Below are 114,810 nucleotides of genomic sequence, written 5' to 3' on the forward strand. Positions count from 1 at the left end.
CCAAGGAAGAGCTCCGCGCACTGCTCGCTCTCGCCGGCACCCACCCCGACCGCACCGTGATCTCCCACCGGCTCGCGAGGTTCTACACCTGGTGCGCCGACGCCGACGTCCCCGAGCTCGAACGCCTCGCCACCACCGTCAGCACCTGGTGGACCTGCATCGAAACGTTCCTCCACACCACGATCACCAACGCCGCCAGCGAAGGCTACAACCGCGTCGTCAAACTCGACGCCCGCAACGCCTACGGATACCGCAACCCCACCAACCAGCGCCTACGAACACGCTGCGCAACCACCCGTCGAGCCCGCGGATGCCTCAACCCCGCCTAACTTCGAAGAGCCACATATATACGCCCTCGGCTACCAGGAACTGACCGGCTCCCGTGCCGATCTTGTCGAGGTCCTCAACCTCGACAAACGCGCCGCGAGTACCCGGGAGGTCGTCGACATTCAACTCCTCAGCAACATCCAGGCCAAGATCAAAGAAGGTGGTGACGCCCTACGGATCAACAACCTGCCCCGCCAGCAGACCTGGTGCCAGGCCTGCGCCACCTGCGACCTCGCCGGCATCTGCCGTGACCGCCCTTAGCCAAGGAGTCGCTTTTCCGGCGAAATTACCGCAAGTTGTGACCGGTTGGCCCGTCATTGTGGGCCCATGTTCTGAATGTCGTGGGGCAGCTCCGGCAACCGACCCAGGAGAAAGCCTATTCCGGCGTCAACGACCCATTGCGCCGTATCGGAATCGAGAGTCCATGGTCGCCGCATCAGCAGGCGTCGCAGGCCGGCACGGTCGACAGCCTGTGTGGGCGCTGCTCCCGCGAGTGCCTGCCAATGAGCGCCGTCCCGCCAGTGCGGATCGTCAGGGCTATCGAGTGCGTGCATGAACCGGTCGACCAGCCCAGGCCACGATGGTGTTCCCCACCAGTGTCGGCAGGCCAGCCCGCCGTGACCCGCCGCACGCCAGAACGCGTACCGCACCCCGTGCTCCTCGGCCGTCGTTGCGAAGCCGCCCATGGCTTCATCGGCATGGTCGCGATACTCGTTCAGATCGCTGCCTGCGAGCTCAGCGAGCGTCCCTCCGGTCGGCAGGTGCCTGGTGGGGTTTACCAGCCATCGCCAGATCCGGGCAGCGAGCCATTCAACCGCACCGTGGTCAAGCACATCGCACTGCTCCACCCGAAAATGTGGCGCGAGCCTAAGGTCATGGCGCCAGCGCCGGACGATTTCCCGTACCCGCCAGCTACTGTGTGCGTTGATCCGCAACATGTCACCGTCATGTAACCGTCCTTGGCTGTGCCAGTCCTCGACCGGGCTGTTGCGCCAGGCACTGTTGACGATCCCGACCGCCGCAAGACCGAGGATGGGTCCGAGTCCGTCGGGATCGACCCCCACCTGGTGGCGCAGGATCGCCCTCATCAGTGCCTGCTCCTGCTGCTGGGACATCGAACCGTCCGAAACCGCCGCCAAGGTCTTCTCAGCCATGAGATCACGGTGCCAGATTGTCGCAGACACAATGACCGCGGGTGCGGATCGCCCATGATCACAATGCTTCGCCCGGATGCCCGGCGAGGTAAGTCTCCGCGCACAGTCGGTCCCACGGCCATCCGCGCTCGCTGCGCAGAGGAGTCGGCATACCGCAGGCCGAGCACGGTTCCAGGTGTGAGCTGGGTGAGGCCGGTGGCAGGGGCGTCGGTATCCTCGTCAGGATCAGTTCGGTGGGGTGTCGGGTGGCCAGCTGCACGTGCCGGCGGACGGCCGATTTGGGTGACTTTGCCGGCCGTTCCCGTCTGTTGGGCACAGTCGTCGTCTCGTCGGCCGCGAAATCGGCCGCCTGCTGTCTCGACACGAGGATTCGTGCCTTACCGAACGAGATCGGCACCAGCTCTCCGTCAGGCAGCTGTTCGGCAATGTCGCCCATCGGCATGGGTAACGGCGACGGCTGGAAAAGGAACCCACGGCCGTCGGTCTCACGGGCCCGGGTGAGCTGGCGGACGCCGAGCAGTCGAAGGTCCTGCGGATGTCGGGCGGCGAGTACGTCGGAGATGGTGGTGGTGAACCGGAGCTCAGGGACCCGGTCCTTCAGGTCGACCTTCGGGCCGGAGTTCCACACGGCGGTAATGCCCAGCTCGGCAGCTTTCCGAGTGCGGTCCAGATGGTCCTTCTTCTGGGTAAGCTGAACTTCAATGCTCGTCGGCTGCACCACGCCGGCGACGACCAGATCCGGAAAAGTCCTTCCGCCGTCCTGGCTGCGCTCCCGGGAGGTGACCGGCCGGCCGACGTGGTCGAAGACGCTGCCCCAGACAGTCAGCAGTCCCTCGTGTTGCGTGTCGATGAGGCTGGCGATCTTGTGGCTTCCGCCCGATCCCTCACCAGGGAAGTGCGCGGCGAAGCGGGTCCCAGTGCTCTTGAAGACCTTGAGGATTAGCGGTGCGCCCTGGCACTGCGGAAAGAGGCACCGGGCGGTGGGTGAGTCACGGCTGGAGACCTCTCTTGCCGCCCGATCCCACAGCTCAAGACCGTCGGGTCGACCCAGGGTGGGGTCGGACAGATCGAGCGTCTCCCCGGTGGCAGCAAGCTGGATCCGCCGGAACCGTCCCGGTGGAGGGGTGTCGCGGCCGACCTTCTGAATCAAAAGATCACCCCCTTCACCTGAATGATTCATCGACCAGACTCGGCGCACCAGGGGTTTGACGCAGAAGGTGCCGAATCTGTGATCCCGGAGGGGCGCGGAGGAGCTGGTGACACTGCGGAGAAGGCAGCGCAACTTCCGTGACGGTCGCGGGGCGGATACTCGGGTGGAGGGGGAGGGTGATCCCGGAACGAGCTACCATGATCGTTTCGGGTCTGTGTCATCCGTAGCGAGATCGCGGCGACGGGGTACCTCGTAACATGCTGGCGTGACCATCCACCGTGACTGATCATCCCTGGAGGGATGGCAGTACGAGGGGCAGTCCGATCTCCGTGCGCGGCAAGGTCCCTGAGATGGGAGAGGACGGCGATGTCCGCGGAATCCGTTGACCCTAGAGGTGACGCCGGGACCGGAGGTGATCCGGAAGTTGGTCCGCCGACGCCCGACACCGATCCAGCAGCGCAAGGCGGCACAACGCGGTCGGCGGAGGCGGCTCCGGAGACGGACGCCGAGCCGGGCCCGGCCGTGTCGACCGACGAGGTCCCGAAGTCCCTGCGCCCGGTCAACTGGGACGGCTCGTTCAGTCGCACCTGGAACGCTCGCATGAGCGAGCAGTGGGCCAGTCAGCGTGCCGCTGAGCAGGAGAGAGAGTGGGGCCGGCAGCAGCTCAGTGAGTATTGGCAGGAGACAGAGAAACGCCTGCATTCCGAGGCACAGGAGGAGTCTGCGCGGCGGCGTGAGGAGGGGCACGCGGCGTCGGACGATGTCCGAGCTGAGCGCGGGACTGCCGCCGAGGAGCTGTATCGCAAGCTGGACAAGCTTGATCGGTTCTCGCCGCCCGAGGCCGACGGATCGACCGGGGCAAGCGAGTCGACCGAGAGAGGCGGGTCTGCCGGACCGGAGTGACTGGACGTGGACCGTCCCTGACTACCGCCAGTGGTCGAGCCTCGGCTCGATCCGGGTCGGCTGGTCCAGTGGCGGCGTCTCGCGGCGGCTCTTGCTGTTGATGTCAGCAATGGCGCGGCGAGCAGACACGGTGTCCTGGTGAAACGGGCCGTGTTCGCGCAATGAGTCGGCGAGCGCGGCGCGGTAGAGCCGCACGGCGTCGGCGGGCCGGCCGGCTTGACGGTAGGTGTCGGCGAGGGTCTGCCGGCTGGTACGGGTATCCGGATGTCCGGGGCCGACGACCTGTTCGCGGATGGCCAGGACGCGTTCGTTGAGGTCGACGGCCTGCCTCAGCCGGCCGCTGAAGCGGTAGACGTCAGCGAGTCCTTCGGCGGTGCGCAGGGTGCCGTCGTCTGCGACACCGTGCGTCCGGCTCCGCTCGGCGAGCAACCGTTCAAGCAGAGGCAGTGCCGCCTCCATCTGCCCGGTGTGGCGGTAGGCGCCGGCCAGAGCGCCCCGGATGTCGAGCGTGTACGGATGCGCGGAGCCGAGGACACGCTCGTGGCGGTCGAGGACTTGTTCGAGATGAGGTATGGCGTCGTTGGCCCGACCCCGCCCAAGGTGGGCTGCGGCGAGTCCTTCACGGCTCTCCGTCGTGTCGGGATGGTCGGAACCAAGGACCCGCTCACGACCAGCCAGCGCACGGTCGAACAGGGGGACCGCCTGGTCGGGTCGATCGGCGCGTAGGTGAGTGCGGGCAAGGCCATGCGCGCTGTCGAGAGTGTCGGGATGCTGGGGGCCGAGAACCCTGTCGCGGTCCGTCAGCGCCCGGTCGAGTTCTCGGGTGGCGTCGTCGAGGCGTCCGGCCTGGCGGTGGGTGATGCCGAGTTGGTGGCGGGTGTGCAGGGTGTCGGGGTGGTCCGGGCCGAGGACGCGGGTGCGGTTGGTGAGGGTCTGCTCGAACAGGGGCGTGGCGTCGCCGGGGGAGCCGAGGCGGCGGTAGGCGATGGCCAGCTGGTGGCTGGTGCTGAGGGTGGCGGGATGGTCGGTGCCGAGGATGCGGCGGCGGTCGGTGAGGGTGTCGCGGAGCAGGCGGGTCGCCTCGTCGCCGCGTCCGGGAGTGTCGTCGTAGGCGCCGCCGAGGCTGTGGCGGCTTTCGAGGGTGTCGGGGTGGGTGGGGCCGAGGACGCGGGTGCGGGCGGCGAGGGTGCGTTCGAACAGGGTGGTGGCGTGGTCGAGGTGGCCGGCGCGTTGGTAGGCCCAGGCGAGGGTGGCCTGGGATTCCAGGGTGTCGGGGTGGTCGGGGCCGAACAGGCGGGTGCGGTCGGCGAGGGTGCGGGTGGCGAGGCGGCCGGCGTCGTCGACGTGGCCCGCGGCGAGGGTGGCGCGGGTGAGGGTTTCGCGGGCGGTGAGGGTGTCGGGGTGGTCGGGGCCGGCGAGGTGTTCGCGGGCGGCGGCGGCGCGTTCGGCCAGGGGCAGGGCCTGCTCGGGCTGGCCCTGTTCGAGCAGGTAGGCGGCGGCGTGCTCGGCGAGCCAGGCCGCGTGCGGGCCGTCGACGACGGTGGCGGCGTCGGCCTCGGTCGGGGTGGGGCCGGTCTTTGCCGGGGTGGGGCCGGTGTCGGGGCGGGCGTCGGCGGCGGTGTCGAGGACGGCGAGGGTGTGGGGGAGGAGTTCGCGCCAGGCGGGCCAGGCGGCGGGGTTGCCGGCGACGTCGGCGGGCAGGGNGGCGTGCAGCATCCGGCGCAGGGAGTCGGTGAGCTGGTCGGCGTGCTCGGGGGCGGTGTCGGCGCGGACGGCGGCGCGGACCAGGGCGTGCATCGTCACGGCGGAGCCGTCGCGGTGGGCCAGGGCGGAGCGTTCCAGGGCGCCGATCGTGTCGGCGAGGTCGAGCGGGTCGGCAGCGGCGGCGCGCAGCTCGGCGTGGTCGAGGGCGTCCGGGTCGGCGGTGAGCAGGTGCAGCGGCAGGGGCGTGGCGTCGCCGTGGGCGGCGAGGCGCAGCAGTTCGGCCGCCGCGGGGGAGTCGGCGGACAGCCGGCGGATCGGCTCGTCCCACAGGGTGGCGGCGGTGGTCCCGGGGCGGCCGGGCACCTCGCCCTGGCCCAGCAGGCGGGCCGGCTGGTCGGTCAGCGCCTGCAGGTAGACCTCGGCGGGCAGGCGGCCGGTGGTGATCCGGTGGGCGGCCTGGTCGAGGGCGAGCGGGTGGTCGGCGAGTTCGGCGGCGATGCCCGCCGCCACCGCGAGGTCGACGGCGGGCAGCCGGTCGGTGAGCAGGGCGATCGACTCGGCGCGGTCCAGCGGTGCCAGGGCGACGACCTGGCCGAGGCGGTCCCAGTCGGGGTTGCGGGAGGTCAGCAGCAGGCGGCCCGTCTCGCTGGGGCGCAGCCAGTCCGGCAGCGCCGTCCCGGCGGCGTCGTCGAGGACGATCAGCCAGCGGCCGTCGGCGCGGTCGAGGCGGGCCAGCACGGCGGCCGGTTCGGCGTGCTCGGGCAGTCCCAGCGCCGGCGCGAGGGCGCGGATCCGGTCGCCGAGCAGTGCGGGGCGCCCGGCGGGCACCCACCAGACGGCGTCGAAGTCCCGGCGGTGCGCCCGGACGTACTCGGTGGCGACGCTGGTCTTGCCGATGCCGGCGAGTCCGGTGACGGCGACCAGCGGGGAGCGGGCCAGCGCCGCGTCGAGCCGGTCGAGCGCCTCGCCGCGTCCGACGAACGCGGCGGGCGGCGACGGCACGTTCCACACCGCCGGCAGGTCACCGGGGTGGATCGGGCTGTGTGGGTGACGCGCGGCGCGGCCCCCCTCCGGCGGCGCGGGCTCGCCGCCGCGCACGGCCGCGAGCAGGGCGGTCTCGCCGGCGAGCGCGCCGCGGTCGAACAGGTTGATCGGCGCGATCTGGCCGAGCAGGCCGGGCACCGGGCGGTCGGTCACCCGGGCGACGAGCAGCCGACGATCGCCGTCGGCCAGGCGGGGCGACCAGGCCGCGCCCCATTCGGCGACCGCGTCCGCGGAGTTCAGGTAGCCGTCCGAGACGACGGCGATCGTGTACCGGGCCTGCCGGGTTGCCCGGTCCAGCCAGGCGACCCGATGGGTGCCGGCCACCCGATCCCATGACTCGATGAGGACCCGCAGGTCGGCGCGCTCCAACGCCCCGGCGATCCATTCGGCCCAGGCCCGACCGTCCTCGGTGTACGACACGAAGCAGTCGAGCGCGTCCCCCTCGCCCCCGACGGTCACCGGACAACCATCCCATAGTTACCGAAACGACCCACTCCTCGCCCAGCTGGAGGGATAAATCGGACGCGGAGGGCTCCGGCTCGGCGCGGGCGGCGGTCTCGGCGGTGGGCGGACGAGTGACGGAGGGTTGGGCGTGGGCAGCTATGTCCAGCGACGTCACGGGAGGAGCACCCATTGTGCGTCATTGACGTGAAAGGGGAGGTAGGTCGTAGGCTGAGTGAGTACTCNACCAAGTGTCGGGTCGGCGGTGGCCGGGCGCTGTGACGTGGGATCGGAGACGGCGATGAGCGGTCGGGTGGCGGGCAAGGTCGCGCTGGTGACGGGGGCCGCGCGCGGGCAGGGGCGGGCGGACGCGCTGCGGCTCGCGGAGGAGGGCGCCGACGTGATCGTGGTCGACGTCTGTGCGCCCCTGCCGAGCGTCGACTACCTCTCCGCGACCCCGGAGGACCTGGCGGAGACGGTCTCGCTGATCGAGAAGACGGGGCGCCGCGTGGTGTCCGGGATCGTGGACGTCCGCGACCTGGAGGCCCTGCGTGCCATCGTCGACGACGGCGTGGCGCAGCTCGGCCGGCTCGACGTCGTCGTCGCCAACGCCGGGATCTGCATCCCCCGGGCGTGGGACAAGGTGACCCCGCAGATCTACGAGGACACGATCAGCACGAACGTCACCGGGGTGTGGAACACGGTGATGGTCGGCGCGCCGCACCTGGTGCGCGCCGGCGGGGGCTCGATCATTCTGATCAGCTCGGCGGCGGGGCTGAAAGTGCAGCCGTTCATGGTGCCGTACACGACGAGCAAGTTCGCGGTGCGTGGCATGGCGAAGGCGTTCGCGGCGGAGTTGAGCCAGCACCACATCCGGGTCAACAGCGTGCACCCGACCGGCGTGAACACGCCGATGGGGACCGGCAGCATGCGGGAGCGGATCGAGGAGGGGATCGCCGGCTACGATCGGCTCGGCCCCATGTTCATGAACCTGCTGCCGGTCGACGGCACCGAGCCCGAGGACGTCGCCGACACCGTGCTGTTCCTGGCCTCGGACGAGTCGAAGTTCATCACCGCGCATGAGATCGCCCCCGACGCCGGCAACACCGAGTTCTGAGGCCGAGGTCTGACGTGGGGCGCGGCGAGGGGAGTGCCGGCGCGGGCCGGGCAACCACGCCGAGCGTGGCCCCGCCGGGGGAGCCGGAACTCAGCGCGCGGGAGCGCATCCTGGCCGCCGCGGAGGTGCTGTTCGCCGAGCACCGGTTCGACCGGACGTCCACCGCCCGGATCGCCGCGGCGGCCGGCGTGCCGCACGGGCTGATCTTCTACCATTTCAAGACGAAGATGGACCTGCTGCTCGCGGTCGTGCAGCGAGATCGGGTGACCACCCTCGGCGAACTCGACCTGCCCGCGCCCGATCTGGCCCCGTCCGACGTGCCGTCGCCCGATCTGCCCGCGCCCGATCTGCCCGCGCCCGACGTGCCCTCGTCGGAGCGGGCGGAGTCGCGCCGGGCGATCGCCGAGCTGTGGCGGCATCTCACCGTCGTGCTCGGCCGGCCGTCGCCGGTGCATCGCATCGTCCTGCAGGAACTGGCCGTCCACGAGGAGATCCGGCGGCGGGCGATGGAGAGCACCGACGCCGCCGCGACCGTGATCGCCGGCCGGCTCGCCCGGATCTTCGGGTGCGACGTCCCGACGCCGGAGCAGGTCGCCGCGGCCCAGTTGCTCACCTTCGCCGCGTCGATGGCACCGCTGCTCGACCAGCCCGACCACACCCTCGTCGACCCGGATGCCCTCGCCGCGCTACTGGCTCAGGGCCTGTCTCCGCCGGACGCCTGAGCTGCCCGGTCCTGCGCGGCCGTCCCAGGTGGTGTTCGGCCACGAGGATCTGATGGGACGAGGGAGGGGAACTCGGGGCTCGGCCTGCCCACCAGNCGCCACATCCATCGCGTCTTTGTGTGACCGTTTGTGCGCGAAATCGTGCCGAGGCTTCGGTACGGTTTCGCGCCCGAAAACCGTACCGAAGCCTCGGCACCATCTGGCCGCAGTCTGGCCGCAGACCCGGCTGGGGATAGCCGGGTGCGGGCGACCGTGCAGCGCTGACGGATCAGCAGACGACCCGGGGCGACGAGCTTGGTTCGGACCCGATAGTCGAGCCGCGTCTAGACGTCGGCGACGGCCGAGGGGTCGGCGACGTGGGTGTCGGTGACGCCGAGCAGGCCGAGCAGCCGGGCGCGGGCCTGCTCGAAGCGCGGGTCGCGGCGGTCGTCGAACAGCTCGCGGGTCTCGATCTCCTCGTCGAGGCGGCCGTCGCGCAGCACGATCACCCGGTCGGCGAGTTCGAGGGCCTCGTCGACGTCGTGCGTCACCAGCAGCACGGCCGGGCGGTGCCGCTCGTGGAGCTGGCGGACCAGATCGTGCATGTGGATGCGGGTCAGCGCGTCGAGGGCGCCGAACGGCTCGTCGAGCAGCAGCAGCTCGGGTTCGCGGACCAGCGCCCGGGCGAGTGCGACGCGCTGCGCCTCGCCGCCGGACAGCGTCAGCGGCCAGGCCTGGGCGTGATCGGCGAGACCGACCTCGGCCAGCGCCCGGGACGCCTCGTCGCGGCGGCGGGAGCGCGGCAGGCCGACCGCGACGTTCTGCCACACCCGGCGCCAGGGCAGCAGCCGCGGCTCCTGGAACACCACCGAGCGCAGCGCCGGCACCTCGACGCTGCCCTCGGCGACCGGGTCGAGACCGGCCAGGGTGCGCAGCAACGTCGTCTTGCCGCCGCCGCTGCGGCCGACCAGGGCCACGAACTCCGAGTCGGCGATGGACAGGTCGAGCCGGTCGAGCACGACGTGCGAGCCGAACGCGCGACGCAGGCCGCGCACCGTGACGGCGTTCACCCGCGTCACCTCCCGCGCCAGGCCAGCAGGCGCCGCTCGGCGAGGCGCACGATCACGTCGGTGATCAGGCCGAGGGCGGCGTACACGACGACGACGACCATCAGGATCTTCGTCTGGAACAGCGACTGCGCGTTGTAGATAAGCAGGCCCAGGCCCTTCTGGGCGTTGATCTGCTCGGCGACGACGAGCGCGAGCCAGCTCAGGCCGAGCGAGTAACGCACGCCGGTGAGGATGCTCGGTGTCGCCCCGGGCAGGACGACGGTCGCGATCAGGCGCAGCCGGTTCAGGCCGAACTGGCGGCCCATCTCCAGCAGACGCGGGTCGACCGTGCGCACGCCCGACATCGTGTTGATGTACATCGGCAGCGCCGTGCCGATCGTGATGATGAGGATCTTCGGGGTCTCGTCGACGCCGAACCAGAGGATGAACAGCGGCAGGATCACCAGGAACGGGATCGTCCGCAGCATCTGCAGGGTGGCGTCGATGGCCTCCTCGACCGGCCGCCACAGGCCGACCGCCACGCCCAGGGCGAGGCCCACGGCGATGCCGATCGCCGCGCCCGTCAACGCCCGGCGCACCGACACCCACAGGTTCGACGGGAGCTGGCCGTTGTTCCACAGGGTGACGAACTCGTGGGCGACGTCCCACGGCGCGGGCAGGACCTCCGTCGACCACCAGCTCGACGAGCTGCCGACCTGCCACAGCGCGACGAGCAGGATCGGGACGATCGCCCGGCGGACCAGGCTGGGAACCCACCGCCGCCGACGCCGGTCCGCGCCGCCGGCGCTGAAGGTCACCCGCCGCCCGCGTGCCGCCGCGGGCGAACCCGCGGCGGCACGCGTGACAACAGCGGTGGGCGTGGCCTCAGTAGTGGGCGTGGCCTCAGCGGCCGGCGTGGCCGGCGTGGCCGGCGTGGCAGCGGGCGGGCTTCCGGGTGATGCGCCCTCGGGCTGCGTCACGGTCGCCACGGCACGCGGGTCTCCCATCGTCCGCTCACTTGACGGTCGTGACGGCGAAGTTCGCCGGGAACTTGGCCTTGTAGGAGGCGATGGCGGCGGCGATCGCCGGGTTCAGCTTCGTGTTGTAGCTGCCGGCGACGTTGACCTTGCCGGGCAGCAGGCCGGCGGCCTGGAAGGTGTCGGCGATGGCCTGCTGGTCGGTCAGTGCCTTCGGGTCGACGGGGCCCACGGCCGAGTTCGCGCTGTTCTCCGAGGCCTTGAAGTTGGCGGTGACGGACTCCAGCGGCTGGTTGGTGTTCGTAGCCGTGATCTTGTCCCACTCGGCGGGGTGCGCCCGGGTCCAGGCGAACGACGCCTCGATCCGACCGATGTAGTCGGCGATCGCCGCGGACTTCGCCGGGTCGTCGAGGTCGGAGGTGTAAGCGTTGTAGGCGCCGACGAGGCCGCCGAGGCTGCCCTTGAGGATCGGACCGCCGTCGGCCAGGATCGGGTTGCCCTTGGCGACCGCGACCTGCACCGTCTTGCCGAACCCGGCCAGCGCGTCGACGCTGCCGCCGAGCAGTGCGCTCAGGCCGTCGGCCGGCGTGAGCGGCACCGGCTGGATGTCCTTGAAGGTCAGTCCGGCGCTGGCGAGCTGCTTGAGCAGGAAGTACTGCGTGGTGGTGTTCTTGGTGTACGCGACCTTCTTGCCCCGCAGGTCGGCGATCGAGGTGATGCCCTTCTTCGCGACCGTCCACTGCAGCGACGTCGGCAGCCGCAGCGTCGCGACGGACACGAAGTTCGGCTTGGTACCCCCCGCGGCGATCAGCACGTTCGCGACGCCACTGCCGCGGGCGAGGTCCGCGCTGCCCTGGTTGACCGCCCCGGTCTGCGCGCCGCCGTCGGGGTAGGTCTGGAACCGCACCTTGTACGGGGTGTCGAGCAGGCCGGCCGCCTTGAGCAGCGCCTCGTCGCCGCCGATGGCCGCCGGGTAGGTCGCCACCCGCAGCGTCACCCCGGACAGGTCGGGGCCGCTCGACGCGCTGGCCGCGGCCGGGCTGGCCGCCGCGCTCGACCCGCCACCCGAATCCGAGCCGCAGGCCGCGAGGGTCACCGCCAGGCCGGCCGCGACGGCGACCGCAACGGCGCCGCGCACGCGGCCGCCGATCCTGCGCTGGACTGATCCCCGCTGATACATCGAAAACTCCTACATGATCCACTCCCGGCGTCCCCGGGTCCGGGTGAAGGTTTCATGCCATGACGTACTTGTCAACCGAAAGGGTAGAGATGGCCCACAAAGGGCGGCGCAGGTTACAGTCCAGGCAAAACGGCGAGACGGGCGCGGGTTCCAGCAGCTGATGGCAAGCTGAGCGTCATGCCCTGATCCACTGACGAGGCTTCGTCGGCGCGGGCCCGTCGCCTCCGAACACGTACCGACGACGATCGAGGGCATCTGGTGGAACTGGGAATCAACACGCTCGGCGGCGTCTCCACAGACCGGCGCACCGGGCAGACGCCGACCGAGCATGAGCGGCTGGCGTCGATCGTCACCCAAGGCGTGCTCGCCGAGCGGCTCGGCTTCGAGGCGTTCTCCGTCGGGGAGCACCACGGCGACCCGCACTTCGTGACGAGCGCACCGCCGGTCATCCTCGCCGCCATCGCCGCACAGACCGAGCGGCTGCGGCTGATGACCGGGGTGACGCTGCTTCCCCTGCTCGACCCGGTCCGCGTCGCCGAGGACTACGCCACCCTCGACGTCCTCTCGGGGGGGCGTGTTGAGATCGTCGCCGGGAAGGGCAACTTCGCGAACGCCTCCCGGCTGCTCATCGGCCAGGACGACCCGGACCGCGGGACGTTGCTGCGCGAGCACCTCGACCTGCTCCTGGAGATCCTGCGCACCGGGCACATCCCGGCGTGGCCCGCCACCTCCCGCCCGGCGTTGAGCGACGCGCACGTCACCCCGCGGCCGGTGCAGCCGCAGCTTCCGGTCTGGCTCGGGGCGACCCGCAACGTGGACTCCGTCGAGCTCGCCGCCGGCAAGGGCCTGCCCGTCCTGGTCGCCGGGTTCCGCGCCGGCACCTACGCCGACTTCGCCGACCACTACCGCGAGGCGTTCGCCGCCGCCGGCCACGACCCGAGCCGGGCCCGGGTCGCCTCGCTGTCCACCGTTGTCGTCGACCACGACGAGGCACGCGTGCGCCGCGAGTACCGCGCCTACTGGGAGCAGACGGTCAACGCCGCCGCGCAGCGCAACCAGGGCCTGCGCCAGGACAACCGTGCCCAGCGCCTGCTCGACCAGGGCTTCGACGAGCTGACCGGCCCGACCGGCCAGATCCTCGTCGGCACCCCCGAGTACGTCGCCGAGCGGCTGATCGGGATGCACCAGGACCTCCGCCACGACCTGCACTTCCTCCAGATCGACAACGGCCTGGGGGCCGCGGGCACCGAAGAGATCATGCACCTGATCGCGGAGGAAGTGGCTCCCCTCGTCCGCAAGGAGACCGCGCTCAGCGCGGCATAGGAGATACCGATGACCGACGACGACCGACCGCTCGACCACCGACCGCTGCGGTTCGGCACCTTCCTGTTCCCCCGCACCGTGGCCGGTCGCGCGCTGCTCGACCATGCCGCGCAGGCCGAGGAGCTGGGCTACGACCTGATCGCCGTGCCCGACCATCCCTACAACCCCGACTACGTCGACCAGGTCGCGCTGCTGTCGGCGGTGGTCGGCCGCACGTCGTCGATCCGGGTGCTCACCGACGTCGTCAACCTCGCCCTGCGCCCGCCGGCGGTGTTGGCCAAGACGGCGTGGACGATCGACCGCCTCGCCCCCGGCCGGCTCGACCTCGGCCTCGGCACCGGCGGGCTGTGGGACCAGATCGCCGCGATCGGCGGCCCGCGGTGGAAGCCACGCGAGGCCCGGGAGCGGCTCGCCGAGGCGATCGACGTCATCCGGCTGCTGTGGTCCGGCGACGCCGACGTCACCTACGCCGGCCAGTACTACCAGCTCGACCATCCGCAGCCGCTGCTCCCGCCGCAGGAGCCGATCCAGCTCTGGATCGGCAGCGGCGGCCCGCTGATGCGCCGGCTGACCGCCGGGGTGGGCGCCGGCTGGATCCCCAACGGCAACCGCCTCGACCTGGACACCGTCCGCGCCGACGCGGCGCACTTCGACACCGAGCTCGCCGCCGCCGGCCGGTCGCGCACCGCGGTTCCGCGCCTGTACAACGCCTTCTTCGGCCACAAGCTCCAGGACCGCTCGGAGGGCTTCCTCGTCGGCCCGGCCAGCCAGTGGGTCGACGAGCTCACCGCCCTCGCCCTCGAACTGGACTTCGACACGTTCGTCCTCGGCGACCGCGAGACCCCCGTCGAACACCTCCAGATCTTCGCCGACCAGGTCATCCCCCAGGTCCGCGCCCAGGTAGCCGCCGCCCGCCCCTGACCGCCCCGCTTCCCTGCTCATCCGGCGGGATCTAACTTCCCTGCTCATCCGGCGGGATCTATCGGACGCGAAACCCTCCGGACCGGCAAGGACCGCCGCCATGGCCGTCCGGCCGAGCCGAGGCGGCAGTCCTGGAGACGCGGCGCTCCATTCACTCAGTGCGACAAAGGATCAACGTGCTGACCTGGGCGGTTACACCACCGCAGGGCCGCTGCAAACGGCTGTGCAGGGGAACGGCGCCACGTGGTTGCTCTGTAGGGACAAATCGGACGCCGAACCATACAGAAGAACCAGGCGGCTGCTCTCCCACGCATCCGCCGCGCGCCGTCGCCCGCGCAGCGCCCATCGCGACGTCACGCAGGGTGAAACCGGGCCTGGGAGCGGAATTCCGAGGCGCTGCACCAGCCAGATCCGTGATCATCCCTGCCGGGATCGCGACAGTGGGAAAGGCGCTGGACCGGCAGGGAAGCCCAAGCCGGCGCCGGGCCGGCGGGAGGGCGGGGCGGGTGGGTCAGTCGCGGCCGAAGGCCTCCCGCCGGATCACCTGGAGCAGGGTCGGGGCGCCCTCGCTGGTCGTGATCTCGATCGTCCGACCGGCGAACCGGTCCTCGGTCGCCTGCGCCAGCAGGCAGTGCGCGAGGTCCGCGCGGCTGGTGAACACGCCGTCCAGCGGGCCGTCGCTGACCTCGTAGGGCGAGACGTGGTCGGCGTCGAACAGGCCGGACGATCGGATGACCGTCCAGTCCAGGCCGCTGTCGCGCACGATCTGCTCCATGGCCCGCATGTCCGCGTAGGTGCTCCGGCCGATCGTGCGGGCGAGCAGCGGCTGCATGACCCGGTTGAGCAGGAACCCGCCCTCGCTGTGCGGGTGAGGTTCGACCGCGGTGGAGCTGACCACGGCCAGCCGCTTCACGCCGAACCGGATCATCGCGTTCGTGATGGTGGTGGCGGCGGTGCTGTAGACCGTGATCGGCGCCCGCGCGAACGGCACGCCGACGGTGCTCAGCACCGCGTCGACTCCGTCGACGGCCCGCGCGGTGGCGGGCTCGTCGGCGACGTCGGCCCTGACGACGGTGAGCCGCTCGCCGATCAGCGGGAACTCCGCCGGTCGTCGCGTGACCGCGACGATCTCATGGTCTGCCTCGAGGGCCTGCCGCACCACCAGCCGCCCGGTGGGCCCGTTCGCCCCGAAAACCGCGATCCTCATACCTGCCTGGCCTTTCGCCTGGGAATCGTTCGTGTGGCGGCGCGGCCTGGTTCGTCCGCGCCACCGCGCTCTGCGAATACGTCGAGTCCCAGCCGTCCGATGTGACAGACCCGCGGATGCGCCGGCGACCGCCTGATCAGATGGAAGTCGCCGGACCGACGTGAACGGTGCCGGTGCCGGTGCCGCTGTCGGTGGTGGCGGCGGCGAGTCGTTCTGCCAGTGAGCTGAGCAGATCGCGAAGCTCGTCGGGTTCCTCGACGACGAACGGGAAATTCAGTCCCGCCAGCACGGCGGGTACCCAACCCGCCGGGCGGACAAGGCCGGTGCGTGGAGCGCGGTGGGGCGTCAGACTGTCGGGTCGGTCGGGTCGGTCGGGTCGGTCGGGTCGGTGACGAGGATGACGGCGAGGGTGCGGGGGCCGTGGACGCCCTCGACGCGGTCGAACTCGATGTCGCTGGTGGCCGACGGGCCGCTGATGAGGGTGATCGGGCGGGTCGGGTCCAGGCGGGCGAGCAGCTCGGGGACGCCGTGGACGACCTGGTCGGCTCGGACGACGCAGACGTGGACGTCGGGCACCAGGGTGATCGCGCGCCGGCCCTGGTCGGGGGAGCCGTCGAGGGCGATCGTCCCGGTCAGCGCACAGGCCGCCGCGCAGCCGGTGACCACCGCCGCGAACCCGTCAAGCTCGACGGCGGTGAAGCCGCCGTCGACGACGCCGTCCGGGCACCAGCCCGCCGGCAGCCCGGGTGGGACGAGCACCGCCCCGCCTCCCCGCCCCGCGGAATCGGGCGGATATTCCGCGGAGCGGGGTGAGTGTTCCGCGGAACCGGGGGGATTATCGGCGGACGGGGGTGGGTGTTCCGCGGAACCGCGTGGGTGTTCGGCGGAGGCGGCGGCCAGGGCTGCGCGGATCGCCGCCGGCTCGTCGCCGGGGGCCGCGTCGACAACGGACGCGCGGTAGTCGACGAGCCGGCGGCGCAGCAGATCGAGCAGCGGCGGGCTGCCGGGCGCCGGTCCGCCGCCTCGGTGGTATTCGCGGGGGATGTCACCATCGTCGTCCGCACCTGGTCCACGCACTCCACCGCCGAGGCCGACGCCCGCGTTGGCGTTCGCGGCCCGGATGCGGGCCAGCACCTCCTCGCGCGCGTTCACGCCGACCCATCCGGCCCCGCGGAACCCGCCGGCCCCGCGGAACCCGCCGGCCCCGCGAAACCGCCCGGTGGCGGGGGATTCGCTTGACCTGCCGGATGCGCGGGGCCGCCGCGGGTGCGGGACCACCACTGGCGGAAGGTCTCCTCGGGGGGCCGGGGGGCGTCGCGGCTGGACGTCCATGCCGACAGCGGCGGGGGCAGCGACGACAGCCGGCCGGTGGCGCGACCCGCCAGCCGGCCGAGGCGGGAGGCGGTCTCGGCGGCGGCGAAGCGGGTGGGGGAGGACATCACCCAGGCTGCGGCGGCCATCGTGAGCGCCTCCGCGGTCGGCAGCGGGCGGTCGCGGGCGGCGTCGACGTGGGCGGTGCGCAGGCGGACGAGCAGCGACGGGATGTCGATGCGCACCGGGCAGACGTCGTAGCAGGCGCCGCACAGGCTGGAGGCGTAGGGCAGCGAGGCGTTGTCGTCGCTGCCGGAATGGATCCCGGTGAGCTGCGGGGACAGCACGGCGCCGATGGGGCCGGGGTAGACCGAGCCGTAGGCGTGGCCGCCGGTGCGTTCGTAGACGGGGCAGACGTTCAGGCAGGCCGAGCAGCGGATGCAGTGCAGCGCGTCGCGGCCGACGGCGTCGCCGAGGGCAGCGGTGCGGCCGTTGTCGAGCAGGACCAGGTGGAACGCCTGCGGCCCGTCGCCGGGGGTGACGCCGGTCCAGGTCGACGTGTACGGGTTCATCCGCTCCCCGGTCGACGAGCGGGGCAGCAGCTGCAGGAACACCTCCAGGTCCCGCCAGCTCGGCACGACCTTCTCGATGCCCATCACCGTGATCAGCGTCTCCGGCAACGTCAGGCACATCCGGCCGTTGCCCTCGGACTCGACCACGACGAGCGAGCCGGTCTCGGCGACGCCGAAGTTCGCCCCCGACACGGCGACCCGCGCCCGCAGGAACGTGCGGCGCAGGTGGGCACGGGCGGCCATCGCCAGGCGGCGCGGTTCGGCGGTGAGCGACGGGTCGACGCCGGGCATCTCGCGCAGGAACAGCTCGCGGATCTCGGCGCGGTTGCGGTGGATCGCCGGGACCAGGATGTGGCTGGGCACGTCGTCGCCGAGCTGGATGATCAGCTCGGCGAGGTCGGTCTCGTGCGCGGTGATGCCGGCGTCGGCGAGCGCGGCGTTCAGGCCGATCTCCTGGGTGGCCATCGACTTGACCTTGACCAGCTCGGTCGCGCCGGTGGCCTGGACGAGGCCGGTGACGATCGCGTTCGCCTCGTGGGCGTCGCGGGCCCAGTGCACCGTCCCGCCGCGGGCGGTCACCTCGGCCTCCAACCGGACGAGGTGGTCGTCGAGGCGGGCCATCGTCGCCCGTTTGATCGCCTCGCCGGCGAGGCGGAGCTGCTCCCAGTCGTCGAGTTCGCCGACCGCCGCGGCCCGTTTGGTGCGGATGACCCCGGTGGCGTGGCCGAGGTTGCGGCGTAGCTGGCTGTCGGCGAGAGCGTCGCGCGCGGCGGCGGGGAAGGGCCGGTCGCCGCGTAGCTGCCCCACGCCGGGCGGCGCGGGAATCCCGAGGAACGCCGCCGTCACCGGGCTCCCGCCTGACCGCCGCACGTCGGACCGCCGGCCCCACGGGGACCCGTACGGTGTGGCTCGCTCATCGGAGGGTCGCCTGGGTGCTGGCGAGGATCTCGGCGAGGTGCACCGTGCGGGTGGCGGCCCGCAGCCGGGTCAGGCCGCCGCCGATGTGCATCAGGCAGGACGCGTCGCCGGCGGTCGCCACCTCCGCGCCGGTGCCGAGGACGTGGCGCATCTTGTCGGCGAGCATCGCCGTCGACGTCGGCGCGTTCTTCACCGCGAAGGTGCCACCAAACCCGCAGCAGGTCTCGGCCTCCGGCAGCTCCAGCAGCGTCATCCCGGCGACCTGGCGCAGCAGCCGCAGCGGCCGGTCACCCACCCGCAGCACCCGCAGCGAGTGGCAGGTCGGATGGTAGGTGACCCGGTGTGGGTAGTAGGCGCCGACGTCCTCCACCCCGAGCACGTCGACGAGCAGCTCGGACAGCTCGTACGTGCGGGCCGCGACCGCCTCGGCGCGGCGGGCGAGCGCATCGTCGCCGGCGTCGCGGGCGAGTGCGGCGTGCTGGTGGCGCACCGAACCCGCGCACGATCCGGACGGGGTGACGATCACGTCGGCGGCGACGTCGGCGTCGTCGAACACGTCGACGTGGTGGCGGACCAGCTCGACCGCCTCGCGGGCGTAGCCGGTGTTGGTGTGCATCTGCCCGCAGCAGGTCTGCCCGGCGGGGAAGACGACCTCGTGACCGAGGCGTTCGAGCAGCTCGGTGGTGGCCTGCCCGACCCGCGGGTACAGCGCGTCGACCAGGCAGGTCACGAACAGCGCGATCCTCATCCGCCCCCGCCCCCGCCCCCGCCCCCGCCCCCGCCCGCTCGACGCCGAGCCCCGGCGTCCAGACCGCCTGCGCCGCACCCTCGCCGCCGGATCCGCGCCACGGGCTCGAAACTATCCCGGCCGGACCGCGGACGTCCCCCCATCGCGCAACGCCGCCGCGGCGTCGCCACGCCGGTGGGTGCCGGCTGCCGTGCCGGTGGGCCCCGCTGCCGCGATCCGGGTGCTCGATGGTGCCTTATTGCTCATGGACGGTTCCGCGCCGGAGTCGGGACATACCCTGGCCCAGTGACGATGAGGGGCGCCGACCGAGGAGAAGAACGTCGATGAGGATCGCCGAGGACATCACGCGGCTGGTCGGGAACACGCCGCTGGTGCGGCTGCGCCGGGTCACCGACGGGGTCGGGGCCCAGGTCGTCGCCAAGCTGGAGTCGTTCAACCCGGCGCACAGCGTGAAGGACCGGCTGGGGCTGGCGCTCATCGACGCCGCCGAGCAGGCCGGCGCGATCGGCCCGGACACCATCATCGTGGAGCCCACCAGCGGCAACACCGGCATCGCGTTGGCCATGGTGTGCGCGGCCCGCGGCTACAAGTGCGTGCTGACGATGCCCGAGACGATGAGCGTCGAGCGGCGGATGCTGCTGCGCGCCTACGGCGCCGACCTGGTGCTCACCCCCGGCCCCGAGGGGATGGCCGGAGCCATCGCCAAGGCCGAGGAGCTCGCCAAGAGCGACTCCCGCTACTTCATGCCCCAGCAGTTCGAGAACCCGGCCAACCCGGCGATCCACCGGGCCACGACCGCCGAGGAGATCTGGCGCGACACCGACGGGCAGATCGACATCCTCGTCGCCGGCGTCGGGACCGGCGGGACGATCACCGGGGTGGCCGAGGTCATCAAGGCGCGCCGGCCGTCGGCGCGGTTCGTCGCGGTGGAGCCCGCCGCGTCGCCGGTGCTGTCCGGGGGCGTGAAGGGGCCGCACCCGATCCAGGGCATCGGCGCCGGCTTCGTGCCCGGCGTGCTCGACACCTCGCTCGTCGACGAGATCATCCAGGTCGAGGCCGACGACGCGATGGAGCTCGCCCGCCGCCTCGCCCGCGAGGAGGGCCTGCTGGTCGGCATCTCCGCCGGGGCTGCGGTGTCGGCCGCGCTGACGGTGGNGGGCCGCCCCGAGAACGCCGGCAAGCTGGTCGTCGTCGTGCTGCCCGACTTCGGCGAGCGCTACCTGTCGACGCCGCTGTTCGCCGGCCTGGGGGACTGAGCCGTGCTGGCGACGCTGCGCCGGGATCTGCGCACGGCACGGGATCGCGACCCCGCCGCCCGCTCCACCCTCGAAGTCGCGCTGTGCTATCCCGGGGTGCACGCCCTGTGGGGCCACCGACTGAACCACTGGCTGTGGACGCACCGGATGCCGCTGCTCAGCCGGGTCGGCGCCGAGCTGACCCGCACACTGACCGGCGTCGACATCCACCCCGCCGCCCGGATCGGCGAGGGCGTGTTCATCGACCACGCCACCGGCGTGGTCATCGGGGAGACCGCCGAGGTCGGCGCCGACGTGACGATCTACCACGGCGTGACGCTCGGCGGGACCAGCCTGGAGGCCACCAAGCGTCATCCGACGATCGGCGACCGGGTGGTGATCGGCGCCGGCGCGAAGGTGCTCGGCTCGTTCACCGTCGGCGCCGACAGCCGGATCGGCGCGAACGCCGTCGTCGTCCGCCCGGTCCCGCCCGGCTCGGTCGTCGTCGGCGTCCCCGGCCAGGTCATCAGCCCGAGCCGCCCGCAGCCCGCCCACGACGACCGGATGCCCGACCTGGTCGGCATCAGCCTGCAGTCGCTGCTCACCCGCGTCGACCGGCTGGAGGCGGCCCGTGCCGGCGCCACCGTCACGGCCGGCGCGGACGGTGCGGCCGGTGCCGCGTCCGGCGACGGTGCCGGGCAGCGGCCGCCGATCCGCCTGCCCCAGGCCGGCGTCTGGCAGGGCGAGGACTTCTCCATCTAGAAGGCCACTGGCACTACCAGTTGTAGTTCCAGTAGACGATTCCGCTGATCAGCCCCTCGTTCCAGCCGTCGTCGGAGTCGAAGAAGTCGAGCGGCATGACGCCCAACTGGCCCACGGTGCGCCACTGCTCGATGTTGCCCCAGATCGCGTCGTAGAGCGGCGGCTGGATGAGGTCGGCGTAGCCGTCCGGCGCGATCCACGGCGGGTCGTTCGCGCTCACGTAGTTGACGTAGAGGCGGTCGTCGCCCGGCTCGCGGTAGACGACCGACGCGTTCGCCTGGGCCCAGATCTCGTCGAACTTCACGCTCGGGTCACTGTTGCCCCAGTCGTCCTGGATGACGAGGTCCGGCCCGCCGTAGTTGATGCCGCCGAGGCCCGCCACATCACCGAGCAGCACGATCTTCCCGCGGGCCTGGCCCACCGTCGGGATGTCGCCGTCGGTGTAGTAGTACGACCGCAGGTACCTGTTGTTGAAGATCTCTCGGAAGGTCTCGTCGCTCTCGTTNGAGTACTCCTGCTTCACCCGCATCAGGATGAACTCGGACGGGTGGCTGGAGAGGAAGTCCGCACACTTCTGCTGGACGTCACCGAACATGATGCTCTGGTAGTAGGCGCCGTGGTGGATGGCGAACGACCGGTCCGAGCCGCTGCCGACGACCCGGCAGCGGATGTCGAGGAACCGGCAGCCCAGGTCGAGCTGGTCGGCGACGTCGAGCGTCTGGCAGGGCACGAAGATGTTTCCCTTGCCGTAGCGGGCGCAGGACTCGTGGGTTCCGGGGATCGAGATCCGCCCGATCGACGTGCTGTCGGACAGGTAGTACATCCACTCGTCGCTGGTGAGCAGCTCGGCCGACTTCGCGCGGCCACGCAGCAACCGCCGGCCGACGCCTTCGCGGGGTTCGGCCCGCAGGGGGGCGAAGCTCGCCGCCTGGGACAGGGCCGGGCGCAGGTCGGCCTCGGTGGGGGCCGGACGCGTCATGGCGGGCGGGAGGTCGGTGGGCCCGCCCGCCGGCCCGGTCGCGATCTCGGCGAGCTTCGTCTCGGCGTCGTCGTGCACGCTTGCCATGGGCATCTCCAGGTCAGGGGAGTCGGCGGGAACTGCTGCGCCGCAGCCCGTTTCCGGGCAGCGTTCTTCCGCGCCGCGGATTTCCCGGTGGGAAAAACAGCGGCGATAGTGGCAGTGGCAGTGGCAGTGGCAGTGGCAGAGACAGCGGCGGAAGGCCGGAGCTGGAATCGAGCTGGACGGCCCAGCGCGCACGCGAGAAATCGTCGGAACAGAGTGAGGAGACTGGAACTCGATGCGATCTGCCGCCGGTCATGCTGTGATGCGGCGGCCATCGTGATATCTGCCGGAACGACAGCTTAGGGGCGCGTCGCCGCCAAGCGAGGAGGTTTCCCGGAAATTGTCCGGAACAGTGACCACAGTGACCACAGTGTCTCCGGCGGCACGGTCTGCGGGCTGACCGCCGCGAGCCGCTCCGACGATCGCGGAACGCCGGGCGACGGCTCGGGCGTCCGCGGCGGATGCGTGGGAGAGCGCCTCCATGGTCCTTCCACAGGGTTGCGCGTCCGATTTATCCCTGTGGAGGAGACAGAGGGCGCCGCTCCCATGCACACCACGATCCTCGAAGTCGAAGTCGAAGTCGGAGTCGAAGTCGGGGTCGGGGTCGGGGTCGGGGCTCGGACCTGGGAGTGTGGGTGCTAGCGCACGATGATGCGGGCCGAGGCCAGATTGGGGATGCGGCGCGAGGTGGCGGCGACGTCACCGTCGCGGTGGGATTCGACGAGGGCGGTGGCGAAGTAGGTGCCGGGCGCGTCGTAGGCGTGCGTCGTGGTCACGGTCACCTCGGCCTGTGAGCCGTCGAGGTCCTCCGTGCGCGGGAAGCTGCCCTGCCCGTCGAAGTCCCACCGGAGGCCGATGATCGTGCCGGCGCCGGGCGGCGTCTCGGCGTGGGCGGACAGCGTGACCGCCTCGCCCACCGCGACCTCGGCGCGGGAGCCGCCGTTCGCCGTCACCGACACGACCGGCTGGATGCCGCGGCGCTCCTTGGCCGTCGCCGGCAGGACGATCGCGCCGTCGCGGTAGTCGTACTCGGTGTCCACCGGTTCGACGCCGTTCTCCACCCAGTCGATCAGGTCCGCCAGGGACTGCTCGATGATCGGCTGGTAGTCCACCAGGTAGGTGGTGTTCGCCCGGCCCGGCACCGAGGCGGCCATGTTCGGCGGCACGTGCTCGGCGTTCTCGGTCCAGCGCAGCCGGAACTTCGTGCGGGCCAGCTCGACGCCGTACTCGCGTTCGATGTTCGCCTTGAAGCCCAGGCCCTGCGGCGGCCAGAGCGACGAATCGTGCGTGTGGTGGACCCACAGCAGCTTGCCCTCGATGCGGCCGGTGTGCTTGACGCCCATGAACGGCGACATCTCCGGTAGTTCGTACTGCTGGTAGAGGGGCTGGCCGTCGACCCGCAGGAAGTCGTATTCNGGTTCCCACGGGAGGAGGTGGTGGCGGTAGTAGTAGCAGTAGGCGAGGAAGGCGTGGTTGTCGACCCGGATCCGGTCGCCCGGCTCGACCCCGGTGAAACGCAGGTTCGCGGCCTCGCCGTCGCTGTCGACGAGCAGGACGTCCCGGTGCCCGTTGAGGACGTAGAGCTTGCGTCCGGCGGCTGCGCCGCTGGTCAGTTCGACGCCGGCCCCGAGGATGTAGCCGGTGGGAACCTCGTCGAGCTGCACCGCCATCGGGATGTGCCACATGTTGTTCATGGCCGCGAACAGCGCCGCCAGCGCGCGCACCTGGCCCAGCTCCGCCGTCTGCAGCGTCGGGTCCTCGAGCAGGTCCTTCGCGTACAGGACGCGCCTGACGGTCGTGTCCAGCTCGATCAGGTCGTCGCGCACGAGCTCGGGCTGGTCGAACCCGACATGACCGGGCCTGGTCCAGAAGTTCTCCCAGTATTCCGGATAGTCGGCCTGCAGGCGCGTGGCCATCGACGACCACAGCCACATCTGTCCCATCGNCTGGGCGATGAAGGACTCGTCGCCGCGCGGATAGCCGATCCGGTAGACGTTCGCGAGTTCCTCGCGCTGATGGGTGTTCAGGCCGGCGAACGGATCGCCGCTGCCGCCCGGCCACATCGCGTCGATCACGTCGTGGATCTTGTCTCCGAGGACGCGCTGGACGTTGAACATGGAGCTGAAATTGGGCGTGCCGTTGCGCAGTAGTCGCAGGTCGCCGTAGTCGCCGTCCTGGGCGTCGCCCATGTAGGGCAGGGCCGCGTCCCACACGTCGGGCGCGTAGGCCAGGCACAGCGGCGAGCGCCGCGCGCCCCCGCTGCCGCCGTACACGTAGGCGTAGGCGGTCGGCGCGCCGTAGATCTGGGCGGCCACGAACTTGGCGAACCGGGCCGACTCGGCGGCGGCCCGGTAACCGTAGATCGTCGGATCGGGGCCGGCCTTCGGATCCATGACGTCGCCGATGTGACCCATGTTGGACTCGACGGCGTAGCCGCCCATCCGGAAAATCATCTCCAGCCCGCCGGTGACCTGGCCCAGCGGGCCGGTGTTGACATTCTCGTGGCCGGCGTTGGCGCCTTCCAGCGGCTGGAAAAGGCGGCCCTGCCATCTCGCTGCGGGCGGATAGCACAAGGCGAACCGGGTGCTCGTTCCCTCGAAACCGCCGTGGATATAACGATGCTCGACGGGCTCGCTGCGCTGCTCGTCCTCGTCGATGTACGGCACCCCGAAGAAGCTGTCGGTCACAACGTAGGAATCGAGTCCAAGGGACGTCATCGAACTTCCTTTCACGCCTGAGTCACCCACATCGGCGAAGCTGACCAGGGGTTGACAGTAGAGTGACGCAGACCACAAGTCAACGGCGTTCACCGTGGGGCTGGTTGGCAGGACGAGCGCTCAGGCGGGCGAGTCGGTGCGGCGGGCGTCGCGGTGGGTGCCGCGGTGGGGGCCCGCGCCCTTGAGGGTGCGGTGGATGGGGGCGGTCTCGAGGCGGCGGATGCCGGGGATCGCGGCGACCGGGCCCGTCAGGTAACGGTAGAGGGCGCCGGCGTCGCGGCAGACGACCGCCGCGTACAGGTTCGCCGTGCCCGTGGTCGCCCCGGCGAACGCCACCTCCTCGTGCTCGGCGAGCGCGGCACCGACCTCGGCGAGCCGGGCCGGCTCGACCTCCAGCCACAACGATGCCTGCAGGTGCCCCAGCAGCGTGGCGTGATCGAAGTCCAGGTCGTAGTAGAGCGCGCCGGACGACCGCAGCTCCGCCAGCCTGCGCCGCACCGTCGTCTGTGACCACCCGGTGGCCGTGGCCAGCTCGGCCGCCGAGGTCCGGCCGTCCATGGCGAGCGCGTCGAACAGCCGCTGATCGTCGCGGCTGAGCCGGACGGGGGCCTCGGTGATCTCGGTGATCTCGGTGGTCTCGGTCGAGCGGCGCGCTGGCGCGTCGGGCGGGGCGAGCGCCGCGGTCTCGGCCGGCCCGAGTGGCCCGGTACGGGTCAGCGGGCTGAGGTCGCGGCCGAAGAAGACGTGCAGCAGCGCGTGCGCGGACACCTGCACGACCCGGGGGGTGCGCGGGAGCTGCTGCAACAGCAGCGTGTCGTCCTGGCCGGGGGCGGCGCCCTGCACGATGCAGGAGATCTCCGTGCCGCCGGAGATCAGGCTCACCCACCGGGTGTCGGTGCGCCGGGCCAGCGCCTCCCCGACGGACGCCGCCGCGTCCGGGGTGCACCGCACCCGCACGAGCCACGCGGTCAGCCCGACGCGCAACGGGTCGACCAGGCCCAGCACGCGCAGCGTCCCCGCGCCGCGCAGCCGGGCGTAGCGGCGGGCCACCGTCTGGTCGGAGACGCCCAGCACCTCGCCGATCCGCGCGAACGGTGCCCGGCCGTCGATCTGGAGGGCATGCATGATCCGCCGGTCGAGCCGGTCCAGATCGTCTCCCGAAGACCACGACACGTCGGATTCCACCCATGGAGGCTAGCCGCTGTCGGATTCCGCCGCACCGGCGCCGATGGCTGGGGTTCGGGCCCGGCCCGGTGGACGGTGGCACCACGGATCGACCGGCTGTCCGGCCGCCGCTGCTCGACCGGCTGTCCGGCCGCCGGTGCTCGGCGCCCCGCGGTCGGACGACGTCACGGCCGCCACCCGGCCCTCGCCCCCGGAACGGAGTTCCCCGACATGCGCAAATGGCTGCCCCTCACGGCGATCTGCCTGGGCGCCTTCATCCTGCTGGTCGACGTCACCATCGTGAACGTCGCCCTGCCCCGGATGGCGGACGACCTGCACGCGTCCTTCACCTCCCTGCAATGGGTGATCGACATCTACGCCCTCGCCCTGGCCGCCCTGCTGCTGGCCGTCGGCTCGCTGGCCGACCTGTTCGGCCACCGCCGGCTGTATGTGGCCGGGCTCGTCGTCTTCGCGGCCGCGTCCCTGGCGTGCTCGCTCGCACCGAACGCCGCCGTGCTCATCACCGCCCGCGCGGTGCAGGGCGTCGGCGGTGCCGCGATGTTCGCGACCTCCGCCGCGCTGGTCGCCGCCACCTACCACGGTCGGGACCGCGGGGTGGCCTTCGGCGTGTGGGGCGCGGTCAACGGCGCCGCCGCCGCGGCCGGGCCGATCGCCGGCGGACTGCTCACCGAGGGCCTCGGCTGGCAGGCGATCTTCCTGGTGAACCTGCCGATCGCGGTCGTCGCGATGATCCTGACCCTGCGGGTGCTGCCGGCCGGGTCCCGCAAAGCCGGCCGCCTCGACCTGCCCGGTGCGATCGCCTTCACCCTGGCTGCGGCTGCTGTGACGTACGCGCTGATCCGAGGCGGCGAACAGGGCTGGGACGACCGGCTGGCCGTGGCCGCGTTCGTCGTCGCCGGGCTCGCCGCCGTCGGCTTCCTCGTCGCCGAACGGCTGACCGCCCGCCCCATGCTGGACCTGGCGCTGCTGCGGCGGCCGTCCTTCGCGGGTCTGCTGACCGGGGCGTTGCTGTTCCAGCTGGCGGCGTTCGGCGGCCTGGTCTACGTCTCGCTGTGGCTGCAGAACGTCCTCGGCCTCAGCCCCGTGCGCGGCGGCCTGGCGCTGATGCCGCTGGCCGGGACGGCATTCGTGGTCGCCGCCGTCGCGGGTCGCCACACCCACCGGTTCGCGCCGCGCCTGCCGATCGGGGTAGGGCTGCTCTGCGTCGCCGCGGGCTCTGCGCTGCTGCGGCTGTTCGTGGGGACCGGCTCCGGCCAGTCCGCGCTGTTCGCGGGCCTCGCCGTGGTGGGCGTCGGCGTCGGCCTGACCACGCCGGTGCTGGTCTCCGCCGCGGTCGAGTCGGTGCCGCCGCGGCAGGCAGGCATGGCCGGCGGTGCCGTCAACACCTTCCGCCAGCTCGGCATGACCCTGGGCATCGCGCTGTTCGGAGCCGTCTTCTCGGCGCGGCTGCGGGCGGCACCGTCGGTCCGGGCGGGCTACGCCGCCGGCATCGACCGGGTCGCACTGTGGGCGGCGGTCGCGGCCCTGGTCGGCGCCGTGGTCGTCCTGACCTCCGTCCGCCGCGGTCCGCACGCCGAGCCCGACCCGGCGCCGGGCGCGACTGCGAGCGCGGATGCGGCCGGCAGCGCGGCGACGGCCGTGAGCGCGCGCACGTAGAACGCCGCATGGCGTGGCGTGGCGCGGTTCCGCGGAACATCCATCGCCGGTCCCGGTCCCGGTGCCTGCCCGCGCAACGCTGTGCTCGCGCAACGCTGTGCTCGGCGGTGGGGCTCAGGGACGGTTGGCGGCAGGGGCGGGGACGGCGGTGCCGGCGGTGCCGGCGGCGGTGAGCAGGTCACGGACGACGGCGGTCGGCAGGCCGATAACGGTGTCGAGGGCGCCGTCGACGGTGGTGACGAACGCGGCGGCACCGCCCTGGATGGCGTAGGCGCCGGCGGCGTCCATCGGCTCGCCGGTGGCGACGTAGGCGGCGAGCTCGGCGTCGGGGACGTCGCGCATCGTCACCGCGGTGACGGCCGCGCGGCCGCGGATGGTGCCACTCGCCGCGTCGAGGACGACGACGCCGGTGACGACCCGGTGGGTCCGCCCGCGCAGGCTGCGCAGCATGGCGAGGGCCTCGGCGGGGGAGGCGGGCTTGCCGAGGATCCGGCCGTCGACCTCGACGACGGTGTCGCTGCCGAGGATGAGGTCCTCGGGGCGCAGCGCGGCGACGGCGCGGGCCTTGCGCTCGGCGAGCTCGACGGTCAGCTCGGGGGCCGTCGCGGTCGTCGTGGACTCGTCGACGCCGCTGACGACCACCTCGAAGGACACGCCGAGCCGGGCCAGCAGCTCGCGCCGCCGCGGTGACCCGGAAGCGAGCACGATGCGCCGGTTCGCCGTCATGTGGGCAGCGTAGCCAGCGCGGGCCACGGCCGGACCAGGCCCGGCGAGTTTGCGTTCCGGCGCGCCGGCGTCGTCCTGCGGCGAGCTTTCAGGGTGCGGTGGACAAGCACATTCGACCAGGCGTCGAACGCGGAGCCGAACGAGCACCCGGCGACCCGGCGGACCTCCTGACCGGGCTATTCGTCGATTGACCCTTTCGGGTGTGGGCGGGCTGGGTTGGGTCGTACCTCGTCGGTTACATAACTCTCACCGGTACTCGGCCGCGAACCGGATGGATTGTGGACCTAGACTGGTCCCGGCAGGGCACTGCTCCACCCACCCGGCGAGATCGAGATCAACCACCAGGAGGGTGAAAATGGCCATTCCAGCACGTCAGGCGATCAGAGTCGGAGCCTATCTCGCGAAGCAGAAGATTCTGCGGCGCGAGAAGTTCCCCATCACCCTTGAACTGGAACCGCTGTTCGCGTGCAACCTGGCCTGTGAGGGCTGCGGCAAGATCCAGCATCCGGCGGACGTGCTGAAACAGCGCATGCCGGTCGAGCAGGCGCTGGCCGCGGTCGACGAGTGCGGCGCCCCCGTGGTGTGCCTGGCGGGCGGTGAACCGCTGATGCACCCGCAGGTCGAGAAGATCGTCGAGGGCCTGGTCAAGCGCAAGAAGTTCGTCTACCTGTGCACGAACGCGCTGCTCATCCCGAAGAAGATCGACAAGCTCACCCCGTCGCCGTACCTGTCCTTCGCGGTGCACATCGACGGCCTGGAGGAACGTCACGACGAGATCGTGGCGAAGAAGGGTGTGTTCGCCCAGGCCGTGGACAACATCAAGGAGGCCCAGCGGCGGGGNTTCCGGGNGACCACCAACACGACCTTCTTCAACACCGACACGCCGCAGAACGTCATCGACGTCCTGAACTTCCTCAACAACGACCTCAACGTCGACGGGATGATGCTCTCCCCGGCGTACGCCTACGAGAAGGCCCCCGACCAGGAGAACTTCCTGGGTGTCCAGGAAACCCGGGAGCTTTTCCGGAAGGCGTTCGCGGAAGGCCGCCGGAAGGGCTGGCGACTCAACCACTCGCCGCTCTACCTGGACTTCCTCGAGGGCAAGCTGGACTTCCCGTGCACCGCGTGGGGAATCCCGTCCTACTCCCTGTACGGCTGGCAGAAGCCCTGCTACCTGATGGGCGACGGCTACGCCGAGTCCTACCAGGAGCTGCTCGACACCACCGACTGGGACTCCTACGGCCGCGGCAAGGACCCGCGCTGCGCGAACTGCATGGCGCACTGTGGCCACGAGCCGACGGCCCTCGCGGCGACGTTGGGCTCCCTGCGCGAGACCATCCGCGCCGCCGCGCGCTGATCGCCGCCGGACGCGGACGGCCCGGTATCCCGCCCCGGGCGGCTCCCTGTCCGCACCCCCGACGGCTCGGCATCCCGGGCCGTCGGGGCCTGGCCGGTCACGCGGCGGCGCCGAACGACCGGCCGTTCTAACTCTTCCGTCACCTGCTCCGCCGCACCCGACGCGTCGCCGTCGCGCCGCCCTCGCCGGGGGCCTCGATGCCCCTGCGAGCAGGTCGGACACCCGCTGCAACAGAAGAACGCGCCAAGCCTCTGGTCGACAGACAATCTGACGGTATGATTCCGGCCACACGATCGAGTGGGCGGTCTGGTCGTTCGGGTGGGCATCCGACCGGGCGGGCCGTCCGGCCCCTGTGGTGGGTTCGGTCTGAGGCAGAATCTGACGGGAGTGTCGGAATGATCTTCCGAGGTGTGCGTTCCCGGTCGGCAGGGTGGCCGATCGCATGAACGACCTCTTACCCTTTGTGATCATCGGCCTGGTTTCCGGTTCCGTCTACGGGCTGGCGGCCACGGGCCTGGTGCTCACCTACAAGACATCCGGGATCTTCAACCTTGCGCACGGGGCGGTCGCCACGACCGCCGCCTACACCTTCTACTTCTTACGGGTCCAACACGACCTCCCCTGGGGATTCGCCGCACTGCTGAGCGTCGGCGTCGTAGGACCCGCCCTCGGACTTCTGCTCGAGTTGATGGCACGCCGCCTCGCCGAAGTCCGGGTCGTCTACAAGATCGTTGCAACCATCGGCATCATCCTGGCCGTCCAGGGCTTCTTCACCGCCCGCTACGGCGCCCAGAGCCAGACCTTCCCGACGTTCCTGCCGACCGGCTCGGCGTTCACGCTGTCCGGGACGGTCGTCACCTGGGACCAGATCATCATCACGGCCATCGCGCTGGTCGCCACCGCGGGGCTGTACCTGTTCTTCCGCTTCGCCCGCCTGGGCCTGGCGATGCGCGGCGTCGTCGACGATCCGGAGCTGCTCGACTCCGCCGGCACCAACCCGGTGGCGGTGCGCCGCTGGTCGTGGGTGATCGGCAGCACGTTCGCCTGCCTCGCCGGCGTTCTGCTCGCCCCCAGCCTGAGCCTGGACGCCCTGCTGCTGACGCTGCTCGTCGTGCAGGCGTTCGGCGCCGCCGCGCTCGGCTACTTCTCCAGCCTGCCGCTGACCTACGGCGGCGGCCTCGTGGTCGGCGTGCTCGCCTCCATCCTCACCAAGTACGGCGCGGTCACCCACCCGAACGCGCTGCTGACCGGGCTGCCGCCGAGCACCCCGTTCCTCGTGCTGTTCGCGGTCCTGCTCCTCACCCCGCGCCGGCGGCTGGTCGACCGGCGCCTGTCGGCCCGGCTGCTGGTCACCGACACCTGGCGGGCGCCGGCCCGCATCCAGGCCAGCGGTGCCGTCGTGCTCGCGGCGCTCGCCGTCGCCGTGCCGTTCCTCGTCGGCAGCGCGCGCGTCCCGACCTACACCGACGCGCTGCTGAAGGTCATCCTCTTCCTCTCCCTCGGCCTGCTGGTGCGCACCTCGGGCCAGGTGTCGCTGGCCCATGCCGCGTTCGCCGCGATCGGCGCCGCCGCCATGGGGCACTTCACCACCGGCCTCGGCCTGCCCTGGCTGGTCGCGCTGCTGCTCGCGGGCCTCGTCGCCATCCCGGTCGGCGCGATCATCGCGATCCCGGCGATCCGGCTGTCCGGGGTGTTCCTGGCCCTGGCCACCTTCGGCTTCGGTATCGCGCTGGAGCAGATGGGCTACCCGCTGAAGATCCTGTTCGGGTCCAGCACGTCGGGCGTGCGGGTGCCCCGCCCCGGCCTGTCGGCCTTCGAGAGCGACCGCGGGTACTACTACCTTGTCCTGATCTTCGTCGTGCTGGTCGCGGCCCTGGTGGTGGGCGTGCACCGCAGCCGGCTCGGGCGCCTGCTGCGCGGCCTGAGCGACTCGCCGACGGCGCTGGCCACCCACGGCGCGAGCGTGAACACCACCCGGGTGCTCGTGTTCTGCCTGTCCGCCTTCGTCGCCGCGATCTACGGCGGCCTCTACGGCGGGTCGGTCTCGGCCGTCACCGGGTCGTCGTTCTCCTCGTTCTCTTCGCTGGTGATCCTCGCCGTCCTGGTGATCAGCCTCGGCGGGGAGCCGTGGTACGCCTTCCTCGCCGCGGCGGGCATGGTTCTGCCCAGCGCCTACATCACCAACGAGAACACCACCAACTGGCTGAACTTCCTGTTCGGCGTCTCCGCCATCGCGGTGTCGCTGAGCGGGGGGCCGCCGCGCAACGTCGCGCTGCGCCGGCTGGCCGACCGCCTCGGCGGCCGGCCAGCCGAGGCCGCGACGGCCACGGCGGCCGGGAGCGCACCGGCCGGCGAGCCGGGCGCCACGCCGCCGGTCGGCGCGGACGAGCTGCCCGTCGACGTGCTGCCCCTCGACGCGACCGCGGCGGCCGAGGTGGCGGCGATCTCCATCGAGCGGCCCGAGGCGGTCGCCGCCGCGCCGGACAGCGGCATCCAGGTGGAGAAGGTCAGCGTCCGCTTCGGTGGCAACCTCGCCGTCGACAGCTTCTCGCTGATCGCCCCCCAGGGCCGGGTCACCGGGCTGATCGGGCCCAACGGCGCCGGCAAGACCACGACGTTCAACGCCTGCTCCGGACTGGTCCGCCCCAGCAGCGGGCGGGTACGGCTGCACGGCTCGGACGTGTCGCGCCTCGCCCCTTCGGCGCGGGCCCGCGGCGGCCTCGGCCGGACGTTCCAACGGATGGAACTGTTCGACTCGATGTCGGTGCGGGAGAACATCGTGCTCGGCCGGGAGGCGTCCATGGCCGGGGTCCGGCCCTGGCGGCACCTCGCCGGGACCCGCTCGCAGCGCAAGGTCGTCGCCGACGCGGTCGAACGCGCCGCGGCCACCTGCGGGATCACCGATCTGCTGGACCGGCCCGTCGGCATCCTGTCGACCGGGGAGCGCCGGCTGGTCGAGCTCGCCCGCTGCCTGGCCGGCCCGTTCGACATGCTCCTGCTCGACGAGCCGTCGTCCGGCCTGAACCGGCTGGAGACCGCCCGCTTCGGTGAGGTGCTCGCCGAGGTGATCCGCCAGGGCGACGTCGGCGTCCTGCTCATCGAGCACGACATGGCGCTGGTGATGGAGGTCTGCCACTACATCTACGTCCTCGACTTCGGCGTCCCGATCTTCGAGGGGACACCCGCCGAGGTCGCCGCGAGCGACGCCGTGCGCGCCGCCTACCTCGGCTCCGAGGCGCCCTCCGGCGACCAGTCCGACCAGTCCGACCAGTCCGAGCCGGCCGGCCAGTCCGAGCCGGCCGAGCCGGCGGCGGCGTCGCGCCAGACCGTGTCCCAGGAGGTGAGCTCATGACCGTCACCGAGACCCGCCCGGAGGGCGAGGGTGCCGCCGCCCCGTCGGCGACTCCGGTGCTGGAGGTCCGCGGGCTGGACGCCGGCTACGGCTCGTCGGCCGTGCTGCACGACGTCTCGCTGACCGTGCCGCGCGGCAGCGTGGTCGCGCTGCTCGGGCCGAACGGCGCGGGCAAGACGACGCTGCTGCGGGTGGCCTCGGGCCTGCTGCGCCCGACCCGCGGCGAGGTGATCCTCGACGGGCGGGACGTCACCCGGGCCCGGCCCTACCAGCGGGCCCGGGGCGGGCTGTGCCACATCCCGGAAGGCCGGGGCGTCTACCCGTCGCTCACCGTGCGGGAGAACCTCGTCCTGCACACCTGGAAACGCAACGTCGACGACGCGGTCGAGCGCGCGGTCGCGAACTTCCCGATCCTCGGCAGCAAGCTGTCCCAGCCGGCCGGCGAACTCTCCGGCGGCCAGCAGCAGATGCTCGCGGTGATGCGCGCCTACCTCGACGAACCCGCCGTCGTGCTGGTCGACGAGGTGTCGATGGGGCTCGCCCCGGTCATCGTCGACCAGATCTACNAGTTCCTCGACCGGATCGCCCAGGCCGGAACGTCGCTGCTGCTCGTCGAGCAGTACGTCCACCGCGCCCTCGCCGCGGCCGACCGGGTCTGCGTGCTGACCAAGGGGCGGATCGTGTTCGACGGACGCCCCGAGGACGTCGCCGAGGAGGTCTTCGAGCACTACCTGGGCGTCGCCCCGAACCACGGCGGATGACGAGCGACACCGGCACCGATCGGGAAGCCGGCACCGACCGGGGAGCCGGCACCGATCGCAGAGAGGAGTGGCAGCCGTGACGACGTCCGCAGCGGCCGTGATACCCATCGACGACCTCACCTTCTGGGAGGTGTGCGACCGGCGGGCCCGGCTCACCCCGGACCGGTTGATGATCGTTGACGAGCGGGATCGCCGGATCACCTTCGGCGAGTTCCGCGACCGGGCCGAACGGGTGGCCGCCGGTCTGCACCAGCTCGGGATCGGCCCGGGATCCCGGGTGACCTGGCAGTTGCCGACCAGGATCGAGACCCTGCTGGTGTGCCTGGCGCTCGCCCGCCTCGGCGCCCACCAGAACCCGGTGATCCCGGCGGTGCGGGGCCGGGAGGTCGGCTTCGCGCTGCGCCAGACCGGCGCCGAGTGGGTCGTGCTGCCCGGCACCTGGAACGGGTTCGACTACGTCGAGATGGTCTCCGGGCTCGACTGGTCGGACGCCCCCCGGCCGCGGATCGTCGTCGTCGGTGTCGACGACCTGCCCGACGGCGACCCGGCGATCCTGCCGGCGGCGCCGACCGATCCGCGCGAGGCCCGCTGGACCTTCTACACCAGCGGTACGACGTCCGAGCCCAAGGGCGTGCTGCACTCGGACGAGTCGCTGATGTGGGGCGGGCGGGGCTACGCCGAGCGGATGCGGCTCGACGCCGACACGGTGTTCGCGATGCAGTTCGCCATCGCGCACATCGGCGGGCCGAACCTGTTCTGCTTCATGTTCTCCGTCGGGATCCGCACCCTGTCCGTCGAGCGGTTCGACCCGTCGTCGCTGGCGGAGCTGTTCCGCCGGCACCGGGTGAACCTGTGCGGCGGCAGCGTCGCGTTCGGGGAGCTGCTGCTGCGCGAGCAGCGCCGGCGCGGGGCCGGCCGCCTGCTGCCGGACCTGCGCCAGCTCGGCGGCGGCGCCGGCCCCACCCCCCCGGCGATGTTCGACCAGATCACCGCCGAGCTCGAGGTGACCTACATCCCCGCCTACGGGATGACCGAGGTCCCGATGATCGCCGTCGGCTACCCCGACGACGACGTCGAGCTGCGCCGGGGGACCGACGGGGCGCCCGTGCGCGGCATCGAGATCCGGGCCGCCCGTCTCGACGGCACCGTCGCCGACCCGGGGGAGGAGGGCGAGCTGCAGATCCGCGGACCCCAGGTCTGCGCCGGCTACCGGGATCCGGCGCAGACCGCGGAGGCGTTCGTCGACGGCTGGTTACGCACCGGCGACCTGGGGCTGGTCCGCCCGGACGGCCGGATCAAGCTCACCGGCCGGATCAAGGACATCATCATCCGCAAGGGCGAGAACATCTCCGCGCGGGAGGTCGAGGACCTGCTGGGCACGCACCCGCTGGTCGCCCGGGTCGCCGTGGTCGGCCTGCCCGACGACGAACGCGGCGAGCGGGTCTGCGCGGTGGTGGAGCGGGTGCCCGGCCAGCCCGACCTGGACTTCGCCGAGATGCAACGCCACCTGCTCGCCGCGGGGCTGGGCCGCTACAAGCTGCCCGAGCAGCTCGAGCTCACCGACGAGCTGCCAACCCAGGGCTCGATGCTCAAGATCTCCAAAGCGGCGGTCCGCCGCGAGCTGCTCGCCCGCGCCGGGGCCGGCACCTGAGAGACGCGCGGCGCCGGCCTGTACGCGGGCCGGCGCCGCGTTGCTGTGCACCTGGCCGGATAGTGCGGGTCATCTGACGAATACGTCACCTGAAAAGGGCACTCAAATGCGCTTCTCCGTATAAGTTTCCTCACCCGGAGAGATGTGGCATGCTTCACGAATCTGGCAGCGTGTAGACGTCCGGGGAGGTCGCTGTGGATCTCGGGATCGCGGATCGGGTCGCGGTGGTGTCCGGCGGCAGCCGCGGCATCGGGCGCGCGGTCGCCGAACTGCTGGCGGCCGAGGGGGTGCGGGTCGTCGTGACCGCCCGCGGCGCCGAGGCGGTCGGCGAGGTCGTGGAGACGATCCGCAAGAACGGCGGCGTCGCGCACGGCGTGGCGGCGGACATGACGGTCGCCGAGGAGATCGAGCGGGTCGTGGCCGAGGCCCGGGAGCACTTCGGGCCGCCGGACATCGCGGTCAGCAACGTCCACGGCCCCGGCCCCGGCGACTTCTTCGACCTCACCGGGGACGACTTCGCCCGCGCCTTCCGGGAGATGACCCTCAGCGTCATCCACCTCACCCGGCTGGTCGCGCCCGCGATGCGGGAACGCGGCTGGGGGCGGCTGGTCAACATCGGCTCAGGCGCGGCCAAGGAGCCGCCGCCCGAGCTCAAGCACATCCTCGCCAACACCGTGCGGGCCTCGGTGGTGACGCTCAACCGCTCGCTGGCCAACGAGTTCGGCCGCGACGGCGTCACCGTCAACACCATCGGCACCGGCTTCATCGCCACCGACCGCATGTGGGACTACGTCGGCGGCGTCGGGGCGCAGCGCGGCCTCGCGCCCGCCGACATGATGACCCAGTTCAGCACCGGCATCCCCGTCGGCCGCCCGGGNCGCCCGGAGGAGATCGCCGCCGTCGTGGCCTTCCTCTGCTCGGCCTGGGCCGGCTACGTCACCGGGCAGCTCATCCCGGTCGACGGCGGAGCGCTGCGCTCGGCGTTCTGAGCGGCCCCGGCGGACCAGCGGACCAGCGGATCAACGGACCCAGGGAGGCCACATGTCGGCCGGCGAAGCCCAGCCCTTCACCTTCGAGGACCTGCCCGTTCGCGACGACCGGGACGCCGCGTGGCGGCTCATCCGCGAACGCGGGGGAATCGTCCAGCTCGAACCCGACGTCGCGCTCACCGATCACGCCCTCGTCGAGGCCGCGTTCCGCAATCCGGCGGTGTTCTCCTCCCGGCAGGCCTTCGACAGCCTCGGCAGCCCGCTCCCGCTGGTCCCGATCGCGTTCGACCCGCCGGAGCACGCCCGTTACCGGCACATCCTGCAGCCCTTCTTCAGCCCGCGCAGCATCAGGCCGTTGGAACCGGAGTTACGCCGCCAGCTCGCCGAGCTCATCGCGCCGCTGCCGGCGCGCCGCGAATGCGACTTCGTGGCCGACGTCGCGTCGGTCTTCCCGGTGCAGGCCTTCCTGACCTTCTTCGGTCTCCCGCTGGACATGCGCGACCAGTTTGTCGCCTGGAAGGACGCGATCCTCGCATTGAGCGACCCGTCCGGGGCGATCAGCACCGACGAGGCCGACCTGCGCCACGCCGGCGAGCTGTTCACCTACCTGTCCGAGCTGGTGGCCGCCCGCCGCGGCGTTCCCGGCCCGGACGTGCTCAGCGAGCTGCTCTGCCTCGACGGTGACGACGCGCTCACCGACGCCGAGGTGATCGGCCTGTGCTTCCTGTTCGTCCTCGCCGGCCTCGACACGGTGACCGACGCCCTGGGCTTCGGGATGGAACGCCTCGCCCGCAACCCCGACCGCCGCCAGGAGATCGTCGACGATCCCGCCCTCGTCCCCGCCGCCGTGGAGGAGCTGCTCCGCCTCGACCCGCCGGCGCCGTTCGTACCGCGGATCACCACCGCGGCGACCGAACTCGGCGGGCGCACGCTGCCCGCCGGCACCCGGGTCACCGCCTACATCGCCGCGTGCAACCGCGACGAGGCGCGCTACCCCGATCCGTACGGGATCGACTTCCACCGCGGCGACAACCCGCACGCCAGCTTCGGCGTCGGCGTGCACCGCTGCCTCGGCTCCCACCTCGCCCGCCTCGAGATGCGCCTGGTCTACGAGGAGTGGCACCGTCTCATCCCGCACTACGACATCGCGCCCGGGTTCGCGCCGACGGTGAAGTTCCCCCGCGGCACCGTCGGCCTGGAGGCCCTTCCCCTCGTCCTCACCCCGGGCGCGGCGCGGTGAGGGTCACGATCGACCGCGACCTGTGCGTCGGGCACGGGTTGTGCTACATGCTCGCCCCCGACGTCTTCCACGACGACGACGAGGGCTACGGCCAGGTGACGGACGACGGCCCGGTCGCCGCCGACCGCGTCGAGGGCGCCCGGCGCGCCGCCGGATCGTGCCCCGAACGCGCGATCACCCTCACCGCCGCCGCCGCCGCCGCCGCCACCACCGCCGCCGCCGCCACCACCGCCGCCACCACCGCCACCGCCACCACCGCCGCCGTCACCGCCGCGACCGACCGCACGGCCAGCGCCAACCGCACCGCCGACGCCACCGGCGGCTGACCGCGTCGCGACCGACCGTGGCGCCCGCGGAGCGCCGACGCCTCCGTCCGCGGCATCCCCTTTTCTCCGCCCATGCCCATGGCGTGGGGGGAGGTGCTGGATCTGACAACCCGTTGAAGAAGAAGGGCACCTGTGTGAAGCGCCAGATATTACGACCGGCCGTGTGTCTCGTGGCCCTGGTCCTCGCGGTCGCCGCGTGCGGCAGCTCCGGCAGCTCCGGTGGCAGCTCGGGCGGGTCCGGGGGCGGCGCCTCGGCGGCTCCGGCGGCCCCGAAGTCGCCGGCACCGACCGGCAGCCCGCTGGTCATCGGCACGGTGGGCCAGTTCAGCGGCTTCGCCGGCGTGATCTCCAAGGCGACGGCGGACGCCGTGCAGGCCTGGGCGCAGTGGACCAACGACCGGGGCGGGATCAACGGGCACCCGGTCAAGGTCGTCGTCCGCGACGACGCCAACGACCCGGCCAAGTCCCTGGCCGCCGTCAAGGGCATGGTCGAGAACGACCACGTGATCGCGCTCGTCGGCACGCACGAGTCCGGGCTGGAGTCGTCCTGGCAGAAGTACATCGACGACAAGAAGATTCCGGTGATCGGCGGCTCGGCCACCGCGGCGCTGTGGCTGACCGATCCGAACTTCTTCCCGACCTCCGACACTGCCGTCAACTACGTCGTGTCCGAGGTGAACGCCGCCAAGATCGCCGGTAAGAAGAAGCTCGGCATGGTCGTCTGCGCCGAGGTCCCCGCCTGCGCGCAGGGACTCACGCTCGCCGGCGGCATCGCTACGAAGCTCGGGCTGCAGTTCGCCTCCGGCCTGGCGATCTCGTCGTCGTCGCCCAACTACACCTCCCAGTGCCTCAACATGCGCTCGGCCGGGGTGGACTCGATCATCCTCAACAGCTCGGGTGAGGTCAGCGAGCGCTTCGTCGCGGACTGCGCGAAGCAGAACTACCGGCCGCAGCTGATCTCCCCGGGGCAGAGCTTCCTCGACAAGCTGCTGGACAACGCCAACTACAACGGCGCCTACATCGCGAACGACTCGTTCAACTGGTTCGGTGGCGCGCCGGAGTCGGCGGACTTCCTGCAGGCGATGAAGACCTACAAGTCGAGCACCCCGCTGAACGCCAGCGCCAGCGCCGGCTGGGCCGCGGGGGTCACCTTCGGCAAGGCAGCCGCGAAGATCGGGCCCAGCCCGACCTCCGCCGACATCTACACCGGGCTCTACGCCCTGCCCGCGAACAACACCCTCGGTGGTCTGATCCCGCCGACGACCTACACCAAGGACAAGCCGGCGACCTCCACCCCGTGCGGCTGGTACGGCGTGATCAAGAACGGCAAGCTCACCGCTCCCCACGGCGCAAGCGCCATCTGCGTCGGGTAGCGGCTGTGTCGGGTAGCGGCTGCGACAAGTAGCGGCTGTGTCGAGTAGCGGCTGTGTCGAGTAGCGGCCGCGACGAGCCCGTGCCGGCGGGAGTGCCCCGCCGGCACGGGCTCTCGTTCGTCAGCCCCCTCCCGGCGGCGCGTGCCGGACGCTGCATAGTCGTTGTGTCAGATTTGTTGCCGCTAGGCGGCAGGGGTCGAGGGACGTCGGCCCGCTCCGCCGGCCGCGGAAGGCGACGGCTCCCGGCCCGTTCGCCCGCCGAGGCATCACGGTGGTAGCGGGATCGCGCTGGCGCGGCGGGCGCCCTGGCGGGGCCGGCTTCGCAGGGTGACGGCGTCGGTGGAAATGTGAGATGAGCCGGCGCGGCTCGGAATCTGGTGACAGATCTGTTAGAAATGGAAGGGGTCGGTGGCTAATCGGCCCGCGGGCCGCGGCTGCCATCCGGGTACAGCGCCGCGGCCCGCTCATCGCTTCGCCTCGGTCAGGTGCCGGCGGGGAGCAACTCGGCCAGGAGTCGGTCGACGCGGGCGCGGATCTCGTCGCGGATGGGGCGCACGGCGTCGATGCCCTGGCCGGCGGGGTCGTCGAGTTTCCAGTCCTCGTAGCGCTTGCCCGGGAAGATCGGGCAGGCGTCGCCGCAGCCCATGGTGATGACGACGTCGGAGGCCTCGACCGCGTCGACGGTGAGGATCTTCGGGGCCTGCTCGGTGAGGTCGATGCCGACCTCGGCCATGGCCGCGACGGCGGCGGGGTTGATCTGGTCGGCGGGCGCGGAGCCGGCCGAGCGGACCTCGACGCGGTCGCCGGCGAGGTGGGTGAGCCAGCCGGCGGCCATCTGGGAGCGGCCGGCGTTGTGGACGCAGACGAACAACACCGACGGTCTCGCGGTCATCGAAGTGTGCTCCGTTCGCGGGATGGGTGTGGCGCGTCGGCCTGCCGACGCGGGTCGCTCACGAGGCGCCCCGGCGCGACCGTGGGCGGGTAGAACAGCCGGACCAGCCCGTAGCCGACCGCCCCGCCGACCACCTGGACGGCGATGAACGCCGGGGCGGAGGCGGGGGCGATGCCGGCGAAGCTGTCGGAGAACATCCGCCCGACGGTGATCGCCGGGTTCGCGAAGCTCGTCGAGCTGGTGAACCAGTACGCCGCGCCGATGTAGGCGCCGACCGCCGCCGGGGCCCGCTCGGCCCGGTCGGACCGGGCCAGCGCGAAGATCAGCAGGATCAGTCCGGCGGTGGCCACGACCTCGGCAAGCAGATGCGCCCCCGACGCCCGGTGGTGCGAGGCGATCGACACCGCCGACCGGTCGAACATCAGGTTCGCCAGCACCGCCCCCGCGACACAGCCGGCGACCTGCGCGGGCAGGTAGGCGGCGGCGTCGCGCCACGACAGGCCGCCGAACGCGGCGTCGACGAGGCTGACCACCGGGTTGAAGTGCGCCCCGGACACCGGGCCGACCATGAGGATGATCGCGAACAGGCCGGCGGCGGTCGCCGCGGCGTTCTCCACCAGCTCCAACCCGACCTGGTCGGGGCTGAGCTGGACCGCGGCGATCCCCGACCCGACGACCAGGGCGGCCAGCAGCATGCTGCCCACCGCCTCGGCGGCCAGCCGCCGCGCCAGCGCCGGCCGACCACCCGACTCACTGTCCGCCACGGGGTTCAGCGGGCGCCGGCGGGCGCCGGTTCGGCGCCCTCGACGCCGGCGGGGTCCGACGTCGGGCCGCAGTCCACCCCCGGTCCGCAGGCGCAGGCCGACCCCGGGCCGCCGCCCGGTTCCACCATCCGCAGCGTCGGCATCGACCCATCGACGACGTCGGAGAGCACCGTGTAGACCTCCCACGGCGCACCGTCGGGATCATCGACCCACACCTTGTCCTGTACCGCGTAGCAGCAGGCGGTGTTCTCCTCGACCGCGGTCTCCAGCCCGGCCCCCGCCAGCCGGGTCGTCGCGGCGGTGACCTCCTCGGTGGATTCGACCTCGACGCCGAGATGGTTCAGTGCTCCCGCGACCCCGCTGCCGCGGGCGTCCGGGTTCTCGATCAGCACCAGCTTCAACGGCGGCACGTCGACCGCGAAGTTCGCATACCCCGGCCGACGCTTCGCCGGCGCCACCCCGAACAGCTTCGAGTAGAACTCCACCGCCGCGTCCACATCGGACACGTTCAACGCCAACTGCACCCGCGCCATCCCGACCACCTCGCTTACATCGACACTCGTCTATGCCTGCCGGACGGAGCATGCCCACGGACATAGACCACTGTCAATCTCTCGTGGCATGCTGGTCCCCATGGCCACGACCTCGATGCCCGCCCCCGCCACGGCGTCCACCGGCCGGCCCGACGAGGCCGGCGGCGACCCGGCCGGTGCGCTCGGGGCCTGCTGCACCCCGCTGGCCGCCGCGCCCCTGTCCGCGCACGACGCCGACCAGCTCGCCGCCGTGCTGAAGGCCATCGCGGTCCCCGCCCGGCTGCGACTGCTGTCGATGATCTACGCCCGCGACGGCGGCGAAGCCTGCGTCTGCGAACTCACCGAGCCCCTCGGACTGACCCAGCCGACCGTCAGCCACCATCTGAAGGTCCTCGTCGACGCCGGCCTGATCAGCCGGGACAAGCGCGGCGTCTGGGCCTACTACCGGCCGGTGCCCGGCGCCCTCGCCGCTCTCGGCACCCTGTTCAACCCGCGGCCGCCCGCCGCCGGCCCGCCCGCCGAGAGCTGCGCGCAGTGCTAGCCGATCAGACGCGGTCCCGACCCGACGAGGCACGTAACTGGTCTGTAGCTCGGCGCGCCCGGTCCGAGCGGATCCCGTCCGGTTCCGGCTCCACGGAATCTGCATGACCGTGTCACCTGCTCGCGGCGGCGGCGGCGATCGCGGAGCGTGGCGGCGACGGATGGGTGTTCGGGGTGGATGCGTGGGAGAGCGACCACCGTGGTCCCTGTGGCCGGTTTGGCGTCCGCTATGTCCATAGCAAATATGTCCATAGCAAAGAACCACGGGACGCCGGCCCCNCGCACACCCCCGCTCTCACCCCCCTCGANCGTCACCGTCAGTAANTAGGCGGCTGGGGCTCGGCCCGGGCTCCGGCGAACAGCCGCGCGGGCGGGGGACTGGGGCGCGGTTCCGCGGAACACCATGATCCAAAAGCCGAAGCCGAAGCCGAAGGTCGGGGTCCGGGTGCGTGGTGCGGTTCGGGGGAACATCTTGATCGTCAGTGGGGGTCGCGGGTGGAAGGTGGATCCGCGGTCCGGCTGTCGCCCTGATGCCGGACCGCGGATCCCCGGCCGCGCCCGTCGCCGAGGTCGGCTGACTCTCGGAGCAGGCGCCACCGAGTCTTGGGGTAACGCCACCCGGCTGATCCCGGCCGATCCCGGCCGGGATGGGAGCGGCCCAGCGTCGAGCGGTCGATCCTGCGGGCCGGCGTCCGCCGTCAGTGCGGGAGCAGGAACTCCGCGGCGCCGGCGATGGCCACGCCGCCGGTCTGACGCGCGCAGCTCAGGTCCACCGAGACCAGCCGGCCCTCGGGCTGCTCCTCGATGGCCGTGACCACCCCGGAGCAGGTCAGCACGTCGTCCGGCCAGACCTGCTCGCGGAAGCGGACGTGGAAACGGCGCACGTTCTCCGCGCCCAGCCAGTCGGTGGCGAAGGTGGCCAGCAGGGCCGCCTGGTGCATCCCCTGGGAGAACACCGACGGGTAGCCGGCGCGCTGGGCGAACGTGTCGTCGTAGTGCATCGGGTTGAGGTCGCCCGACGCCCCCGAGTAGCGCACGAACATCTGCCGGGTGAGCGGGCCGAACGCGCGCGGCTCGGGGGAGGAACCCACCGCGAGGTCGGCGAGGGTGGTGCCAGGGGCCGTCATGCCTTCTCCTCGGTAACCGGCGCCGGCTGCGCGGCCGCCGCCGACTCCGCGGTCTTGGCTGGTTCCGCGGACTTGGCCGGTTCCGCGGACTTGGTGGCCTTCGCGGTCTCGATGTAGGTCGCGCGGCCCTCGGCGACCAGGGTGCCCGCCTCGTCGCGGAACTCGGTGACGATGACGGCGAACTTCATGGTGCCCCCGCGCCGGCCCGGCTTCTCGTAGCGCTCGGCGAGGCGCTCGGCGGCGTAGAGGGTCTGCCCGGCGCGTGGCGGCGGCCCGTGGAAGATGTACTCCTGCTCGCCGTGCAGCAGCCGGCGGCGGTCGAACCCGTGCGGCACGCGGGCACCCTCGGGCGCCCAGCGGTTGGCGTTGATCAGAAACGTCGGCGGGACCACGGCGTCCGGGTGCTGGTATTCCGGCGCCTCGGACTGCATGGCGAGGGCGAACTCACGGATCTTGCCGCGTTCGATCGGGAACTCCCACGCGGCGCCCGCCTCGCTGGGTGCGCTCATCACTGCTCCGTCGGGTCGTCGGTCGAGGTGGTCAGGCGGTGCGCCCGGGGTCGCGATCTGGTCGGCCCGTCGCCGGGCGGCGGCGCCGTGCTGCGTGCTGCCTGCCGCGCCACCGTGACGTGCTGCACGCTAGCAGGAGGCAGAGCAACTTTCTAACGCTGCTGTCATGTCTCTGCGGGCGGCCGTCCCCGGGTGGCGCTGCTCAGGCGGCGACGCGGTCGAGGCCGCGACGGATCATCCTGATGGTGCGGCGGGCGTAGGCGGAGGCGACCCGTTCCGGCAGCCCGCCGCTCGTCATCAGCAGCACGCCGAGGCGGCTGTTGATCAGCGTCATCACGGTGGCGGCGAGCAGTTCGTAGTAGTCGATGTGCTCCACCGGCCGGCCGGACAGCTCCTGGTAGCGGGCGATGATCGCGGCCCGGTCGGGCACGCCCTCCAGGCGGGTCAGCCGCTGTGCCTCGCAGAGGAAGTCCTCGAACATCAGCCACCAGCCGAGGTCGATGCCGGGCGGGCCGACGGTGGCCGTCTCCCAGTCGAACATCGCCCGCACGGACAGGTCGGCGCCGAAGCTGATGTTGCCGACCCGGGCGTCGCCCCACACGATGCCGGCGGAGGAGTCGTCGGGGCGCTCGCGCAGCAGGTGGTCCACGGCGGCGGCGACGGTCTCGGGCTCCCAGCGCAGGCTCGGCTGCGCCCAGGTGTGCCAGTCGCGCAGCCCAGCCAGGTAGCGGTCGAGCGCGGTGCCGGTGCCCGCGGGCGTCAGGAAGTCGAAGCCGTCGCGCACGTCGATGCGGTGCAGCGCGACCAGGGAGGCCAGCGCGTTGTCGTGCATCAGGGTCCGCTGCGCCGGGCTGAGTTCGACCGTCCAGCCCTCGGCGTGCCAGCTCGGGACGTCGCCGGGCACCCGGCCGTCGACCCGGCCCATCAGGTAGAACGGCGAGCCCAGCACGGTGGGGTCGGGCTCGATATACCAGATGGTCGGCACCGGCACGCCCGGGTGAGGGGCGAGCGCCTGCATGATCCGGGCCTGGCGGACCGCGTCGGGGGTCACGAAGAGCTGGTGGCCGGTGGGCTCGATGCGCAGGACGAGGTCCTCGCCGCGACGCGGGCCGTCCGGCGGGGTCCAGGCCAGGTGCAGGTAGAGGGTCTCGTTGGAGTAGCCGGCCTTCGGCGAGGTCAGGGGCGAGATCTCCACGTCGGTGGCGCCGTGCCGGTCCCGCAGCCACCCCCGCAGGACCTCCCGGGTCGCCTCGAGATCCCGCTGTGCCGTGGTGGCCATCCTGACTCCTTCCGCCCGCGTGTCCCGGTTGCCGACCGCCCGGACCGGCTGATCGCCCAAATACTAGACACGGATGTCAGAATAGGGGCATGACGACGAACAGGGACCGCGATCTGACCGGTGCTGCCCGGGTGGCGGACCGCCTCGGCGCCTACGTCCTGCCCGGCCGGGTCGCGGATCCGCGGCCCGCGATCGGCCAGGCGCAGACCGCCGAGCACCTCGGGCTCGGCACCGTGTGGCTCAGCGAGCGGTGGGGGACGAAGGACTTCGGCGTGCTCGCGGGCGCCATCGGCCAGGCCACCAGCCGGGTGCGCATCGCCTCGGGCATCACCCACTTCCTCGTGCGCCACCCCGTCGTGCTGGCCTCCACCGCGATGACGGCCCAGGCGCTCAGCGGCGGGCGCCTGACGCTGGGCTTCGGGCGTTCGGTCGGCCCGATGTGGAAGGCCGTGGGCCTGCCGGCGATGACCAACCAGGTGCTCGTCGACTCCGCCGACATGCTGCGCCGGCTGTGCCGGGGGGAGAAGGTCTCCTACGACGGTCCCGCCGGGCGCTTCCCGGTCATGCGCCTGGGTGACCTGCCCGACGTCGCGCCGCCGGAGCTGGTGTTCGCCGCGATCGGCCCGAAGAGCCTCGCGCTCGCCGGGGCGCACTTCGACGGCGCGCTGCTGCACCCCTTCCTCACCCCGGAGGCCGTCGCCCGCTCGGTGGCGATCGTGCGCAAGTCCGCGGCCGAGGCGGGGCGCGATCCGTCGACAGTGAAGGTCTACGCCACCGTCGTGGTCGCCCCCGACCTCACGCCCGAGGAGGAGACGGCCGTGGTCGGTGCCCGCGCGGTGACCTACTTCCAGATCCCGGGCTTCGGCGAGCGGCTGGCCGGGGTGAACGAGTGGGGCGTCGAGCCGCTGGCGGCGCTGCGCTCCCACCCGCTGATGGCCGGCCTGCGCGGGTCCGCCGACAACGTCTTCACCCGCCACCAGCTCCTCGACGTCGCCGGCACCCTGCCCCCGTCGTGGCTGACCGACGCCGCCGCGGTGGGCTCCGCGAGCGAGTGCGCCGCCCGCCTCGACGACTACCTCGACGCCGGCGCCGACGAGTTGGTCCTGCACGGGTCCACCCCGGAGCTGCTCGGCCCGGTCCTGCAGCACTTCGCCGCGCGAACCCCGGCGAACACGGCCGGTGCGTAGTCCGCGCGGGTACTGTTTGCACATCGGTGACATGAACGCCAGAATTAAGTGATCATACGGTCGGGCGGGAGCCCGGGCGTCGTCCTCCTCGGGCCGGTCCGGTCGTGGCCCGGCCGCCCGACCTGATCATCAGTGGGAAAGAGACCTCCTTGTACACCCACGAGAATCTCTTCATCGGTGGCTGGGTGCCGCCGGCCTCGTCCCGGGTGATCGACGTGTTCTCCCCGGCGACCGAGGAGCCGATCGGGCGCGTGCCGAGCGCCTCGATCGCCGACGTCGACGCGGCGGTGGCCGCCGCCCGCGGCGCCTTCGACGCCGGCCCCTGGCCGGCTCTCGACCCGGCCGAGCGCGCGCAGATCGTCGGCCGGCTCGGCAAGGCGATCCGGGCGCGCGCGGAGGAGTTCGCCGATCTCATCTCCGCGGAGGTCGGCTCGCCGCGGGCGTGGTCGACCATCGGTCAGGTCGGGATCGCCACCGCCGTGTTCGCCACCTACAGCGGCATCGGGCGCAGCCACGAGTGGGAGACGACCCGCAAGGGCGGCTTCGGCGGCCCGGTGCGGGTGCGGCAGGTGCCCGTCGGCGTGGTCGGCGCGATCGTGCCGTGGAACGCGCCGCTGTTCGTCGCCGCGCTCAAGCTCGCCCCGGCCCTGCTGGCCGGCTGCACCGTCGTGCTCAAGCCGGCCCCCCAGACCCCCCTGCACACCTACCTGCTCGCCGAGGCGGCCGAGGCGGCGGGCCTGCCCCCGGGCGTGCTGTCCATCGTTCCCGGCGAGGCCGCGGCCAGCGAGCATCTCGTTCGCCACCCCGGCGTCGACAAGATCAGCTTCACCGGGTCGACGGCCATCGGCCGCCACATCGGCGAGCTGTGCGCGCGCGACCTGCGCCGCTGCACACTGGAGCTCGGCGGCAAGTCGGCGGCGATCCTGCTGCCCGACGTCGACCTCGGCGCGGGCACGGTCGAGGCGATCGTCGGCGGGGCGATGTCCAACGGCGGGCAGATCTGCGTCTCCCAGACCCGCGTGCTCGCCCCCCGCGACCGCTACGACGAGGTCGTCGACGCGCTCGGCACCCGCATCGGTGCGCTGCGGGTCGGCGACCCGAGCGACCCCGCCACCGAGGTCGGCCCGCTGATCTCCAGCCAGGCCCGCGAGCGGGTCGAGGGCTATCTGAGCTCCGCCGAGGCCGACGGCGCCCGCCTGGTCACCGGCGGCGGCCGGCCCAAGGGCCTCGACCGCGGCTGGTACGTCGAGCCGACCCTGTTCGCCGGCGTGGACAACGGCATGCGCGTCGCCCGCGAGGAGATCTTCGGCCCGGTCATGGTCGTGATTCCCTACGACGGCGTCGACGACGCGGTGCGCATCGCCAACGACTCCGACTACGGCCTGGCGGGCGCGGTGTGGACGACCGACATCGCCGCGGGGGAGGCGGTCGCCGGCCGCATCCGCGCCGGCGGCGTCGGGGTGAACTCCAGCGCCGGCATGGACCTCGGCAGCCCGTTCGGCGGGTTCAAGCAGTCCGGCATCGGCCGCGAGGGCGGTCCGGAGGGACTGGCGGCCTACACCGAGTACCAGTCGATCATCCTGCCGGCGGGGTGACCCCCCGGCGGCCCGACCGGCCGCCCCCCAGCACCGAACCACCGGCCAGCACCGGACCACCGACCAGTACCGGACCCACCGACCAGCATCGGACTGCCGGTAGCGACGAGAGGACCACACGACAGTGCAGACCAAGGCCGCGGTGCTCTGGGAGCCGAACGCCCCGTGGGCGGTCGAGACGATCGAGCTCGACCCGCCCAAGCACGACGAGGTGCTGGTCGAACTCCACGCCTCGGGCATCTGCCACTCCGACGAGCACCTCGTCACCCGCGACATGCCGTTCCGCATCCCGTGCATCGGCGGGCACGAGGGCGCCGGGGTCGTGCGCGAGGTCGGTGCGCACGTGTCCTGGCTGAAGCCCGGTGACCACGTCGTGTTCGGGTTCATGCCGTCGTGCGGGCGCTGCCCGTCCTGCTCGACCGGCCACCAGAGCCTGTGCGACCTCGGCGCCAAGCTTTACAGCGGGCGGCACATCTCCGACGACGGCTACCGCCACCACGCCAAGGGCGAGGACATCTCCACCGCCTGCCTGATCGGGTCGTTCGCCCACCACACGGTGGTCAACGAGGCCAGCGTCATCAAGATCGACAACCACTACCCGCTGGACCGGGCCTGCCTGCTGGGCTGCGGGTTCGTCACCGGCTGGGGCTCGGCGGTCTACGCCGCCCAGGTCCGCCCCGGCGACGCCGTGGTCGTCGCCGGGGTCGGCGGCATCGGCGGCGCGGCCATCCAGGGCGCGAAGCTCGCCGGTGCCAAGGTGATCGTCGCGATCGAGCCGGTCGAGACGAAGAAGGACAAGGTCCTCGAGCTCGGCGCCACCCACGTCGCGACCTCCTGGCAGGAGGCCCCCGCCGTCGTCGCGGAGGCGACCTGGGACCGCGGCGCCGACGTGTTCATCTGCGCGATGGGCGTCGGGGACGGCAAGCTGGTCAAGAAGGCCCTGCGGATGACGGCCAAGCGGGGCACGCTTGTCGTCACCAACATCCACCCGGCGACGGAGACGTCCATCGACGTGAACCTGATGGACCTGACGCTGACCGAGAAGCGCATCATCGGCACGCTCTACGGCTCGGGCAACCCGCGCGCCGACATCCCCAAGCTGCTGGAGCTGTCCAGCGTCGGCCAGGTCGACCTCGACGTGATGGTGTCGCGGACCTACCCCCTCGACGACATCAACGACGCGTTCGACGACCTGCGCGCGGGCACGAACCTGCGGGGCGTGCTGCGCTACCCGGCCGCCGACGCCGCCTGATCCGGCACCCGCCTCACCGCCCCCTCGAGCTCGCCGCCCCCCCAGCTCGCCGCCACTCAAGCTCGCCGCCCCAGCTCGCCGCCACCCGTCCGAACGACCACCGGAGCGCGCCGCATCCGTCCCGCGGTGCCGCCGCACAGCACGAGGAGAACCGGCCATGAGCCTGATCGCTGACGTCGACCTGGACGATCTCGACTGGTGGACCCGGCCCGCGGCCGAACGCGACGCCTACTTCGCGAGCGTGCGCGCGTCCGGGGAACGCCCGTACTTCCCCGAACTCGACCTCGCCGGCAACGTCCGGGGCCGCGGCTTCTACGCGGTGACCCGCTACGCCGACGTGATGGAGGTCAGCCGCCGGCCGGAGGACTTCTGCTCCGGGCAGGGCACCAACATCTTCGACCAGCCGTTGGACCTGCGGGAGTTCTTCGGCTCCATCATCGCGATGGACAACCCGCAGCACGCCCGGCAGCGTCGGATCATCTCCCGCGGGTTCACCGCGAAGAACCTGGAGGCGCTGCGCGCCAACGTCGGCGAGGTGACCCGGGAGGTCCTCGGGACGGTGGCGGAGAAGGGCGAGTGTGACTTCGTCACCGAGGTCGCCGCGCTGATCCCGCTGCGCATCGTCAACGACATGATGGGCATCCCGCGCAGCCAGGAGCAGTTCATCTTCGAGTCGACGAACAAGCTGCTCGGCGCCAGCGACCCCGAGTACGTCCCGGACCAGAGCCCGCGTGGGGTCGCGAAGAACCTGTCCCGGGTCGGCGACGACTTCGCCGAACTGCTGCGCGAGCTCGCCGCCGACCGGCTGAAGAACCCCGGCGACGACCTCATCAGCCTCCTCGTCGCCGCCGAGGGCGACAACCTCACGGCGCAGGAGCTCGCCTCCTTCTTCATCCTGCTGGTCGGCGCCGGCAACGAGACCACCCGCAACGCCATCGCGCACGGCCTGCTCGCGCTCACCCAGAACCCCGACCAGCGGGCGCTGTGGGCCGCCGACATCGACGGCGTCACGCCGACGGCCGTCGACGAGGTCGTCCGCTGGGCGTCGCCGGTGCTGCACATGCGCCGCACCGTCACCGCCGACGGGGTGCGCCTCGGCGACCAGGAGTTCCGCGAGGGCGACAAGCTCGTGCTGTGGTACCGCTCGGCGAACCAGGACGAGTCGGTGTTCCCCGACGGCACCCGGTTCGACGTGCGCCGCGACCTCACCCCGCCGCACCTCGGTTTCGGCGCCCCCGGCCCGCACTTCTGCCTGGGCGCGCACCTCGCCCGCCTCGAACTGGCCGTGGTGTTCAAGGCGCTGTTCGAGTACCTTCCTGACATTCACGCCGTCGAGGAGCCGCAGTTCCTGCGGACGAACTTCCTCCACGGCATCAAGCACCTCAAGGCCGCCTACACCCCGACCACGGTCCGCGCCTGACCGCCCTCGAGGCGCCTGCAATGCCACCCACACCCCTGGAGGCCGCGTGAGCCATTCCCGCGAAGAAGTGGAAGCAGCATTCAAGAACTACTACTTACTCGGGCCGGTCGCCGAGNATTGGAAGCGCTGGGCACACGAGTGCTTCACCGAGGACGCCTGGTACAAGGACCACTACTGGGGCACCTTCAACGGCCAGGACGAGATCGAGGAGTACCTCGACGTCACCATGTCCTGGTCGCCGGGCACCTACACGCCGATGATCTGGTACAAGATCGACGGTGACACGGTGGTCTGGAAGGGCATCAACTGGGCCGACAACTACAAGGTGCCCGGCGGCCCCAAGGTCGGCGCCGAGTCGATCCAGATTCTGGAGTACGCCGGCAACGGGCAGTTCAAGTCCGAGGAGGACTACTGGATTGCCTACGAGATGAAGCGTTTCGGCAAGTGGTACGCCGAGTTCGGCCAGCCGTACACGCCCGGCGACATCAAGCTGACCCGCGACGACTGGGGCACCTGGGTCGACTGGGCCCGCCCCGAGCCCGGCCACGTGCCGCGCCCGTCGTGGGTGGACCGCCCGGGCCTGAAGCCGACGTTCAACGTCAAGGAGATCGGCTTCGGCGTGCGTAACCCGACGATCGACGACCCGATCGAATAGCCCGCCCCCGGCCGGGGCACCGTCCTGCGGTGCCCCGGCCGTCGCGCGGGCGGACCAGGGCATCGCGGTCTGGGCCATGGCCGGCCGGGGCACGGCGAACCGTCCGGGTCACGGCATGGCGCGCGGGCGGGACTGTCCGCGGCGCGGGTCCGGTCAGTCCGCGGGGAGCACGCTCAGCCCGGCCGACCACAGCGGCAGCGGCGGCGGCGGGCAGGGATGCTCGACGATCCCACGTTCGGCGAGGTACATGCGCCAGGCGGCCTTGTCCAGGAACGGGTGCCCGACGCCCATGATCACCCCGTACATCTCGCAGCCCTCGGGCCCGGCCTCCCAGGGGCCGAAGGTGTCGCCGTACTCCAGCATGATGTGCGAACCGGGGCCGCAGACATGCGTGCCGTCCGAGACCTGCCCGCGGGTGACGAAAATCGAGTGATCCCCATGATGTCCGTGCCGAGGCGTGATCGCGCCGGGATCCCACTTGTTGTAGAAACACACGTAGCGCGGCGAAAGCTGGATCCATGCCTCCTGGATCCGCGCGATCCGCCCGTCCGGATACTCCAACCGGGTCACGTCGAACCAGTGCGCGTCATCCAGGAATTTGACAATCGGTCCACCGTGCATCGCCCGACCCCGCTTTCCGCGGCAACAATGTCGAATGTGTTCGCATATTAGCGCGTGGTATTGTTCGCGACCAGGGATCCGGTCATCCGCCCGCCTGTCCGTGCCGTAGTCGGGCGCAGCGCGTCATGACCGCCGCTCCGACGGGGAGGGGCCCGTAGCAGTGACAGGCCGGCGGGTCAGGGCCGTCCCCGAGGTCGTCGTCGAGAACCATGGGTCGACGGTAGAACAACACATCCCGGATGTCGAACACATGTTCGTACGCTGTGAGCGGAGACGACACAGGAACCACGGCGGTGGAAGCCGGCGGGATAGGCGGACGTGGCCGGGACATGGCCGGGATGTGGCCGTCCGTCATGCGGCCGTAGGAGGGGTCGGTGTCCGGGTCGCGGCCGGGCAACGGTCAGGTGCCGGCTCGGGTGGCGCGGACCTGGAGACGGACGTAGTCGACGACGGGTTCCGGGAGGCGGGCGGTGATCGCGTCGACGAAGGCCACCCGCTCATCCTCGGGGAGGAGGTCGAGGTGTGCGCCCAGCATCACCGTCGCCAGGAAGCTGCTGAGCTGCTCGCCCTGTTCGAGTCGGGCGGGATCTGGCGTCAGGGTCACCTCGAGGTCGGTGAATTCCGCGGCGAGCAGGCGGCGTGTGGTGTCCTCGACGCCGGCGAAGTTCCAGATCCGGGGCGCGTCCGGCAGCACCTCGTTGATGGCGTGGACGATGCTCGCGACGTTGCCCTGGCCGCCGCATTCGAAGGCGAGCTGGGCCCCGGGCCGCATGACCGCGGCCAGATTCCTGAAGACCGTGTCGTGATCGGGCAGCCAGTGGAAGGCGGCGACGCTGACGACGGCGTCGACCGAGGTGTGGACGGGCAGCGGCTTCAGCAGATCGGCCTGGATCACCTCGACGCGGTCGAGGCGGTCGGCGAGACGGGCCCGTAGCTGGCCGAGCATGGCGGCGGAGCCGTCCAGGGCGATCACGCGCCCGTCGGGCAGCAGGTCGAGCAGGGCGCTGGTGTCGCGCCCGGTGCCGCAACCGGCATCGAGGACCGTCTCGGCGCCGGTCAGGGTGAGTCGGCCGAGCGTCTTCTTACCCCAGAACAGGTGGGGGAGAGGCAACGAATCGTAGGTGCGGGCGTCCCACTCGCGAGGCATGGCCCAACAGTAGCCAGAACGTCACGAACGGTCGGCGTGCCGCAGCGTCGGGCATGGCCACAGCAGCCCCGCCGCGCCGCGCCGCGCCCGGCGCCGATGGATGCACCGGGCGGCGGCGAGGTCGGGGTCAGAACACCGGGGTGCCGCGCTCGCGGGTGATGGTGGCCAGGGTCGCGGGTTTGCCGGACGGACCCGCCGTCGTCACCCGGTAGAGCGAGACCGTGCGGCCGCGGTGGACGAGCTCGGCGGTGGCGGTGACCTCGGCGGCGAGGTCGGCCGGGCGCAGGTAGTTCACCCGGATCGCCGTCGTGCGCTCCGGCACCGCCGGGTCGGCGAGCGCCTCGGTGGCGAGCTCGGCGGCGCAGAACAGTATGCCGCCGTGCACCGTGCCGCCGCCGTTCTCGAACGCCGGGTTGGCGGGCAGGAGGAACCGGCCCAGGTCACCGTCGCGCACGGGGCCGGCGATGGCCGCGTCCCCGGCGTCGGCCCGGGTGAGGGCCGCCAGCAGCGAGTGGTGCGCGGCCGGCGGCAGCATCTGCGGCTCGCCGTCGAGGTAACCCGCGGCCGTGCCCGGGATGCTGACGAAGCGGCAGCGGCCGATGCCGACGGCGATCAGCCGGCCGGCGTCGTCGCGGACCTCGCAGCGGGCCGTCCCGCCGGCGGGATCCCGTCCGAGCAGCTCGGCGCTGGCCGTCAGCAGCCCGCCGGACCACGGCGGGGGGCCGACGACGTCGACGGAGAGCTCGGCGGTGACCGAGTGGGAGTTCTCCGGCCGGGCGTCGTAGACCTCCATCCCGATCGCGGAGTCCACCAGGACGCCGAGCGAACCGATCGTCGCGACGCCGTCGGGCCCGTCGAGCCACGGGCCAAGCTGCATCGTGACGCGCACGCCGCGCTCGTCGCGGATCACCTGGCTCAGCCGGAAGCGGCTTTCGGCGTACTCCCGTGCCGGCAGGGCGACCCCGACCGGGGCGAGCTGCGCGGATTCGGCGCGGGCCGCCGGGACGAGGCCGCCCGCGGACGCGTCGGCGGGCAGCGAGGTTCCGGTCTCGGTCATGCGCGCGTCACCGGAGCAGCTCGCGGGCAATGATCATCTTCTGGACCTCGGAGGCGCCCTCGCCGAGGCGCTTGACCCGCAGGTCGCGGAACCAGCGCTCCAGCGGCATCTCCTTGGACAGGCCGAGCGCGCCGAACATCTGCACGCAGCGGTCCAGGACCCGGTAGGCGGCCTCGGTGCCGTACATCTTGCACACCGACGCGTCGACCCGCACATCCTTGCCGAGGTCGGCGTTCCAGGCCGCCTGGTACATCAGCAGACGGGCGGCGCGCAGCTCCACCTCGCTGTCGGCGATCATCCACTGGATGCCCTGCTTGTCGGCCAGCCGGGAGCCGAAGACCTCGCGCTGCTTGACCCAGTCGATCGCCATCCCCAGCGCCTGCTGGGCGATGCCGATCGGGCCGGCGGCGTAGGCGATGCGCCCGGAGACCAGGAACTGCGAGGCGAGCCGGAAGCCCTGCCCCTCCTCGCCGATCCGGTTGGCCACCGGGATCCGGACGTTGTCGAAGTGCAGCTCGTACGGCGCGTAGGAGGTCATCACGTCGATCGGGAACTTGGTCAGCCCCTCGACGTCGTTGGGCAGGATGAAGCAGGTGATCCCGTCGCGGCGGCCCGGCTCGCCGGTGCGCGCGTAGAGCACCCCCCAGGCCGCGGAACCGGCGTGGGTCGTCCACATCTTGGTGCCGTTGATGACGTAGTGGTCGCCGTCGCGCTCGGCGCGGCAGCGGATCGCCCGCGCCGGGTCGGAGCCGCCGGACGGCTCGCTGATCGCGGTGAACGCCCGGCCCGCCTTACCCTCGATGATGGGACGGGCGTACGTCTCGAACTGCTCCTGGGTCGCGGAGAACATCACCGTCGGCGGATTGCCGCCGAACGCCCCGCAGGCCGGGAAGAACGCGCCCATCCGGCACTTCGCCGCCTCTTCGGCGACGACGACCTGGCCGAGCACGCTCAGCCCGGCACCGCCGAACTCCGCCGGCGTCTGCAGCGCCCACAGGTCAGCCGCGCGGGCCTTGGCCTGCAGTGGCTTCAGCAGCTCGGGCGGCAGGCCGGCCGCGTCGTGGGGGAGCGTGTCCTCCAGCGGGCGGACCTCGGTCTCCATGAACCGGCGCACCGTGTCGGCGAGCATCCGGAACTCGTCCGGGAGCTCCCAGGCGCCGGTGGGGAACGTGTCGGAGCCGCTGGACGGCGCTGCCGTTACGGACACGGCGCCTCCTTCGTTGTCTGGTCGAGATCGAGGTCTGAGGTCGAGATCGAGATCGGGCTCGGGGGCGTGGCGGGGGATCAGGTCCACCCGGCCAGGACCTCGGCCACGGTGACCGCGGCGCGCGGCGGAACCCGCGGCGCGGCGGGGACGCTGCGCGAGAACCGCGGCGCGGGGGCGGGCTGGGTCACGCCGGCCACGTCGATCAGGATCTCCCGGGCGGCCATGTGCGGGTGCGCGGTGGCCTCGTCGAAGTCCAGCACCGGGGTGACGCAGGCGTCGAGGGGATCGAACACAGCCGCCCACTCGTCGCGGGTGCGCCCGGCGAAGGCCTTGGTGAACGCCTCGCGCAGCTCCGGCCAGCGGGCCCGGTCGTCCTGGCCGGGCAGCGCGGCCGGGTCGAGGCCGAGGCCGGTGACGAACGTGGCGTAGAAGCGGGGTTCGAGCGCGCCGACGGCCATGTAGCGCCCGTCGGCGGTCTCGTAGACATCGTAGAACGGCGCGCCGGTGTCGAGGCGGTTGGAGCCGCGCTCGTCGTTCCAGCGGCCACGCCCGCGCAGCCCCCAGACCATGTGCGCGAGCAGGCTCGCGCCGTCGACGATGGCGGCGTCGATGACCTGGCCGCGCCCGGAGCGTTCCCGCTCGACCAGCGCGGCGAGGACACCCACCACCAGGTAGGTGGAGCCGCCGCCGAAGTCACCGACCAGGTTCAGCGGCGGCACCGGCGGCTCGCCGGCGCGGCCGACCGCGTTGAGCACGCCGGTGATCGACAGGTAGTTGATGTCGTGGCCGACCCGGTCCGCCAGCGGTCCCTGCTGGCCCCAGCCGGTCATCCGCCCGTAGACCAGCCGCGGGTTGCGCCGCGCGCAGTCCTCCGGGCCGAGGCCGAGGCGCTCAGTGACGCCGGGGCGGAAGCCTTCGATCAGCACGTCGGCGCCGGCGATCAGGTCCAGCACGCCGTCGCGGGCGACGGGGTCGCCCAGGTCGGCTTCGACGAGGCGGCGCCCGCGCTGCACCGGCTCGGCCGGCACCCCCGGCGCCGGCACGGAACCCGGCCGGGCCACCCGGACCACGTCCGCGCCCAGGTCGGCGAGCATCATCGCCGCGTGCGGGCCGGGGCCGATCCCGGCGAGCTCGACAACCCGGATGCCGGCGAGTGGGCCCGCGGCGCTCGTCCCTTCGGGCAACGCCCGTCCCTCCTCCTGGTTCCCGCCGTGCGCGACTGGCGGGATCGTCGCCGGCGGCCTTCGCCGGCCAGCTGGGTGTCCAGAGCGGCTCGACAGAGCTCATCTGACACTCTGTTTATAGCATCAGCGGCCCGCTGCAGGCATTTTATGATCTTCAATGGGGTGTGGTTCTGGCATCGCCGTCGACGACCAGGGCGCAGCCGGTTCCGGCTCGCTACGCGCGGTCCGAGGCTCATGCGTCGGCGGCGCCTGTGCAGGGGAGAACACCCGGCCGGGTCCTGTCCGGGTCCTGTCCGGGTCCTGAGCGGCCGCGCTAGGCGCTGAGCGTGAACCCGGTGTAGCCGTCGGCGGCGACGGCGGCGCAGCGCTTGTGGTAACGGCCGACCCCGCCGACGTACGGCATGAACACCCGTGGCCGGCCCGGGATGTTGGCTCCCAGGTACCAGGAGTTCGCCTGCGGGTAGAGCGTGCGCGCGGCGGCGGCGTTGACGTCGGCCACCCAGTCGTCCTCGGCGGCGGGGTCCGCCTCGATCGTGGTCAGGCGGTGGGCGTCGAGGTAGGCCAGGCAGTCGCCGATCCAGTCGACGTGCTGCTCCAGGGAGACGAACGCGTTGGAGATCACCGAGGGGCTCCCGGGGCCTGCCACGACGAACAGGTTCGGGAACCCGCTCATCCCCAGCCCCAGGTAGGTGCGCGGCCCGTGGGCCCAGTGGTCGGCGAGGCGGCGCCCGCCGCGGCCGCGGACGTCCATCGCCAGCAGCGCCCCGGTCATCGCGTGGAAGCCGGTGGCGTAGACGAGGATGTCCAGCTCGTGCACCCGCCCGCCGGCCCGCACCCCGGTCTCGGTGATCTCGGTGATCGGGTCGCGGCGGACGTCGACGAGGGTGACGTTGTCGCGGTTGAACGTGTCGTAGTAGTCGGTGTCGACGCAGATCCGCTTGGTGCCGATCGGGTGGTCCGTCGGCGTCAGCGTCGCGGCGACCTCGGGATCGCGCACGATCTGGCGGATCTTGTCCCGGACGTAGTCCGCGGCGAGGTCGTTGGCCGCCGGGTCGAAGATGAGATCGTCGAAGGCGGCCATGTACTCGAAGCCGCCCAGCCCCCAGCGCGCCGAGAACTCCCGGTCGCGTTCCTCCGCCGAGGCGGTGAGGGCATGGACGCGGTTCTGGCGCAGGAGCATCCCGCCGAACGACCGCCGGGCCCGTTCGCGGTACTCGCCGTAGTGCGCCTTGCGCTCGCGGGCCAGCTCCGGGTCCAGCGGCACGTTCAGCCCCTGGACGCTGAAGTTCGCGCTGCGCTGGAACACGGTCAGGTGGTCCGCGACCTGGGCGATGAGCGGGATGCACTGGATGCCCGAGGCGCCGGTGCCGACGACCCCCACCCGCTGGCCGGCCAGGTCGACGTCCTCGGCCGGCCAGGTCGCGGTGTGCAGGACACGCCCGGCGAAGCGGTCGGCCCCCGGGAGGTCGGGGACGTTCGGCACGGACAGGCAGCCGGTCGCCATCACGCAGAACCGGGCGCGCACCCGCTGGCCCCGGTCGGTCGTGACCAGCCAGCGCCCGTCGCCCTCGTCGAACGTCACCGACGTGATCCGGGTGGCGAACACGATGTCGCGGCGCAGGTCGAACCGGTCGGCCACGTGCCGGGCGTAGGCGAGCATCTCCGGCTGTTCGGGGAAGCGCCGGCTCCACTCCCAGTCCTGCTGGAGCTCCTCGGAGAACGAGTAGGAGTACTCCAGGCTCTCGATGTCGCAGCGGGCGCCCGGGTAACGGTTCCAGTACCACGTGCCGCCGACGTCGTCGGCCGCGTCGTAGGCCCGCACCCGCAGCCCCTGCCCGCGCAGGCGGTGCACCGCGTACATGCCGGCGAAGCCCGCGCCGACGATCAGGACATCGAGATCCTCGAGGTCGCCGGTGAGCATGAGCCGCACGCTAGCCCGAATCTGACGCTCGCGTCAACATGCTCCACCCGCGTCAGCCGCAGGGAAAAGGGCCAGGATGGGCGCCTTCCGGTTGTGGTCGACTACGGAGCATCTGACCTCCTGTTCATGGATCTGGTGCCGACGTGGGTCGCGAGATGCTCGCCGGTGCGGGTGGAGCGGGCATCGCCGTTCGCGACGGCGGGGGGCCGCGGGTCGCTCAGCGGACCTCGTTGATGCGGATCAGGTTGCCGGCGGGGTCGCGCAGGGCGCAGTCGCGAACCCCGAACGGCTGCACGGTCGGTTCCTGGACGATCTCGGCGCCGCTGGCCTGCAGCCGGGTGAAGGTGTCGTCGAGGTCGGCGGTGGCCAGGATGATGCGGGCGTAACTACCCTTCGCCATCATCTCGACGATGGTGCGGCGCTCGTCGTCGGTGATGCCGGGGTCGGCGGCCGGCGGCTCCAGGACGATGCACATGTCGGGCTGCTTGGCGGGGCCGACCGTGATCCAGCGCCTTCCCCCGTAGCCGACGTCGTTGCGGACCTCGAAATCGAGGGTGTCGCGGTAGAAGGCCAGCGAGGCGTCCGCGTCGGTGTGCGGGAGGAAGGTCGTATGAATGGTGAGATCCATGGTGGTCAGGCTAGGCGCGGCTCGGTGACCTGCGCTTCTCGATTCCTGACGGGTCTGGTGACCTGTTTCGCCACGCACGACGGCATTCCCGCCGTGGTGTGCCCCGCCGCACGCCGGTACACGCTCGGCGCCACCCCGACCAGCTCGGTGAAGCGGCTGCTGAAGGTGCCCAGCGACGAGCAGCCGACCGCGAAGCAGACCTCGGTGACGCTGAGGTCGCCGCAGCGCAGCAGCGCCATCGCCCGCTCGATCCGCCGCGTCATCAGGTAGCCGTACGGCGACTCTCCATAGGCAAGTCGGAACTCGCGGCTGAGGTGCCCGGCCGACATGTGCACGCCGCGGGCGAGCGCCTCGACGCTCAGCGGACGGGCGTACTCCCGGTCGATCCGGTCGCGAACACGGCGCAGCCGCGCAAGGTGGCGCAGCCGCGCACGGTCGCGCGGCTGCTGTGCCGTGGCGGTTCTGCTGGTCACCTGCGAGATCGTCTCATGTCACATCGGGCCCGCCCGGCCCCGGCGCACCCGCCCCGCCGGCGGCCACCGCGTCATCAATAAGCACATACAGGTAGACGTAGCCAGTGCTCTGTTGGCAACATGAGCAGCGTCTCAGCGTCTCAGCGGCCGAACGGACCTCAGTACCCGGCCCGATGCCGCAGAGGCGCGCTCCTGACCAAGCAGGCACGCCGAGGCCCACAACTCGCCTCTGGTCGCGGCGCCGGCGGCACCCTCGGTTCCGCGGCGGTCTTCGGCCACCTCACCGACCGGCCGGGCCTGACCCGCGTCCCTGCTCCCGCCAGTCCGATCGGAGATCCACATGGACAATGCTGAGCTGCGGACCCGCGTCGGCGCCGCCCACCTGCTGGCGTCCTACACGTACTTCGCCGACTCCGGCCGGCTCGGGCCGCTGGTGGACCTCTTCCTGCCCGACGCGGTGTTCCGGATCGACGACGACACCAACGTCGGCCGGGACGCGATCGAAGCCTACTTCCGCAGCGCGGGGGAGAGCTTCCGCTCCGTCGACATCCTCCCGGGCCGCCACCACCTCAGCTCGGTCTACATCGACCCCCACCCGGAGGGCGGCGCCGCCACGTACGCCTGCTTCCAGTTCGTCGGCGTCCGCGGGGCGGACCACTGGGGCACCTACCGCGACGAGGTCGTCGAGGTCGACGGCACGTGGCGGTTCGCCCGCCGCCGTGTGACGGTCGAGGGCTTCGCCGTGGACTCGCCGCTGGTGCCCGCCGGCCGCCGGGCGCCGGGTGCGTGACCCCGACGCGCCGACACCCGACGCGCCGACACCCGATGCGCCGACATCCGACGCGCCGACACCCGATGCGCCGACATCCGACGCGCCGACACTCGGCGGTTCGAGCCGATCGGTCGACCCGCCGGGCGGTGTCATCGGAGGATCGTGCCTGTGATCCCGTCCAGTGGGACGCGTCGGCCGGTCGAGGGCGTGTCCGTGCGGTCGCCCGGTAGGGATCCGGCCGGGTAGCCGTCCGTCAGAAGGAGTCGCCGTATGGCCGATGATGCCGTGAACGCCCCCCTGACCGTCGCCGTGATCGGCTCCGGTCCGGCGGGCTTCTACACCGCGGGGGCGTTGCTGGAGCAGTCCGCCGTTCCGGTCCGCGTGGACCTCTACGAGCGGCTGGCCACGCCGTGGGGCCTGGTGCGGGCCGGGGTGGCGCCGGACCATCCGAAGATCAAGGCGGTGTCGTCGGTGTACGCGGCGACTGCGGCCGACACACGCTTCCGCTTCTTCGGCAACGTCGAGGTGGGTCGGCACGTCTCCCGTGAGGAGCTGGTCGAGCGCTACGACGCGGTGGTGTACACGGTCGGCGCGCAGGGCGAGCGGCGGCTGGGGATTCCGGGCGAGGACCTGCCGGGCAGCGTGTCCGCGGTGGACGTGGTGGGCTGGTACAACGGTCATCCCGACTTCGCCGACCGGGCGCCCGACCTGTCCGGCCGGCGCGCGGTGGTGATCGGGGCGGGCAACGTCGCGCTCGACGTGGCGCGGATCCTGTGCTCCCCGGTCGAGCGGCTGGCCGCGACCGACATCGCCGACCACGCCCTCGACGCCCTGCGCGCCAGCGCCATCGAACAGGTCGTGGTGGTGGGTCGCCGCGGGCCGGCGCAGGCGGCGTTCACCACCGCCGAGCTGCGCGAGCTGCCGGAGTTCACCGGGGCGCCGGTGGACGTCGACCCCGCGGAGGTCGCCGAGCAGCCCGGCGAGGAGAAGCTGTCCCGGCTGATCCGACGCAACCTGGCCGTGCTGCGCGACTACGCCGCGGCCCTGCCGTCGCAGCCGTCGCCGACGTCGCAGCCGGCGCCGGCGGGGACGCGGCGGATGGCGCTGCGGTTCCTGCGCTCCCCGGTGGAGATCCGCGGGGAGGGCAGGGTGGCCGAGGTGGTGTTCGCCCGCAACCGGCTGGAGGTGGACGCCGAGGGCTGGGTCAGCGCCGTCGACACCGGCGAGCGGGAGGTGTTCCCGGCCGACCTGGTGGTGCGGGCGGTGGGCTACAAGGGCCTGCCACTGGCCGGCCTGCCGTTCGACGAGCGCCGCGGGATCATCCCCAACGACGCCGGGCGGGTCGCCGGGGCGGACCGTGAGTACGTGGCCGGCTGGATCAAGCGCGGTCCGACCGGGATCATCGGGACGAACCGCAAGTGTGCCGTCGAGACGGTCGCCACGCTGCTCGCCGACGTCGCCGAGGGCCGGCTGGCGCGCCACCCGCGGGCCGGCGGCGTCGACCCGGTCGGCGAGGGCGAGTCCTGGCTGCGCGAGCGCCAGCCCGACCTGGTGACGGAGGCCGGCTGGCGGCTCATCGACGCGGCGGAGCGGGCGTCCGGCGAGCCGGCGGGCCGGCCGCGGGTGAAGCTGACCACGCTCGACGCGCTCGTCGACACCGCGCTCACCCGCACCCTGACCGTCTGATCGTCTGACCGGCGACCGGGTGACCTGGCACCCGGCTCCGGTCCCGCGGTACGGCGGCGGGACCGGAGCCGGGGCGGAGCGGTCAGCGGCAGATCGCCGCCGGGATCAGTTCTCCACGCAGACGGGCTTGTCCCCCTTGGGGGTCGTCAGCTTGCCGCCCACGACCTTGGCGTACCAGTTGCAGGCGCCGACCTTGTTGGGCTGGCCCTTCGCGAACGTCAGCGGCGGCGACCACTCGCCGAGGGACTGGCCGTTCAGCGCGTACAGCCCGTCGAGGATCTCGGCGCTGGTGGGCGTCGCCGAGACGTTCTTCGCCGCGGCGGCGAAGAACAGCCCCGCCTGCCACCCGCGGCTGGCGAAGCCGTCCGGGTCGTTCTTGGTGTACTGCTTCAGTGCGGCGGTGAAGTCGGCCAGGTAGGGCTTGTCCCCGAACCACAGCGGGGCCCCGGAGGTCAGCCACGCGCCCTCGCTGGCCGGCTGGATGAGGTTCGGCTGGAACACGCCGCCGGAGAAGACGTACGTCGGCTGGTAGCGCTGCGTCGAGCAGTCCTTGATGAGCCGCGCGGTGACCTGCGCGGGCACGTTCGTGATGACGGCCTTCACGCCCGCGCTGCGCAGCGACAGGCACTGCGAGGTGTAGTTCGGCGCCGAGGCCGACGCGGTCTGCACACCCGCCGAGGAGATCCCGAGGCGGGCGGAGATGCCGGAGATCAGACCGTTCGCCTCCGCGCACGCGGCCTGCTCGGCGCAGACGATGGTGCCGAACTTCGGCGAGCCGGCGAGCTTCACGCTGTACACCTCACCGGTGAGGTACTCGAGCGAGTTGGACGTCGCGGCGAAGAACATCGGCGACTTGCCGTACTGGGCCGTCGTGGTGATCCCGCCGATGACGGGGATGTTGTGCTGCTCGACGTAGCTGCGCCAGGAGCCGTCGGTGGCGCCGGCGAAGTTGCCGACGAGGGCGAGGACCTTGTCCTGCTCGACGAGCTGGTGGACGGCGGCGATCGACTTCGTCGGGTCGCCCTGGTCGTCCCGGCTGATCACCTCGACCGGGTGGCCGGCGATGCCGCCGTGCGCGTTGACCCACTTCGACCAGGCGACGAGGGCGTCGAGCCCGCGCTGGTTCTGCGGGCCGAAGGCGCCGCTGTACAGGCCGACGTTACCGATCTTCAACGGTGTTCCGGTGGGTGCCGCCGTGGCGGCGGCGGGTGGGGCATCGGCCTTCGCCCCGCCATCGCTGCTGCCCCCGCAGGCCGACACGGTGAGTAATAAAGCGGCGAAGGCTGCGATACAGCCGGACAGGGTCCGTCGTCGCCTCGATGCCATCGGTGTATCCCCTTGTCAGGTGTGCTCGACCGGCGGAGCCGACGCAAGGTCGTCAGTGCGGCCGGTCGATCGCCGTGATGATTTGTCAATGCGGGCGGGATGGCGGTTGCCAGTTCGTGTGGAGACCCGGAATCCCGCCGATCCGCCCGCAGGAGCCGCATCTTCCCGCTTGGATGTTCTGACGTCAATGTCACATCCGGGAGGGGTCACGGCGGCGTCCTGGCCGGGGCGCCGCCGTGCGTACGGGGTCTGCCGGGCGGCGGCCGGTGGAACGCACGCGCCCGGCTAACCAGGGGGACAGGCGCCGTCACCAGGCATATCGAACGCCGGGCCGGCATCGGCCCGGGCGGCTCACCCGACCGTGCGGCGCGTCGGACCGCACGACTGCGCGGCGACGCCGGAAGGCGGCCCGGGGCCGGGAATGACTGCGTATAATCTTTCCGTTCTGGCGGCGGTGTTTCGCATTTCGCGACGCGCTAATCCCGGTAGCGGGTATCGTGAGCCGCTTCCTCGGTCCGGTGGCGCTGCTTGGCGCGGCTCGGCGTGGGGCGCCCTCGGCGCGAAGGCGGCAGGCGAATCGTCGTCGCGGAACGGAAATCGGCCAGAGCCCGGAAATATGCCCCTTTCGGCCCTTCGTGCCCCCGAACACCGCCATCTTTCGATCACTGAGAGCGACTTTCGCGGTGGCGGTGCGGGCGGCGTCGGCAGGCCCGGCGGCCGCCGGGGTGTCGAGCGGGTCCGCGACGGTTCCGGAACTTCCCTGATTCTTCTGATTGCTGTAGACACAGTGTCAGATGCTGCGGTGGTGCGGCGTCTCGCGGGCTGTGCCGCGAGGGGTCCGGACGGGTGGGGAGGCCAGGTCGATGAGCTCTGCTGACGCGTCGCTGCGGCAGTGGTGGGAGCTGGTGGAGTGGCGGGCCGCGGCAACGCCCGACCTGCCGATGCTGGTGGACAACCACGACCGCCGGATCAGCTTCGGCGAGTTCCGCGAGCTGGCCCTGCGGGTGGCCGCAGGCTTGGCCGCGACCGGGGTCGGCGCCGGCACCCAGGTGAGCTGGCAGTTGCCGACCACCATCGAGAGCGCGGTGCTGATGAGCGCGCTGTCCCGCCTGGGCGCGGTGCAGAACCCGATCATCCCGCTGCTGCGCGAGGCCGAGGTCGACTTCATCGTCGAGCAGCTCGGCACGACCCTGCTGATCGTCCCGGCGGTGTTCCGCGGCTACGACTACCGGCCGATGGCCGAGGCCATCGCGGCCCGGCGCGGCCTGCGCACGATGGTCTGCGATCCCTACCTGCCGCCGGACCCGGCGACGGCGCGGCTGACCGGCCCGCCGGTGGACACGGACTGGTTCGCCGACTTCCCGCTGCCGCTCGGGGACCCCGCGACCCTGCCGCCGCCGCCACCCCCGCCCACCGGCGACGCCGACGCCGACGTGCGCTGGGTGTTCTACTCGTCGGGCACCACGGGCTTCCCCAAGGGGGCGCGCCACACCGACGCCTCCGTCATCGCCGGGTCGAACTCGATGGTGTCCCAGCTCGGGTTCGACGAGACCGACGTCGCCTCGATCGCCTTCCCGATCGCCCACATCGGCGGGTCGAGCGTGCTGTCGCTGGGCCTGCGGACGGCCTGCAAGGTCGTGCTCGTCGACATCTTCGACCCCCGCACGGCCCCGCTGGCGCTGGCGCGGCACGGCTCGACGATGCTCGGCAGCGCCGCGCCGCACTTCCACGCCTACTTCAACGCGCAGGCCGCCTTCAACGCCCAGCGCGCCGACGGCCCGGAGCCGCTGTTCGCCCGGCTGCGGTTCTTCATGGCCGGCGGGGCGCCGAGCGAGCCCGGCATGCACGACCGCGCCATCGCGGAGCTCGGCGGCGACGGCCTGATGAACGGCTGGGGCCTGACCGAGTTCCCGATGGCCGGCTACCCGTCGCCCGGCGATCCGCCCGAGCGGCTGCGCACCGCAGCGGGCCGCCCGGGCCCCGGCGTGCGGATCAGCGTCCGCGACCCCGACGGCACGGAGGTTCCGCGGGGCCAGGAGGGCGAGCTGTGCATCGCCGGCCCGCAACTGTTCGCCGGCTACGTCGACGCCTCCCTCGACGCCGAGGCCTTCACTTCCGACGGCTACTTCCACACCGGTGACCTGGGCATCCACCATCCCGAGGGCTGGATCTACATCACCGGGCGGCTCAAGGACGTCATCGTCCGCAACGCCGAGAACATCTCCGCGCTGGAGGTGGAGAACGTCCTGCTGACCCATCCCGGCATCGCCGAGGTGGCCGTCGTCGGGCTGCCCGACCCGCGCACCGGCGAGCGGTGCGCCGCGTTCGTGGTGCAGGCCGAGGGTGCGGGCCCGCTCACCCTGCCCGACCTGGCCGCCTTCTGCCGCGAGAAGGGCCTGGCCGTCTACAAGACGCCCGAGCGGCTGGAGCTCCTCGACACCATCCCCCGCAACGCGATGGGCAAGGCGCTGAAGAAGCAGCTACGCGAGTCCGTCACCGCCAGCGCCTGACCTCTCGGATCCGCGTCCCGCCCGCGGATTCCGCTGCGAAGGTGCGGGCGGTGACCCGGGTCGCCGAACCCGCCACCGAGGAGCTGTGGCTGACCCGTGCCCGACACTGCTCGGCCGGTCAGGTGGAACGGCTCGTCCGCCCCACCAGCAGCGCCACTCCGGCCGGTAGCGGCACCTCGGCCGGCGACGCTACGGATACCCAGGAGCGATCGGCTCGGTCGTCGGTCATGGTCGTCGACGGTTCGGCCGCGGTCGCCTCGTGGGGAGGTGACCGCGGCCGGAGGGCGTCCGGGTCAGGAACGCGGGCTGGCCGTGGGTGGGGAGACCGGGTCCGTGGCGTCGCCGAGGGCGGCGGGCGGCACTCCCAGCAGAGAACGAAGCCGCCGCGTCGTGGCCTCCAACTCCGCGGCCGGGCAGACCGCCAGCACGTACCGGTCCGGGCGCAGGATGATGATCTCGTCGGCGGGGCGGCCCAGGCGCAGGTCCCGGAACGCTCCGTCGATGTCGCGGACCAGCAGTGTCCCGGTCGCCGGCTCCGCGTTCGCGGTGGCGGCGGTCGCCGTCGCGGCGCTGTCCTCCGCGGGTGCGCCGCGCCGGGCGGTGCGGGCCGGATCGACCCGGATGGTCAGCGCGCCCAACGCCCGCCAGAACGCCAGACCCTCCGCGGACAGCGTGGCCGCCGGGTCGCGCCCGATGCCGATGACGGCGAAGGACGGCCCGACGACATCGTCGAGCTTCATCCGCAGCCGGTCGGCGGTCTCCACCGACGGCTGGCCGAACATGCGGCCCACCGGGGAGTTCTTGTCCGGGGCGGCTGGGGCCAGGACCGCACCCTCGGTGTAGCGGGGCAGCGGCTTGTACTTCATCTGCAGGATGTAGTCCCGAGCCCCGGGGATGCGCTGGACGCCGACGAAGAACGCGTCGCGCACCCGTTCGGTGAACCGGTTGCGCGGCTCGTACATCGCGCCGACCCGGGTGGCGAAGGAGACCATGGTCTCGGCGTGGGCGCGCCGCTCGGCGTCGTAGCTGTCGAGGAGGCGTTCGTCGGCGCGGCCGGCGAGCACCGCGGCGAGCTTCCAGCCGAGGTTCGTCGCGTCCCGGATCCCGGAGTTCATCCCCTGGCCGAAGAACGGCGGCTGCAGGTGGGCGGCGTCGCCGGCGAGGAACACCGGGCCGACCCGGAAGGTGGTGGCGATGCGGGAGTGGTGCCAGTAGATCCGCCGCCGGGAGATCCGCGGCATCGGCGTGTCCTGGTAGTGCCGCGCGAGCAGACCGAGCACGACCTCGTCGGTCACCATCCGCTCGTCGGTCTCGTCGGGCAGCAGCTTGAACTCGAAGCGGCGGTGCCCGTAGGGCAGCGGGATCGTCATCGACGGGCGGACCGGGTCGCAGTGCACCGCCGAGTAGGGCGCGTCGAGCTGGTCGTCGGAGACGTCGACCACGAGCCACTTCGACGGGTTCGTCTCGCCCACGAGCTCGACGCCCACACTGCGGCGCACGAAGCTGCGCCCGCCGTCGGCGCCGACGAGGTAGCGGGCGCTGACCGTGACGTCCTCGCCGTCGCGGGTGCCGGTCAGCACGACACCACCGTCGGCGGTGCGCTCCAGCCCGGTCACCTCGGTGTCGGTGAACAGCCGCACGCCGGGGAAGCGGTCGAGCCCACGGCGCAGCGTCGCCTCCATCAGCGGCTGGAAGAACAGGTTGCGCCGCGGCCAGCCGAACGGCTGCCCGCTCGGCCCCACGTGCGCGAGGACCTTGCCCTGCGAGTTGTGGTAGCGGATCGGCGCGTTCTGGATGCAGTCGGCGAGCACCTCGTGGACCAGGCCGACGGCCTGGAACGTCCTTAACGACTCGTCGTCCACGGCGACGGCCCGCGGATAGTCGATGACCCCGGACTCCCGGTCGAGCACCACGGTGCTGACCCCGTAGGTACCCAGCAGGTTGGCGAGCGTCACCCCGCACGGTCCCGCGCCGACGATCGCCACATCGGCCGATTCGCTGATCATTACCGTCTCCTCGTTCCCGCCCGGAGCCGATCGCGGTCGCGTGCGCCGTGGCGGCTCGGTCGCTGTCCTGCGGTGCTGTCCTGTGCTGTCCTGCCGCCCGTCGTAGCCTCAGTCGGCCAGGACGGAGATGGCCTGCTGGGGGCAGGCGGCGACGCCGCGGCGGGCGTCATCCTCGGCGCCCGCGGGCACGGCGACGTCGCCGTTGAGCGCGGTGAAGCCGTCGTCGTCGAGCGGATACAGCTCCGGGTTCACCAGGTAGCACTGGCCGTGGCCGGAGCACTCCTGCTGCTCCATGTGGATACGCATGCGTTGGTCGTCCTCGTCGGCTGGGATGGGAGGTCGTGCTGGGATGGGAGGTCGTGCCGGGATGGGAGGTCGTGCTGGGATGGGAGGTCGTGCTGGGATGGGAGGTCGTGCCGGGGGATGGGGGCGGTCAGCGGAACCGGGGCTTGCGCTTCACGTTGGGCGGCACGGGGCTGCCGCCGCGGTTGCCGCGCTGGGTGTACGACAGCCCGGCGCGCTGGGCCAGCGACGGGGTCATGTCCAGGGACTCCCAGATCGCGCGGATGGTGCCCTGGATGGCCTCCGGGCGGCGCGCGGCGATCTCGGCGGCGAGCTGCGCGGCCCGCGGCCAGAGCTGCTCGCGGGGCACCACCTCGGTGACGATACCCAGCCGCAGGGCCGTCTCGGCGGTGAGTCGCTCGTCGTTGCCGAGCAGCGCCCAGCGCAGCACGTCGCCGAGGGGGATGTTGCGGGCCAGCATCCCGATCGGCTCCAGCGCGGAGACGAGGCCGCCGTTGGCGTGCGGGTCGAAGAAGGTGGCGTCCTCGGAGCAGATGATGATGTCCGACTCGTTCAGGAAGTACATGGCGCCGCCGGCGGCGATGCCNTGCACCGCGGTGATCACCGGCTTCCAGACGAACTGCTTGCGCGGGCCGAGGCGGACCCCGGGGTCCTCCTGGTTCCACAGGTTCTGGTCGTTCCACCAGGGGCCCTCCTGGATGTCCAGCCCGGTGCAGAACGCGCGCTCGCCGGCGGCGCGCAGGACGGCGACGCGCACGTCGTCGTCGTCGCGGACCTCGTGCCAGACCGCCTCCATCTCCAGCGTCATCGTCTCCGTGAAGGAGTTGAGCCGTTCGGGGCGGTTGAGGGTGATGGTCGCGACGTGGTCGTCGACCTCGTAGAGGACGGTCGTGAGGTCCTTGAGCGGCATGAATGTTCCTCGGGAGTGGGCGAGCCGGCTGGGCGGGGCTGGATCTGGTGGGGGAGTGGTCCGGGGGATCAGGCGCTGGCGTCCCAGACGCCGGCGCCCGCCTTCAGCTCGGCCACGACGTCGTCGACGGTCGTGATCCTCGTGACCATGGCCAGGAAGTTGTCGAGCATGAACCGGTGGGTCTCGGCGGAGGCGCCCGCGGTGGCATCCTCGGGCAGCACCACGTGGTAGCCGCGGTTGACCGCCTCCAGCGCGAGCCCCGGGATCGCGACGTTCGTCGACACGCCCGCGACGACCACGACCCGGGTGTCGGTCAGTCGCAGCATCGCGTCGAGGTCGGTGCCGTAGAACGCGGTGAGTCCCGTTGCGCGACTGCTGACCAGGTCGCCCTCGCGGGGGGTCACCGGTTCGGGGACCTCGACGTCCACGCTGCCGGCGATCATCGTCCGGCGCTTGATGGCCATCGCGGACAGCGCCGAGTTCGCACGCAGGCCGACCAGGTCGGGCCGGTGTTCGATGATGGCGTGCACCACCGGCAGGCCGGCGGCGCGGAACGCCTCCGCGAGCGCGCCGATGCGGGCGCCGACGCCCCGCGACTCGGCCTGCTCGGCGAGCGCGGGTAGCCGGCTCACCGCCGGATCCACGATGCCGCGTTGGAACTCGCTGATGACCAGCGCCGGCCGGCCGATGATGAGCATGCTGATCGTCCTCTGCTGTCAGACTCTGTTGTCAGACGCCGATGCGCCGGCGCAGGTCGGGCAGGGCGACCTTGCCCATCGCGTTGCGCGGCAACGCCTCGACGATCTCGAGCCGCTCCGGGAGCTTGCGCTTGTTCAGGCCGCCGGCGAGCAGGTGCTCGCAGAGCTGGGACAGCGTCGGCGGCGCGGCGGCGTCCGCGGGTACGACCACGGCGCAGACCCGTTCGCCCGTCACCGGATCCGGCACGCCGAGCACCGCCACGTCGGCGACCCCGGGATGCCCGGCCAGCGGCTCGGCGACCTCCCGGGCGGAGATGTTCTCCATGTTCCGGATGATCACCTCCTTGAGTCGGCCGGTGACGGTGAGGTAGGACCGCTCGTCGACGAAGCCGAGATCGCCGGTGCGGAAGAAGCCGTCGGCGTCGAACGCGTCGGCGTCGAGGGCGGCGTCGACGTAGCCGAGCATGAGCTGCGGGCCGCGGACCCGGATCTCTCCGGACTCCCCGGGGTCGGCGCGCGATCCGTCGGGGCGCACGACGACGACCTCGGCGCCCTCGCCGGGCGGACCCTCGGTGCTCGCGTGGTCGGCGTCGGCGTCGTCCGCCCGCCCCCAGCAGACGTAGGGGCATTCGGTCATCCCGTAGCCCGAGACGACGCCCACCCCGCCGAGGGTGTCGCGGACCTCGGCGTGCAGGCTCGCCGGGCGCGGGGAGCCGCCGCAGAGGAACACCCGCGCCCGGGGGAACAGCCGCGCGTCCGGGGTGGCGGCCTGGCGGGCCAGGTAGGCCCGGATGAACGGCACCCCGGACCCGACGATCGTCACGCCGTGGGCGGCCAGCAGGTCCGGCGTGCTCGCCGGGTCGAACACCTCCGCGGTCACCAGCGAGCTGCCGCAGCGCAGCGCCGTGAGGAGGTGGGCGAGCCCGCCGATGTGGGCGATCGGCGCCAGCACCGCGACCCGGTCGTCGGCCGTGACCGCCAGCGCGTCGCTGAACGTGGTGGACGCGGCGAGCAGCGCCCGGTCGGTGTGCCGGGCGCCCTTGGGGGCCGAGGTGGTGCCCGAGGTGTAGAGCAGCCAGCGCACCGGCGCCGCCGACGGCTGCCCGGACCCGTCCGCCGGGTCCGCCGGGTCCGCCGGGTCCGGGGGGAGACCGGCCGGGTCGGCGTCGGTCAGCTCGGCCACGTCGGTCAGCTCGGCCACGTCAACCACGTCGAGGCCCGGCACCTCGGCGGCGACGGCGCGGGCCATGGCGAGGTGGTCGAACCCGCGGAAGCTCGCCGGGACGATGAGCAGCCGGGTGCCGGCCTGCCGGGTGATGAACCCGACCTCGCGCTCCCGCAGCATCGTCACCAGCGGGTTCTGGACCGCGCCGAGCCGGCTGAGCGCCGCGGCGAGCACCATCGTCGAGATCCGGTTCGGCACCTGCCAGGAGACGACGTCGCCGCGGCCGATGCCGCGGGCCGCCAGCCCCGCGGCGAGCCGCTCGACCCGGTCGCGGAACTGCGCGAACGTGACCCGATCTCCGCCCGCGTCCACCGCGAGCAGAGCGTCGGGTGTCAGCGCCGCCCGCGTCCGGGCGAGCTCCCACAGCGACGCCACCCCGGACGCGACCCCCGACGCCGGGCTCACGGGGATTCGGGCGCGGCGAGTTCTGCCCGTAGCTCCCGCTTGAGGATCTTGCCGGCCGGACCGAGGGGCATCTGGGTGCGGAACGCGAAGCCGCGTGGCTGCTTGTAGCCGGCGAGCTGCTCGCGGGAGAGGGTGCGTAGCTGCGCCTCCAGGTCCTCGGTGGTGATGTCGCCCTTGGGCACCACGACCGCGATCGGGGTCTCGCCCCACTCCGGGTGCGGGATGCCGACGACGGCCACCAGGTCGACGTTCGGGTGCGCGCCGAGCACCCGCTCGATCTCGGCCGGGTAGACGTTGAACCCGCCAGAAATGATCATGTCGGTCTTGCGGCCGGCGATGTGCAGGTAACCGCGCTCGTCGAGGCGGCCCAGGTCACCGGTCCACAGGCCGTCGGGCCGGAAGGTCTCGGCGTTGGCCTCGGGCCGGTTCCAGTAGCCGCGGGCGACCGAGTCGGCCTTGACGACGATCTCGCCGACCTCGCCCCGGGGCAGCTCCACGCCGTCTTCGCCGACGATGCGGATCTCCGCGTGCGGCGTCTCCCTGCCACACGAGCTGCGCAGCGCGTCGTCCCCGGCGAAGATCGCCCGGTGATCCTCGGGAGTGAGGATCGTGACCTGCCCGCCGGCCTCGGTGGAGCCGTAGCGCTGCTGCAGGTCGCAGCCGAGCTTGCGGGCCGCCTCCTCGGCGAGGCCGGGCGGGGCGGGCGCCGAGCCGTAGCTGATCCGTCGCAGACTGGACACGTCGATGCCGGGTCGGTTGTCGAGCTCGCGCAGCGTGCGGATCAGCATGGTGGGGATGAACGTCGTCATCGTGACCTTCCACCGCTCGATCGTCTCCAGCACGGCGACGGGGTCGAAGCGGGGATGGATGACCATCGTCTGGCCCAGGTACATCCACGACAGCGTCCGGATCATCCCGCCCGCGGTGAAGAACGGGGTGGTCGCCAGGAACACGTCGTCATGGCGGGACTCGGTGGAGATCGTGGTGTCGAGCACCTGGGAGAGCAGGGTGCGGTGCTCGTGCACCACGGCCTTGGGACGACCGGTCGTCCCGCTGGTGTAGAGCAGCAGGTGGATGTCGCTGTCGGTGAGGTCCGCCGGGGTGGGGTCGGCGTCGCGGCCGGCGGCGAGTGCCTTGGCGTAGTTCACCCCGACCGAGTCCCCGCCGATCTCGATGACGGTGTCCAGGGCGGCCAGCGGCGCCCCCGGCCCGTCGACGTGGTCGGTGTGCACGATGGCCGCCCGCGCCCCGCTGTCGGACAGGACGTAGTCGACCTCCGGCCCGGAGAGCCGGATGTTGATCGGCACGAGCACCAGGCCCGCCTTGGCGAGCCCGTAGGTGATCTCCGGCCACTCCGGGGTGTTGCGCGCGCAGACGGCGACCCGGTCACCCTTGACCAGCCCCCGCCCGAGCAGGTAGGTCGCGATGCGGTTGGCGCGCTGGTCCAGCGACCGCCAGGACAGCTCCTCGTCCTCGTACACCACCGCGGCCTTGTCGGGGTAGCGGCGGGCATTGCGCCGGGCTATGTCGCCGATCAGCATCGTTCCTCGCAACTCGGGCGGGCGGAGCCGACCGGCGCCGACGCGAGGTCGGGCCGGCGGCGCCGGAATTCGGATCAGGAAGGGCGGCCCGGGATCGAACGGGCCGCCTCAGACCAAGGAGGGCCGTCTCAGATCAAGGACGGGCCGCCTCAGACCAGGAAGGACATCGTGGAGACGGGGCCGCCGGCGTTGACCAGGTGGACGGTCTTGGCGGCCAGCTTGAGGTCCCCGCCACGCGCCCGGATCCGGTACTCGTAGCGGCCGGCCCAGACGGTCAGATCGAACCGGTACTCGTAGATCACGAAGTTGCCGGCCACGGTCGTCGTGTCGGCGTCCTGGGCGACGACTTCCAGGTTCGTGATCAGCCGGCGCAGCACCGACGGCGGGGTCTGGGAGTGCCGGTTGCCGGAGTTGAGCTGNGCGATCCGGCTGCGGATCCGGCGGCGGTTGTCGTAGATGTAGGAGACGTTGACCTTCGGGTCGTGGTCGGGGTGCATCGGCACCCAGTACTTGGCGTCGTCGTCCCACAGCGCCTCCCACTCCGAGTACCGCGCCTCGTCGGCGAGGCGGGCCTCGGTGTAGATGAAGGAGGCCAGAGCTGGGTCGACGCCGGCGGCGGGCACGGCGCCGGCGGGCGCCGCGGCGGCGGCGCCGAGGCTGGTGAGGTCAGACATGGTGGGCGGGCTCCCTGCTGCGATGGCGGACGGCTGCCTGGGGCGGTGGACGTCCCCGGTCAGGCGTCGGGGGCGGTGGTGGTCCCGGTGAGCACCTGCGACCAGTGCTTCCACCAGCCGCGCTGCGGCGTCTCGGCCGACTTGTCGTGGTTGACGATGCCGGTCTCGTCGGTGATGTCGGACTCCTCGCCGCGGCGCAGCACGACCCACTCGGGCGAGCCCGCCGCGAGGCCGAGCTGGTTGCGGGCGCCGATCTCGCCGTCGTCGGCGATGAGGAACCCGGCCGGCCCCATGGCACCCTCGCTGCGGCGCAGGGTCTTCTCGTTGACCTCGTCCGCGCCCGGGATGAGGGCGGGCGTGGTGTAGGCGATCGCCCGGCCCGGTCCCAGCGGCTCCACCGTCATGATGTTCATCTCGGCGAGGAACAGGTTCGGGAAGATCAGCGTGTGCGGGGGGCCGACGACGAACGCCCGGTGGGTGTCCTCGGCTCCGCGCGCCTCCTCCATGGCGGCCACGTAGTTCGGCAGCTTCTCCCGGCGGATCCGGCCGAACCAGATGAACTCCTCGTCGAGGCGGCTGTACTCCTTGGCGTAGTCGATCTCGGAGTGGCCGTTGCCGAGGTCGCGGACGTACACCTCGACCTTGGACGGGACGTGGGAGACCTTCGCCGGCTTCACCGCGTCGTACACGGAGGCGTGGGTGAACAGCGCGTGGTAGCCGTCCACGTTGTTCTCCATGACCATCTTCCAGTTGCAGCGCATGTCGTGCTTCATCCAGCCGGCGCGCAGGTTCAGCTCGCCGGTGGGGGACAGCGCCAGCAGCCGGTCGAGGGCGACCGTCGAGTTGCCCAGATGCTCGCGCAGGGTGATCGCCGGCGGGTTCAGCGAGGCGAAGACGAAGCCGCCGTAGCTGTCGACGGCCGCGGCCGGCGCGAGCCCCATGGCGTCGCGCACCTCATGGAAACTCGACCCGTAGCCGTCGCGCATCGGCACGCCGGTGAGGTGGCCGTCGTTGCTGAACGTCCAGCCGTGGTACGGGCAGCGGAACGACGAGCTGTTGCCGGCGTCGGCGTTGCACAGCCGGTTGCCGCGGTGCGTGCAGCGGTTGGCCAGGACCCGGACCTCGCCGTCCTTGCCCCGCACGACGATCCACGGCTCGCCGGCGATGCGGCGGGTGACGTAGTCGCCCGGCTCGGGGACCTCGCTGTCGTGGGCGACGAACACCCAGCCGTTGCGGAAGATTCGGTCCATCTCCTGGTCGTACACCTCCTGGGAGGTGTACACGGAGCCGTGAACGCGGTCCGGTTCGACGAGCGCGGCGACGTCCACCTTGCCGACACCGACAGGCGCCGACGTGTCCAACTCGGTCATTGTGAGACCTCCGTCTCGGATGGAACTGGTGCGGGGGCGGTGCCGGTTGCCCTGGGCGAGTCGGGGGTGGCGGCGTCGGAGGGTTCGGAGGGGTCGGAGGGGTCGGGGAGTTCGGAGGGTTCGGAGGTACTGAGGGCTGCGGCAGGCACCGCCACCCCGCCGACGATCCGAAAGCCGACGGTGACGGGCCGGCCGATCGCGGGCGCGGACCCGGTGGCGGTCAGCGTGGTCATGATCAGTCGATGCCCGCTGGTGAGCTCGACATCCAGGACGGGGTAGGGCTCGGTGACCCGGACCAGGCCCGGCTCCCGCCGGTGCACGAGGGTCACCGCATGCACGGTGCCGGCGCGCTCGACCGGGCGCCAGCGGATGTCGGTGGCACCACAGCCGTCGCAGGCCCGCTGCTCCAGTTCGAGGGCCAGCCCGCAGGCCGCGCAGAACGGCAGCGTCAGCTCGCCCGCGGCGGCGCCGGCGTAGAGCGGGGCGAGCGACCCGCCGGCCAGCGGCGCCAGCGCCGCGTCGACCAGCCAGTCCCCGGCGTCCGGCGCATCCGGCGCGTCCGGCGCGGCGAGCGCGGCGGGGAGGGCGGCGTCGGTGCTCGGGTTCATCGGGACGGCTCCAGGTCGAGGATCAGGCAGGCGTGGTGGTCGACCCGGCCGCCGATGCCGCCGACGAGGGCGGTGCTCGCCCCGGGCACCTGGCGTGCCCCGCCGGCGCCGCGCAACTGGACCACGGCCTCGGCCAGCGGCGTCATCCCCTGCAGGTAGAACCCGGAGAGCTGGCCGCCGCCGGTGTTGACCGGCAGGTCGCCGCCGGGGGCGGTGGCGCCGGAACGGACCACCTTGCCCGCCTGCCCGGGCTCGACCAGGCCGTACTCCTCCAGCAGCAGCAGGGTCACCACGCTGAACGGGTCGTAGAGCTCGATGACGTCAAGGTCGGCGCGGGTGAGCCCGGCCATCGCCAGCGCGCCGTCGACGGCGGCCCGGCCGCCGCCGAACCATGACTCGCCCGGGGCACGTCGCCGGCGCATCGGGTGGGCCTGGCCCATCCCGCGTACGTGGATGCGCGGGGCCGGGCCGGGCGTGGCCGCGCCGCTGACGACGAGGGCGACCGCGCCGTTGACCGGCCGGGCGCAGTCGAGCACGCGCAGCGGGGTGGAGATCATCCGGCTGGCGAAGTAGCCCTCGGCGTCCAGCGGCTTGCGCACCACCGCGTCCGGGTTGCCCAGCGCCCAGGCGCGGGTCGACACGGCCACGGCGCACAGGTCCTCGGGGTCGCCGCCGGACACCGCGAAGTAGCGCGAGGCGAGCAGGGCGTAGGTGGGGACCGAGCCGAGCACGCCGCTGGCCCGCTCCAGCCCGCGGGCCCCGTCATTGCCGCCGCTGTGGGCGTAGGTCGACCCCGACGTGCCGCCCGCGCGCAGCGGCGCGTCGGCGAAGACGCAGACGACGGTGCTGGCCAGGCCCGCCCGGATGGCGAGCACCGCCCGCTGGATCATCGCGACCGCGGTGGCGCCCTTGATCTCCACGTGCTCGAGCAGGCGCAGGTCGCCCAGGCCGCCCTGGCGGGCCAGCGCGACCCCCAGCCGGTCGGGGCGGACCCCCTGGCTGGAGTTGACGAGCAGGCCGTCGACGTCACGGGCGGTGAGCCCCGCGTCGGCGAGCGCACTCGCGACGGCCTCGATGGCGAGATCGACGGGCACGCCGCCGGCCGAAAGCGACATGGATGTCAGACCGAGGCCGACAACCGCGGGCTCGAGGGGCGGGGCCATCAGCTCTGGGCTCCCGGGCCCGCCAGCGCGGAGTGCCGCACGGGACTGCGCTCCTCCCGGTAGGCGCCCACCCGGAGCCAGTCCAGGCGATCTTCGGGCGCGGCCAGGCACAGGCTCGCCAGCTCGATCGGAGACAGCAGGATCGACGCGCCGGTCTCGACGTCCTCGACCAGCAGGCGGGGGGAGTTTCCGCGGCGGTCCACCGAAACCCGCACGGCGGCGAACTCGTTGGCCAGCTCGGCGGACTCCAGGCCGTCGTGGCGCGGCCGGCTCACCGGTGCCCCTCTCGGTCCGGCCGCCCGCCGGTGGCGGCACCGGTGACGGACGGACGCGCTCCGGGGGATCTGGTGGAGGCGGGACGGTTCATGGCCCTAGGGTATACTCACTGTCAGAAACGGTGCTGGACTCACGCTCGATCCCGCCGCCCGCGGCCTGGGNGTCCGCCGGACCGGGTCGTGGCCCCGCTGCGGGATCCTGCCNGCCCGCCGAGGACAAGCGTTCCCGTCGACCCCGAGGGATGGATCATGGCTGCTCCCCCGCCCGCTCAGCTCACCCACGTCGGTCTGTACGTCAACGACGTCGACCGCATGGTCAACTTCTACTCGGAGCTACTCGGCCTGCTCGTCATCGACCAGGGCGACTTCCTGGGCCGCCGGCTGACCTTCCTCAGCCGCCGCGCCGACGAGCACCACCAGCTCGTGCTCGTCTCCGGCCGTAAGGTCCCCGAGGGTGAGATCGCGCTGCTCAGCCAGGTCTCCTTCCGCCTCACCGACGACGACCTCACCTCGCTGCGCTGGTTCCACGACAAGGCCCTGGAACTCGGCGCGACCGGCATGGAGGGTCGTAACCACGGCAACAGTTGGAGCATCTACTTCCTGGACCCGGAAGGGAACCGGTTGGAGCTCTATACCCCGACGCCGTGGTACGTCAGCCAGCCCTGGCGGGTGGCGCTGGACCTGGCCGACACCGACGAGGTGATCCGGGAGAAGACCCAGGCTCTCATCGAGGAGACGGCGACCTGGTCGCCGGTGGAGACGTGGAGCGCGTCGGTGGCGCAGCGCCTGCGCGCCGCCGAGAACGACTGATCGCTCAGCGCCCGACGAGTCATCCCGACCCGACCAACGAGGATCGTGAGCAGCGCATGACCGACGAGGTCCCGTACCGCAGCATCTGGACCTACCTGCGGGACGTGCCGTTCCGCCAGGACTGGATCGACATCGACGGGGTGTCCACCCNCTACGTCGAGGCCGGTTCCCCCGACGCCCCGGCCGTGCTCATGCTGCACGGCACCGGGGGGCACTGGGAGACCTTCGCGCCGACCATCGGCCCGCTGAGCAAGCACTTCCGCTGCATCGCGGTGGACATGGTCGGCAACGGCTTCTCCAGCAAGCCGGACTACGACTACGAGATCGCCGTCTACGAGCGCCACCTGCTCGGCCTGCTCGACGCGCTCGGCGTGCAGACCACGTACATCATCGGCATGTCGCTGGGCGCGTGGGTCGCCGCCCGGCTCGCCATCGACGAGCCGGACCGGGTCCGCAAGCTGATCCTGATGTCGCCCGCGGGTCTCATCGCGACCGCGTCGAACATGGCCCGCATCCGGGCCGAGCGCACCGCCGCGGTGGACAACCCCACCTGGGAGTCCACCAAGGCGATGTTCAACCACCTGATCGCCGACGAGGCCAACCGGCTGCCCGACGTCATCGCCCTGCGCCAGGCGATCTACCGGCTGCCGGAGACGCGCAAGGTCATCGACCACGTGCTGATCCTGCAGGACCCCGACGCCCGCGAGCGCAACCTCATCCCGCCGGACCAGTGGTCGCGCATCGCCGCCCCGACGCTCGTCGTCGCCTCCGGCAAGGACTTCGGCGAGTACCAGAACACCGCCCGCCAGGTCGCCCGGCTGATCCCGGACTCGCAGGTCCTGGAGATGCCCGAGGTCAAGCACTGGCCGCACTTCGAGGACCCGGAGCTGTTCAACCCGGCGGCGCTGGCGTTCCTGCTGGGCGGGCAGAACGAGTCCGAGAACGCATGACGCTCGATCCCGAACTCGTCGAGGACGCCGCCGCGCGCCTCGACGAGGCCGAGCGCACGCTGACCCCGATCCCGCAGTTGTCCCTGCAGTACCCGGACATGACGATCGAGGACGCCTACGCCGTCCAGCGCGCCTGGACCGAACGCAAGCTGGCCGCCGGCCGCGAGCTGCGCGGGCGCAAGATCGGCCTGACGTCGCGGGCGATGCAGCAGGCCGTCTCGATCACCGAGCCGGACTACGGCGCGATCTACGACGACATGTTCTTCGACGACTCCGGGGTCGTGCCCGCGGGCCGGTTCATCCGCCCGCGGGTCGAGGTCGAGCTCGCCTTCGTGCTCGCCGAGCCGCTGTCCGGTCCGGGGGTCACGATCTACGACGTGCTCGACGCCACCCGTTACGTCACCCCGGCGCTGGAGATCCTCGATGCCCGGGTGCAGATGAGCGACCCGGCGACCGGGCACCTGCGCACCATCGTCGACACCATCTCCGACAATGCCGCCGACGCGGGGATCGTGCTCGGCGGACGCGCTGTGCGTCCCGACGAGGTGGACCTACGCTGGGTGTCGGCGCTGCTGTACCGCAACGAGACGATCGAGGAGTCCGGGGTTGCCGCGGCGGTGCTGAACCATCCGGCGAACGGCGTCGCGTGGCTGGCGAACAAGCTCGCCCCGTACAAGGTGGGTCTCGACCCGGGCCAGGTGATTCTGGCAGGCTCGTTCACCCGGCCGGTGTTCGCCCGCTCGGGCGACACCTTCCACGCCGACTACGGCCCGCTGGGCGCGATCACCTGCCGCTTCGCCTGAGCGGGCGGGGCGAGGAGAGGTTCTGCTGATGTGTGGAGCACTGCGATGACGGCCGGCGCGGCGGGGACCGCGGGCGTGACCAGCGGGGCCTTCCGGCGCCGGCTGCGCGACCCCCGGCCGGCGATCGGCATGTGGGTGGCCACCGGCAATCCCTACAACGCCGAGATCTGCGCCGGGGGCGGCCTGGACTGGCTGCTCATCGACGGTGAGCACGCCCCGAACGACGTGCGCAGCTTCCTCGCCCAGCTCCAGGCGGTCGCGCCGTACCCGGTCGCCCCGGTCGTGCGCCCCCCGACCGACGACCCTGTGATCATCAAGCAGCTCCTCGACATCGGCGCCGAGAACCTGCTGCTGCCGATGGTGGAGTCCGCCGAGCAGGCCGCGGCGATCGTCGCGGCCACTCGCTACCCACCCGCCGGCATCCGCGGCGTCGGCAGCGCGTTCGCCCGGGTGTCCCGGTGGACCCGGGTCGAGGGCTACCTGCACCACGCCAACGACGAGATCTGCGTGATGGTCCAGATCGAGTCCGCGGCCGGGCTCGCCGAGTGCGCGGCGATCGCCGCCGTCGACGGTGTCGACGGGGTCTTCTTCGGCCCCGCGGACCTCGCCGCCTCCCTCGGGCATCTGGGCCGCCCCGACCACCCCGACGTCGTCGAGGCGATCACATCGGCGGTCGCGGTGGTCAACGCGGCGGGCAAGGCGGCCGGGGTGAACGCGTTCGCCGAGCCGCTGGCGCGGCGCTATCTCTCCCTCGGCGTCAGGTTCATCCTGGTGGGGGCGGACGTGACCCTGCTGGCGCGCGGCAGCGAGGAGCTGGCCGCGCGCTACCGCGACGTCGCGGAGAAGAGCGACCCCACCCTGCGCTCGGGCCCCACGTCGCCCGCCGGCTCGGCACCACCCTCCCCGTCAGGCTCAACCCCCACCTCAGGCTCAGTCCCTGCCTCAGGCCCAACCCCGAACTCAGGGAGCGCGACGCTGTGACCACCACGGTAACGATGCGCATCGGCGCCGAGCGGCGCGCGGGCACGACGACCTTCGACTCGATCGACCCCTACACCGGCGAGCCGTGGGCGACGGTCGCCGAGGCGAGTCGCGCGGACGTCGACGACGCGGTCGCCGCCGCACGGGCGGCCTTCGACGGCGGGGAGTGGAGCAAGCTGTCGGGCCGGGAGCGGGGCCGGCTGATGCGCCGCCTCGCGGCCGTCATCGAAGAGCACGCCGACGAGCTCGGTCTCGCCGAGACCCGAGACAACGGCAAGCTGCTGCGCGAGATGGGCGGGCAGGTTCGCAGCCTGTCCGCCTGGTACGAGTACTACGCAGGCCTGGCCGACAAGATCGACGGCCGGGTCGTCGACACCGGCCGCCCGGACTACTTTGGCTTCGTCACCCGCGAGCCGATCGGTGTCGTCGGCGCGGTGCTGCCGTGGAACTCCCCGCTGCTGCTGCTCACCTTCAAGATCGCTCCAGCGTTGGCGGCGGGCTGCACGATCGTGGCGAAGCCGTCCGAGCAGGCCCCGGTGTCGATCCTGAAGTTCGCCGACCTGTTCGAGGAGGCTGGGTTCCCGCCCGGCGTGTTCAACACCGTCAGCGGCGCCTCCCGCGAGGTGGGGGAGTGGCTCGTCGGCCATCCGGGCGTCGACCGGGTCTCGTTCACCGGCTCGGAGATCACCGGTGCGGCGGTCGCCGCCGCGGCGGCGAAGCACCTCGCCCCGGTCACCCTCGAGCTCGGCGGCAAGTCGGCGAACATCGTCTTCCCTGACGCGGACCTGGCTGCCGCCTCCAACGGTCTGATCGCCGGCATCTTCGCCGCCGCCGGTCAGACCTGCATCGCGGGTTCGCGGGCGCTCGTGCACGCCGACGTCTACGAGGAGGTCGTCGCCCGAGTGGCCGAGCGGGCCGCCCGCATCCGTCTCGGTGATCCGAAGGACCCCGAGACCGAGATGGGCCCGATCTGCTTCCCCGGCCAGCACGAGAAGATCCGCCGGTTTGTCGCGCAGGCCAAGGAGCAGGGCGCCGACATCGTCGGCGGTGGCGGCGACGGCGGACTCGGCGGGCTGTTCTTCGAGCCGACCATCGTCGCGAACGTCACCAACGACGCCATGGTCTGCCAGGAGGAGATCTTCGGCCCGGTGCTGAGCGTGCTGCGATTTTCGTCCGAGGAGGAGGCGATCGCCATCGCCAACGACTCGCGCTACGGCCTCGCCGCCGGCATCTGGACCGCCGACATCCGCCGGGCCTTCNGGATGACCAAGGCGCTGCGGGTTGGCACCGTGTGGGTCAACGCCTACCGGACGCTGAACTACGCGATGCCCTTCGGCGGGATCAAGAGCAGTGGGTTCGGCCGCGAGAACGGCACCGAGGGGCTGCACGAGTACCTGCAGGAGAAGGCCGTCTGGATCGAGACGACGGGTGCCACCCGCGACCCGTTCGTCCTCGGCTGAGGGGCGCTCGCAGTGACCGAGACCCCCGACCCCACCGCGCTGCCTGATGTCACCGCGCTGCCCGATGCTGCAGCCGTCCCGGCACCGAGGCGGGCCGCATCGCCGGCGGGTGGCCTGGCGGCTGGCAAACCCCTGGCGGGAATCACCGTCGTCTCCATCGAGCAGGCGGTGGCGGCCCCGTTCGCCACCCGCCAGCTTGCCGATCTCGGGGCGCGAGTGATCAAGATCGAGCGGCCGGGCGCGGGGGACTTCGCTCGCGGCTATGACGAGACCGTCAAGGGTCTGGCCAGCTACTTCGTCTGGTTGAATCGGGCGAAGGAGTCGCTGACCCTCGACCTCAAGCATCCCGAGGCCCGCGAGGTGCTGGCCGGCCTGCTGGCCGGGGCCGACGTCTTCGTGCAGAACCTCGCCCCCGGCGCCGCGGCCCGCCTGGGCCTCGACGCGGCGACACTGCGGGCCCGGGATCCGCGGATGATCGTCTGCGACGTCTCCGGCTACGGCTCGGCCGGCCCGCTGCGCGACAAGAAGGCCTACGACCTGCTGATCCAGTGCGAGACCGGACTGTTGTCGGTCACCGGCGCGCCAGACGCGCCGGCCAAGGTCGGCATCTCCGTGGCCGACATCTCCGCCGGCATGTACGCCTACACCGCGGTCCTCACCGCGCTGTTCATGCGGGAGCGCACGGGGGAGGGCGCCGCCCTCGAGGTGTCGCTGTTCGACTCGCTCACCGAGTGGATGGCCCAGCCGATGTACTACGCCATGTACACCGGCGTCCCCCCGGCCCGCACCGGCACCAGCCACGCCTCGATCGCCCCCTACGGCGGCTTCCGGACCGGCGACGGCGGCAGCGTGCAGCTCGGCGTGCAGAACGAGCGGGAGTGGCGGCGGTTCTGCGAGGAGGTGCTGCGTCGGCCCGAGTTGCTGGCCGACCCCCGCTACGCGACGAATGCGGGCCGTGTCCGCCACCGCGCCGCGCTGACCGCCGACGTCGAGGCGGCCCTCGCCGAGGTCACCACCGAGCAGACTCTCGCCCGGCTGGACGAGGCGGGCATCGCCAACGGCCGGATCAACACCATCGGCGACCTGCTCGCCCACCCCCAGCTCGACGTGGGCGACCGCTGGCGGGAGGTGGACTCGCCGGTCGGCCCGCTGCGCGCGGTGCGCCCGCCCGTCCGCATCGGCGGGGTGGACCCGGTGATGGGCGCCGTGCCCGCCGTCGGCGAACACACCGACGCGCTGCTCGCCGAGCTCGGCTACGACCCCGCCGACACGGCCCGCCTGCGCGCCGCCGGTGCCGTCTGACCCGCCGGTGCGGTCCTGAGTCGCTCGGCGAGCCGCGACCGTGGTCGCGTTCGCCGGGCGGTGACCTGTCAACGCCGTCCTGACGCACTCAGCCGTCCCCCGGCGTGCTGCGCGGCGGCTGCGCCAGCGCCGGCTGGCCCGCTACGCTGCCCGCTGGTGTAGTCCGACGGAGAACTCGACGGTCCGTCGGCGCCGTCCTCGACTTGACCGTGCCGATCTCGCTGGCCTGATGCGTCGCTGGTGCCTTCTGCAGCCCCGCGCGGAGGCCCGGCCCGGGCGGGGCCGTGGTGTGCCTGGGCGTGACCAGGGCCGTCTGGGTCGAACTCGGCCTTGGCACGAATACTCGCCGCTGTGCTCGTCTGGTCGCTGGCCAATTCTTTCTCACCACCTTTGGGATGGCGCCGCCCCTTCTCCTGCGGCCGGGCGCGTTCTTTTCGTCGTCGAGATCCCACCACGTTACTGGGAAGCGAGAGGCAATTGCTGGCGCGGCATGTCGCTCACTGAAGAGTGCGCGTCGTGGTGGCGTTCCTGAGATATCGGAGCACGCTCGCGCCCGCTTCGTCAAGTCCGGCGGCGTCGACTCCGTCGCCTCTAGCAGAAGTACGGGAGAAATCAAGCGGCGACGGCGGCGGGCGACGCTTCTGGTCCATCGCTGCACGCGTTCCCGGTGGCCGCCGGGGCGTCCGTGTCCGGGCGCCGCGGTCGCGACGATCGGTCCGCACCGTCGCTGAGGATCGCACCAGTCGGCGGATCGCGCCAGCTCGCAGGCCCTTGCCAGCACGGCTCAAGGCGGGGCCGTCACCGTTTCCCGTTCCTGGCAAGCCGGACTGCCGCAGGGGTTCCTCGGGGCCGGCGGTGTCGCGCGGCGGCCAGGTCGGCAGGCTCGCGCGAGCGTGCCGAAGCGTGATTCTAGGTTGTGTCACCGTGTCGGTCCTCGTCGCGAACATTTCTCAAGATGATTACAGATACGAACATACGTTCGACATCAGGGTGTTGGTCGCCTAGGCTTCTCGCATGGTCTCGAATCCCGAGTCTCCGAGCCGGTTTCATGTGCTGGTCGATGCATTGGCCGTGACGTCCACGCAGATAGATGCAATGGTCGACGGTCCGGTGTGGTCGCTGTCCGACGCGGGTCTGCTGGAATTTCTGCAGGATTGTTCCGCCGTGTTGACGAGGCTGGCAGCATTTCGCCTTCAGATTGTCGCCGAGGTGCACGGCCGTGGGTTGGCGCGACGCGTGGGTGCGAGCGGCACCGTGGCGTTGCTGCGCGAACGCCTGCGGGTCCGCGCGGCGGATGCCAACCGTCTGGTCGATGTCGCGGTGGCCGTGGACGGTCCCTTGGCGGCGACGGGGAAGCGGCTGGCGGCGGGGGAGATCAGTGTGGAGCAGGCGCAGGTGATTGTGGCGGGTATGCGCTCGCTGCCGGCCACGGCCACCGTAGACGTGCGGCGGCGGGCTGAGGCGTTTCTCCTGCGCCAGGCCGACGAGTTCGACCCGACTGCCCTGGCTCGCCTGGCCCGCCACCTCCGCGAGACCCTGGCCTGGGCGAATGCCAGCCCCGGTGGCGATCCGCCAGATCCGGCTCCCGACAGTGGCAGCGAGGGTGGTGACTCTGCTCGCGGTGAGCCTGGTGACGGTGGAGCTGGCAGTGACGGCGGGGGTGACGGTCAGCCCGGTGGCCCCGACGATGCCGAGGCCGCGGGAGGGGGTGCTGAGGTCGCGGGAGGGGAGGACCCTGCGGGGCGACGGAAGCTGTGGATCTCCGAGTTGCCGGACGGGATGACTCGGATCAGCGGCGAGCTCGATCCCGAGGCGGCAGCCCTGCTCCGCACCGCGCTGGACCCCCTCGCGGCGCCACGCCCGGCCGTCGACGGTGCGCTCGACCCGCGTAGCCCCGCCCGGCGGCGCGCCGACGCCCTTGTCGACCTGCTTACCCGTACCCTCGACGCCGCCGTGCTGCCCGTCGGCGGCGGCGTCCGCCCGCACCTGGCCGTGACGGTCCCCTGGTTGACACTCCTCGGCCGCTCTGGTGTGCCGGCGACGACCGTTTGGGGGCAGCCCCTGCCCCGCGCGGTCCTACGCCGCCTGGCCTGCGACGCCTCGGTCAGCCGCATCATCCTCGACCCCGCCGGTGTCCCCCTCGACGTCGGTCGATCCCAGCGCACCGTCACCGCCGACATCCGCCGAGCGCTGGTCGCCCGCGACAACGGCTGCGCTTTCCCACACTGCGATCGCCCGGCGGGGTGGACCGAGGCGCACCACATTCGACACTGGATCGACGGGGGTCACACCTCGTTGGACAACTGCGTGCTGCTCTGTGGCCATCACCACCGGGTCATCCACCACCAGGGTTGGACCGTTCGGCTCGGCCCCGACCGACGCCCCGAATTCCTGCCCCCGGCCTGGATCGATGCCAGCCGCAGCCCGCGCCGAAACCCCTACGCACGTCACCCGCACGACCTGCTCTACGGCATCGCCGCCGGATGAAGCTCGACATGCGCAGCCCATACCGTTCCCGGGGGCTTGGCGGCAGCCGGGGCACTGCCGGCCGTCGCGGGCGTGCGGGATCGTGGCGCCGAGAGATCCCGCCCGCCCGCCGACGGTGTGAGCCGTCCGCCGCGCTTCGGCCGTCAGCGCAGCGGGTTGGGACGCTGGACGAGCTGGCGGGCGATCACGTTGCGCTGGATTTCGTTGGTTCCCTCGCCGACGATCATGAGAGGGGCGTCACGGAAGTAGCGCTCGACGTCGAACTCGGTCGAATAGCCGTAGCCGCCATGGATGCGGATGGCGTCGAGCGTCACCGTCGCCGCCATCTCGGAGGCGAACAGCTTCGCCATGCCGGCCTCCATGTCGGCGCGGGCGCCGGAGTCGAACACCTCGGCCGCGTGCAGGATGAGCTGGCGGGCGGCGAGGATCTTCGTCCCCATGTCCGCCAGGTAGTTGCCGATCGACTGGTGCTCCCAGATCGGCTTGCCGAAGGTCTCGCGCTCCTGGGCGTAGCGAAGCGCGTCGTCGAAGGCAGCGCGCGCGACCCCGAGGGCGCGCGAGGCGACCTGGATCCGGCCGACCTCCAGCCCGGCCATCATCTGGTTGAAGCCCTTGCCGGTCACGCCGCCGAGGACGGCGTCGGCGGGCGCCCGGTACCCGTCGAAGTGCAGCTCGCAGCTCTCGATGCCCTTGTAGCCCAGCTTGGGCAGGTCCCGAGAGACGGTGAAGCCCGGACCGTGCTCGACGAGCAGGATGCTGATGCCGCGATGCGCCGGCTTCGCCGCGGGGTCGGTCTTGCACAGCAGTGCGATCAGCCCCGACCGTCGGGCGTTGCTGATCCACGTCTTGGTGCCGTCGACCACCCAACCGTCGCCGTCGGGCCGGGCGACGGTGCGCAGGGCCTGCAGGTCCGAGCCGCCACCGGGCTCGGTGAGCGCCATGGTGGCGCGCAGCTCTCCGGTGGCCATCCGGGGCAGGTACTTCTCCCGCTGCTCCTGGGTGCCGAAGCGCAGGATCAGCTTGGAGACGACGGAATGGCCGCCGAACGCGCCGGCAAGGCTCATCCAGCCGCGCGACAGCTCCTCGGTCACCCGGGCATAGCAGGACGTCGACACGCCGAACTCGCCGTAGGGCTCCGGGATCGCGAGACCGTAGACCCCCATCTCCTTCATCTGCTCGATGAGGTCCTCGGGGTAGGTGTTGGTGTGGTCGAGCTCCTGCGCGACAGGACGGACCTTCTCGTCGACGAAGGTCGCGACCAGGCGGACGATCTGCTCTTCCTCAGGGCTCAGACGGGTGGTCACACTCGACACTGCGGTCTCCTCGCCATCCGCTGGCCGCGGCGCGTCGGCCGGGCCTGGATGGTCTCGCGGGGTGGTCGGGGCGGGATGGGGGCAGGCGGGTCAGCGCGCGGCCGGGGAATCGGGCAGGGGCGGCAGCGCCGGCGGCTTCGGGCCATGACCGCGGCGGTAGGCCAGCAGCGTCCGGCGGAAACTGATCACCTCGTCGCCGTCCTGGTTGTAGCCGTGGGTGCGAACCTCCACCACTCCGACGTCGGGCCGGGACTTGCTCGGCCGCAGTCCGAGCACGATCGAGCGGGAGTAGACCGTGTCGCCCTCGAAGACCGGGTGGGGAAGGCGCACTTCGTCCCAGCCCAGGTTGGCCATCACGTTCTGCGAGACGTCGATGACGCTCTGGCCGGTGACGAGGGCGAGAGTGAGGGTCGAGTTCACCAGCGTGCGGCCGAATCCCGTCTGCGCGGCATAGTGCTGGTCGAAGTGCAGGCGGGCGGTGTTCTGGGTGAGCAGTGTGAACCAGGTGTTGTCGGTCGCGGTGATCGTCCGACCGAGGGGATGGTCGTAGACGTCGCCCACCGCGAAGTCCTCGAAGTAGCGCCCCTCCCAGCCGCGCCGCGCAACGAGCGGGGGCGTCGCCGCGCCCGTCGCGCCGTTGCGGGCGGGTGTTTCGCTGCCGGACTGCGGGCGGATGGCGTCCCCGCTGGTGGCGGGGCTGCTCGTCGGCGGGTTGGTCGGTGTGGTCATCGGTCGATCATCGGTCCTCCGGCTCGGGGGCGGCGCCCGCGCCCCGTGTCGAGCCCTGTTCGCGAGCGGGCGCCCGGGCCTCCTGGTAAAGCTAGTATCTGACAAGGGCGTCACGAGATGCCAGGCGGTGGGACGGAGGCCGACGAATGGACCTTGACTTCTCGAAGGAGCAGGTCGAGTTCCGTGAGCAGGTGCGAACCTGGCTCGAGGAGAACGCCCCCCGGGAGATCCGCCCCGAGATGGGCCCGGCGATGCGTGAGTATGATCTCGCCTGGCAGCGCACCCAGTGGGAGGGCGGCTGGGCGGGTATCTCCTGGCCGCAGGAGTACGGCGGCCGTGGGCTTTCCCTGCTGCAGCAGCTGATCTGGTTCGAGGAGTATGGGCGCGCCGGGCTGCCGGGCATNGATGCCTGCTTCGTCGGCCTCAGCCACGCCGGGCCGACCCTGATGACGCGCGCGACCGAGGAGCAGAAGGCCTATCACCTACCCCGCATCCTGCGCGGGGAGGTGATCTGGTGCCAGGGGTTCTCCGAGCCGGACGCCGGTTCCGACCTCGCCGCGCTGCGCACGAGGGCCCGCATCGAGGGCGACGAGCTCGTCGTGTCCGGGCAGAAGATCTGGACCAGCTTCGCCACCCTCGCGGACTGGCAGGAGTTGCTGGTCCGCACCGACCCCGAAGGGTCGCGTCACCACGGCATCTCCTGGGTGATCTGTGACATGCACACCCCAGGCATCGAGGTGCGCGGGATCGAGACGATCGAGGGCGGCGCAGAGTTCTGCGAGGTCTTCTACGACGACGTCCGCATCCCGTTGGAAAACGTTGTCGGCGGGCTGAACAACGGCTGGAGTGTGGCGATGTCCACACTGTCGTTCGAGCGCGGCACCGCCTTCACCGCCAACCAGGTCCGCCTCGCCAGCACCGTGGAGAAGCTCATCGACCTGGCGAAGGAGCGCACCGGCCCCGACGGGCGGCGCCCGGCGATCGCCGACGACGAGATCGCGCGACGCCTCGCGACCGCGCGCGCCGAGGTCGCGTCGCTGCGCGCCATGACCTACGCCGGCATCTCCCGCAACATGCACCGCGACCAGCCCGGGCCCGAGGGGTCGATGGTCAAGCTGTTCTACTCCGACATCGCCAAGAAGGTGTACCGGCTGGCGTTCGACCTGCTCGGCGCGGACGCCCTGCGGTTCGTCTCGCGCTGGGAGCCGGGCGGCTGGTCCGGCAACTACCTGTACTCGTACTCGGTGTCCATCGGCGGGGGGACGTCCGAGGTCCAGCGCAACATCATCGGTGATCGGGTGCTCGGTCTGCCGCGCTGAAGCTCACCGATCCCCCAGCAGCCATCGAAACACCCTGAGGAGCGCACCGTGGACCTGCTACCCACGCCGGGCCAGATGGAGATAGCCTCCCTCGCCGCCGACTTCTTCGGCAACGAGCTGCCGATCTCGGTCATCCGGGAGCGGCGCGACGAGCCCGTGGTCGTGGACCGGCGGGTCTGGTCGGAGAGCGCGGAGCTGGGCCTGTTCGGCCTGGGCATCGCCGAGGAGCTCGGTGGCGCCGGGTGTGAGCTGGCCGAGGAGACGCTGCTGTTCCGGGAGATGGGCCGCCGACTGGTGCCGGGGCCGTTCCTGCCGACCGTGCTGGGCGCCCGCGTCGCGGCGCTGGCCGGCCAGCACGAGACGGCGTCGGCGATCCTGTCCGGGAAGGCGGCGGTGGGCCTGGCCCTGCGCCGCGGCCCGGACGGGTTCGAGGCCGCCACCACCCCCTCGACCCTGGACGGGCGGTTCCAGCTCCTCGACGCGGCCGACTCCCGCTACGTCCTGCTGCTCGACCCCGCGGGTGCCGCGCTGGTCGAGACCGCAGCGCTGACCGATGTGCACTCCGAGCCGGCGATCGACCCGGGCATCCGGCTGGCCGAGGCGCGCGCGGAGGCGGTGCCGATCATCGCCTGGGTGAGCACGCAGGAGGAGCCGATCCGCCTGCGTGCGCTCGTGCTGACGGCGGCGATGAGCGTCGGGATCGCCGAGGCGACCCGCGACCTGTCCACCGAGCACGCCAAGGTACGGGTGCAGTTCGGCCGGCCCATCGGGGTCAACCAGGCGATCAAGCACGCCTGCGCGGACATGGCGGTGCGGGCCGAGGCCGCGCTGTCGCAGGTGCTGTTCGCGGCGATCTGCGTCCAGGACGGGCGGGCCGACGCCGAGTTCCAGGCGCTGGCCGCCAAGAGCGTCGCCGGCCGCTACGCCGTCGAGAACGCCTCCGCCACCATCCAGGTGCACGGCGGCATGGGCTACACCTTCGAGCACGACTCGCACCTGTTCCTGAAGCGGGCGCACGTCCTGGAGCACCTGCTCGGCGAGCCCGCCGACCATCTCGCGCGCCTGGTCGCCCAGCCGGCGGCGCAGTAGCCGGCCCCTGCCGGCACCCGATCGGAGGACACATGACTCGACCGCCGTCCCGCCCGACCCTCCTGCGCCCCTGTCTGCCCGCGGGGGCCGGGCGATGAGCCGACGGGTCGCCATCGCCGGGGTCGCCTTGTCGGACGTGGGCCGCACCGACGGCTCCACCCCGTACGCGCTGATCGCCCAGGCCAGCCGCCGCGCGCTCGCGGACGCCGGGCTCGGGCCGGGTGACGTCGACGGGCTCGCGTCGACCTCGCTCGGGACGCTGGCGCCGATCGACGTCGCCGAGTATCTGGGCCTGCGCCCCCGCTGGATCGACTCCACCACCGTCGGCGGGGCGTCGTGGGAGGTCATGGCCGCCCACGCCGCCGATGCGATCTCCGCCGGGCATGCGGACGTGGTGCTGCTCACCTATGGCTCGACGGCCCGTTCCGACCTGCGTAAGCGGTTGCGCACGGCGAGCCTGAACTGGGGCAGCCGCGGCCCGCAGTCGTGGGAGGCCCCCTACGGCCACACCCTGATCTCCAAGTACGCCATGGCCGCCCGTCGGCACATGCACGAGTTCGGCACGACGATCGAGCAGCTCGCCGAGATCGCGGTCTCCGCCCGCTACAACGCCGGCCCGAACCCGGAGGCGTACTACCGCGACCCGATCACGATCGACGATGTGCTGTCCGGGTCGATGATCGCTGACCCGTTCACCAAGCTGCACTGCTGTATCCGCTCGGACGGCGGCGCCGCGGCGGTGCTCGTCGCCGAGGACCGCATCGCCGACCTGCCGCGTCCGCCGGTGTGGGTCCTCGGCACGGGCGAGTGCGTGACGCACGTGTCGACCAGCCAGTGGGAGGACGTGACCACCGGTCCCGCGGCCGTCTCCGGGCCGCTGGCGTTCTCCCGGGCCGGGGTGAGCCCGGAGGACATCGACGTCTGTGAGCTCTACGACGCGTTCACGTACATGCTGATGGTCACCCTGGAGGACCTCGGCTTCTGCAAGAAGGGCGAGGGCGGCCCGTTCGTCGCGGACGGGCGGCTGCGCCTTGGCGGGGCACTGCCGACCAACACCGACGGTGGTGGCCTGTCGGCGTGCCATCCCGGGCAGCGCGGCCTGTTCCTCATCGTCGAGGCGGTGCGCCAGCTACGCGGCGAGGCCGAGGGCCGGCAGGTGCCGGACGCCCGGCTGGCCTGCGTCAGCGGCACCGGCGGCTGGCTCTGCTCGTCGGGGACCGTCATCCTCGGGCGGGACTAGCCCGGCGTGGGCGGCTCCCCGCCGCTGGGCGCACCCGACTCGTACGCGACGGTCGGGGTGGCGCTGGACGCCGCCGCCGAGCGGTTCGGTGAGCGGGAGGCCTACGTCGGGCCCGACGGGCGGATCAGCTTCGCCGCATGGGCGGCGGCCGCCGACGCACTGGCCGGGGCGCTCGCCGCGCGGGGGATCGGCCCGGGGGACGTCGTCGCGCTGATGCTGCCCTCGTCGATCGACTACGCCATCTGCTACGCGGCGGCGGCCCGGCTGGGAGCGGTCACCACCGGGCTGAACACGCGCCTGGGTTCCCGGGAGGTGACGGGGATCCTCGACCGGTGCCGGCCCGCGCTGGTGATCGTCGACAGGGACGCGGGCCTGCCGGCGGTGCCGGCGGGGCTGCCCGTGCTGGCGCGGTCCGAGCTCGCGGCGCTGCGGCGCCACCCCGGGCTCGGCCGCGACCGCCCGGCCGTGGCGCCGGCGGACCCGGTGGTGATCATCTGGACGTCCGGGACGACCGGGCTGCCCAAGGGGGCCTGGTTCGACCACCGCAACCTCGCCGCCGCCGTCGCCTCCGCGGGGGTGATGAGCCGGCCGTTCGACCGCCGGCTCGTCGCGACGCCCTTCGCGCACGCCGGGTACATGGCGAAGATCGTCGACCAGCTCGCCTGGGGCACCACCATGGTGATCAGCCCGGTGCCCTGGTCGGCAGCGGGGATGGCGGACATCCTGCGTGACGAGCGGATCACCGTCGCCGGCGCCGTGCCCACCCAGTGGGCCAAGCTGCTGGAGCTGCCCGACGCCGAGCGGACCGTGCGCGCGGTCGCGACGCTGCGTCTGGGGCTCGCCGCGACCGCGCCCGCCGCGCCCGAGCTGGTGGAGCGGGTCGTCACCCGGCTGGGGGTGCCCCTCGTCGTCCGCTACGCCATGACCGAGTCGCCGAGCATCTGCGGCACCGAGCCGGACGACCCGCCGGACGTGCAGTTTCGCACGGTGGGCCGGCCCCAGACCGGTATCGAGATCGCGCTGCGCGACGACGCCGGGCGCGACGTCGCGACCGGCGAGGTCGGCCGGGTCTGGGTCCGCGGCGACACGGTGATGCGCGGCTACTGGAACGACGCCGACCAGACCGCGGCGGTGCTGCGCGGCGACGGCTGGCTCATCAGCGGCGACTTCGGGGCGCTCGACGCCGACGGCAACCTGCGGCTGCGCGGGCGGGCCAGCGACCTCTACATCCGCGGCGGGTACAACGTGTACCCGCTGGAGGTGGAGAACGTGCTGGCGGAGCATCCCCGAGTGCGGCGCGCGGCGGTCATCGGCGCGCCGGCCCCGGTGATCGGCGAGATCGGGGTCGCCTTCGTCGAGCCGGCCGACCCCGCGAGCCCGCCGGATCTTGCCGAGCTGCGGGCCTGGGTGCGGGGACGGCTGGCCGACTACAAGGCGCCGGACCGCCTCGAGGTCGTCGAGGCGCTGCCGCTGACCAGCATGCTCAAGGTGGACACCGCCGCCCTGCGCACGCTGGCCGCGGGCTGAGCTGGGCGCACTCAGCCGCCGAGGCGCAGGCCGGGGGCGCGGGTGCGGAAGATGTCGGTGGCGAACAGGGGGCCGAGCTTGGTGGCGTCCCAGCGCTTGCCGCCGTTGTTCACCACGGCCTGCTCGTGCCAGCCGCCCATGAGCTGGATGCGCTCGCCGATGGCCTTGATGACCTGGCCGCTGACGTGGCCGGCCTCGTCGCTGGCGAGCCAGGCGACGACCGGGCTGCACAGCGACGGGTCCTTGGGGTCGAACTCGTCCTCGGGCCGCTCGTCGGGCTCCAGCGGCTTCGCCTGGCCGGGCATGGTGCCCGACAGCCGGGTCAGGCCGCCCGGGCCGATCGCGTTCACGGTCACGCCGATGCTCGCCAGCTCCAGCGACAGCGTCAGGGTCAGCCCGACGATGCCGGCCTTCGCCGCGCTGTAGTTCGTCTGGCCGAAGTGGCCGGACAGGCCCGCGCCGGAGGTCGTGTTGATGATCCGGCCGTAGACCTTGCCGCTGTCGGCGGCCTTGGCCGCGGCCCGCCAGCGCTTCGCGACCGCCCGGCTGACCAGCCAGGTGCCGCGTAGGTGCACCCGCAGGACCAGGTCGAAGTCGGCCGTGCTCATGTTCCACACGGCCTTGTCGCGCACGATGCCGGCGTTGTTGACGACGATGTCGAGGCGGCCGAACTCGTCGAAGGCCCGGGCGACGCTGGCCTCGACCTGCTCCTCGTCNCCGACGTCCCCGAAGTCCGCCACGGCGGTGCCGCCGCGCTTTTCGATGATCTTCACGACCTCCTCGGCATCACGGCCGCGGCCCTCGCCGCTGACCGTGCTGCCGAGGTCGTTGACGATGACGGTCGCGCCGTGCTTGGCGAGTTCGAGCGCGTGGCCACGGCCGATGCCGTGGCCGGCGCCGGTCACCAGTGCGATCTTGCCGTCGAGCAGGCCTGCCATACGAACTCCCTGGGTGGGTAGCTGGAACGGGTGTGTCGCGGGAACGGGGCGAGCTCAGCCGCCGGCGGCCGGGTCGGCGGGGCGGAAGACCGGCGCGGTGATCTCGTCGGTCAGCTCGCGGTAGGCGACCGTCAGCGGCATGCCGATGTGCAGGTCCGCCGGGTCGGCGTCGATGATGTTCGTCATCACCCGCGGCCCTTCCACCAGGTCGACCAGGGCCGCCACGTAGGGGATCCGCTCGGCGAACGGGTGCAGGTCGTTCACGAACACCGTCGAGTAGGTGTAGAGGGTCGCCTGCCCGCTGGCGTCCTCCCAGGACACGTCCTCGCTCCAGCAGAACGGGCAGAACGGGCGGGGGTAGTGGTGCGCCCGCCCACAGGACGCGCAGCGGGCGATCAGGAAGCGGCCCTGGCGGGCGGCGTCCCAGAAGGGCCGGTTCTCGTCCTCGATGGTCGGCAGGTCGACCCGGGGTGCGCCGGTCGCCATGGGTGTCCTCCTCGGATCAGTGGCCGCGGTTCGCGTGGCCGCGGATCAGTAGCCGCGGTACTCGGGGGAGCGGCGCTGGACGAACGCGGTCACGCCCTCGGTCGAGTCGTGGGCGTGCGACNGCAGCTCCTGGGCCATGCCCTCGGCCAGGAAGGCGGCGGCCCGGTCGACATCCGGGGACTCGTTGAACAGCCGCTTGGTCAGCGCGATGGCGCTCGTCGCGGCGCCGGCGAGGCGCTCGGCGAACCCGGCGGCGGTGGCGGCGAGCTCCTCGGCGGGCACGACCCGGTTGACCAGGCCGAGGGTGAGTGCCTCGCTCGCGGGCAGCTTCTCGCCGAAGAACGCCAGCTCCTTGGCCTTCTGCATGCCGATGCGCCGCGGCAGCAGGTAGGCGCCACCGGCGTCGACGACCAGGCCGCGCAGCACGAACGACTCGACGAAGACCGCGTTCTCCGCGGCCACGACGAGGTCGCTGGCGTACGCCAGGTGCGCGCCGAGGCCGGCCGCCGGCCCCTGGACGACGGCGATGACCGGCTTGCCGCAGTCGAGGACCGAGGACACCAGCCGCTGCGCACCGGTCATGATGCGCCGCATGGCGTCGGTGACCCGCTTCTCGGCGCCCTGCGCCCGGCTCGCCGCGATCCCGGTGACGTCGGCGCCGGAGCAGAAGTGCCGCCCGTTCGAGGCGAGCACCACCACCCGGACCTCGGGGTCGGCGTCGGCCTGGGCGAGCAGATCGATGATGACGTCGCGCATCGCCGGCTGGATCGCGTTCGCGGCCTCCGGCCGGTTCAGGGTGATCGTCGCGATCCCCCCCTCGACCGTGTGCAGCACGGTGGTCCCGAGCGGGCCCGCCGGGGCGGACACGCCCTGGACAGACGCGGCGGGGCCGGACACGCCCTGACCTGACGCGGCGGGGCCTGACGCGGCGGGGACGGTGGCGGCGCTGCCCGGCGCGCTCATCGGACCTGCCGCCGCGGTGCGGCGGGTGCTGATGGCATGGATGGCTCCTGTTCGTCGGTGCTCAGCAGGGATCCCGCCCCGCCGTGCCCGCTTGCGGACCCGTCGGCGACGGGTCCGGCACTCCCTGATCGGGCGATCCCGGCTTGGGTGATCCTTGATCTGACAGTGATGTCCACTGTCCCCTCGTGGCGTGCTCCCCGGTGGCGTGTGCCCCGGTGGGTGGCGACCGGCACGCTCAGCCCTCGCCGGCGGCGGCGTCGCCGTTGGCGCTGAAGCCGCCGTCGGCCGTCACCGTCGCACCGGTGACGAAGGCGGCCTCGTCGGAGGCGAGCCACGCGGCCGTGTACGCGATGTCCATCGGGTTGCCGATGCGGGTGAGCCGTCCGCCGCCGGTGAGCGCCCCGGAGTCACCCGGCGAGCTCACGACCCGCCCGACGACGATGGTGTTGGAGCGGATGCCGTCGGCGGCGCCCTCGACGGCCAGCGTACGGCTCAGGGCGTTGACGCCGCCCTTGGCCGCGGCATAGGCGCCGAACCCGGTGAACCCGGCGATGGACTGGCCCGAGGAGACGTTCACGATCGCCGCCCCGTCGGCCTCGCGCAGGTACGGCCAGGCGTACTTCGACGCCCAGAACACGTTGCCCGTCAGGGTGCCCAGCAGGATGTGGTTCCACTCCTCGGTCGTGTAGTCGGCGATCTTCTTGATCGTCGAGGCGACGGCGTCGGTCGGGGCGGCGTTGTTCACCAGCGTGCTCAGCGCGCCGAAGCGCGCGGCCACCGCGTCGATCGTGGCGTGCACGCTGGTCTCGTCGGTGACGTCGAGGGGGAAGAACTCCGCCTCGCCGCCGGCGGCGCGGATGCGCGCGACGACCTTCTCACCCTTGGCGACGGTGCGGCCGGTCACGGCCACGCGCGCCCCCTCGGCGGCGAACAGTTCCGCCATGGAGCGGCCGATGCCGCGGGTCGATCCGGACACGAGCACGGTCTTGCCCGCGAGGCGGGTACCCATCGTTGTGGCTTCCTTCCCTGACCTCGCCGTCGGGCTCCCCGCGGCCGCGGGGTCCGGCGGCGGGCCGCGGGGACAGGACGAGATCGGGCGGCCCGGGCGGCGGGCCGCGCTTCCCGCCGTCGGGCGGGCGTCTCGGCAGCGGCCCGCGGCGCCGACACTTGTGACGTGGCTGTCAGAACAGCATAGTGGGTATGGCTGCCCATCCGCCTCCGGAAGCACCCGCGCCGGGCGGCGGCTGGTGCGCAGGGGCCGCGCAGGCGGCCCGAAGCCACGCCGGAGGTGACGCGCACCGGTGCCGTGGCGGCCTGCACCCCCCGACCCCCGTCGGGCGACCCGTGTCAGAACAGCCTGCATCCGCGCGCCCGTCGCCGCCGGTTCCCGCCCGGCGGCGGGCGGACCGGGGGACTGCCCGGTTCCCGGCGGATGACGACCCGTGGGACTGCCCGGTTCCCTGCGAGCGACGACCCGTGGGACCGCCAGGTCCCCGGCAGATGACGAGTGAGCCTGCGGGACCGCCCGGTCCCCGGCAGGCAACGACGGAAGGTGTCCATGCGCCTGAACCTGATGTTCCCGATGCGCGCGGTGAAGCACTACGACCGCTGGATCGGGGACGGAGACCTGGCCGAGGTCGGCCGGCTGGTGGAGGAGGCCGGGTTCGACGCGGTCTCGATGAGCGAGCATCCGATCCCCGACGACGCCTGGCTCGGCAATGGCGGGCACCACGCGTTCGACCCGTTCGTCTCGCTGAGCTTCCTGGCCGCGGCGACGACCCGGCTGCGGGTGATGACCTACGTCGCGGTCGCCGGCTACCGCAGCCCGTACCTGCTGGCGAAGTCCGCGGCGAGCCTGGACCGGCTCAGCGGCGGGCGACTCACCCTGGGCGTCGCCGCGGGCTACCTGAAGACCGAGTTCGCCGCGCTCGGCGCCGACTTCGCCCAGCGCGGGCGCCTGCTGGACGCGGCCATCCCGGCGATGCGGGCCGTGTGGACGGGCCGCAGCGTCGACCGGGACGACCCGACGTTCCCGCTGCACGGGCACACCTCGCTGCCCGGCCCGGCGCAGGCCGGCGGCCCGCCGATCTGGATCGGCGGCAACAGCAACGCGGCGCGGCGGCGCGCGGTCACCCTTGCCGACGGCTGGATGCCGATGGGGCAGTCCGTCGCCGTCGCGAAGATCACCAAGACGCCGCCGATGGAGGACGTGGCGGCCCTGGCCGAGGCCGTGCGCGGGGTGCAGGACCGGCGCGCCGAGGCCGGGGCGGCCCCGCTGGACGTGTCGTTCGTGCCCTACGAGGCCGAGCTCCTGCCGGACGTCGACGCCTTCACCCGCGCGGTCGCGGCGTCCTACCGGGCGTACGAGGATGCCGGCGTCACGTGGATCACCATCGAGCCGACCAGCCGCAGCCTGGCCGCCTTCCGAGAGGACATCGAGCGGATCGGCACCGCCCTCGCCGCCCTGGTCCGCTAGCCTCGCCGCCGGCCCGCGATGGTCGACAGCCGCCCGCGGGTGACGGACGGCGGCCGAGGGCGGGTCCGGCCCGCGGGGCGAGGGGATCGCCGTCCGTACGATGGAGGCCTGGCCATGGTGACGAACGGTGCGACGCCGGCATCACGGCCAGGCCGGCGGCGCCGGTGGGTGGCTGCCGGGGTCCGACGAAGGGGATTCGAGACGGTGGAGGTCCGCGTGCCGGTGCGTGCGGGGTCCGGCCCCGGGGCGGCGGCGTGACACCTCCGGTGGACGCGGGCGGCAACAGCCGGATCCGCCCGGTGGAGGTGGCAGCCGGAAATGATCGGGTCCGCCCGGTGGACGAGACGGCCGGGAACGGTCGGGTCCCCCCGGTCGACCCGGCCGGGAACGGGCGGTTGTCCGCGACCCTGGCGATGCGGCGCCGCGCGATGGCGGCGGACCTCATCGAGCAGGCCGCGCTGGAGCTGTTCACCACCCGGCCGATGGACGAGGTCACCGTCGAGCAGATCGCGGCCGCCGCCGGGGTGTCGGTGCGCAGCTTCTACCGGTACTACCCGGGCAAGGAGATGATCCTCACCGCGCTGCCGGTCCGCCTCGCGACGGCGATCGCCGAGGAGACCGCCCGCCGCCCGCCGGCGGAGGCGCCGTTCGCGGCGCTGCGTAACGCCGTCGACGCGCTGACCGGGGAGACCAACGACTACCTGCGCCGTTGGCAGCGCGCCATGGCCCACAGCTACGGCAACGAGCGGGTGCAGCAGCTCGTCGTCACCGTCACCAGTCCGATGCTCACCGAGGCCCTCGCCGGGCGGGCGGGGCTCGCCACGGACGATCTGTGGCCGGAGCTGGCCGGGATCAGCGCTGCCACCGCGCTCGTCGTCGGTGCCCGCCGCTGGGCGGCGCGCCGGGGGAGCCTGCGGGCGCACCTGATGGAGGCGCTCGACCTGCTCGGCGGCGGACTGGGCCCCGGACCGGCCCCGGACGTCACCGGGACGCCCGGTCGCGGCTAGAAAGCGGAGCCTGGCGGCCGGCCTGTGCCCCCCGGGACGACGAATCCCCGCGTACCGGACGCCTCGACGGCCGTACGCGGGGATCGCGTCCGCGCCCGGGCGCGGGAAGTCGTGTCAGGCGGGCGCGAGGGCCTGCTCCAGCTCCTTGATGTCGTAGTAGTCGCGGATGACGGAGATCAGGCCGTCGGCGTCGAACGTGAACACCCCGCACCAGTGCAGGACGACGGACCGTCCGCCCATGGTGAGGCTGTCGAGCCGTTCGGTGAAGACCACGGAGTCGGTCGAGGCCACCGTGACCAGCTCGTACTGGAACGCCGAGTAGAGGGCAGCCTGACGGTCGAACTCCGCGCGGATGGCCGGACGTCCGACGACCGCCGGCTGCCACGCGCTCACGTGGTAGCGGGCGGTCGTGGCGACGAGGGCGGCCGCCGCGTCGTAGTCCCGTTCGACCAGCCGGTCGAGGAACTGGCGGACCAGAAGCTCGTGCTTGTCGCTCACTCACACTCCCGTGATGGGGTCGATGGGGGCGGTGGCCCGGCGGCGAGGCCGGGCCCGGGGCGTCAGGACTTCGCCTGCTCGCGGTACTTGCGCGCGCTTTCGAGCTGAGGGTGGTGGTTGCGGTCGTACTGCTCGATCCACTCCTTGGGCAGGGCGCCCCACGCCGGGCCGACGCGCAGCCGCTCGCCGTCGTGAAGCTGTTCCGCGGCGACGACGTCGGCGACGAACAGTGTGCTCTCGTCGATGTCGAGGGAGTGCACGACCCGTCCCTCGACGTAGCTGAGCGCGTCGAGCAGGATCGGGGTGCCGGTGACGCCCGGCTTCGTCCGGAACTGGCTGATCTTGTCCCCGTCGCGGCCGGAGCTTCCGCCCAGGCCCATGAGGATGTCGAGGGAGATCGCGAACTGCTCCTCCGGAGTCGCCGCCAGCAGGTGCATGGCGAAGACGCCGGACTCGAGGACCAGGTCGTGGGTCAGGTTGTACTTCGTGAGGCTGATCGTCACGCGCGGCGCCTCGGGCACGATGCTCGCGGCGCCGGCCGACAGCGACATCAGGCCGTTCGCCCGGCCGTTCAGAATGGTGGTGACCGCCACGGGGAACGGCCGCAGCCCGTTCAGTGTCGAAGCGGCTGCCTTCAGGTCCAACGTCATCGGGACTCCTCGCGTGAAGCCGGCACGGGGGCCGGACGGACATGGCTGCCGCAGGGACCGTCATCCGGTTGCCCGCCGGCCGCTCCAGGCGGAACGTCGTGAACGGCGGCCGCGCCGCCCCGTCCGGCAACGGGGGCGGCGTGACCTGCCATACGTGGCACGTTATGCCACATCTGGCATGATCTGCAAGGGGTCGGTGTCCGTGTCTGACGGCTCGTACATGTGGTTCGGCGCGAGCCGGATGGGCGCGAGTCTGGTCGGGGGCGGCTGTCGACCGTCCGGAGCGGCCGGCGAACCGGGCGGAAATGTATCGTGCGTCTGACGAACACGTCACGGCCGTGGGTGGCCGGCGCGCCAGGTCCGAGGGAGTGATGAGGTGTCGGGACACCCGACGGGGCAGCACGACGAGGGGCGGATCACGGGCAGCGCCGACGGCGGCCCCGCGGGTCCGGGGGACAGCGGCCCCGCGGGTCCGGAGGACGGCGGCCCCGCGGGGCCGGGGGACGACGGGCCGGGCGGGGGCGCGGGTCGCTGCCGGGCGATCCTGTCGGTGCCCGCGACGGAGGAGAAGCGGATCCTGCGCGCCTTCGACCGGGGCGCCGACGAGCTCGTCTTCGATCTCGAGGACGCGGTGGCGCCGCAGCGCAAGGACGACGCCCGCGCGCTGCTGGCCGGTGTGCTCGCCGAGCTCCTCGCGAGGCCCCGGGCGGGCGGGGCCGGGGTGTCCGTGCGGGTGAACGCGATCCGGTCGCCGTGGTGCCATCTCGACATCGCGGCCTGCGTGGCGGCCGGCGACGGGCCGCTGTCTCTCGTCATCCCCAAGGTGTCGGACGCGGGCGATCTCGCCTTCGTCGAGCGGCTGCTCGACGGGATCATCGCGGCCACGGGGCGCACGGCACCCGTGCGGGTGCAGGCGCTGATCGAGAACGCCGAGGGCCTGTCCCGGGTGGCGGAGATCGCCGCGCACGGCGGCCGGCTGGAGGGCCTGATCCTCGGGTACGCCGACCTCGGCGCGTCGCTGGGCCGGGCCTCGAGCACACCGCCGCAGCGCTGGCTGTACGTCCAGGACCAGGTGCTCACCGCCGCGCGCGCCCACGGCCTGCGGGCCATCGACGGGCCCTACCTCGGCACCGCGGACGACGCCGGGCTGCGCGCGGCCGCCGAGCATGCCCGCGAGCTGGGCTACGACGGCAAGTGGGTCATCCACCCGGCGCAGATCGGCACCGTACGGGAGACGTTCACCGCCGGGCCCGAGGAGGTCGCCCGCGCCCGGGCGGTGCTCGCGGCGCTGGCGGACGCGCATCGTCGCGGCGCCGGCGCGGTCGGTCTCGACGGCGAGATGATCGACGAGGCGCTGGCCGTCGCCGCCCGCCGCGTGCTCGCCCGTGCGCGGTAGTGGCTGCGCGGTAGTGGCTGCCTGCGCGGTGGTGGCTGCGCGGTAGTGCCGGCGGGGTGCGTCAGGCTGCGGCGTGGCCGATCGGTCGGCCGTTGAGCAGGCCCCGCTCGATGACGGTGCCCAGCAGTGCGGCGGCCTCGTCGGGGGTCTTCGGCGGGGCCATGTTGACGGCGGTGTCCGGCAGCCGTTCGAGCAGGCAGAAGAACACCAGGCCGGCCACGTCGAGGTCGAGGGGATAGGTCCGCTCCACCTGCTCGAGCAGGGCCGCGTAGTCGGCCCACATCTCGTGCCCCACCTGGCGGCGCACCACGTCCAGGCGCGGGTCCTGCGGCGCCGACTCGATCCAGGTCCGGGTGACCCCGACGTAGCGCAGGTGGAACGCGACGAAGTCGGCGAGCCAGCCGCGCAACCGGCCGAGACCCTCCGGGCCGAGCGTGATGCCGCGGATCTCGACGCCGAGGCGGGTGCTGACCGCCGACGCCTCGGCGCTCAGCGCCAGCAGCAGGTCCAGCTTCTCGTCGAAGTACTTGTAGAAGGTGCCGCGGGCCAGGCCGGCCGTCGCGACGATGTCGTCGACGAACGAGAGGTGGTAGCCGCGCTCGGCGAAGCACTGGATGCCGGCGTCGAGGATCTGCCGGACGGTCGCCGACGCCCGCGGGCTCAGGGACGCGAACCGCTCGGTCACCTCGGGCACCGGCGGGGACGGGACCGCGGCCAGCGGGGGGCGGCGCACCGGGCGGACAGCGTGCGCGGACCCGACCGGCTCGGCTCCGAGCTGCGCGAAGGCGCTGGCCGGGGTGTGCGGGAACAGGATGAGCTGGAGTACGACGGCGAGGTTGTCGACGAGCGCCTCGGCCGGCTGCCCGTCCCCGAATCCGCTGTGCCGGAAGTAGTTGAACCGGTTCACCAGGGTGGTGAGCGTCATCGCGGCGTCGACGGGATCGATGCCCTCGACCTGCGAGGAGACCAGGCGTTCGGCGATCCGGTCGTAGTACGACTCCAGAAAGCCGCTGATCATCGGCCGGACCGACGTCCGCGGCGAGTCGACGTTCGCCCACTGCACGAACATCGTGGCGTACTTGTCGTAGACCCAGGCCCACTCGCCGAGCCACCAGTGCAGGTTGTCGAAGCCGAGAGCGGTGGGCCCGAGTGGACCGATCCGGCGCACGACCCGCATGAGGGCGCCGCCGCACTCGTTGAGCAACTCGACGAAAATCGTCTCCTTGCTCTCGAAGTACTGGTAGAGGGTGGCGCGCGAGACACCGGCCGCGGTGGCGATCTCGTCGACCGACGTCCCGTGGAAGCCCTGCGACTCGAACAGGTCCAGCGCTGCCGTCACGATGCGCGCACGAGTGCGGGTGCCGCGCGCGCCGACCACGGGGCTGGTCGGACCGTAGCTGGCCCGTCGGAGGATCTCGTTCTCGGACATCTATGTCAGAGTATGCGATCCGCTCCGGTGTGGTAGTGGCACCTACCCGGCTGGGCGAGTCGGGCTCGCGACGACGACGGGCCACCGGAATGCCGGGTATCGAGGGCTGGCAGGGGACTTGCGTCGAGCCCGGCCGATCATCTCGATAGTGAAGTCTGTTGAGTTACAGGAATACATCGTGTCAGAAACTTGAAATATGGCGGACGGTCTCCGCTCCGCCGAGCCCGATCGGGTGCGGAGCGGGGGCGACGCGCGCCGGCCGCGCCGGTTCCCGCCGCCCCGGCCCCGGACCGGCGAGGATGCGACCCGGCGCCGAGGGGCACGGAGGGAGCGGGACCAGAATGAGGGCATGGACAACGAGGATGCTCGCATGAAGGCGATGAGTTTCGCGGAGACCGGCGGCCCCGAGGTCCTCCACCTGGTCGACGTGCCGCAGCCGCACGCGGGGCCGGGGCAGATCCGGATCGCGGTGCGGGCGGCCGGGGTGAACCCGGTCGACTGGAAGATCCGCAACGGCTCGACCCTGCGCACCATACCCGTGCCGCTGCCGCACATCCCGGGCCTGGAGGCCGCGGGTGTGGTCGACGAGGTCGGCGCCGGTGTCGAGGGTGTGTCGGTCGGTGACGAGGTGTTCGGTGCGGCGCAGAACGCCTCCGCCGAGTACGCCGTGCTCGACGAGTGGGCGCCGAAGCCGCCCCAGCTGACCTGGGCGCAGGCCGCCGGCCTGGCGATGGCCGTCGAGACCGCCGCGCGCGGCCTCGACCTGCTCGGCATCACCGCCGGCGAGGAGTCGGGGGCCGGCCTGGAGCTGGGGGCCGGTCAGGAGTCGGCGGCCGGGTCGGAGTCGGCCGGGACGACGCTGCTGGTCAACGGCGCGGCCGGCGGCGTCGGGCTCGCCGCCGTGCAGCTCGCGCAGGCGCGTGGGGCGCGGGTGATCGGCACCGCCAGCCGGGACAACCAGGAGTACCTGCGCTCGCTCGGCGCGGCGGCGACGGACTACGGCCCGGGTCTGGTCGACCGGGTCCGCTCGCTGGCCCCGGACGGGGTCGACGCCGCCCTCGCGGTGTCGGGCGCGGGTGCGCTGCCGGATCTGATCACGCTGACCGGCAGCCCGGACCGGGTGGTGTCCATCGGTGACGTCACCGCGGCGGAGCACGGCGTCCGGTTCACCACCGGGGCGGAGGGGCGGGCCTTCTACTCGCTGCGGGAGGCGGCGACGCTCGCGGCCGCGGGCCGGCTCACCATGCCGGTCGCCCGAGCCCTGCCGCTCGCCGAGCTCGGCGAGGCGCACCGGATCAGCGAGGCGGGCCACGTGCGCGGGAAGCTCGTCGTCGTCCTCGACTGAGCTCGGCGCCGGGCCGGTTCCGGCGCAGACCGCCCGGGGCGGGGCTGCGTCGCGAACGGCGGTAGGGTCGTAAACGGAGGATCCTCCAGTACTCCGAGATCTCCAGTTTCCGAGATCTCCCAGTACTCCAGTACTCCAGGACTCTCCAGTACTGCGTGGATCCTCCAGTACTCCTCCGCCCCACCCCGCGCGCCGCACGCGCCGGGACCGGTCCCATCCGACGGGAAGGACGGCCATGGAAATCGGGCTGCACGTCTCCGACTTCACCTGGTCCGGCGGGCCGCAGACCATCGCGCAGGACCTCACGCGCGTCGCGGTCGCGGCCGAGGACGCGGGCTTCGCGAAGCTCAGCGTCATGGACCACGTCTGGCAGATCGGCATGATCGGCCCGCCCGAGCACGACATGCTCGAGGCGTACACGACGCTCGGCTACCTGGNCGCGCGCACGACCCGCATCGAGCTGCTCGCCTGGGTGACCGCGGTCGTCTACCGGGAGCCCGGCCTGCTCGCGAAGCTCGTGACCACGCTGGACGTGCTGTCCGAGGGTCGGGCCTGGCTCGGCATCGGCGCCGCCTGGAACGAGCCGGAGGCGCGCGGTCTCGGCCTGCCGTTCCCCCCGACCGCCGAGCGTTTCGAGCGTCTCGAGGAGGCGCTGGAGATCATTCTGCAGATGTGGAGCGGCAAGGACGCCCCTTACAGCGGCCGGCACTACCAGCTCGAGCGCACCCTCAACGTGCCGGCGCCGCTGCGCCGGCCGCACCCGCCGATCCTCATCGGCGGCAGCGGCGAGAAGAAGACCCTGCGCCTGGTCGCGCGCTACGCACAGGCCTGCAACCTGTTCGCCGGTCCCGACGTCGAGCACAAGCTCGACGTGCTGCGCGCGCACTGCCAGGACGTCGGGCGCGACTACGACGAGATCGAGAAGACGGTGATCGGCCCGCTCGACCCCGGGCCCGGCGGTGAGAAGATCGACGCCCTGCTCGCGGAGATCCAGCGGCTGGCCGGGCTTGGCGTCACCCACTACCACGGATCGGTGCCGGACGTGGACACGCTGCGTCCGCTGGAGCTGCTCGGCGAGCGCCTCATCCCGGCGGCCGCCGGGCTCTGAGCCCAGGCGGTCAGGCGTCGAGGCGGTCAGGCGTCGAGGCGGGCGCGGGCGTCGTCGAGCGCGGCGCGGGCGCCCGCCCACGTCTGGCCGATGATGTCGGCGACCGCCTCGACCCGCCCGATCCGGCCGGCCACCTGGCCCGTGTTTGCCATGCTGGCGGCCAGGTCGCCGGTGAAGTAGAGCGTCGGGATGCCGTCGAGGCCCACGTCGGAGCGGCCCGCGGCCAGGGCCCGCTCGGCGGTGGGGGTGCGCAGAACCCGCATGGTCGGCAGCCCCCGCACCGACAGCATCACGGTGGCGGTCTCGTCCGCGCCGACGACCGCGTTCTTGAGGTTGTCGTGGATCGGCGACTCCGCGGACGTCAGCATCCGCGTGCCCATCTGCACGCCCTGGGCGCCGAGGACGAGCGCCGCGGCCATCGACGGCCCGTCGCAGATCCCCCCGGCGGCGATGATCGGCAGGTCGACCCGGGAGGCGACCAGGGGCAGCAGGACGAGCGTCGACGCGGCCTGGGGGTTCTTGAACCCGCCGCCCTCGACGCCCTCGACGATCACCCCGTCGACGCCCGCGTCCGCGGCCTTGAGCGCGTTGCGCAGGCTGCCGACGACGTGGAACACGGTCATCCCGGCGTCCCGCAGCCGCCCGGTCATCACCCTGGGGTCGCCGGCGGAGGTGATCACGGTGCGGATGCCGGCGTCGGCGAGCACGTCGACGGTGGACGGGTCGTTGCGCGCGGCCAGCGCGATGTTGGCCGCGACCGGCGCGTCGGTGAGGTCGCGGACCCGCTTGAGGTCCTCGCGGCCCTGCGGCGAGGTCGTCTCGATGACGCCGAGCGCGCCGGCGTTCGACACGGCCGCGGCGAGCTGGGCCCCGGCGATGTAGGTCATCGGCGCCTGGACGATGGGGATCCGCACGCCGAGCAGCGCGGCGAGCCCCGCGGGGGAGCGGATCGGGGTGGTTGGTTCTCCGTCGACGGGCATGAGGCGACTCCCGGGGCGCGCAGGGCTGCCGAAATGGGCCAGATCGCAAATAGGTCGAATGGTAGGCCTGCGGGTTCCCACGCTCGACCGGTTGCCCGGGGTGGAGGCGGGGCGATCCGGGGTACTGATCGAGACATGTTCAGGTGGTTGCAGCGGGTGTCCGGTCGGGGCCGTGGCCGGGCGGCGGACAGCTCGGCATGGAATCCGACCGGCTGGTGGTGGTGCCTCGATCACGGGCGGGCGGAGAACCCGCCGGACGCGCCGGGACATCGTCGCCTCGGTCCCTACGACAGCGCCGAGCAGGCCGCCCACTGGCGGCAGCGGTTGGACGAGCGCAACGAGGCCTGGGACGAGTCCGACCGCCGCTGGACCGCCGGCCGCTGACCCGACCCGCCCGCTGACCCGACCCGACGGGGCCGGCGGGTCAGGTCGGGCCGGCCCGGGGGCCGTCGACCTCGGCGGAGCCGGCGAGGCGCAGCTTGCGGGCGGCCCGCTCGTAGAAGGTTGTCCGGCCGAGGCGGACGACCCCCGCCGCGCCGGGCCGCGGGTGCAGTTCGACCGTCGCGCCGGCCTCCAGGTAGTCGTGCACCCGGCCGTCGACCTCGACGGCGAGGCGGGCGCTGCCGGGCAGCACGTCGAGGGCGAGGGCGTCCCGCACGGACAGCACCACCCCACGGTTGAACGCCGAGTGCGGCGCGGCCGGGGTGACCAGCAGCGCCTCCACGGACGGGCTGACGATCGGCCCGCCGGCCGAGAAGCTGTATGCCGTCGAGCCCGCCGGGGTCGACACGACGACGGCGTCGGCGGCATAGCGGACGAAGGGCCGGCCGTCGACCCGCAGCGCCACCGCCGCGCTGCCGCCGTACCCCGGCACCCGGACGACGGCGACATCGTTGAAGGCGCTCACGGTCGCCGCGCCGATCCGTGCGTCGACGGCGAGGCGCGGCTCCACCGTGTACTCGCCGCGGTCGATCGCCGACAGCGCCGCCGCCAGCTCCGGCACGTCGACCTCCGCGAGGAAGCCGAGCCGGCCCAGGTTCACCCCGAGCACGGGGGCCGTCCGCCCGTCGGCCAACCGCATCGCGCGCAGCATCGTCCCGTCCCCGCCGAGGCTGACCAGCAGGTCGCTACGCTCGGCCAACTCCTCGGCGGGCACCGCCACCGCGGTGCACCGAAGCCGCTCGATCTCGCCGTCGATGCCGAGCACGGTCACGTCCCGCTCCGCGGCCCAGTCGAGGACCGCCCCGACGGCCTCGGCCGAGTCCCGCCGCGGATGCAGCACCATCCCCACCGCCCGCACGACCCTCCCGCCCTCCACCCCACACTCGCCGTCCGACCCGTCCGACCCGTCCGACCCGTCCGACCCGTCGGTCTGCCGGTCTGCCGTCCCGTGCCCAACCGGTCGTGCCCAACGTCGTTCTGCTCACCCACAGTGTTCCGCTGGTTGTGCTCTCAGGGGGCGTCGGGCGCGTCCTCGGGCCGCCAGGGGCGTGGCTCGGCGGGGNGGGCGGGGNGCTCGTCGACCAGGGTCAGCCCGAACCAGCCGACGTCATGCCAGGCGCCGAGCTTGTGTCCCGCGTGAGGAAACACCCCGATGGGCCGGAAACCCACCGCGGTGTGCAGCGCGACGCTCGCCGCGTTCGGAAGCGTGATGCACGCGTACAGGTTGAGGTAGCCCAGCGTTCGCACCTGCGCGATCAGCTCGTCGTACAGGCGGCGGCCGAGCCCGCGCCGGTGGTGCGCGGCGGCCAGGTAGACCGACGTGTCCACCGACCAGCGGTAGGACGCCCGCGTGCGGTGCGCGCTGGCGTAGGCGTAACCGACGATCTCCCCGTCGGCCTCGGCGACCAGCCACGGCCGGCGGGGAGAGGCGAGCATCCGCGCTTGGAGGTCCGCCCGCGTCGGGAGCTCCTCCTCGAAGGTCGCCGGCGATCCGGCGACGAACGGTGCGTAGACCGCCCGGATGCCCGCCGCGTCGGACGGGTGCGCTGCCCTGATGGTGACCATGTCCGCGGATCATCCCCCGCGCCGACGTCCGGCGGGGACAGCGCCGGCGCCGGTCACGGGGCCGTAACAGAGCTGCGGACCGCCAGCATCCCTGCGTGGTCGGTCGGGCACGGGATCGAGCCGAGGGCTGGGCACGGTTTGAGTCCGAAATGCCGTGCTCATCCCTCGGCATGGTCTGACCGCCGGGTGACAGCGACGGCGGGCGCCTCCCCGTGGACGATCAACGCAGGGAGATGCAGGAGGTTGGTGGCGGTCGCGAGCGACGACGACCGTCATCAACCTCCAGCAATTCCTGGCCCCGCGCGCAGCGGGCTCGGCGCGGCGGCGCGGGCGGCTGGCGCGTCCGTGGATGGCAGTAGCTCGGTGAGCAGCTCGCGCAGGACCGTCAGGCCGTCCTCGCTGAGCACCGACTCCGGATGGAACTGCACCCCGGCGAACGCCGCCCCGCGCAGCGCGTGCACCGATCCGTCGGCACGGTCGAGGGCCAACCGGACCGGCCCATGAGCGGTGGCGAGCTCGCCGGTGCCGGCGATCGCGGTGAAGGTCGAGTAGAACCCGACCCGCCGCGGCCGGCCGAACAGGTCGATGGTGCGCGCGAGCCCCTGGTACGGGGCGTCGCGCCGGTGCAGCCGCAGCCCGAGCAGCCCGGCGAGCAACTGGTGGCCGAGGCAGACGCCGAGCAGCGGCCGCCGCGCCGCGAGCCGATCCGCGATCACCCGCCGCATGGTCGCCATCTTCGCGTCGGATGCGTCGTTGGGGTCGCCGGGTCCAGGCCCGGCCACCACCAGGTCGAACCCGGTGCCGACGGGGTCGTTACCGTCCGCACCGTGGTCGGGGTTGGGCGCCGGGTGCCCCGCCTCCGGGTGCCCTGCCTCCGGGTGCTTTGCCGCCTGCTGCCCTGCCGCCTGCTGCCACGGCCGGAGGGTGACCGCGAGGCCGAGCTCGCGCAGCAGGTGGGCGAGCATGCCGGTGAAACTGTCCTCGGCGTCGACGATCAGGGCGCTGCGGCCGGTCAGCGCGGGCACCGCGGCCGCCTCCGGCTCGCGCCGCCGGAGCCAGAAGGGGGCGAGGTGCGTGTTGCGGGCGGCGAGCGCCCCCGCTATCCGCGGATCTGCCGCAAGCGGTACGTGCGGACGGCCCGGCGCGGGCAGGCCGAGGCCTCGCCGCGAGTCGGGAGCACGGTCGGCCCGGGGCTCGTCGTCGCGCTCGGCGGACTCGCCGCTGGTGGCGTCGCCCTCGGCGGTGGAGGTGCCGGTGGGGAGGGTGCCGGCGGTGGAGGTGCCGGTGGGGAGGGTGCCGGCGGTGGAGGTGCCGGTGGGGAGGGTGCCGGCGGTGGAGGTGCCGGTGGGGAGGGGGCTGGTGGGCAGGGGGCCGGCCGGCGGGTGCAGGCCGAGGGCGGCGAGTACGCCGGCGGCCTTGGTGTAGGTCTCGGCGACCTCGCCGGCGGCGGTGGAGTGGCGGACCAGCGTCGCTCCGACGGGCACCCGCAGCCGACCGTCGGGGGTGATCTCGGCGGTGCGGATGAGGATCGGGGCGTCGAGCGTCTGGCGGCCGGCCTCGTCGCGTCCGAGCAGGGCGCACACCCCGCCGTAGTAGCGCCGTCCCCGGCGTTCGTGGCGGGCGATGACCCGCAGGGCGTTGTCCAGCGGGCTGCCGGTGACGGTCGGGGCGAACATCGTCTCGCGCAGCACGTCGCGCACGTCGGCGTCACCGCGGCCGGCGAGCAGATACTCGGTGTGCACGAGGTGGGCCATCTGCTTGAGCTGCGGACCGATGACCTCGCCGCCGCGGTCGGCGACCCGGGCCATCATCTTCAGTTCCTCGTCGAGCACCATGTACAGCTCGTCGATCTCCTTGGGATCGGCGAGGAACCGCAGTAGCGCCGCGGGGTCCGGGCCGGTGGCGGGCAGTCGGTGGGTGCCGCTGATCGGGTTCATCATGATGAGCCCGTCGTCGACGCTGACATGCCGTTCCGGTGTGGCCCCGACCAGCGTCCGGGTCCCGGTGTGGACGAGGAACGTCCAGTAGGCGCCGCGCTCGCCGAGCAGCAGCCGGCGTAGCGCGGCGAGCCCGGCGACCAGCGGCGGGGTGTCGAGGCTGGCGGTGTAGACGCGGTGGATGACGAAGTTCGCGCCCTCGCCGCGGCCGATCTCCTCCCGCAGCACCGTGGAGACGGTCTCGGCGTACCGCTCGTCGCTGAGGTCGAAGTGCCCGCCGGTGGCGGTGACGGCACGGTCGGGCAACGCGGCGAGGGCCGTCTCGAGCGGGACTCGAACGTGTTCGTCGACGCGCAGGCATTCCAGCGGCATCGCGTCGTCGATGCAGGTCAGGCCGCGTTCGGTGAGCTGGCGGTAGGGCACGAGGGCGAGCGTGCGCGGCCCGGCGGGACCTGCGGTGGGCAGGGGGAGGTCGGCGAGCCGGTCGACGACGTCGAGTTCGCCGCGCAGCACGTCGAGATGATCGGCGCCCTCGCGGCGCAGCAGCGCGAACGGGCCGGGTTCGCCGCCGGCGGTGGCGGTGGCGAGCAGGGAACGGAGCAGATCCATGATCGTTTCCTCGTGGGGTCGGGCGGGCCGCCGGGGTCGACGGCCGTCCCTCGCCGTGCCGAGGTGACGATGGCGGCCGCCGGGGTGGGCGGCCGCGTGCGTGTGGATTACGCGCGCTGGGTGTGGACCGCCGATGTGGCGGCCCACCAGAGACTCCGGCGCGCAGGCATGCGGTCACTCTAGCGCACGGCCGGTCGCGGTGAGCGTGCGTCCGTGGTCCCCGGTTGCCTCGCGGGCCCGCCGGCTTCGCGGCAGGCCGACGTCCGCCACTCGCCCGGGCAGCGTTCCCGCAGCGTGGATGTGGCGTTCGGGCGAAAACCAACCTGACCGATCGGTATGCTGACGGCCGTGAAGTTCGTCGTGCTTTCGCTGATCATCAATGCTCCGGACCCGCACACGGGCGTGACGATGAGTCAACACGACAAGCTCGCCAGCATCCTGGACCAGGCGGCCCTGGTCGAGCAGCTCGGCTACGACGCCTACCAGATCGGCGAGCGGCACGGCGCACCGTTCCTGTGCTCGTCGCCGGCGGTGCTGCTGACCGCGGTCGCCGCCCGCACCAGCCGGGTCCGCCTGCTCACCGGGGTCACCGTGCTGAGCATTCACGACCCCGTCCGGGTGGCCGAGGAGTACGCGCTGCTCGACCACATCAGCGGCGGCCGGCTCGACCTCGTCATCGCGAAGGGCAACCACGCGCCCCACTACGCGACCTTCGGGCTCGACCCGGCCGAGCAGTGGGACGTGCTCGCCGAGAAGTACGAGCTGCTGCGCCGGCTGTGGTCGGAGGAGAACGTGACCTGGTCCGGGCGCTACCGGGAGCCGCTGGTCGACCTGACGACGCAGCCGCGCCCCTACCAGCCGACGATCCGGGTCTGGCACGGCAGCGCGACGAGCCGGCATTCGACGGAGCTGGCCGCGAAGCACGGCGACCCGCTGTACTCGGCCAACGGGTTCTTCAAGGTGGCCCAGTACAAGGACCTCATCGACCACTACCGCCAGCGCTGGGCCGAGCATGGTCACCCGGGCGAGCCCCTGGTCGGCAGCGGCTTCCCGGCCCTGCTCATCCGCAAGACCTCGCAGGAGGCCCTCGAGGCGTACCGGCCGTTCTGGAACGCCCAGCGCGCCACCCCCGCCGCCAAGCACAACAACTCGCCGTTCTGGGAGCTGGAGGAGTTCATCGAGCAGGGCTCGGCCCTCGTCGGCAGCCCGCAGCAGGTCCTCGACAAGATCCACCGGTTCACCGAGCTGTACGGTCAGCAGCTCACCGGCATCGGCGTCGACTCCCTGCCGCTCGCCTGGCAGCGCGAACAGCTCGAATGGTTCGCCGCCGACATCGCCCCCGAGCTGCGCCGCGCCTACCCCGACACGCTGTGGGAGGCCTCGCCGGCCATCGACCCCGCCGCCCCGGCCGCGTCGCCGGCCTGACACCGCCCCCACCTTCGCAGCACCGCTCGGAGCGATCGCGGGACCGAAGCCGGAAGCGGGGCCGGGCGGACGTCGGGGAGTGGCGCGGTTCCGCGGAATCCGCATGACCGTGATCATCGGAATGGGGCGCGGCCGTGTGCGTCCGCCATGGTCGCAAGGGGTCCGTGTCGGTCACTCCGCGGCCCCGGCGACTATTTCCGGTCAACGCCCCGTCCTACGCATGTGCATCGCCGCCGGACCGCTGCAGGATCGCCTTCTGTCGGGATCGGGGGAATCGGGATCGGGGGAAGACAACGAGCCCGCGCTCATCTGGCCGCTTCTCCCGGGGACAGCCGCTCGTATTCGTGCCATCCCGCTGGCGTAGGCGGAGCCGAATATCGGTTTGAGTGGATAGGGGCAAGTAGTCGAATGCCCTCCGCCGGGGTGCTTGACGGTGGGTATGGTCCCTGGATGCCAGATCCGATCTTTGCCCACCCTCTCCTTGCGCGTGTCTACGACTCCTTCGATGGAGACCGCGACGACCTGGCCGCCTACCTCGCGACCGCCGCCGAGTTGACCGCGAGTCTTGTGCTCGATGTCGGGTGCGGCACCGGTTCCCTGGCGGTCCTGCTCGCGGGAAGCGGCTGTACGGTCGTGGGCGTCGACCCGGCCGAGGAGTCGCTCAGGATCGCGAGGTCGAAGGACCGGGCGGGCAGGGTCCGCTGGATCCAGGGCGATGCCGCGGCACTGCCGGCGCTCGACGCGGACCTGGCGACGATGACCGGGAACGTGGCCCAGGTCTTTCTTACCGACGACGACTGGAGCCGGGCCCTGCAGGGCATCCACACCGCCCTTCGCCCCCACGGCCATCTCGTCTTCGAGACCAGGCGCCCCGAACGTCACGTCTGGGAGGAATGGGTGGTGGACGTCGATCCGGTCACGCTTGACATTGCGGACATCGGCCTGGTGGAACGACGTCTGGAGGTCACCGACGTCAGCCTTCCGTTCGTCTCCTTCCGATACACCTACCGCTTCCTGACCGACGGCGTGGTCGTCACCTCGGACTCGACCCTGCGGTTCCGCAGCCGGGGCGAGGTCGAGTCGAGCCTGGTCGCCCACGGCTACCGAGTCCTCGACGTGCGGGAGGCACCGGACCGCCCGGGGCGTGAGTTCGTGTTCGTCGCCGAACGCGCGGCCTGAAACGGCCAGTGTCCGTCACCGCATACCGGCGGACCGACAGACCCGACGTCCGGCGGTGCGCAGGGCGGGGTGAGGTGGCTCAGGTCGGCCGGCTGCCGTCCCGGGCGCGGCATCAGGTTGTGTGGTCGACCACCCCCTCGTGCATCCCCGCGTCGGGGCTACGCCGGAGGTCGGCGCCATGCAGTATTCCGGTTATGTACTATCCGGGATATGCGGATTACCCAGGGAGTCGAGTGGGCGCTGCACTGCTGTCACGCGCTCGCGGAGGCTCCTGGCGGCGTGGCGCTGANGGTGCAGCAGCTCGCCGAGTTGCACGCCGGTAACCCGGCCTACCTGGCCAAGCATCTGCAGGCGCTGTCGAGGGCCGGGATCGTTCTGTCGGTGCTTGGCCCGCGTGGGGGATACCGGCTTGGTCGCCCACCCGACCAGATCCGGCTGCTCGACGTGGTGGAGGCGATCGAGGGCCAGGGGCCCGTGTTTCTGTGCACGGAGATCCGCCAGCGCGGGCCTGCGGCGCTGGCGCCAGCGAGCTATCGGATGCCCTGCGCGATCGCGGCGGCGGTGGGCGCGGCCGAACAGGCGTGGCGGCGCGAGCTCGCCTCGACCACCGTGGCGGACATCGTCGCGGAGTCCCGCCGCCGGGCACCGGAGGCGATCGCCGCCACGGCCCGCTGGCTGGAACAGTCCGCGCAGAACAGGGGCCGAGGGTCGTCCGGAGGTGATGCCGGAGCGACCGGACCGTGAACGCGCGCACCTCGCCGGGGTGGGTGGCGCTGCTGACCGGATGGCTGGCGCTGTTCGTCATCGGCACCGACCTGTTCGTCGTCTCGCCCCTGCTGCCGGTGTGGCGGGCCGGGTTCGACGTCTCGCTGCGCACCGCCGGCCTGAGCGTGACCGTGTTCGCCGTCGCCTACGTGCTGGCGGCGCCCGCCTGGGGGCGCCGGGCCGCGTCGGCGTCGCCGCAGAACGTTCTTACCCTCGCGCTCGTCGGCTTCTGCGCGTTCAACCTGCTGACGGCGTTCGCCCCGGACTTCGGGGTGCTGCTGGCGGCCCGGGGCGGCGCGGGCCTGTTCGTCTCCGGCGCCACGGCGACGGTGTTCACCCTCGTCGGCATGAGCGCGCCCGGCGACCGGCGGGCGTCCTGGCTCGGGATCGCCACCTCTGGGCTGCTGTCCGCACTGTGGGCTGGCGCCCCGTTGGGCAGTCTCCTCGCCCGGCACACGAGCTGGCGGGCCGTCTTCGTCGGGCTGTCCGTGCTGGCGCTGGGCATCATGGCGGCCAGTCGGCGCGTGTGGCCGGCGGGCGGCGCGGCCGGCGCGGGCGGATCGTCGTCGATGAGCCCGCTTGACCGCTGCCGGGCGGTCGCCCCCACCGCCTGCTGGGGCGCGGCCGTCTACGGCCTCTACACCTACCTGGCCGCCGGCCTGGACGATCGGTCCCGCTGGTCCACCGCGTGGGTGAACGCCCTGCTGGTGGCCTACGGGCTCAGCGCGGTCGCGGCGACCTTCCTCGGCGGGCGGATCGCCGACCGGCGCGGCGCCCACCACACCACGTGGGTGGCGTTGGGCCTGCTCGGCGCCGCCGAGGTCGTCTTCGCCGTGAGCCTGCGCGGCGCGGTGCCGCTCGGCTGCCTGGCCATCGCGCTGGTCGCGCTGGCCGCCTACACCGCCTTTCCCGCCAAGCAGGCTGAGCTCATCGCCCGCCATCCGGACGACCAGGCGCGGCTGATGGCCTGGAACCAGAGCGCCATGTACCTGGGGATCA

At 72.3% G+C, this 114,810-nt stretch carries 95 protein-coding genes and 19 pseudogenes (1 of these 114 only partly in view); 55 read left to right on the plus strand and 59 right to left on the minus strand.

Annotated features, from left to right (window positions below; all coding sequences use genetic code 11):
* Positions 1-329: transposase (locus UK82_RS10695; protein WP_161849103.1), on the plus strand; the 329-nt coding region annotated here is incomplete at its 5' end.
* 312 nt (positions 330-641) lie between these two features.
* Here UK82_RS10695 and UK82_RS10700 read toward each other — a convergent pair.
* Positions 642-1,481 (minus strand): hypothetical protein, encoded by an 840-nt coding sequence (locus UK82_RS10700; protein ID WP_055407019.1) that lies wholly within the window; start codon positions 1,479-1,481, stop codon positions 642-644.
* A gap of 58 nt (positions 1,482-1,539) precedes the next feature.
* On the minus strand, positions 1,540-2,661 hold the full coding sequence (locus UK82_RS33990; RefSeq protein WP_152989857.1) for a hypothetical protein: 1,122 nt from the start codon (positions 2,659-2,661) through the stop codon (positions 1,540-1,542).
* A gap of 492 nt (positions 2,662-3,153) precedes the next feature.
* Between UK82_RS33990 and UK82_RS10710 the strand changes: the two genes are divergently transcribed.
* Positions 3,154-3,534 (plus strand): hypothetical protein, encoded by a 381-nt coding sequence (locus UK82_RS10710; protein WP_055407021.1) that lies wholly within the window; start codon positions 3,154-3,156, stop codon positions 3,532-3,534.
* A gap of 21 nt (positions 3,535-3,555) precedes the next feature.
* Here the strand turns inward: UK82_RS10710 and UK82_RS37200 are convergent, their stop codons facing one another.
* Entirely contained in the window at positions 3,556-5,235 is a 1,680-nt protein-coding gene (locus UK82_RS37200) for a tetratricopeptide repeat protein (protein ID WP_304438048.1), read from the minus strand.
* Between the two features lie 3 nt (positions 5,236-5,238).
* Positions 5,239-6,741 (minus strand): annotated as a pseudogene (locus tag UK82_RS37205) (TIR domain-containing protein); the annotation flags it as partial.
* A gap of 283 nt (positions 6,742-7,024) precedes the next feature.
* Here UK82_RS37205 and UK82_RS10720 point away from each other — a divergent pair.
* Together UK82_RS10720 and UK82_RS10725 are read left to right on the plus strand one after the other, a co-directional pair.
* The gene (locus tag UK82_RS10720; RefSeq protein ID WP_055407023.1) at positions 7,025-7,840 is read left to right on the plus strand and encodes a mycofactocin-coupled SDR family oxidoreductase; all 816 of its coding nucleotides are present in this window, start codon (positions 7,025-7,027) and stop codon (positions 7,838-7,840) included.
* Between the two features lie 14 nt (positions 7,841-7,854).
* Positions 7,855-8,562, plus strand: coding sequence for a TetR/AcrR family transcriptional regulator (locus UK82_RS10725; protein WP_044887970.1), 708 nt, complete (start codon positions 7,855-7,857; stop codon positions 8,560-8,562).
* A gap of 323 nt (positions 8,563-8,885) precedes the next feature.
* Here UK82_RS10725 and UK82_RS10730 read toward each other — a convergent pair whose 3' ends face one another.
* The 3 genes from UK82_RS10730 to UK82_RS10740 all read right to left on the minus strand — a co-directional run bounded on the left by UK82_RS10730 (position 8,886) and on the right by UK82_RS10740 (position 11,747).
* Positions 8,886-9,611, minus strand: coding sequence for an ABC transporter ATP-binding protein (locus tag UK82_RS10730; RefSeq protein WP_044888645.1), 726 nt, complete (start codon positions 9,609-9,611; stop codon positions 8,886-8,888).
* A gap of 5 nt (positions 9,612-9,616) precedes the next feature.
* A complete protein-coding gene (locus UK82_RS10735) occupies positions 9,617-10,408 on the minus strand; it encodes an ABC transporter permease (protein WP_236705774.1) in 792 nt (263 codons plus the stop codon).
* A 196-nt stretch (positions 10,409-10,604) separates the two neighbouring features.
* The gene (locus tag UK82_RS10740) at positions 10,605-11,747 is read right to left on the minus strand and encodes an ABC transporter substrate-binding protein (RefSeq protein ID WP_083507130.1); all 1,143 of its coding nucleotides are present in this window, start codon (positions 11,745-11,747) and stop codon (positions 10,605-10,607) included.
* 258 nt (positions 11,748-12,005) lie between these two features.
* Here UK82_RS10740 and UK82_RS10745 point away from each other — a divergent pair, with 258 nt between their 5' ends.
* Complete coding sequence (locus tag UK82_RS10745; RefSeq protein WP_044888646.1) at positions 12,006-13,070, plus strand: LLM class flavin-dependent oxidoreductase; 1,065 nt, start codon at positions 12,006-12,008, stop codon at positions 13,068-13,070.
* Between the two features lie 9 nt (positions 13,071-13,079).
* Entirely contained in the window at positions 13,080-13,991 is a 912-nt protein-coding gene (locus UK82_RS10750; RefSeq protein WP_044888647.1) for an LLM class flavin-dependent oxidoreductase, read from the plus strand.
* 511 nt (positions 13,992-14,502) lie between these two features.
* On the opposite strand, the gene UK82_RS10755 is transcribed toward UK82_RS10750, so the two are convergent.
* From UK82_RS10755 to UK82_RS10770, 5 genes are all read right to left on the minus strand, one after another.
* Positions 14,503-15,198: an NAD(P)-dependent oxidoreductase gene (locus tag UK82_RS10755; RefSeq protein WP_044888648.1), complete on the minus strand. Its 696-nt coding sequence runs from the start codon at positions 15,196-15,198 to the stop codon at positions 14,503-14,505.
* A 136-nt stretch (positions 15,199-15,334) separates the two neighbouring features.
* Positions 15,335-15,487 (minus strand): hypothetical protein, encoded by a 153-nt coding sequence (locus UK82_RS33615; protein WP_161849104.1) that lies wholly within the window; start codon positions 15,485-15,487, stop codon positions 15,335-15,337.
* A gap of 56 nt (positions 15,488-15,543) precedes the next feature.
* Positions 15,544-16,350 carry an LUD domain-containing protein gene (locus UK82_RS10760; protein WP_055407025.1) on the minus strand — a complete coding sequence of 269 codons (807 nt, stop codon included), beginning with the start codon at positions 16,348-16,350 and terminating at the stop codon, positions 15,544-15,546.
* Positions 16,347-17,927, minus strand: a complete 1,581-nt coding sequence (locus UK82_RS10765) for a lactate utilization protein B (protein ID WP_055407026.1) — start codon at positions 17,925-17,927, stop codon at positions 16,347-16,349. Before UK82_RS10765 ends, UK82_RS10760 begins: the two co-directional genes overlap by 4 nt.
* A 67-nt stretch (positions 17,928-17,994) precedes the next feature.
* Positions 17,995-18,747: a (Fe-S)-binding protein gene (locus UK82_RS10770; protein ID WP_044888650.1), complete on the minus strand. Its 753-nt coding sequence runs from the start codon at positions 18,745-18,747 to the stop codon at positions 17,995-17,997.
* A gap of 323 nt (positions 18,748-19,070) precedes the next feature.
* Between UK82_RS10770 and cysK the strand changes: the two genes are divergently transcribed.
* The 3 genes and pseudogenes from cysK to cysE all read left to right on the plus strand — a co-directional run.
* On the plus strand, positions 19,071-19,902 hold an 832-nt coding region (cysK, locus tag UK82_RS10775; protein WP_236705775.1), incomplete at its 3' end, for a cysteine synthase A.
* 1 nt (position 19,903) lies between these two features.
* Positions 19,904-20,003, plus strand: a pseudogene (locus tag UK82_RS37210) (cysteine synthase A); the annotation flags it as partial.
* Between the two features lie 3 nt (positions 20,004-20,006).
* A complete protein-coding gene (cysE, locus tag UK82_RS10780) occupies positions 20,007-20,744 on the plus strand; it encodes a serine O-acetyltransferase (protein WP_044888652.1) in 738 nt (245 codons plus the stop codon).
* A gap of 13 nt (positions 20,745-20,757) precedes the next feature.
* On the opposite strand, the pseudogene UK82_RS37215 reads toward cysE, so the two are convergent.
* The 4 genes and pseudogenes from UK82_RS37215 to UK82_RS10795 form a co-directional block, all read right to left on the minus strand.
* Positions 20,758-21,249 (minus strand): annotated as a pseudogene (locus UK82_RS37215) (phosphatidylinositol diacylglycerol-lyase); the annotation flags it as partial.
* 1 nt (position 21,250) lies between these two features.
* Positions 21,251-21,816, minus strand: a pseudogene (locus UK82_RS42010) (phosphatidylinositol-specific phospholipase C domain-containing protein); the annotation flags it as partial.
* A 629-nt stretch (positions 21,817-22,445) separates the two neighbouring features.
* Positions 22,446-23,222, minus strand: a 777-nt coding sequence (locus tag UK82_RS37225; RefSeq protein WP_236705776.1) for a PKD domain-containing protein, incomplete at its 5' end; no start/stop codon positions are given.
* Between the two features lie 1,422 nt (positions 23,223-24,644).
* Positions 24,645-25,709, minus strand: a complete 1,065-nt coding sequence (locus UK82_RS10795) for an Lrp/AsnC family transcriptional regulator (protein WP_055407029.1) — start codon at positions 25,707-25,709, stop codon at positions 24,645-24,647.
* Positions 25,710-25,919: 210 nt separating this feature from the next.
* Here UK82_RS10795 and UK82_RS10800 point away from each other — a divergent pair, with 210 nt between their 5' ends.
* Positions 25,920-27,365 carry an MFS transporter gene (locus UK82_RS10800; protein WP_044886486.1) on the plus strand — a complete coding sequence of 482 codons (1,446 nt, stop codon included), beginning with the start codon at positions 25,920-25,922 and terminating at the stop codon, positions 27,363-27,365.
* 114 nt (positions 27,366-27,479) lie between these two features.
* On the opposite strand, the gene UK82_RS10805 is transcribed toward UK82_RS10800, so the two are convergent.
* Positions 27,480-28,091, minus strand: a complete 612-nt coding sequence (locus UK82_RS10805; RefSeq protein WP_055407030.1) for a nucleoside triphosphate pyrophosphatase — start codon at positions 28,089-28,091, stop codon at positions 27,480-27,482.
* Positions 28,092-28,446: 355 nt separating this feature from the next.
* Between UK82_RS10805 and hpnH (UK82_RS37230) the strand changes: the two genes are divergently transcribed.
* From hpnH (UK82_RS37230) to UK82_RS10845, 11 genes and pseudogenes are all read left to right on the plus strand, one after another.
* A partial coding sequence (gene hpnH / locus UK82_RS37230; protein WP_236705778.1) for an adenosyl-hopene transferase HpnH occupies positions 28,447-28,931 on the plus strand: 485 nt, incomplete at its 3' end.
* A gap of 9 nt (positions 28,932-28,940) precedes the next feature.
* Positions 28,941-29,448, plus strand: a pseudogene (gene hpnH / locus UK82_RS37235) (adenosyl-hopene transferase HpnH); the annotation flags it as partial.
* Between the two features lie 442 nt (positions 29,449-29,890).
* Positions 29,891-32,800, plus strand: coding sequence for a branched-chain amino acid ABC transporter permease/ATP-binding protein (locus UK82_RS10815; RefSeq protein ID WP_044886485.1), 2,910 nt, complete (start codon positions 29,891-29,893; stop codon positions 32,798-32,800).
* The coding region (locus UK82_RS10820) for an ABC transporter ATP-binding protein (protein WP_236705779.1) at positions 32,797-33,366 on the plus strand (570 nt) is incomplete at its 3' end. The genes UK82_RS10815 and UK82_RS10820, both read left to right, overlap by 4 nt.
* A gap of 1 nt (position 33,367) precedes the next feature.
* Positions 33,368-33,561: pseudogene (locus UK82_RS42550) on the plus strand (ABC transporter ATP-binding protein); the annotation flags it as partial.
* A gap of 67 nt (positions 33,562-33,628) precedes the next feature.
* Positions 33,629-35,212, plus strand: a complete 1,584-nt coding sequence (locus UK82_RS10825; protein WP_083507132.1) for an AMP-binding protein — start codon at positions 33,629-33,631, stop codon at positions 35,210-35,212.
* Between the two features lie 227 nt (positions 35,213-35,439).
* On the plus strand, positions 35,440-36,089 hold a 650-nt coding region (locus tag UK82_RS10830), incomplete at its 3' end, for an SDR family NAD(P)-dependent oxidoreductase (protein ID WP_236705800.1).
* 1 nt (position 36,090) lies between these two features.
* Positions 36,091-36,201 (plus strand): annotated as a pseudogene (locus tag UK82_RS37245) (SDR family oxidoreductase); the annotation flags it as partial.
* Positions 36,202-36,253: 52 nt separating this feature from the next.
* The gene (locus UK82_RS10835) at positions 36,254-37,441 is read left to right on the plus strand and encodes a cytochrome P450 (RefSeq protein WP_055407034.1); all 1,188 of its coding nucleotides are present in this window, start codon (positions 36,254-36,256) and stop codon (positions 37,439-37,441) included.
* Positions 37,438-37,767 (plus strand): ferredoxin, encoded by a 330-nt coding sequence (locus UK82_RS31255; RefSeq protein ID WP_083507133.1) that lies wholly within the window; start codon positions 37,438-37,440, stop codon positions 37,765-37,767. Before UK82_RS10835 ends, UK82_RS31255 begins: the two co-directional genes overlap by 4 nt.
* Before the next feature lie 161 nt (positions 37,768-37,928).
* A complete protein-coding gene (locus UK82_RS10845) occupies positions 37,929-39,140 on the plus strand; it encodes an ABC transporter substrate-binding protein (RefSeq protein WP_236705780.1) in 1,212 nt (403 codons plus the stop codon).
* Positions 39,141-39,621: 481 nt separating this feature from the next.
* Here the strand turns inward: UK82_RS10845 and UK82_RS10850 are convergent, their stop codons facing one another.
* The 3 genes from UK82_RS10850 to UK82_RS10860 form a co-directional block, all read right to left on the minus strand.
* A complete protein-coding gene (locus tag UK82_RS10850) occupies positions 39,622-40,032 on the minus strand; it encodes an arsenate reductase ArsC (protein ID WP_044886459.1) in 411 nt (136 codons plus the stop codon).
* The gene (locus UK82_RS10855) at positions 40,029-40,727 is read right to left on the minus strand and encodes an MIP/aquaporin family protein (RefSeq protein WP_236705801.1); all 699 of its coding nucleotides are present in this window, start codon (positions 40,725-40,727) and stop codon (positions 40,029-40,031) included. Before UK82_RS10855 ends, UK82_RS10850 begins: the two co-directional genes overlap by 4 nt.
* Positions 40,728-40,801: 74 nt before the next feature.
* A complete protein-coding gene (locus tag UK82_RS10860) occupies positions 40,802-41,329 on the minus strand; it encodes an ArsI/CadI family heavy metal resistance metalloenzyme (protein WP_044886484.1) in 528 nt (175 codons plus the stop codon).
* A 100-nt stretch (positions 41,330-41,429) separates the two neighbouring features.
* Between UK82_RS10860 and UK82_RS10865 the strand changes: the two genes are divergently transcribed.
* The gene (locus tag UK82_RS10865; protein ID WP_044886483.1) at positions 41,430-41,870 is read left to right on the plus strand and encodes a helix-turn-helix transcriptional regulator; all 441 of its coding nucleotides are present in this window, start codon (positions 41,430-41,432) and stop codon (positions 41,868-41,870) included.
* Positions 41,871-42,567: 697 nt separating this feature from the next.
* Here the strand turns inward: UK82_RS10865 and UK82_RS10870 are convergent.
* The 3 genes from UK82_RS10870 to UK82_RS10880 all read right to left on the minus strand — a co-directional run bounded on the left by UK82_RS10870 (position 42,568) and on the right by UK82_RS10880 (position 44,784).
* Entirely contained in the window at positions 42,568-42,996 is a 429-nt protein-coding gene (locus UK82_RS10870) for a MaoC/PaaZ C-terminal domain-containing protein (protein ID WP_044886457.1), read from the minus strand.
* On the minus strand, positions 42,993-43,505 hold the full coding sequence (locus UK82_RS10875; protein ID WP_044886456.1) for a MaoC family dehydratase N-terminal domain-containing protein: 513 nt from the start codon (positions 43,503-43,505) through the stop codon (positions 42,993-42,995). Before UK82_RS10875 ends, UK82_RS10870 begins: the two co-directional genes overlap by 4 nt.
* 202 nt (positions 43,506-43,707) lie before the next feature.
* Positions 43,708-44,784, minus strand: a complete 1,077-nt coding sequence (locus UK82_RS10880; protein WP_055407080.1) for a phosphotransferase family protein — start codon at positions 44,782-44,784, stop codon at positions 43,708-43,710.
* A gap of 89 nt (positions 44,785-44,873) precedes the next feature.
* Between UK82_RS10880 and UK82_RS10885 the strand changes: the two genes are divergently transcribed.
* The 4 genes from UK82_RS10885 to UK82_RS10900 all read left to right on the plus strand — a co-directional run bounded on the left by UK82_RS10885 (position 44,874) and on the right by UK82_RS10900 (position 50,238).
* Positions 44,874-45,971 carry a TIGR03857 family LLM class F420-dependent oxidoreductase gene (locus UK82_RS10885; RefSeq protein WP_055407036.1) on the plus strand — a complete coding sequence of 366 codons (1,098 nt, stop codon included), beginning with the start codon at positions 44,874-44,876 and terminating at the stop codon, positions 45,969-45,971.
* 149 nt (positions 45,972-46,120) lie between these two features.
* Positions 46,121-47,566 carry an aldehyde dehydrogenase gene (locus UK82_RS10890; RefSeq protein ID WP_044886482.1) on the plus strand — a complete coding sequence of 482 codons (1,446 nt, stop codon included), beginning with the start codon at positions 46,121-46,123 and terminating at the stop codon, positions 47,564-47,566.
* A gap of 124 nt (positions 47,567-47,690) precedes the next feature.
* Complete coding sequence (locus tag UK82_RS10895) at positions 47,691-48,818, plus strand: NDMA-dependent alcohol dehydrogenase (RefSeq protein WP_044886453.1); 1,128 nt, start codon at positions 47,691-47,693, stop codon at positions 48,816-48,818.
* Positions 48,819-48,975: 157 nt separating this feature from the next.
* Complete coding sequence (locus UK82_RS10900; RefSeq protein ID WP_044886452.1) at positions 48,976-50,238, plus strand: cytochrome P450; 1,263 nt, start codon at positions 48,976-48,978, stop codon at positions 50,236-50,238.
* Positions 50,239-51,046: 808 nt separating this feature from the next.
* Here UK82_RS10900 and UK82_RS10910 read toward each other — a convergent pair.
* The 8 genes from UK82_RS10910 to UK82_RS10945 form a co-directional block, all read right to left on the minus strand.
* A complete protein-coding gene (locus UK82_RS10910; RefSeq protein ID WP_044886450.1) occupies positions 51,047-51,514 on the minus strand; it encodes a hypothetical protein in 468 nt (155 codons plus the stop codon).
* Positions 51,515-51,914: 400 nt separating this feature from the next.
* On the minus strand, positions 51,915-52,661 hold the full coding sequence (locus tag UK82_RS10915) for a trans-aconitate 2-methyltransferase (RefSeq protein ID WP_055407038.1): 747 nt from the start codon (positions 52,659-52,661) through the stop codon (positions 51,915-51,917).
* Positions 52,662-52,788: 127 nt separating this feature from the next.
* Positions 52,789-53,718, minus strand: coding sequence for a PaaI family thioesterase (locus tag UK82_RS10920; protein ID WP_044886448.1), 930 nt, complete (start codon positions 53,716-53,718; stop codon positions 52,789-52,791).
* Between the two features lie 7 nt (positions 53,719-53,725).
* Positions 53,726-54,925, minus strand: a complete 1,200-nt coding sequence (locus tag UK82_RS10925) for an acyl-CoA dehydrogenase family protein (RefSeq protein WP_044886447.1) — start codon at positions 54,923-54,925, stop codon at positions 53,726-53,728.
* Positions 54,926-55,002: 77 nt separating this feature from the next.
* Complete coding sequence (locus UK82_RS10930; protein ID WP_055407039.1) at positions 55,003-56,109, minus strand: CaiB/BaiF CoA-transferase family protein; 1,107 nt, start codon at positions 56,107-56,109, stop codon at positions 55,003-55,005.
* A 313-nt stretch (positions 56,110-56,422) separates the two neighbouring features.
* On the minus strand, positions 56,423-58,030 hold the full coding sequence (locus UK82_RS10935; protein WP_082122044.1) for an NAD(P)/FAD-dependent oxidoreductase: 1,608 nt from the start codon (positions 58,028-58,030) through the stop codon (positions 56,423-56,425).
* A 217-nt stretch (positions 58,031-58,247) separates the two neighbouring features.
* Positions 58,248-58,658, minus strand: coding sequence for a VOC family protein (locus UK82_RS10940; RefSeq protein WP_044886445.1), 411 nt, complete (start codon positions 58,656-58,658; stop codon positions 58,248-58,250).
* Positions 58,659-58,663: 5 nt separating this feature from the next.
* Positions 58,664-59,131, minus strand: coding sequence for a helix-turn-helix transcriptional regulator (locus tag UK82_RS10945; RefSeq protein ID WP_044886444.1), 468 nt, complete (start codon positions 59,129-59,131; stop codon positions 58,664-58,666).
* Between the two features lie 340 nt (positions 59,132-59,471).
* Here UK82_RS10945 and UK82_RS10950 point away from each other — a divergent pair, with 340 nt between their 5' ends.
* Positions 59,472-59,921: a nuclear transport factor 2 family protein gene (locus tag UK82_RS10950; RefSeq protein ID WP_044886443.1), complete on the plus strand. Its 450-nt coding sequence runs from the start codon at positions 59,472-59,474 to the stop codon at positions 59,919-59,921.
* A gap of 252 nt (positions 59,922-60,173) precedes the next feature.
* Positions 60,174-61,589, plus strand: a complete 1,416-nt coding sequence (locus UK82_RS10955; RefSeq protein ID WP_044886442.1) for an FAD-dependent oxidoreductase — start codon at positions 60,174-60,176, stop codon at positions 61,587-61,589.
* Positions 61,590-61,694: 105 nt separating this feature from the next.
* Here the strand turns inward: UK82_RS10955 and UK82_RS10960 are convergent, their stop codons facing one another.
* Positions 61,695-62,915 (minus strand): ABC transporter substrate-binding protein, encoded by a 1,221-nt coding sequence (locus UK82_RS10960; RefSeq protein WP_055407040.1) that lies wholly within the window; start codon positions 62,913-62,915, stop codon positions 61,695-61,697.
* A gap of 863 nt (positions 62,916-63,778) precedes the next feature.
* On the opposite strand from UK82_RS10960, the gene UK82_RS10965 reads away from it, so the two are divergent.
* Positions 63,779-65,425, plus strand: coding sequence for a class I adenylate-forming enzyme family protein (locus UK82_RS10965; RefSeq protein ID WP_055407041.1), 1,647 nt, complete (start codon positions 63,779-63,781; stop codon positions 65,423-65,425).
* A gap of 293 nt (positions 65,426-65,718) precedes the next feature.
* On the opposite strand, the gene UK82_RS10970 is transcribed toward UK82_RS10965, so the two are convergent.
* The 13 genes and pseudogenes from UK82_RS10970 to UK82_RS11020 all read right to left on the minus strand — a co-directional run bounded on the left by UK82_RS10970 (position 65,719) and on the right by UK82_RS11020 (position 76,603).
* The gene (locus tag UK82_RS10970; RefSeq protein ID WP_055407042.1) at positions 65,719-67,431 is read right to left on the minus strand and encodes a bifunctional 3-(3-hydroxy-phenyl)propionate/3-hydroxycinnamic acid hydroxylase; all 1,713 of its coding nucleotides are present in this window, start codon (positions 67,429-67,431) and stop codon (positions 65,719-65,721) included.
* 108 nt (positions 67,432-67,539) lie between these two features.
* Positions 67,540-67,737: a ferredoxin gene (locus UK82_RS10975; RefSeq protein WP_011604543.1), complete on the minus strand. Its 198-nt coding sequence runs from the start codon at positions 67,735-67,737 to the stop codon at positions 67,540-67,542.
* A 127-nt stretch (positions 67,738-67,864) separates the two neighbouring features.
* Positions 67,865-68,320, minus strand: a 456-nt coding sequence (locus tag UK82_RS37250; protein WP_236705781.1) for an enoyl-CoA hydratase/isomerase family protein, incomplete at its 5' end; no start/stop codon positions are given.
* 1 nt (position 68,321) lies between these two features.
* Positions 68,322-68,644 (minus strand): annotated as a pseudogene (locus tag UK82_RS37255) (enoyl-CoA hydratase/isomerase family protein); the annotation flags it as partial.
* Positions 68,645-68,712: 68 nt separating this feature from the next.
* Positions 68,713-69,342 (minus strand): cysteine hydrolase, encoded by a 630-nt coding sequence (locus UK82_RS10985; RefSeq protein WP_044886437.1) that lies wholly within the window; start codon positions 69,340-69,342, stop codon positions 68,713-68,715.
* 31 nt (positions 69,343-69,373) lie between these two features.
* Positions 69,374-70,972: a class I adenylate-forming enzyme family protein gene (locus tag UK82_RS10990; RefSeq protein WP_236705782.1), complete on the minus strand. Its 1,599-nt coding sequence runs from the start codon at positions 70,970-70,972 to the stop codon at positions 69,374-69,376.
* A complete protein-coding gene (locus UK82_RS10995) occupies positions 70,969-72,513 on the minus strand; it encodes a class I adenylate-forming enzyme family protein (RefSeq protein ID WP_044886436.1) in 1,545 nt (514 codons plus the stop codon). The genes UK82_RS10990 and UK82_RS10995 overlap by 4 nt, the downstream gene beginning before the upstream one ends.
* Before the next feature lie 149 nt (positions 72,514-72,662).
* The coding region (locus UK82_RS37260; RefSeq protein ID WP_304438049.1) for an aromatic-ring-hydroxylating dioxygenase subunit beta at positions 72,663-72,932 on the minus strand (270 nt) is incomplete at its 5' end.
* A 1-nt stretch (position 72,933) separates the two neighbouring features.
* Positions 72,934-73,187 (minus strand): annotated as a pseudogene (locus UK82_RS37265) (aromatic-ring-hydroxylating dioxygenase subunit beta); the annotation flags it as partial.
* A 59-nt stretch (positions 73,188-73,246) separates the two neighbouring features.
* On the minus strand, positions 73,247-74,557 hold the full coding sequence (locus UK82_RS11005; RefSeq protein WP_044886434.1) for a Rieske 2Fe-2S domain-containing protein: 1,311 nt from the start codon (positions 74,555-74,557) through the stop codon (positions 73,247-73,249).
* Positions 74,554-75,165 (minus strand): Zn-ribbon domain-containing OB-fold protein, encoded by a 612-nt coding sequence (locus UK82_RS11010; protein ID WP_052681217.1) that lies wholly within the window; start codon positions 75,163-75,165, stop codon positions 74,554-74,556. The genes UK82_RS11005 and UK82_RS11010 overlap by 4 nt, the downstream gene beginning before the upstream one ends.
* Positions 75,162-76,328: a thiolase family protein gene (locus tag UK82_RS11015; RefSeq protein WP_044886433.1), complete on the minus strand. Its 1,167-nt coding sequence runs from the start codon at positions 76,326-76,328 to the stop codon at positions 75,162-75,164. The genes UK82_RS11010 and UK82_RS11015 overlap by 4 nt, the downstream gene beginning before the upstream one ends.
* Positions 76,328-76,603, minus strand: coding sequence for a hypothetical protein (locus tag UK82_RS11020; RefSeq protein WP_044886432.1), 276 nt, complete (start codon positions 76,601-76,603; stop codon positions 76,328-76,330). Before UK82_RS11020 ends, UK82_RS11015 begins: the two co-directional genes overlap by 1 nt.
* A 249-nt stretch (positions 76,604-76,852) precedes the next feature.
* Here UK82_RS11020 and UK82_RS11025 point away from each other — a divergent pair, with 249 nt between their 5' ends.
* The 9 genes and pseudogenes from UK82_RS11025 to UK82_RS11055 all read left to right on the plus strand — a co-directional run bounded on the left by UK82_RS11025 (position 76,853) and on the right by UK82_RS11055 (position 85,396).
* On the plus strand, positions 76,853-77,413 hold the full coding sequence (locus UK82_RS11025; RefSeq protein WP_044886431.1) for a VOC family protein: 561 nt from the start codon (positions 76,853-76,855) through the stop codon (positions 77,411-77,413).
* 56 nt (positions 77,414-77,469) lie between these two features.
* Positions 77,470-77,563: pseudogene (locus tag UK82_RS42555) on the plus strand (alpha/beta hydrolase); the annotation flags it as partial.
* A gap of 1 nt (position 77,564) precedes the next feature.
* A pseudogene (locus UK82_RS11030) lies at positions 77,565-78,363 on the plus strand (alpha/beta fold hydrolase); the annotation flags it as partial.
* Positions 78,360-79,166, plus strand: a complete 807-nt coding sequence (hpaH, locus tag UK82_RS11035) for a 2-oxo-hept-4-ene-1,7-dioate hydratase (RefSeq protein WP_044886429.1) — start codon at positions 78,360-78,362, stop codon at positions 79,164-79,166. The pseudogene UK82_RS11030 and the gene hpaH, both read left to right, overlap by 4 nt.
* Before the next feature lie 45 nt (positions 79,167-79,211).
* The gene (locus UK82_RS11040) at positions 79,212-80,147 is read left to right on the plus strand and encodes an aldolase/citrate lyase family protein (protein ID WP_052681216.1); all 936 of its coding nucleotides are present in this window, start codon (positions 79,212-79,214) and stop codon (positions 80,145-80,147) included.
* Positions 80,144-81,406: aldehyde dehydrogenase family protein (locus UK82_RS11045; protein ID WP_236705784.1), on the plus strand; the 1,263-nt coding region annotated here is incomplete at its 3' end. The genes UK82_RS11040 and UK82_RS11045, both read left to right, overlap by 4 nt.
* Position 81,407: 1 nt before the next feature.
* Positions 81,408-81,607, plus strand: a pseudogene (locus tag UK82_RS37270) (aldehyde dehydrogenase family protein); the annotation flags it as partial.
* A 12-nt stretch (positions 81,608-81,619) separates the two neighbouring features.
* Positions 81,620-82,909, plus strand: coding sequence for a CaiB/BaiF CoA-transferase family protein (locus UK82_RS11050; RefSeq protein WP_063897464.1), 1,290 nt, complete (start codon positions 81,620-81,622; stop codon positions 82,907-82,909).
* A gap of 1,014 nt (positions 82,910-83,923) precedes the next feature.
* The gene (locus tag UK82_RS11055) at positions 83,924-85,396 is read left to right on the plus strand and encodes an HNH endonuclease signature motif containing protein (protein WP_055407046.1); all 1,473 of its coding nucleotides are present in this window, start codon (positions 83,924-83,926) and stop codon (positions 85,394-85,396) included.
* 143 nt (positions 85,397-85,539) lie between these two features.
* On the opposite strand, the gene UK82_RS11060 is transcribed toward UK82_RS11055, so the two are convergent.
* Together UK82_RS11060 and UK82_RS11065 are read right to left on the minus strand one after the other, a co-directional pair.
* Positions 85,540-86,709 (minus strand): acyl-CoA dehydrogenase family protein, encoded by a 1,170-nt coding sequence (locus UK82_RS11060; protein ID WP_055407047.1) that lies wholly within the window; start codon positions 86,707-86,709, stop codon positions 85,540-85,542.
* Between the two features lie 90 nt (positions 86,710-86,799).
* Positions 86,800-87,438 carry a MaoC family dehydratase gene (locus UK82_RS11065; protein WP_082122038.1) on the minus strand — a complete coding sequence of 213 codons (639 nt, stop codon included), beginning with the start codon at positions 87,436-87,438 and terminating at the stop codon, positions 86,800-86,802.
* Positions 87,439-87,584: 146 nt separating this feature from the next.
* On the opposite strand from UK82_RS11065, the gene UK82_RS37275 reads away from it, so the two are divergent.
* The 5 genes and pseudogenes from UK82_RS37275 to UK82_RS11085 form a co-directional block, all read left to right on the plus strand.
* The coding region (locus UK82_RS37275; RefSeq protein WP_236705785.1) for an acyl-CoA dehydrogenase family protein at positions 87,585-87,841 on the plus strand (257 nt) is incomplete at its 3' end.
* Between the two features lies 1 nt (position 87,842).
* Positions 87,843-88,757 (plus strand): annotated as a pseudogene (locus UK82_RS11070) (acyl-CoA dehydrogenase family protein); the annotation flags it as partial.
* A 48-nt stretch (positions 88,758-88,805) separates the two neighbouring features.
* On the plus strand, positions 88,806-89,846 hold the full coding sequence (locus UK82_RS11075; RefSeq protein WP_044886423.1) for an acyl-CoA dehydrogenase family protein: 1,041 nt from the start codon (positions 88,806-88,808) through the stop codon (positions 89,844-89,846).
* Positions 89,847-89,940: 94 nt separating this feature from the next.
* Positions 89,941-91,086: an acetyl-CoA acetyltransferase gene (locus UK82_RS11080; RefSeq protein ID WP_044886422.1), complete on the plus strand. Its 1,146-nt coding sequence runs from the start codon at positions 89,941-89,943 to the stop codon at positions 91,084-91,086.
* Between the two features lie 6 nt (positions 91,087-91,092).
* On the plus strand, positions 91,093-92,613 hold the full coding sequence (locus tag UK82_RS11085) for a class I adenylate-forming enzyme family protein (protein WP_173667268.1): 1,521 nt from the start codon (positions 91,093-91,095) through the stop codon (positions 92,611-92,613).
* An 11-nt stretch (positions 92,614-92,624) separates the two neighbouring features.
* Here UK82_RS11085 and UK82_RS11090 read toward each other — a convergent pair.
* The 5 genes and pseudogenes from UK82_RS11090 to UK82_RS11105 all read right to left on the minus strand — a co-directional run.
* Positions 92,625-93,329 (minus strand): SDR family oxidoreductase (locus UK82_RS11090; RefSeq protein WP_236705786.1); only part of this gene is annotated, 705 nt, incomplete at its 5' end.
* Between the two features lies 1 nt (position 93,330).
* Positions 93,331-93,551 (minus strand): annotated as a pseudogene (locus tag UK82_RS37280) (SDR family NAD(P)-dependent oxidoreductase); the annotation flags it as partial.
* A gap of 54 nt (positions 93,552-93,605) precedes the next feature.
* On the minus strand, positions 93,606-94,037 hold the full coding sequence (locus tag UK82_RS11095; protein ID WP_044886420.1) for a Zn-ribbon domain-containing OB-fold protein: 432 nt from the start codon (positions 94,035-94,037) through the stop codon (positions 93,606-93,608).
* 122 nt (positions 94,038-94,159) lie between these two features.
* A pseudogene (locus tag UK82_RS11100) lies at positions 94,160-95,000 on the minus strand (enoyl-CoA hydratase/isomerase family protein); the annotation flags it as partial.
* A 235-nt stretch (positions 95,001-95,235) separates the two neighbouring features.
* Complete coding sequence (locus UK82_RS11105) at positions 95,236-96,009, minus strand: SDR family NAD(P)-dependent oxidoreductase (protein WP_044886419.1); 774 nt, start codon at positions 96,007-96,009, stop codon at positions 95,236-95,238.
* Between the two features lie 549 nt (positions 96,010-96,558).
* Here UK82_RS11105 and UK82_RS11110 point away from each other — a divergent pair.
* Positions 96,559-97,476 carry an LLM class F420-dependent oxidoreductase gene (locus UK82_RS11110; protein WP_044886418.1) on the plus strand — a complete coding sequence of 306 codons (918 nt, stop codon included), beginning with the start codon at positions 96,559-96,561 and terminating at the stop codon, positions 97,474-97,476.
* Positions 97,477-97,730: 254 nt separating this feature from the next.
* The gene (locus tag UK82_RS11115; protein WP_044886417.1) at positions 97,731-98,483 is read left to right on the plus strand and encodes a TetR/AcrR family transcriptional regulator; all 753 of its coding nucleotides are present in this window, start codon (positions 97,731-97,733) and stop codon (positions 98,481-98,483) included.
* A 114-nt stretch (positions 98,484-98,597) separates the two neighbouring features.
* Here UK82_RS11115 and UK82_RS11120 read toward each other — a convergent pair whose 3' ends face one another.
* The gene (locus UK82_RS11120) at positions 98,598-98,981 is read right to left on the minus strand and encodes a limonene-1,2-epoxide hydrolase family protein (protein ID WP_044886416.1); all 384 of its coding nucleotides are present in this window, start codon (positions 98,979-98,981) and stop codon (positions 98,598-98,600) included.
* A 62-nt stretch (positions 98,982-99,043) separates the two neighbouring features.
* On the minus strand, positions 99,044-99,631 hold the full coding sequence (locus UK82_RS11125) for a flavin reductase family protein (protein WP_044886415.1): 588 nt from the start codon (positions 99,629-99,631) through the stop codon (positions 99,044-99,046).
* A gap of 541 nt (positions 99,632-100,172) precedes the next feature.
* Here UK82_RS11125 and UK82_RS11130 point away from each other — a divergent pair.
* Complete coding sequence (locus tag UK82_RS11130; protein WP_055407084.1) at positions 100,173-101,027, plus strand: CoA ester lyase; 855 nt, start codon at positions 100,173-100,175, stop codon at positions 101,025-101,027.
* Between the two features lie 61 nt (positions 101,028-101,088).
* Here the strand turns inward: UK82_RS11130 and UK82_RS11135 are convergent, their stop codons facing one another.
* A complete protein-coding gene (locus UK82_RS11135; RefSeq protein ID WP_044886414.1) occupies positions 101,089-102,456 on the minus strand; it encodes a TetR/AcrR family transcriptional regulator in 1,368 nt (455 codons plus the stop codon).
* Positions 102,457-102,826: 370 nt separating this feature from the next.
* On the opposite strand from UK82_RS11135, the gene UK82_RS11140 reads away from it, so the two are divergent.
* The 3 genes and pseudogenes from UK82_RS11140 to UK82_RS11145 all read left to right on the plus strand — a co-directional run.
* A complete protein-coding gene (locus UK82_RS11140) occupies positions 102,827-103,801 on the plus strand; it encodes an NADP-dependent oxidoreductase (protein ID WP_044886413.1) in 975 nt (324 codons plus the stop codon).
* A gap of 235 nt (positions 103,802-104,036) precedes the next feature.
* Positions 104,037-104,238, plus strand: a pseudogene (locus UK82_RS37285) (LLM class F420-dependent oxidoreductase); the annotation flags it as partial.
* A 1-nt stretch (position 104,239) separates the two neighbouring features.
* Positions 104,240-104,909 (plus strand): annotated as a pseudogene (locus UK82_RS11145) (TIGR03560 family F420-dependent LLM class oxidoreductase); the annotation flags it as partial.
* A gap of 26 nt (positions 104,910-104,935) precedes the next feature.
* Here the strand turns inward: UK82_RS11145 and UK82_RS11150 are convergent.
* The gene (locus UK82_RS11150) at positions 104,936-105,889 is read right to left on the minus strand and encodes a nitronate monooxygenase family protein (RefSeq protein ID WP_055407050.1); all 954 of its coding nucleotides are present in this window, start codon (positions 105,887-105,889) and stop codon (positions 104,936-104,938) included.
* Positions 105,890-106,024: 135 nt separating this feature from the next.
* On the opposite strand from UK82_RS11150, the gene UK82_RS11155 reads away from it, so the two are divergent.
* Positions 106,025-106,273, plus strand: a complete 249-nt coding sequence (locus tag UK82_RS11155) for a hypothetical protein (RefSeq protein ID WP_044886410.1) — start codon at positions 106,025-106,027, stop codon at positions 106,271-106,273.
* Positions 106,274-106,313: 40 nt separating this feature from the next.
* On the opposite strand, the gene UK82_RS11160 is transcribed toward UK82_RS11155, so the two are convergent.
* The 3 genes from UK82_RS11160 to UK82_RS11170 form a co-directional block, all read right to left on the minus strand.
* Entirely contained in the window at positions 106,314-107,189 is an 876-nt protein-coding gene (locus UK82_RS11160) for an NAD(+)/NADH kinase (protein WP_044886473.1), read from the minus strand.
* 214 nt (positions 107,190-107,403) lie between these two features.
* Positions 107,404-107,896, minus strand: a 493-nt coding sequence (locus UK82_RS11165; protein WP_236705789.1) for a GNAT family N-acetyltransferase, incomplete at its 3' end; no start/stop codon positions are given.
* Positions 107,897-108,171: 275 nt separating this feature from the next.
* Complete coding sequence (locus UK82_RS11170) at positions 108,172-110,442, minus strand: chorismate-binding protein (RefSeq protein WP_055407052.1); 2,271 nt, start codon at positions 110,440-110,442, stop codon at positions 108,172-108,174.
* Positions 110,443-110,778: 336 nt separating this feature from the next.
* Between UK82_RS11170 and UK82_RS11175 the strand changes: the two genes are divergently transcribed.
* From UK82_RS11175 to UK82_RS11190, 5 genes and pseudogenes are all read left to right on the plus strand, one after another.
* Entirely contained in the window at positions 110,779-111,867 is a 1,089-nt protein-coding gene (locus tag UK82_RS11175) for an LLM class flavin-dependent oxidoreductase (RefSeq protein WP_082121937.1), read from the plus strand.
* 450 nt (positions 111,868-112,317) lie between these two features.
* Positions 112,318-113,046, plus strand: a complete 729-nt coding sequence (locus UK82_RS11180) for a bifunctional 2-polyprenyl-6-hydroxyphenol methylase/3-demethylubiquinol 3-O-methyltransferase UbiG (protein ID WP_044885757.1) — start codon at positions 112,318-112,320, stop codon at positions 113,044-113,046.
* A gap of 210 nt (positions 113,047-113,256) precedes the next feature.
* A pseudogene (locus UK82_RS37290) lies at positions 113,257-113,335 on the plus strand (transcriptional regulator); the annotation flags it as partial.
* A gap of 1 nt (position 113,336) precedes the next feature.
* A pseudogene (locus UK82_RS11185) lies at positions 113,337-113,790 on the plus strand (RrF2 family transcriptional regulator); the annotation flags it as partial.
* Positions 113,787-114,810 carry the 5' portion of an MFS transporter gene (locus UK82_RS11190; protein ID WP_055407054.1) on the plus strand. Its footprint extends 146 nt past the window's final position, so the window shows 1,024 of its 1,170 coding nt (coding positions 1-1,024); the start codon lies at positions 113,787-113,789; its stop codon lies off the right edge, out of view. The pseudogene UK82_RS11185 and the gene UK82_RS11190, both read left to right, overlap by 4 nt.

Origin of the sequence: Frankia sp. ACN1ag (assembly GCF_001414035.1) — a bacterium.
Taxonomy (GTDB): Bacteria; Actinomycetota; Actinomycetes; order Frankiales; family Frankiaceae; genus Frankia; species Frankia torreyi.

What these genes read in the sequence shown, in the direction of transcription:
- UK82_RS10700 (WP_055407019.1), bottom strand. Translation starts at nt 1,481, where the DNA reads ATGGCTGAGAAGACCTTGGCGGCGGTTTCGGACGGTTCGATGTCCCAG.
- UK82_RS33990 (WP_152989857.1), bottom strand. Translation starts at nt 2,661, where the DNA reads ATGAATCATTCAGGTGAAGGGGGTGATCTTTTGATTCAGAAGGTCGGC.
- UK82_RS10720 (WP_055407023.1), top strand. Translation starts at nt 7,025, where the DNA reads ATGAGCGGTCGGGTGGCGGGCAAGGTCGCGCTGGTGACGGGGGCCGCG.
- UK82_RS10740 (WP_083507130.1), bottom strand. Translation starts at nt 11,747, where the DNA reads ATGTATCAGCGGGGATCAGTCCAGCGCAGGATCGGCGGCCGCGTGCGC.
- UK82_RS10750 (WP_044888647.1), top strand. Translation starts at nt 13,080, where the DNA reads ATGACCGACGACGACCGACCGCTCGACCACCGACCGCTGCGGTTCGGC.
- UK82_RS10755 (WP_044888648.1), bottom strand. Translation starts at nt 15,198, where the DNA reads ATGAGGATCGCGGTTTTCGGGGCGAACGGGCCCACCGGGCGGCTGGTG.
- UK82_RS10770 (WP_044888650.1), bottom strand. Translation starts at nt 18,747, where the DNA reads ATGAGGATCGCGCTGTTCGTGACCTGCCTGGTCGACGCGCTGTACCCG.
- UK82_RS10800 (WP_044886486.1), top strand. Translation starts at nt 25,920, where the DNA reads ATGCGCAAATGGCTGCCCCTCACGGCGATCTGCCTGGGCGCCTTCATC.
- UK82_RS10805 (WP_055407030.1), bottom strand. Translation starts at nt 28,091, where the DNA reads ATGACGGCGAACCGGCGCATCGTGCTCGCTTCCGGGTCACCGCGGCGG.
- UK82_RS10815 (WP_044886485.1), top strand. Translation starts at nt 29,891, where the DNA reads ATGAACGACCTCTTACCCTTTGTGATCATCGGCCTGGTTTCCGGTTCC.
- UK82_RS10835 (WP_055407034.1), top strand. Translation starts at nt 36,254, where the DNA reads ATGTCGGCCGGCGAAGCCCAGCCCTTCACCTTCGAGGACCTGCCCGTT.
- UK82_RS10850 (WP_044886459.1), bottom strand. Translation starts at nt 40,032, where the DNA reads ATGACCGCGAGACCGTCGGTGTTGTTCGTCTGCGTCCACAACGCCGGC.
- UK82_RS10855 (WP_236705801.1), bottom strand. Translation starts at nt 40,727, where the DNA reads ATGCTGCTGGCCGCCCTGGTCGTCGGGTCGGGGATCGCCGCGGTCCAG.
- UK82_RS10860 (WP_044886484.1), bottom strand. Translation starts at nt 41,329, where the DNA reads ATGGCGCGGGTGCAGTTGGCGTTGAACGTGTCCGATGTGGACGCGGCG.
- UK82_RS10865 (WP_044886483.1), top strand. Translation starts at nt 41,430, where the DNA reads ATGGCCACGACCTCGATGCCCGCCCCCGCCACGGCGTCCACCGGCCGG.
- UK82_RS10870 (WP_044886457.1), bottom strand. Translation starts at nt 42,996, where the DNA reads ATGACGGCCCCTGGCACCACCCTCGCCGACCTCGCGGTGGGTTCCTCC.
- UK82_RS10875 (WP_044886456.1), bottom strand. Translation starts at nt 43,505, where the DNA reads ATGAGCGCACCCAGCGAGGCGGGCGCCGCGTGGGAGTTCCCGATCGAA.
- UK82_RS10880 (WP_055407080.1), bottom strand. Translation starts at nt 44,784, where the DNA reads ATGGCCACCACGGCACAGCGGGATCTCGAGGCGACCCGGGAGGTCCTG.
- UK82_RS10885 (WP_055407036.1), top strand. Translation starts at nt 44,874, where the DNA reads ATGACGACGAACAGGGACCGCGATCTGACCGGTGCTGCCCGGGTGGCG.
- UK82_RS10900 (WP_044886452.1), top strand. Translation starts at nt 48,976, where the DNA reads ATGAGCCTGATCGCTGACGTCGACCTGGACGATCTCGACTGGTGGACC.
- UK82_RS10910 (WP_044886450.1), bottom strand. Translation starts at nt 51,514, where the DNA reads ATGCACGGTGGACCGATTGTCAAATTCCTGGATGACGCGCACTGGTTC.
- UK82_RS10915 (WP_055407038.1), bottom strand. Translation starts at nt 52,661, where the DNA reads ATGCCTCGCGAGTGGGACGCCCGCACCTACGATTCGTTGCCTCTCCCC.
- UK82_RS10920 (WP_044886448.1), bottom strand. Translation starts at nt 53,718, where the DNA reads ATGACCGAGACCGGAACCTCGCTGCCCGCCGACGCGTCCGCGGGCGGC.
- UK82_RS10935 (WP_082122044.1), bottom strand. Translation starts at nt 58,030, where the DNA reads ATGCTCACCGGCGACCTCGAGGATCTCGATGTCCTGATCGTCGGCGCG.
- UK82_RS10940 (WP_044886445.1), bottom strand. Translation starts at nt 58,658, where the DNA reads ATGGATCTCACCATTCATACGACCTTCCTCCCGCACACCGACGCGGAC.
- UK82_RS10950 (WP_044886443.1), top strand. Translation starts at nt 59,472, where the DNA reads ATGGACAATGCTGAGCTGCGGACCCGCGTCGGCGCCGCCCACCTGCTG.
- UK82_RS10955 (WP_044886442.1), top strand. Translation starts at nt 60,174, where the DNA reads ATGGCCGATGATGCCGTGAACGCCCCCCTGACCGTCGCCGTGATCGGC.
- UK82_RS10960 (WP_055407040.1), bottom strand. Translation starts at nt 62,915, where the DNA reads ATGGCATCGAGGCGACGACGGACCCTGTCCGGCTGTATCGCAGCCTTC.
- UK82_RS10965 (WP_055407041.1), top strand. Translation starts at nt 63,779, where the DNA reads ATGAGCTCTGCTGACGCGTCGCTGCGGCAGTGGTGGGAGCTGGTGGAG.
- UK82_RS10970 (WP_055407042.1), bottom strand. Translation starts at nt 67,431, where the DNA reads ATGATCAGCGAATCGGCCGATGTGGCGATCGTCGGCGCGGGACCGTGC.
- UK82_RS10975 (WP_011604543.1), bottom strand. Translation starts at nt 67,737, where the DNA reads ATGCGTATCCACATGGAGCAGCAGGAGTGCTCCGGCCACGGCCAGTGC.
- UK82_RS10985 (WP_044886437.1), bottom strand. Translation starts at nt 69,342, where the DNA reads ATGCTCATCATCGGCCGGCCGGCGCTGGTCATCAGCGAGTTCCAACGC.
- UK82_RS10995 (WP_044886436.1), bottom strand. Translation starts at nt 72,513, where the DNA reads ATGCTGATCGGCGACATAGCCCGGCGCAATGCCCGCCGCTACCCCGAC.
- UK82_RS11005 (WP_044886434.1), bottom strand. Translation starts at nt 74,557, where the DNA reads ATGACCGAGTTGGACACGTCGGCGCCTGTCGGTGTCGGCAAGGTGGAC.
- UK82_RS11010 (WP_052681217.1), bottom strand. Translation starts at nt 75,165, where the DNA reads ATGAACCCGAGCACCGACGCCGCCCTCCCCGCCGCGCTCGCCGCGCCG.
- UK82_RS11015 (WP_044886433.1), bottom strand. Translation starts at nt 76,328, where the DNA reads ATGGCCCCGCCCCTCGAGCCCGCGGTTGTCGGCCTCGGTCTGACATCC.
- UK82_RS11025 (WP_044886431.1), top strand. Translation starts at nt 76,853, where the DNA reads ATGGCTGCTCCCCCGCCCGCTCAGCTCACCCACGTCGGTCTGTACGTC.
- hpaH (WP_044886429.1), top strand. Translation starts at nt 78,360, where the DNA reads ATGACGCTCGATCCCGAACTCGTCGAGGACGCCGCCGCGCGCCTCGAC.
- UK82_RS11040 (WP_052681216.1), top strand. Translation starts at nt 79,212, where the DNA reads ATGACGGCCGGCGCGGCGGGGACCGCGGGCGTGACCAGCGGGGCCTTC.
- UK82_RS11055 (WP_055407046.1), top strand. Translation starts at nt 83,924, where the DNA reads ATGGTCTCGAATCCCGAGTCTCCGAGCCGGTTTCATGTGCTGGTCGAT.
- UK82_RS11065 (WP_082122038.1), bottom strand. Translation starts at nt 87,438, where the DNA reads ATGACCACACCGACCAACCCGCCGACGAGCAGCCCCGCCACCAGCGGG.
- UK82_RS11080 (WP_044886422.1), top strand. Translation starts at nt 89,941, where the DNA reads ATGAGCCGACGGGTCGCCATCGCCGGGGTCGCCTTGTCGGACGTGGGC.
- UK82_RS11095 (WP_044886420.1), bottom strand. Translation starts at nt 94,037, where the DNA reads ATGGCGACCGGCGCACCCCGGGTCGACCTGCCGACCATCGAGGACGAG.
- UK82_RS11105 (WP_044886419.1), bottom strand. Translation starts at nt 96,009, where the DNA reads ATGGGTACCCGCCTCGCGGGCAAGACCGTGCTCGTGTCCGGATCGACC.
- UK82_RS11110 (WP_044886418.1), top strand. Translation starts at nt 96,559, where the DNA reads ATGCGCCTGAACCTGATGTTCCCGATGCGCGCGGTGAAGCACTACGAC.
- UK82_RS11125 (WP_044886415.1), bottom strand. Translation starts at nt 99,631, where the DNA reads ATGACGTTGGACCTGAAGGCAGCCGCTTCGACACTGAACGGGCTGCGG.
- UK82_RS11135 (WP_044886414.1), bottom strand. Translation starts at nt 102,456, where the DNA reads ATGTCCGAGAACGAGATCCTCCGACGGGCCAGCTACGGTCCGACCAGC.
- UK82_RS11140 (WP_044886413.1), top strand. Translation starts at nt 102,827, where the DNA reads ATGAAGGCGATGAGTTTCGCGGAGACCGGCGGCCCCGAGGTCCTCCAC.
- UK82_RS11150 (WP_055407050.1), bottom strand. Translation starts at nt 105,889, where the DNA reads ATGCCCGTCGACGGAGAACCAACCACCCCGATCCGCTCCCCCGCGGGG.
- UK82_RS11155 (WP_044886410.1), top strand. Translation starts at nt 106,025, where the DNA reads ATGTTCAGGTGGTTGCAGCGGGTGTCCGGTCGGGGCCGTGGCCGGGCG.
- UK82_RS11170 (WP_055407052.1), bottom strand. Translation starts at nt 110,442, where the DNA reads ATGGATCTGCTCCGTTCCCTGCTCGCCACCGCCACCGCCGGCGGCGAA.
- UK82_RS11175 (WP_082121937.1), top strand. Translation starts at nt 110,779, where the DNA reads ATGCTGACGGCCGTGAAGTTCGTCGTGCTTTCGCTGATCATCAATGCT.
- UK82_RS11180 (WP_044885757.1), top strand. Translation starts at nt 112,318, where the DNA reads ATGCCAGATCCGATCTTTGCCCACCCTCTCCTTGCGCGTGTCTACGAC.